This window comes from Amycolatopsis halotolerans (assembly GCF_042647905.1).
Lineage (GTDB): Bacteria > Actinomycetota > Actinomycetes > Mycobacteriales > Pseudonocardiaceae > Amycolatopsis > Amycolatopsis halotolerans.
On record NZ_JBHRWI010000020.1, the window covers coordinates 339066 to 451840 of the forward strand.

Here is a 112775-nt window from a genome sequence, read left to right on the forward strand (position 1 = left end):
TGCGAAGAAGGCTCCGGCCAAGCGGAGCAGTACGGCGACGAAGTCGAAGTAACGAGGATCTGAAGGGCCACCTGGAAAACTCCGGGTGGCCCTTTCTCGTGTCAGGGGGACGGATGGGGGAGACACAGCGCGCTCGCGCCGCGGTTTCGGTGGTTTTCGCGGTGTGCGGTGCGGCGTTCGCTTCGTGGGCGGCTCGAGTGCCTGCGGTGCAAGCGAAACTCGGCCTGAGCGCCGGAGAACTCGGGATCGGGCTGTTCGGACTCGCCGCGGGTTCGGTCGTCGCGTTGCTGGCCGCGGGACCGTTGATCACGAAGATCGGCAGCCGACGCGGGGTTCTGTTCGGGGCCGCTGTGTTGTGCGGAGGACTCCCGCTCGTCGCCTTCGCTCCGGACCTGCCGTTGTTCGTCGCGGCGCTCGTGGTGCTCGGGGTGGGCAACAGCCTGCTGGATGTCTCGATGAACGCGCACGCCGCACGCGTCGAAGAGGCTTACGGACGACCGATTTTCGCCGGATTCCACGCTTTCTGGAACATCGGCGGGCTGGCTGGCTCGGGCGTCGCGGCGCTGATGGAGATGTGGCGAGTGCCGATCGAAGCGCACTTCACCGCTGCTGGCGCGGTGCTGCTGGTGCTCGCGATTTTCGCTGCTTCGCAGTTCTTGCCGGGGGCTGATCGAGGACAGGGCGAGGCGGCGTTTGCCTTGCCCAGCAAGGCATTGATCCCGTTGGGCGTGATCGCGTTCTGCGGTTTCGTCGCGGAAGGCACGGTGAACGACTGGAGCGCGGTCTACCTCCGGGAGGTCACCACGGCGAGCGCGGCCGTCGCGTCGCTGGGCTACTTCGCGTTCTCGATCACGATGATCGCGGTGCGCGCGGTGGCCGACCGGGTCGTCGAGCGCGTCGGCGCGGTGCTGTTCATGCGAGTCGCGACGGCCGTGACGGTCGCCGGCTTCGTGCTGGTGGTCGCGGTTCCGGTGCCAGTGGTCGCCGTGATCGGATTCGCCGTGGTCGGACTAGGGGTGTCGGGGATCGTGCCGCTCGCGTGGAGCGCGGCCGGACGCAAGCAGCCGGAGGCGCCGGGCCGGGCGATCGCGGCTGTCGCCGCGTGCGGCTACCTCGGATTCCTGGCCGGTCCGGTGCTGGTCAGCGGCCTGAGCGGCGGGATCGGCCTGCACTGGGCGCTCGCCGCGGTCGGCGCTCTCGTGGTGACGGTCGGCTTCCTCGCCCCGACGATGCGGGTCGGCGACCCGGTTTCGCGACGCTGACCGACCGCTCGGCGCACGGATGGGTTGACTCGAACAAAAGTTCGAGAAATTGTCGGTACCAGGGTGTTCAATGACGGGGTGAGCAGTTCAGCACCCGTCGTCTTCGACGTCATCGACGAGGTCATCGGGCCGCTGCGGGCCGAGATGCCGCAGCGGCCTTCGGTGATGGAGTTCTACGACCCGCATTTCGAGGTGCCGCCCGTGCTGGCCGAGGAGGAGCCCGCCGGAGCGGCTTCGGGACTGAGCCTCGCCGAGGAGGTCCGGCAGTCGTTCGGGCCGATGCTCGGCGCCGGGCTGGCCGAGGAGGTGGAGCAGTACACGCGGTTCGTCGCGGGGATGGCCGCACTCGGACTCGCCACCGACGGCGAGGTGACCGCCGAGGCGGTCGAGCTGTACCGAGTGCTGCGCGGAGGGTTCATCCGGGGAGTGGTCACCGGGGTGTTCCCGGCGAGCGAGGAGCCGTGGGAGGTGCGGTTCTTCGGAGACGAGGACTTCACCACGGTGATGAGCAAACTGGGCCGCCGGGCGCGGCTGCGGTCCGGAATGCTCAGCGCACTGCCCGGCTGGGTGTTCGACGGCCTGCCGGACCGGCCGCCTGGTCCGGGCCCTGCGGTGCGTATTGAGACGGATGACAGCGGCTTGATCCCGCGGGCGGCTTGGGGGGATCTGGATGTGATCCGGGCGGCGGTGGCTCGGCCTCGGCAGGGGACGGTGCTGGTGGATTTGGCTGTGCGGGACGCGGTGTTGGCGGAGTACCCGCACGGGGCGTTCGGGTTGGTGGACAACGATCAGGGGAGGTATCAGTTCCGCGCCGCTCCGAAGGGGGGTGGTGGGTGGGTGGTGACGTGGTCTCCGGCTACGAGGGGGACTGCGGAGGCTTGGATTGTGGAGGCGGTGCGGAGTTGTATTTGACGGGGTTGGGTTAGCTGGGGCTGGGGTTGGTGGGGCTGGGTTGGCCGGGGTTGGGTTAGCCGGGGTTGAGTTAGCCGGGGCTCGGTTAGCGGGGTTGGGTTTGGCGTGGCCGGGTTGGCCGTGGCTGGGTTTGGCGTGGCTGGGTTAGCCGGAGCCGGGTTAGCCGGGGCTGGGTTTGCGGGTCTGCGCGGCAAACTGTGTTTTATGGCGTCGGCTTCGCCGCCGCGGCGGGATCGCCTTTAAGTCGGCGTGTGGAGGGGCAGTGCGCACGGCCTGGGGGCCGTGCGCACTGCCCCTCCACACGCCGACGCGATCCCGCGGTTGGGTCGCCGAAGGGGTGGCTGGTTGGAAGAGGTGTGGCGTCGGCTGGGCTAGGTGCGGCGTTGGCCAGGGTTGGCGTGGGTGAGCGGGTCTGGTTGTGCCGGGTGAGGGCGGCTGAGTCGAGTTGGATCAGGCGACTCCAGTTCCTTGCCGCCCGGTCTCTCGCTGCCCGGGCCCGGGCAGCGAGAGACCGGGCAACCCGTCCCCTGGCCGATCCCAGCGCTGTCTGGCCTGGCAGCCTTGAACTTGACCTGGTTCCTCTCCGCTGAAACCCGCTACGCCGCCGTCTATCAGCGGTCACTGGCCCGGGTGGACGGCTCTCCTTGCGGGCGCGGGCAGTAGTGGTTCTGCGGCCATTGGGTGGATGCGGGGACCGGTACTCTCGCCGACACTGGACGCGGCGGACATTCCGTAGTGAGGTGGTCACCATGAGCACGAGCGACGGGACTCCGTTTTTTCCCGCCTCCGGGCCCGACCGGGACGGGACATTGGCCGGTGACTCCGGGGGCGAGCGGTTCTCCGATCCGTTGTCCGGGTTCGAGATGGCGTCCGGCCGCGCGCCCCGGCCGTTGCCGACCGCCAAGCCGGTCGAGCACGACCCGGAGGCGGTCAAGCGGATGGTCGAGGCCGCGCTGAAAGAGGAAGCCAAGAAAAAGGAAGTCGTCAAGACGCCGAATCCGATTCCGCCGTCCGATCGGCCGGATCTGGTTCCGCTCGGGCTGTTGCCGCGGCAGCGGACGTGGCCGACCAAGGCTCCTCAGCTGCTGAAGAAGGTGCCCCGGCCGCGGCCGAAGCGGGTCACCGAGATCGCCGACGACGACATCGAGGAGGAGCTCGCCGAGCGGCAGAGCCGACGCGGGATGCCCTCGATCAGCATGCCCAGCTTCGGCCGTCCCTCCAGCAGCACAGCGGGCGTCGTGCTCGCCGTGGTGTTGCTCATCGTGTTCGGAATTGTCGCGATCGAGCTCATCGCTAGCCTGGTGAGCAGTGTGAAGGGGCTGTTTGGCTGACCCCCTCCGACCACCCATATCACGGGGCGTGCCCTACCCGCGTCCGCGGCGGGACTACCCTGGCCACCACACGGTCGGGGGATCCGCAGGGGTCGCCTGACGCCGCCGTGACAAGTGGGGTGGGCGTATCAGCGAGGGCGTACGGTCGGTGCCCGGCACCGGCCCGGGCGGATCGGGCGGGACGTCCACGATCCACCGGGCCCGCCGAGTGCTGGCGATCAAGCCATTCCGTCGGCTGTGGGGCGTCACGTATCTGTGCAGTGTCGCCGACTGGCTGAACCTGCTGAACCTGACCAGCCTGAGCACCAAGCTCCTCGACAACTACTCCGCGCAGAACTACGCGTTCGTCGGCGTCATCGTCACCGCGCTGCTGCCGGGCCTGCTCTTCGCCCCGCTCGGCGGCCTGCTCGCGGACCGGTTCGACCGGCGCAAGATCATGGTCGTCTGCGACCTGCTGCGCTGCGGGTTCCTGCTCTCGATCGCCGTGGTCGGCGCGCCGTGGTGGCTGTTCGTCGCGAACTTCCTGGTCGGCAGCTGCTCGATCATGTGGATCCCGTCGAAGGACGCGGCGGTGCCGAACCTGCTGCGCCGCCCCGAGCAGGTCGAGACCGCCAACCAGCTCGGCATGGTGATGACCTACGGCCTCGCCGTCATCACCGCCGCCGGCGCCAACGCGCTGATCCTCGGCGCGAACTCCACGTTCCACCTGTTCCAGGGCCCCGGTGTCGACCTGTACATCGCCAAGGTCGTCGTCGTCATCACCGGCCTGCTGTACCTGACCAGCGGCATCATCGTCGCCACCCGCATCCCCGAACTGTCCCTGCGCGACGTCCACTCGACGCCGCAGCAGAAGGTCAAGCGGGCCGACGAGGAGAAGTTCGGCTTCGGCGCGATGATGCGCGACGGGCTGAAGTTCGTCCGCAGCACGCCGATCGTCCGCGGTCTGCTGATCGGTGCCTTCGGCGCCTTCGCCGCAGGTGGCGCGGTCATCGGCGCGGCCAAGCCGTACTCGTCCTCGCTGCTCGGTGGCGACGCGGCATTCAACCTGCTCATGCTGGCAGTCTTCATCGGCCTGGCCACCGGTATGGCGCTGGCCCCGAAGCTCGCGCACCGGCTCCCGCACGACCGGCTGTTCGGCATCTCGATCGTCCTCGCCGGGCTCGCGCTCGGCGTCGTCGCGTTGTCGCCGCACCTGTCGATCTCGGTGGCGGCGGTCGCCTTCGTCGGCGTCTGCGCCGGCACCGCGTTCCTCACCGGCGTCACGATCATCGGCTCCCGCGTCGAGGACGCGATCCGCGGCCGGATCAACGCGATCTACCAGGCGATGCTCAAGATCGTGCTGTTCGGCGCGACGGTGGTCACGCCGGTGCTGATCGGCCTGGTCCGGCAGCGCCAGGTCGACCTGTTCGGCACCCCGATCATCGTCGACGGCACCCGTCCGGTCATCCTCGGCGGCGGGCTGCTCGCCGTGCTGCTGGGGATCATCGCCTACCGGCAGATGGACGAGCGCCGCACCGAGAAGATCTTCAGCGACCTGCGCAACGCGCTGCGCCGCAACCCGCGCCGCGTCAACGGCTTCCTGATCGCGATCGAGGGCACCACCGCCGTCAACACCGCCGAGCAGGCCGCCCGCCTCGCGCGCTGGCTCGGCACCGGCACCCGGCCGGTCGTCCTCACCGCCGACCCGGCGCTCGGCGAGCAGCGCTTCCGCACGCTCGTTTCCGACGCCGCCCTCACCGGCGTGCGGGCGCAGGCGCTCGTCGCCGCGGCCGTGCGTGCCGAGCTGGTGGAACGCCAGATCCAACCCGCGCTCGACGCCGGGTCCGTGGTCGTCATGGAGCGTTTTGTCGACTCCCCGCTCGCGTCGCTGTCCGCGGCGGGCGAGCTGGACCGCGGCGAGCTGGAAGGGCTGGTCGACTGGGCCACCGGACGGCTCCGCCCGGATCTCACCGTTCTTCTCGACTCCGAACACGCGGAGGATCCGCAGCCGTCGTTGAAGGACGACCAGCTGTGGGTGCAGAAGCTGCTCGGCGAGATGGCCGCGGCTGACCCGGACCGGTACGTGGTGGTCGACGCCGAGGGCTCCGACAGCGACGTCGCGGGCCGGGTCCGCAACGCCGTCCAGCCGGTCTTCGTCGGCTCGCTCGCCGGGCTCGCCCCCACGGAACCGGCGGAGGAGGAACCCGAGCCGCCGGAAGACGCTGCCGCGGCGGACGTCGTCGAGGCGGCCGAAGCGGAAGCGGCGCAGAACGGCGCGGACGCGCTGCCCGTAGTGTCCAAAGTGGAGGATCGGTGACGACTCCGATCGGCGTCTGGACGGAACTCGTCGGCCAGGAACCCGCCATGGAAACGCTGTCTTCAGCGGCGTCGGCGGCGGCCAAAATCGTTGCGGGAGAAGCAGTCGCGCCAGCGGCGATGACGCACGCCTGGCTCCTCACCGGACCGCCGGGCTCCGGCCGCTCAGTCGCCGCGCGCACGTTCGCCGCAGCCCTCCAGTGCAGCACCGGAACCGGTTGCGGCGCCTGCCCCGGCTGCCGCACGACTATGGCCGGAACCCACGCCGACGTGCGCTTGGTCGTCCCGGAAGGACTGTCCATTTCGGTCGCCGAGATGCGCGCGCTCGTGCAAGCGGCGGCGCGCCGGCCGACGACCGGCGAATGGCAGGTCGTGATCATCGAGGACGCCGACCGGCTCACCGAAGGCGCGTCGAACGCGCTGCTCAAGGCGGTGGAAGAGCCCCCGGCACGCACGGTGTTCCTGCTCTGCGCACCGTCGGACCACCCGGAGGACGTCTCGGTCACCATCCGCTCGCGGTGCCGGCTGGTTCCGCTGCGCACCCCGCCCGCGGAGGCGATCGCGCAGGTGCTGATCTCCCGGGACGGCGTCGATCCCGAGCGCGCCAACTGGGCCGCGGCAGTGTGCAACGGCCACGTCGGCCGCGCGCGCCGGCTCGCTACCGACGAAGCTGCCCGGCAGCGGCGCGCCACCGTGCTGCGGATCCCGCTCGGGCTGCGCCGTCCGGACGACGTTTTCACCAGCGCTGACCAGTTGATCAGCGCGGCGGAGGCGGACGCGGGCGAGGAGAGCAAGGGCCGCGACGAGCAGGAACGCTCCGAACTGCGCACTGCGATGGGCGGCGACGGCACCGGCAAGGGCGTCGCCGGCGCGAAACGTGCCGCCGAGGCCGCCGTGAAGCAGCTGGAGAAGCGCCAGAAGTCCCGCGCGACGCGAACCCAGCGCGACACGCTCGACATTGCGTTGGTGGATCTGGCCGGGTTCTACCGCGACGTGCTCGTGACGACTTCGCGCTCTGGCGCGACGCTGACGCATCCCGACCACGCCGAGCAGATCAATTCGGCCGCGGCGGCTTGGACGCCGGAATCGACGATGCGCCGCCTGGAAGCGGTACTGGAGTGCCGCGAGGCGATCGGGCTGAACGTGAAGCCGCGGATCGCGGTGGAGGCCATGGTCACCACGCTTCGCCAAGGCTGACCCAGCGGAGATCGCACTGGAGGCGCTCGTCAGGCGAGGTCGGGCTCGGGAGGCGAGGCTGGGTCTTCCCTTGGCCGCGACAGATACAGGGCGGTGTGATACCAGCCCTCGGTCTCTTTCCCGGCGGGGTCGGCCCCGGTCGCCGTGACGGCGGCGACGGCATAGCGCTGCTCGTCCGGATCGGTGAACCGCCGTTGCACAAAGGTGCGCTCGAGGTCGACGGTGGTGGACAGTCCATGTTCGGCCAGCGCGGTGGCGATGGGCTGGTAGGAGCCGGTGCGCAGGACGAACGCGGCGACCCACGGCGGCGTGCTGGCCGCCCGCAACAGCTGGTCGAAGGTGCGGGCGCTGAGGAAGCTCACGCCTCCGGTCACGGTGATCAGACTGGCCGCGCTGGCTGCCCGCAGCAGGGCGGCGGACGCGGGTCCGGTCTCGAGGTTCTCGGCGAACCCTGCGTCGAGCAGGCCGACTGCCAGCGCGTAGTCGATCGCGGGCGCGGCGATGTCCACGCCGATCGCGGGCACGGCGTCGGCGCGGCGATGGGCGGCGTAGAAGTCCTTGTCGTACTCGATGAGTTCGGAGGTCTTCAGTTTGGCGACCTTAGGCGCGGTGTAGTGCGCATGGAGGTCATCGAAGGTCAGCCGATGGTTGAGCAGCGCGGCATTGACGCCATATGAGCAGCACAGGTCCAGGACCGTCACTGGTGCCGGCCGCGCCGCTGCCAGCCGGCGGAAGACGGACTGGGCGTGGTGCGGGGTTTGATAGCCGAACCGGCCGAGACTGCTGAAAAACGCGCGGGGATCGGGGCGGTCGTAGATCTCGTCGAACAGAGTCCTGCCCGCCGGGTTCCGCGTCATTCCTCGATCGTGGTGCCGTCGGCAGCACGGCGGCAACCGCGCACCAGGTGAAGGTTGCCTGCCGAGATTGGGCCGATCTGCGTCGCGGCATTCGGGTTCCTCTTGCCACGCTACGAAAACGGCCCCCTCGCCAGCAGCGAGGGGGCCGTTTACGTGACTGGCCAGAGTCAGTCGCGCGGATGCGGCGACGGCTTGAACGGTGCGTCAGGACCGCCGGACGGCCGCTTCAGTGCCAGCGCGGGACGCCGCCGGTTCGGGAACGCCGCGACCATGACGACGCCCATCAGCAGCATCGCCGTGCCTGCCCAGAACAGCGGCACCGTGTCGTACGCGCCGTTCGTGTAGGCCAGGTGCTTCACCGGACCCGCCGGTGCGGCACCGCCCTGCGGCGGGGCGGGCGGAGTCGTCGTCGAACCGCACACGACGCCGCCGGTCGGGGCGTACGAGCGGGCGATCTGCTCGCCCAGCGACAGCTGCGCCAGCGACGACGGCAGGTTGTCGCCCGCCTGCTTCGGCAGCAGTTCCTTCAGCTTCTGCGTGGGCAGCACCTGAAGGTCGAGCAGCCGCGCCGCCGCGCCCACCTGGTAGCCCTTGAACGGCGTGGTCGCCTCGGACTGCTTCTGGTCGAGGTTCGCGATGCTCAGCCGCAGCACGCCGAGGTCGAGCACCTTCCCGGTGGTGTCGCCGAGCTGCTGCAGGCCCTTCTGCGCGGTGGCGACGAGGCCGCCGACCACCGGCACGTTGTCCAGCGCGCCGAACTGCTGGCTCAGCGGCGCGAGCGGCAGGCCGATCGGGATGTCCTTGGTCGGGTGCGCCGCGTCGAGCGTGTACAGCGTCTTGCCGCCGGCCGCGATGGTGATCACCGGAGCCTGGTAGTCCACTGTGGACGTCTTCGCGTCGCCGGTGGAGGTGACGGTGAGCGTCGGCTGGCTGGCCACCTTGAGGTTCAGCTCGAGCGGCGTGCCCTTGAGGATGTTGATGTCCGCCGCCTGCAGCGTGGACCTCGACTGCACGGCCTTGTTCTTCGAACCGGGGATGTCGACGAGCTTCACCTGCGACCGCGACGACAGCGTGTTCGGCAGGCTCAGCAGCGAACCGGTGCCCGCGGCGGGCGTCTGTCCGCTGCCGGGCAGCAGGCCGCCGAGGCTCTGCAGCCCGCTCTTCGGGTCGAAACCCTGCGCGAGCTGAGTGCCCTGCGGCAGGTTCAGCCCGCCGCCGCCGATCAGCGGGACCTGCGGCAGCGTCGGGAGGCCGTTGAGCAGCGACAGGCTCGCGACGGACGTGCTGGCGTCGGCGATCGTGTCCACGCACGGGCCGAGCGATTCGCTCCAGCGGGCGTGCGCGGTGCCGTTGAGCAGCCCGACGTTCAGCAGCGGGTTCGACGGCGCGTTCAGGCCCCCGCTGATCTCCTTCGGGTTGTCCGGCAGCGAGGTCTGCACGAGGCTGCCCGGCGTCTGCGGAGCCTGGCCCCCGACGGCCAGCCCGAACGGCGACGACTGCGCGATCGACTTCTCGTAGGCCAGGTAGGCCTCCGAGTTCGCCGACGCGCTGGACAGGCCCATGCCCGCCTCGAGCGCGGACTGCTTCGGCAGCGTCTGGCCGAAGCCAGGAAGGATCGTGCTCGTGGTGACCGAGTTCGGCAGCAGCCGCAGGACGCCGAGCGCCGTCCCCGCGTCGCCGACCGCGTGCCCGAGCGGCTGCGGCCCGATGGGCGCGGACGCGGGCGGCTGCGAGGGGTTGTTCGGCTGCGGGATCGGCGTCGTCGGAATCTCCTGCGCACCAGCCGGCGCGGCCAAGAGCAGCAGCAACGCGGCAGTGGCGGGCAGCGCCAGCGCACGGGGCAGTCTTCGCTGCATGTGCCGGGTCCTCCAGATGATCGCCGGGTCGGGGAGTGAGACCGAAGTCATAGGAGCCTAACGACGCGGCCCCCGCAAGGTGACGCACCACGGCTCCGCTACACTGATGACCGTCGCGCAGCGGCATGCCGCCTTAGCTCAGTCGGCCAGAGCGATTCACTCGTAATGAATAGGTCGGGGGTTCGATTCCCCCAGGCGGCTCCACCACCTGACCAGGGACTTTCCGGAATCCGGAGGGTCCCTGGTTGCTTTCTGTGTAGCCATCCGTGTAGCCGACCCGGGTTTACGCTGGCTACATGACCAGCGCAAACGGCCCCCGGAAGCGCACTCGCGGCGAGATCGTCAAGCTCCCGAGTGGGTCACTCAGAGTGAAGGTCTACGCGGGCATCGACCCGGTGACCAAGAAGCGGTACTACCTGGACGAGGTTGTTTCCGCTGGTCCACGTGCGGCGGCCGAAGCGGAAAAGCTCCGGACGAAGTTTCTCAACCAGGTCGACGAAAAGCGCAGCTCGCGGACTCGGGCGACGGTGAGCCAGTTGCTAGACCGGTACTTCGAGCTGGTCAAGATCGAAGAAACCACCCGAACGGGGTACGAGTCTTTGGTCCGAATCCACATCCGCCCGTTGCTGGGAGAGTCCGCGTTGGGGCATCTCGACGGTGAAATCCTCGACTCGTTCTACAAGCAGCTAAGGACATGCCGCGTTCACTGCCGGGGACGCGGCTTTGTCGAGCACCGCACCGAACGGCCGCATCAGTGTGATGGTCGGTGCGGGCCGCACAAGTGCAAGCCGTTGGCCGACAGTTCGATCCGCAAGATTCAGGCGATTCTGTCCGGCGCTGGTAAGCGCGCGGTTCGCTGGGGATGGATCGGCGTGAACCCGTTCGATCTCGCCGAACCGCTTCCGGTGCCGCGGCCGGACCCGAAGCCCCCGACAGTCGAGCAGGCCGCTCGTATCGCCACGGAGGCGTGGCGAGATCTCGACTGGGGAATGCTCGTGTGGCTCGCGTTCATCACGGGCGCACGCCGAGGCGAGTTGTGTGCTCTCGCGTGGGATCGGCTGAACTTCTCGACTCGGGTCTTGACCATTCGGAGCAGCATCGCCCAGTCGGGCCGAAAAACGTGGGAGAAGCCCACGAAGACGCACCAGCAGCGCCGAATCACTCTCGATGAGCGCACGGTGGCGCTGCTGCGGTCGTACCGCGAGCATTGCGCGGAGCGTGCCGGGCTGAGGACGTTGAAGGCGGACGCCCGGATCTTCTCGCTGATGCCGGATGGCAGTACATGGCTCAAGCCCGACTCGGTGAGTCAGCGGTACGCGCGCATGTGTGCTCGTCTCGGCTGGGACATGAACATTCACCAGCTCAGGCACTACTCGGCAACGGAGTTGATCGCGGCAGGCACGGACGTTCGGACAGTCGCCGGACGCCTAGGCCATGGCGGTGGCGGTTCGACCACCTTGAAGGTCTACAGCGCATGGGTTGCAGAGTCCGATGAACGCGCGTCCGGAACCCTTGCCGGGCGACTGCCGGACCTGCCCGTTGCGCTCATCGCGGAAGGCAAGCTCGCTCCTGTCGCGCCGGTTGCGGCACCTGAGGACGAGAGTCCGTACAAGCGCATCGCGAAGGATCTTCAGGGAGCGATCGTGTCCGGCGTGCTCACGCCCGGTCAGCAGCTTCCTACGGTCGCCGATCTGGCGAAGCGGTACAAGGTGTCATTCGGGACGGCTCAGCGCGCCATAGCGCAACTCAGGACCGCTGGGTTGGTGAGCGTGAGCCGAGGCAAGCGCGCGGTCGTCGTCGATCCAGCCGCCATCGCCGACGCTGAGCCTGCAAAGGTCCTCGGTCTCCGTCGGACTCGCATCAAGTAGTGCGCCCCCCTCGCCCGTACGCGAGGGGGGCAGTAAACCGACTAGCGATGTCCGCCCGTAAACAGAATCGCGGGTCAAGACCCCCGAGGTGTGGCCCTGGGGGACGTGACAAGACCGTAGTAGAAAGCTTGTCCGAAGGCCAGAACACACCCCAGGGCGTGTTGATCCCCGCTCAAGCCTCAGATCTAGGGCAGCATCTTCTTTCGCCGGGCCGTACCCCGGCTGAAATGTCCGTCCGTAAACAAATCTGGAGTTGATCAGCTTGACGATCTGTAGTGGCGTTCTCGCGCGCCCGAATTCTTGGCAACGGCCGGTGATCTTCGTCGTTGTCATCATCCTGGCGGGACTGTTGACCTGGCTGGGGATGCCAGTTGCTGGGGTCGTAGCCGTCATCGGGGCAGCGTCGATGGCGGCTCAGCGTGTCACAGCTGGCTCAGTTCAGCGCCCGTCGTTCCGTTAGCAGGGGCTGGCTGGTCTGTGGCTCCAGAGTTGTCACCTGCCACAGGCCAGCCGCCGACTCGGCGGAGACCGAAGAACTGAGTTAGGACGACGCAGGCGCTTGCAGGTCTAGAGCCTGCAGCACCGGGCCGTAGATCCGCTCGACCGGTACGAACCGGGTCAGGTCTGCTGCGCGGACCCAGGTCACGTCGGAGTTTTCTGCGACGTCGGCGTTACGTGCTTCCCCGGTCACATAGTCGCAAAGCACGTACTCGCACAAGACTCCTGTTACGGGGTGCGGCCGGGTGCCGAGCATGCGGACAAAGACGCAGCGTACTTCCGTTTCGGCGAGGGTTTCCCGGACTGCCGCGACCGCTGGATCAGTGCCCGGCTTGACGATCCCGGCTGGGAACTGCCACGTGTTCGCGTCGTCTCGGCGACAGACCAGCAAGACGTCCATGCCGCGCATCACCACCGCAATGGCAACGCGAAGCGGTTGCAGCGCGCTGCTTGGCCTCTCCGGAGGTGTCAACAGATCGTCGATACTCGCACTGAAGATGCGTTCGAGCAGCCTCGCAGTGGCAGGGCGAACCTGGCCGAGAGGCTTGCCGTCCGGCCGTACGCCAGCAATCAGGCGTTGCAAATGCCGCACGCTCAACGTGCCTGACTCATTGTGCTTGCGCGCGAAGTCTTCCGCGAAAGCCGCGAACTCTTCGAGGGTTTGGCGTTGCTCGCGTATGCGCGCTTCGAGGACCGTGCGCGGCGGCGGGCTACCGTCCCAATCTGCGGATCGCAATGCTTCCTCCTGCCCCGCTGGCCTGGGTCACCCCTAGGTCGCGCGCGAGTCGCCTTCCGGTCGTGGTCCTGACTCCTGTTGCCACGTGAGACTCATTTCATTCTGTCACAAGGCTTGATTTAGCTCCTTGGGCTAGTCGGGGGAGGTGGCAGACCGGGATGTGATCGACCTGGGCAGGAGCAGTGTCGCGATGACTGAACAACACCTAACGGTGGTGACCTCCGCTGAGGAACCGGTGGACCACTTGGTGTCTGACGCCGAAATGACACACGGGCTGTCGTCGACAGGCTGGTTCACCGGTCTATGTGGAGACAGCTTCCCCGCGGCGGCCATGTGTTCGGAGCCGGGTCTGGCTTGCTCGCGCTGCGCGCGCATCCTGGCCGCGGCCCGACTGCCATTGACCGACGCCCGGCACGCCCGCTCAAAGACGCAGCGCCTTCATGACGACGAGGCCAGGAGTCTTCGCCGAATCTTGCGGGCCGTGTGTCGCAGCAGCGCGCGACGATTCCGCCGGAAGTGACCTCATGCGAGGTACGGACATGTTGACGCCGCGTGCACGCACTCTAGGAGCCGCCTTGCGAGACGCTCGGCTCGCGGCCCGCTTCGGAGTGCGGGAACTGGCACGGCGCATCGGCGTCAATCCGGCACTGCTGTCGAGCTGGGAACTGGGATACCGAGTGCCCGGTCCTGAAGAGGTTGCCGGGATGCTTGGCGCGCTGGGAGTGACGGGTGAGGAGAAGGAATGGATCGCCCGCCTTGCGCGTGGCATTGCCGGTCCGGGCTGGTTCACTCCAGGTTCGCAGGCAAGCCCGACGCATTTCGCGGCGTTGAAGGCTCACGAACGTGCAGCGCTTTCTCTGAGCGTGTGGGCACCCATAGTGTTCCCGGATTTGTTGCAAACTCCCGGCTACGCCCGCTTCGCGCGCGGTACTGAATCGCAAGACGTTACGGCGTTGGAAGCGCTGATGCGGCGAAGGGATGTGCTCTTCGGTGCCCAGGCTGTCTCGGCGGACTTCTTCATCGGAGAGGACGCGGTGTACAACCACTTCGGCGATGACGTGATGGCGCAGCAACTGCGGTTCATCGTGGACTTGGCGGTCAGGGCTCGAACGATCACAGTTCGTCTCCTGCCACGCCTGCCGAGGCGCAGCGTCGTGCTCCCCTGGGCCTTCACCACGTACCGGATGGAGGACTCACCGCCGGTCGTCTACTGCCCGCACCACTGCATGGGCGTCTTCCTCGTCGGTGAGCATGCGACACCGTACGAAGCGATCACAGCCAAACTGGCGGATCAGGCCATGCCGCCCAGCGAAACGGTCGGCTGGCTCTCTGCTGAGGCCGATCGGCTTGCGCGGTCAAGTGGGAGCCAATCCCTGCCGACGACTTGAAGAGTGACGAACCTGCCGGATGACCAGTCAGCATCAGTGCCGGACCGGCTCATCCGGACTGGCGCGCTGCTGACCGAAATTGGTATGTGGATGCGCGACGGCGAAGTGCCGACGCTTGAAGTTCGTGAGTGCGCCCGGCAACTCGTCGCGCTCGCGAACCTGCTCCTGCTCGTGGCCGACGACGCCGACACAACGTCAGAAGCTAAACAGGACGACACGGAGGCAGCGGTCTGAGCGGGATCTGGTGACGGGTGAGACGGTTGCCGCCGGACCCGTCTCACCCGTCACAGCCTGTCTATTGCCTCGTCAAAGGGCGTGTGTGCCTGTCACGCTTGCTGAGACGGCGTGACAGGCACGCGTGACGAGTGCTACGGGTCGTCGGCATTCTGCCCGCCGCTCGTTATCGCGTCCGCGGCTGCTCGGATGTCCGCCGTGAGGTAGCCGCGAACCTGTCGTGTCTTACCGTCCGCGCCCGGCACACGAACCCGCTCCGGACGGCACCCAAGCTCGCCCATTTGCCGACCGAACGCAGTGGGCTCAACTCCCAGCGCTTCGACAAGCTCGGCCGTGGGGACGAACGCGCGGTCTCCGTTGGCCAAGTCGTCGCTGAGGTAGTCCACCACGGACGCGAGCGGCTCGGGCAGTTCGACCGACGCGACCGGGTTCGCCGCCGCAGTGTCGCCGCCAGCGCCGATGGCACGAGCGACTGATGCGTGATCAAGCAGCGGCATGTTGTCCTCTCCGGCCGCGTGCCCAGTCAGGGTGCCGGTAGCTTCGCGGAGTGTGCGGCCTTGCCCGCAGATGGCCTGCCAGTCCTCGTTAGGCATGTAGTAGGTGCGCACGGTCACCGCAAGAACGTCGGCCCCTGCTTGGGTTTCGCCGTCCGGGCGCAGGATGCCCACGCCCTTGTGCGAAGGCAGCAGACGACTGGAGTCGTAGCCTCGGGTGTTCATCTGTTCGCCCAACACGATGTTGCTGTCTCTCCAGTCCATAACCCGCAATGCGAACCGGGATCCGAGGACCGCCCGTAGCCCGGACGGGATCGTTTTCGAGTCGGGCCGTTGGGTCGCCAGTACGAGCACGATCCCGGCGGCTGGCCCCTTCTTTGCCAACCAAGTCAGCAGTTCGCCGATGTACTCGCCCGCGGTGAGCTTCTTTCCTTGCACCACAACGGGTGTGCGGTCCTCCAACGGAACTTGGACTTCATCGACGAAGATCGCCGTAATCGGCATGTCCAACGTGGGGTCGCGGGACATCTCCGGCGTGATCTTCGACTCGGGGCAGGTCAGGTCATCGAGATCACGCATTCGCCGGTAGCGCCCTTGAACCTCGGCGACCAGCTCGGCCAGCCAGTCCACCAGGGTCAGGACGTGTTCGGGTTCGTCGCCGGACATGAACCGGTGCGCGACCTGGCTGGCGGCGTCCCAGTCCTTACCTGCCTTGAAGTCCGCGACGTATAGCCGGACCCACGCATCCAAGATGAGTCCGGCGGCGGCGAGCCGCGCGGCGAACGTCTTGCCTTGTCGGGGGATCGCCCCGACGAGCAGTGACGTCCACACCAACGGCAGGTCGATCCGGCGGTCCCGAGCATCCCGGCCGAACGGCACTGGTCGCCACGCATTCCACTGGGATACTCCGAGCAGCGGCGTCCGAAGGGAAGGCGAGCTGTACGGGTCCTCGTCGGCGACCCACATGGACACTCGCCCGGCGTGACCTCCGTTGCCGCGCACGCGCTCGACGATGAGTTGCACCTCATCCACGGCGAGCGCGGACGCGAGAGCTTCCCGGTTCTTCACGACGTCGGCAGCCTTGCGGGTCGCAGGCAGATCGACGGTGATGGCCCAGCCGTCCCCGACCCGCGTGGCCCGTTCGACCAGGCGCAAGGACTCGTCCTTGCCAATGAGCTTGGCGTCCCGGAACGCATCGACCAGGACTTGCGGGTCCATCGTCCACGTCAGGGTCCGAGGTCCGGCCAGTGCGGGTTTCCGGCCCGGACTGCCATCCTTCCGGCGTCCGAGGATCGCTAGCGCGACTGCCGCGCCGGCACCCGCGATCCACAACGGATCGGACCCGTACACCAGCTCGACGACCGTGCCGGCGAATGCAAGGGCCGCGGCGAGCGCGCCGGTCACCTTCCATCGGAACAAGGTCAGTTCACGGATCTCAACGAACTTGTCGGCGAGCTTCTCCGACTCTTCGGCCGCCGTGCGGTAGTCGCGAACCGTGACCCACTCTCGCCACCAGCGGACGCCGAGGACAAGCCCGCGGATGACTGCGCTCACGCACCGCGATGGTGATTTCAGGACAGCCACGGCCGTGTCCTTCGCAGCCTGAACAGCTTGTGGCTTGCTCTTGAGCCACTGCGGTACTCGCGGCGAGTGCTGCCACCACCGCGCGAACCTGCGCCGGATCGTCCGGCGACGAGGCTGGGGCAACGTGTCGTCAATCAGTTCGCCATCCAGTACCGGCCCGATGTGCTCCATGCCTCGTGAACCCATTCGGGCAGGCGAAGCGTCGGCGGGGGTCCGGCGCTGGCAGGACCATTCGGACGTGGTCGCCGAGTCGGCAGTGCCTCGCGCGAGCCGTTCAGCCCGGGACGGCGGTGCATGTCGTGCGTCCCGTGGGGTGGCGGGTGGCCGCCCAACGGCGGCCACCCCTTGCACTCCGTTTTGATCAATCGGCACGTTCATCGCCGACCACCGCCCCGGCGGCTGGTCGTATCTAGCGACGTGACCGTCAGCGCTCGCGTCAGTACGTGCGCTGCGATCAGGTCCGGCACTGCGAGCACGACGGCCAGCAATTTCGGATTGCCGGGGTGCGTGATCACCAGCCACTGAATGCCGACGAACGCCGCACCCATCAGCAGAACGCGTGCGACGAGCGAGACCACACGGGCCGAAGCGCGGGCCGCGTCGGCGGCGCGGCGTGCCTTACGCGCACCGAGTCGCCATACCACGGACCAGACGATTAGGGCGCCAATTCCCGCGAGGATCTGTGTTGATGTCAGGTTGAGCGTCATCGCTGCTCACCGCCGTCAGCCTCGCTGCGATGGGCGAGCCATGCCCGGTGCACTTCGCGTCGGTCGGCGTCGGCGAGTGCGCCCCACACCCCAACCGTGTCGGCACCCGCCGCCCGCAGTTCGAGCTCAAGGCACTCGTCGATCACTGGGCATCCGGCGCACATCCGGGCTGCCAATTCCCTGTCCGGCGTGTCCTCGCCGGACAGTTCCGGAATCTCGGACCGGTCGAACGCCCAGAAGCACAGCCCGTCTCGGGTGACGACCTCGGCCAGCGCGTCGTCCGGCACATCGGCGTACCGGTCTAGTTGTGCGGCAATCTCCTCATAATCATCTCGGTTCACCACGACGCACCCCCGCTCAACCGCGCGGCCTCCTGCGCCTTACGGCGTTTGGCAATCAGGTCGGCGATGTCGACGCAGCCCCCGGACGCGGTTACCTCAGCGACCAGTTCGGCGAGGGCAGCAGCGGGAACGACATAGCGAGTGCGGATGCGTACAGCCGGGAAGGCGTCGTCTCGGATGGCGCGATACAGCGTCACCGGATTGACCCGGAGAACGCGTGCTGCTTCCCCGACGGTATAGAACGTCGGAACGGCGTTCTGGTTGGTATCCATCGGTAGATCCTTTGAATCGAAGTCTTATTTAAATCCTCAATTAGGGATAATTTCATCCCAACAAGGCAAGAAGGTGCCTTAACGCGCCCAAGTGGGCGCGGAGTGTCAGCCGCGGAATCGTCCTCCGCGCTACTCTCGCCTTTGAGGCGGAGCGCGGAGGAATACGTGTCGGAAGACTGGGCGGCAGTCGCGAGAGCTATCAATCAGCGCATGGCTGACCTTGGCCTCAGCCAGCGCGAACTCATCGCGAGATCGCAGGTGTCCAAAGCGACGGTCCGGGAAATCCAGCACAACCGCGCGCAGCGACGCCGCAGTGAACGCACGCTTGAAGCGCTGTCGCTTGCTCTTGAGCTGCACGCGGGTCATCTGGCTGCGGTGCTGGCAGGGCGCCGTCCGCCGGAGCCGGGCGAGCCGGCGCCGCGAGGGGACGACGATATCCCGGGCCGACTTGCTGTCATTGAGCACCAGTTGCGGGAGATAACCGACCGGCTTCGCGAAATGAACGGCGTGACCGAGCGGCTGGACGAAATTCAGAAGAGTGTCTCGACTGTGGTCGATCACGTTTCGGTGGTTCGCGAGCAGCGTCGTCGTTAGGGGGTTCGGGTGGCTTTCGTTCATGCCTCACAGTCAACGCCGAATTCTTTGCCCAAACGATGCATGACTAGTGCAGGTTCGATGCAACGCCAGTGCATCGGCAGTGCACTTATTGCATTTGAAGGGTTTCGGCCGTGGAATTCGTGAGCGCTTGGACGGGGCGAACGGCCTGCTCGCTGCAAGCGGCCCTGCGCATGAGCAACGAAGCGTTTGCGAGGCATCTGGGCGTCGCGGTCAGGACTGTTGCCTCCTGGCATGCGAAGCCAGACGTCAAGCCGCGGCAGGAGATGCAAGATCTTCTGGACACGGCGTTTGACCGCGCGTCCAGTTCGGCAAAAGCTCGCTTTAAGCGCCTCATCGAGCCTGAAACCGATGAGGCTGCTCGGTCGGACGCGAGCGGTGAGCAGGCGCAGGCGCTTCGCGTTGCGATAGCCGTTGTCGTGGACGGTTCTCAGGTGCTCATGGTCTGTCGGCGTGGCGAGGACGGCGGCGGCATCTCGTGGCAGTTTCCAGCAGGCATGGTCAAGCCTGGTGTTGCACCCGAGGCGGTCGCGATCAGGGAAACCTTGGCCGAAACCGGCGTCCACTGTGCGATCGTGTGCAAGCTGGGCAGCCGCCTGCATCCGATCACGCACGTTCAGGCGGAGTACCTGCTCTGCGAGTACCTGACCGGCGAGGCACGGAACATGGATGTTCTGGAGAATGTTAACGTGGCTTGGGTAGAGAAAGCCGAACTGACGCGTTTTATCCCAGCGGATAGAATTTTTCCGCCGATTTTGGAAGCCTTGGAGGTATCGGAATGACCGAGGACTCGGCCGCAGTTGAGAAGAAGTCAATCTCCGCGGCCATCATTGTCCGCGATGGCCGTGTGCTTCTCGTTCGGCGACGCGTCAAGGAAGGCAGCTTGTCGTGGCAGTTCCCCGCTGGCGAGGTCGAAGAGGGCGAGAGCGCCAGCGACGCGGCGGTGCGAGAGACGCGCGAGGAGACCGGTCTGGAGGTCACTGCGTCTTCCGTTCTCGGCGAGCGGGTTCACCCGAACACTGGCCGGACGATGATCTACGTCGCGTGCGAGTCCGGCGGTGGCGAGGCCAGCGTGGTCGATGACGAGGAACTTGACGAGGTCGCGTGGTCGAGCCGCGCGGAGTTGACTGACTATGTCCCGTACCCGTTCTACGGTCCGGTTCAGGACCACCTGGACAAGACGTTGTCCGACTAGGGCGTTGCACAGAGCGGCCCGCCCTGCCAGGACCAGCCCGGTTGGCGGGCCGCTTGCCGCGCTGACTAGTACAGGACGTCGCCGAGGCGGTCACGAACTACGTCGGAGTGCAGCAGCCCCGGAATCGGGATGCCGCCAATGCTCTCGCGTGTGCTCGCAACGTCTGAGGGAGAGCCCGACGGCAGGCTGTCCAGCAAATCGATGGCCCGCCGTGCCCACTCGCCAGCGGTATCGAAGTGGCGAGTCCCGTTGACGTCCTCGTTCCGGTATCGAAACGCGAGTGCGTAAGCAGTCTCGGCGGCTGCGCGTTTGTTCGTGGCGCGCTCTGCCTCGAACTCTGCCTCCAGCTCTGCCAGCGTGGCCTGGCTCTCTACTTCGCGCGCCATCGGTGCGCCCCGTCCGTCAGTAGGCGAGCTTTTCGGCCAGCGTCTCGTAGTTGAACTGTTCGGACGCGTCGAACCAAAGCTCGACCTCGTACTTGGCCTCTTCCGAGTTGCCGGACGCATGCACCAGGTTCATCACGGCCTTGCCGCTGACTTCGGACGATGCTTTGGTCTGGTGCGCGTAGTCGCCGCGCACTGTGCCTGGCGCGGCGTCGCTCGGGAACGTGCCACCGATGATTTTCCGGACCTTCGCGACCGCATCGACGCCTTCGAGCGCGAGCGCGATGACCGGGCCGGACTGCATGAACTCAGCCGTGGTGTTGTAAACCGCCGAACCGGCGCGCTCTTCGAGGTCGAAGTAGTGCTTCCGCGTGAACTCGGCGTCCATGTGCTTCATCTTGACGCCGACGACCTTGAGCGCGGCGTCCTCGAAGCGCGCGAGGATGCGGCCCGCTAGTCCGCGGACAAGGGCGTCGGGCTTGAGCAGGACAAGGGACCGCTCAACGCCGAGGTCCGACGAGTCAGCCATGGGTCGCTCCTTCCGTCGTGGTCGTGCGCGGATCGTACCGATCCGCATGCTCGCCGTCACCGGCACGAACGCTTCTTTGCGGTTCAGCTTGCCTCGGGCACGATGGGTCGGTGACGACCTTGACCGACACCAGTGCGCAGACGGGTACTGAGTTGCTTTACCTGTCCGTGGACCTTGGCAATCGTCCGAGCCTTGAGGCTTTCAACAGCAACCTGAGTGCATTGTTGACACTTGGCCGATTCGCCGTTCAGATGGAGCCTTCGTACCCGGAGCGGGAGCGCCTGACGGCGACCAGGGCGGATCGCCTTACTGTGGTGCGGACGTCACTGGCAAGTCCCTGGGTTACGGTGCTGTCGGAGCTGGCGCGAAATTCAGGTCCGCTTGCTTACGGAACAGCAACTCTTATCGCATTGCATCGTCTGCTGAATCTAGTGATGCGGTGGCAGAAACATCGTCAGGATGTCGCTGAGCGGGAAGTGCATATAGAACAGTTGCGGTTGCTTCTGGATGAGGAGCGTCGGCGTTTTCGTTATGTTTCTCCTGAGGCGAGGAAGTCGAGGGAAAACCCGCGACCGGCGCACCGTGCCGACGAGCGGCCAACCCCGGCAGACGAATCTTCGCCGGACGTCAACGCTGCGACGTTGGCTGCTGTAGCAGCGCGCAGACTGGGGGAAATCCAGGCTGCGGAGTTGATCCGGCCGGATGACCCGCGCGCTATGCAGTGAGGGACGCGCATCTCATCCTATAGCTAATGCCTACCGCTCAGAACTGATTACGTTGGGTGATGGCCTTCGCGTGTAAGCGATGCGTTGACGTCGGAGAAACGAGGGTCCTGATGTGTAGCTATCCGTGTTGCGAACTGGGGTTAACTGCGGTGTCTCTGGCACGTGTGGCTACGGTGCCGGAACCTGAGATGCCTGGTAGAAGTCATAGTGATGAAGGTCACAGACACTCGTAATGAATAGATCGGGGGTTCGATTCCCCCAGGCGGCTCCGCAGGTCAGGCCCCATCCGAAGCAGTTCGGATGGGGCCTGACTCGTGTGTTGGGTGACTAAGCGCGTGGCTACAGTGGTTGGCCGAAGAAGAAATTTCCGTAGGTTCACCCATCTAGGGGAAAGACTCGTCCGCAAAGGCTCGCATCGAACTCGACCGCTTCGGGGCCTGGCTGCCCTGGAACACTCGTCAAACGTCGCTTCGGAGGCGTGAGTCAAAGAGGCCAACTGGACAGGCCAAAGTAAATGCATGTGCAATTACCTCTGTAGGCGCGGTTGCTGGTCGCTGCTTCGTTAAGTCAACTCCTGGACCGGCCACCCCGGGGCTCCAATCGCGGTCGGCTTGTCTGCTGTCACGGTTCGTAATCCCTGAGGCGTGAGGCGGGCGCTTACGTGCCTGTCAGGACGCAAGGAGATGACCGGTGGACATGTTCGGGACATCACGTCGAGCGTGCTGTTCAGAGCTTGTGGAGCTCGCCCTGGTGCGGTGGGGTGCCTGCGATGGCGGTCCTCGCGCTCGTCGGCGTCTTCATGTTCCGCGTGCTCGCGCTCGAACTGAAGGCTCCGGAGATGGTCCAGGCGGCATCCGGGTTCGTGAAGTCGCTCCTCGGAGAGGGGGCCGCACGCGTGAGGGCTTGAAGTAATAGAAGGCTCCGCCTTATCGCTCGAAGACGCGCCTTCTGGCGATCGGGGACGGTGACGGCTCGGGCGAGTTGAGGCGGTCCGGCTAGGCCGAGCTAGCTTCAGTCGCAGTGGGCTGTAGGGGCGTGGTGGTAATCAAGGGGGAGCGGAGTGAGTAGCAGTGAGATCGTGTTGGACGGTCTTAGGATTTGGAATCAGGCGAAATCGACGGCTCGGGAGAAATTTTCGAATGTTTCCGTTATGGCGTCCAATGAGTCCATCCTTTTTCTATCTGTACTAAATGCATGATTCTGTATCGCCTTAGGGTGTGACGGTGCGACTCCGTGTAGCTCAGAAGCGAGAGGGTTAACGCAAAAATTGCGTATCCGAGCGCTATATACTTTACAATGGGCATTACGCTAATTGCGGGAATTAGTGTAATGCTGATGGCGAAAATACCTGCAAAGAGAAACTGAAAGGACTGTATTAGTCGCCTGTTCGCGTACGCGGTCGTCTCGATCATGTATGCTTGTAGCTCCTTTGTGTCGCCGGAGATTCGTGATGCGAAAGCTCTTTCGATCTCATCCTTCCCGGTTCTTCGTTGTCGGTATTTCAAGCTCACTCGGGAAAGAATGTTTTGAAATTGAGGTGTCAGGAGATTTACTGCAAGCGCGATTGGTATCGATAAACCCAAGCCTAGCCAGAAAGACAGGGTGCCATCCAAATGTTCCTCCAGGTAGTGTGAGCGGTGTTGCTTAAGACTAGTCGGCCCGTCGGGTTCGGCTGCTTAGCGACACGGCGTGTCCTCTAGCCAGGACAAGGAATCGCACGCTTGTTCTGCGGTGCAGGCATCCGGAGTCGAGAAGCCAGCCGTGGAGGCTTGCGGGCCGCCTCGCGTCGCTGGCTATTGCGGCCGATCATGCCGCGCGCAGAGGGCAGCGTCATCTAGGAGCGAGGCGAGACGTCTGAGATGTCAACGCCGTCACCCTGTCTAGCATGAACCGCGGGTTTCGATGTGACAGCTGAGTGGCACCGTTGGCGGAGTATATTCCACTGCTACTGTTTCTCTCCGGTCTCTGAGCGGCGAAAAGAGGAATGGCCGTGATCCCCACTCCTCAGTGTTCCAGCCTTTTGGTCTGAGGGCAGGTTCAAGGACTGCAGAGGCGCATGTCACGGCCCTACAGTCAAGGCCAACAAGTAATGAATTCCACCCGTAATGAATAGGTCGGGGGTTCGATTCCCCCAGGCGGCTCCGCAGGTCAGGCCCCATCCGAAGCAGTTCGGATGGGGCCTGACTCGTCTTTGGACGGGGATCCTGGCTTTCGCCGAATTCACCCGTTAGGGGAGCCGCTCCGTTCGGCGAGCAGTTCCAGCCCGCCAGAGCTGAGCCGCAGGACTGACGGGACCAGTTCCGTGGTCTCGTAGCGCGAAGCGAGCACCTGCTCCCGGATGATTTCCGCCGGGCGGGAACCCTCCCTGGCGACATGCAGCTCGTCCGGGCAGGGCAGGCCGACGATCAGGTCTCCTGTCCCGAGGTGCGGCGACAACCGCGCGTGCAGATCGGGCAGTGCGAGCGCGGACGCCGCCAGCTTGTTCTCCCTGGCGAGCGAGACCAGTACCTCCTCGCCGGAACTGCGGACCTCGAACTTCAGCCCGCGGGCGAGGCAGCCGAACCCGACGTCGAACAGTTTCTCGAGCGGCGCGCCCATCTGCTCCTGCTCGTGCCGGGTGATGTGCTGCATCCCGATCTTGCCCTCGGGAGTCCGCGACACCACCGCGAGCGCGACCGACAACTTGCCGGGCACGAGCGGTTGGTACGGCAGCGCTTCGAGCAGCCCGGCGCGCGGTGAGGACGCGCTCCAGAGGATCGGCAGTATCTCCTCGGTGCTCTCCTCTTTTTGCGCCATCACTGTGCGGGCGTCGGCGAACGCGCGCTCCCACTCACCGGGAGCGGGCCGGGCGAAGCTGTAGGTGCACTCGGCCTTCCGGAAATTCTTGGCCATGAATTTCTGGTCGGCCGCCGACGGCTGCCATTCGCTGTACACGGCCAAAACCGCGGACCCGCGCACCTTGTGCTGCTGGCGGACGATTGCCCACGCCTGCTCGACAGCGTCCTCGGCCTGGGTGGGGCCGCTGGCCAGCATCGGTTCGGGCAAGCCTTTGATTCGGAAGACGACGAGGTTCTGGGAAACGTCATCGTTCATCGGATTCCCCTGGGGGAAAAGGATCTTCGCATGCTTCTTAGCTACCACAACCGGCGCGCAGTCCGGCGAGGCTGAAGGAGAGCGTGCGCCGCCACGCGTCCGGTTTGGACTCGACCGTCTCGCGCACGATCAGCGCGTTCGTGAAGATCAGCAGCAGCAGATCCTCGGACGTGACATCGGCCCGCAGCGTCCCCGCCCGCTGTGCGCGTTCGAGCAACTGGACCGACTTCGCGAGTTCGGCCGTGCATCGCGCGGTCAGTTCGGGCGCGTCCTGGAGCTGACGGCTGATCGCGTCCCGGAACGCGGGGTCGTCGGCTTGCTGCTCGCACAGCACGGTCACGTAGGTGACGAACGATTCCCACGGGTCGTCGATCGCCTCCGCCCGGCGCATCGCCTCGTTCATGCGTTCGGCGACCAGCTCGGGCATCACCGCGTCGATTAGCGCTTCCCGTCCGCCGAAGCGGTTGTAGAGAGTTCCGGCGCTGACGCCCGCCCGCTGTGCGATCTCCTCCAGCGGCACCGCCAAACCCTTCTCCCGGAAGGCTTCCGCCGCCGCGGCGAGAAGCCGTTCCTGGTTGCGGCGGGCGTCTCGGCGCAGCGTGGGCTTCCCCTCCGTTTTCACCAGGTCATCGTAGGTCCGGGCGAGAAAGTTGACAACGGTCTCAAATTGGCACCAAAGTTGAGACCGTCATCAACTTATGGAGGTTCCGTGTCGAAAACCCTGGTCCTGCTTGGTGCGGGCACCGGTCTTGGTCCCGCGATCGCCCGGCGCTTCGGCCGCGAGGGATTCCGGGTCGCGCTCGTCGCGCGCAATCGCGAACGCCTCGCCGCCTTGGCTGATCAACTCGGCGCGGAGGGCATCGAAGCCGCGGCGTTTCCCGCGGATCTGGCGCGTCCGGTGGAGATTCCGGCGCTGATCGACGCGATTCGGCACCGCTTCGCGCGGATTGACGTGGTGTTGTACGCGCCGTTGGATCTGAATGGATTCACGCCCGCTGCCGACTTGACCACCGCGACCGCGCAGCAGCTCCTCGACCTGTATTTCCTCACCCCGATCGCCTTGGTCCAGGCCGTGCTGGGGGAACTGCGCGACCGCGGGGAGGGCAGCGTTTTGATCAGCCAGAGCGTCTCGGCCACCCAGCCCGCTCCCGTTCTCAGCGGCATCGGCCCGGCGATGGCCGCGACCCGCAACTACCTCCAGAGCCTGGCGGCGGAAATCGCGCCCGACGGTGTGCACGCGGCAACGCTTCAGATCGGAGCGATGATCCGCGGGAGTGCCGTCCACGCCGCGTTGCTGTCCGGTGCTCTCGAACCCAATACGGAGTTCCCGGAGATCGACCCGGCCGACATCGCCGAGACGCTGTGGGAGTTGCACGCTAAGCGCGACACTTCCGACCTTCAGCTTCCCTGAGGCTTCACTTGGCGGGGGCGGCCGATTCCGGGATCGGCTCGCCGACGCCGGTGGTCAGCAACGCGTGCAGGCTCGTGTTGACGCAGCTCGTCCAGCCTCGCGAGCATTCGGTGTAGCAAGCCTGGTCCGGAGTGAGGCCGTGATGCGTGAAGCGCACTGTCGTCCCGCCCGGGCCCGGCGTGATGTCGAAGCTCATCCGGGTGTCGGTCCACTCGTCGGGCTGGTCGGTGAAGGCGACGTACGCGTCCTCGACGTGCCAGGCGACCCGGCGGCCGGGAACGAGTTCGGTGACGCGGATCCGGGTCGACGGGATTCCCTTGTCCACAAAGGAAAACGCGTCGCCGACCGCGGTCGCGGTGCCGGTGATCGTCTTGCTGAACCAGCCGCGGACGTCGGTGACCGCGGCGAAGACCTCCTCGGGAGTGCGGTCGACGGTCAGTTCCGTGGTGAAGGAGTTCATCGCGCGTCCTTTCGAGGGGATAATGCAACTGAATGGTTGCGACATTATGGCAACCGTCCGATTGCGTCAATGGGGTGTGGTTGCCTAGGCTCGGCCCGGAAGGAGCACGGCATGGGGTTTCCCGACCGCATCGAGCGGACGGTCGAGCTGGCGCAGCCGCCTGCGACGGTCTGGACGGCGTTGACCACGGCCGACGGCCTGCGCGCCTGGTTCGGCGACGAGGCCGAGATCGACCTGCGCCCAGGCGGACTTGGGCGGGTGGCGTGGATCGGCGACCGCAGTGCCGAGATCCGGGTCGAGCGCGTCGAGGAGGCCTCCGTGTTCGGCTTCACCTGGCAGGTCGACGGGATGCCGGAGGACGACCCGCGGCGCACGTACGTCGAGTTCACCCTGCGGGCGCGCGACGGCGGGACCCAGCTCACGGTGGTCGAATCCGGGTTCGCGCAGCTGCCGGACAGCCAGTACCCGGCCACCTATCGCTCGCACGTCGAAGGCTGGGCACGCGAACTCGACGAGCTGGCGGCCAGTCTCGATGCCGGCTGAGTCCGAAGCGGTCGCCGAGCAGGTTTTCGCCGCGCTCGCCGATCCGACCCGGCGTGCGATCCTCGCCGAGCTGGCCGCGCGCGGGCCGGCGACGGCGACGGATCTCGCGGCCCGGCTGCCGATCACGCGGCAGGCGATCGCCAAGCATCTCGGCCTGCTGTCCGACGCCGGGCTGGTCGCCGCAGAACCCGGTGAGCGCCGCCGGGTACGGTACCGGCTCGATTCCGCGCCGATGCGGGTCGCGCAGCAGTTCCTCGCCGCGCTCGCGCGGGACTGGGACGGTCCGCTCGCCGCGTTGCGGGCTCATCTCGACCGCGAAGAATGACCCGCGATTTCACTCATCTGAGGGACGGAGTCGGCCGACTGGCTGGCAGCAAGGGCCGGAAGAACGAGGGCAGGGCGGGCCGGTCTCGGTTGACTGGAAGCCATGAACAGCGTGCGGAACAAGGCGGTACTGGCCGCGACCGGAATCGCGGCGCTGGCCACGGTCGCGTCGTGCGGCCTCGGCTCCTCGATCGAGGAGAAGTCGAACGGCCACGTGAAGGCGGTTTCCTACGACACCGGAAAACAGGGCAAGGCCAACCCGGACGCCCGGCTTCCGTCGTGGGTGCCCGACGACGCGAAGTCGGTCACCGAGCTGATCCGCACCACCGGTTCGGAGCGGATCCTGCGCTACCAACCAGGTCCTTCCGGCCTTCCGTCCCTGTGCAAGCCAGGAAAGGCCGAGGCGAAATCCCCGACGCTCACCGCGGATTGGTGGCCCGCGGGCGAGCACAAGCGGACGGACAAGGACTGCGGCGGCTGGCACGTCGCGGTCGAGAACGACGGCGTGTACGGGTATCAGGCTGAAACGGTGGCCAACGCGGACAAATAACAGTGGCCGCCCCGGAAAACCGGGGCGGCCACTGTCTGTCCTCTGTGGTCAGTTGGCGGGCGGGGTCAGCTTCAGCACCGTCGCGGTGGCTTGCCCGCGCGGGGTGCGGTAGCTGATTTCCTCGCCTGCCTTGGCCTTCGACAGCGCGATGCCGAGCGGGCTGTCCGAGGTGATCGCGTCCGCGTCCTCGCCGGGAAGGGTCACCACGGTGAACTCTTCCTCGTCACCGTCGGAAAAACGCAGCGAAACGCGCGTGCCGTCCGGAAGCAGCGAGCTGTCGTACGCGCCGTGCTCCAGCTTCGCGGTGACGTCGGCGATCTGCCGGTCCAGTCGCGCCGCTGCCTCGGCGCGGTCGATCACGTCCGCCTGGTCGGCGGCGTCCCCCGTGCGTTCCTGCTCGCCCGGCTGCGGCGACAGCGCCTCCCGTTGCGCACGCAGGTCCGCGATTTCCTTTTCCAGCTGACGGCGCGCCGCCTCGCTGAGCCCCTTGTCCCCTGAGATCACCATGCCGGGCATTGTCCGCTGCGCGGACCGGGGTGGCCAATCCGGTTTTTCACCCGCCGGAAGACGTTGGGACGACTGGCCTAGGATTCAGGGCTGCCGTCCTGACAAACGTAACGAGGATCACCGTGAGCGCCGTGCCTGGCCGCAGCACCCAGCTGTCGCCCAACCAATTGCAGAAGCAGGAACAGATCGTCGAAGCGGCTCGCAAGGTCCTCGCCCGCGAAGGACTCGGCGGCTGCACGGTACGCGCGATCGCGGAGGCCGGACCGCTCACCAAGAGCGCGATCCACTACTACTTCGCCGACATCGACGTGCTCATCGACCGGGCGATGGCCGCGCACATCAACACTTTCGCGGCGGATCTGCGCAAGGTCGCGGACAAGCACGCCGACCCGCGCAAACGGCTTTTCGCGGTGACCGAGGCCTACCTCGCCGAGTTCGCCGACCATCCGCGCGGCGCGTTCCTCTGGTTCGAGTACTGGATCGCCGCCGGCCGGGCGCAGCATCCGCAGGCGATCGACGCCATGCTCACCTCGATCACCGAACTGCTCGTCGAACTCCTCGTTCCGCTCGACGTCGACGACCCGCGCGCCCGTGCCCGTTCGCTGCTGAGCTACCTGCTCGGCGCGGTGGTGCAGCAGCGGGTCCGGCCGAGGTCGTCCGCGAGCCTCCGCGGCGACATCGAGGCGCTCTGCTTCGCCGGGTACCGCTGACGCCGCTTAGGCTCCCGGCATGCCTTTGTTCTCCTTGGACGGCGTCAGCCCGCAGGTCCACCCGGACGCCTGGATCGCCCCCACCGCCACCCTGATCGGCAACGTGACCGTCGAGAAGGACGCTTCGGTCTGGTACGGCGCGGTGATCCGCGCGGACTTCGGCCCGATCGTCATCCGCGAGGGCGCGAACATCCAGGACAACTCGGTGATCCACTCCGGACCCGAGACGACCGAGGTCGGCCGCAACGTCACCGTCGGGCACCAGTGCCTCGTGCACGACTGCACGGTCGGCGAACAGGCGTTGATCGGCAACGGTTCCACGGTCCTCGACCGCGCGGTGATCGGACCGCGCGCGTTCGTCGCCGCGGGGTCGACGGTCACGCCGGGCACCGAGGTCCCGGCGGAGACGATCGCGATGGGCAGCCCGGCGAAGAAGTTCGTGGAACTCACCGATTCCGCGCGGGTGTGGGTCGACCACAACGCGGCGGTCTACCAAGAACTCGCGCGGCGGCATCGCGGCGGCCTCGAGCAGGTCTGAGCGCTTTCCCGAGGACCGGACGCGGGCTGGTGCGGTGCACTAAACTTCGTCCCGCAGCAGCGACTGGCGCCATTCAAGAGGTGGAGCACCACCGGGGAGCGACGACGAGGCCGGCACCGCGCGCCTGGGTGAGGGCCACTGCAGAGCCGGAGTACGCCATGACACACCAGCCCGCCTTGTCCGCACTGTCCTCGGCGGATCCGCGGATCGCCGGTCTCGTCGAGGACGAGGCCAAACGCCAGCACGACAAGATCCGCCTGATCGCGTCCGAGAACTACGTTTCGCAGGCGGTGCTCGAGGCCACCGGCAGCGTGCTCACCAACAAGTACTCCGAGGGCTATGCCGGCAAGCGCTACTACGAGGGCCAGCAGTTCATCGACCAGGTCGAGCAGGTGGCGATCGAGCGCGCGAAGGCGGTTTTCGGCGCGGACCACGCGAACGTCCAGCCGTACTCCGGCTCCCCGGCCAACCTCGCGGTGTACCTGGCGTTCGCCAAGCCGGACGACACCGTGCTCGGCATGGCGCTGCCCGACGGCGGCCACCTCACGCACGGCTGGAGCGTGTCCGCCACCGGCAAGTGGTTCACGCCGGTCCGCTACGGCGTCCGCAAGGAAACCGGCCGCGTCGACCTCGACCAGGTCCGCGACCTCGCCCGCCAGCACCGGCCGAAGCTGATCTTCGCGGGCGGCACGGCCATTCCGCGCACCATCGACTTCCCGGCGTTCGCCGAGATCGCCCGCGAGGTCGACGCCGTGCTGGTCGCCGACATCGCGCACATCGCCGGCCTGATCGCGGGCGGCGCGCACCCGTCGCCGGTCGGCCACGCGCAGGTCATCACCACGACCACGCACAAGACGCTGCGCGGCCCGCGCGGCGCGATGATCCTTTCCGACGCCGACCACGCCAAGGCTGTCGACAAGGCGGTGTTCCCCGGCCTGCAGGGCGGCCCGCACAACCACACGACGGCCGCCATCGCCGTCGCGCTGGGGGAGGCGCAGCAGCCGTCGTTCTCCGACTACGCGCACACGATCGTGGCGAACGCCAAGGCGCTGGCCGAAGCGCTGGTCGAGCGCGGCTACGACCTGGTGTCCGGCGGCACGGACAACCACCTGCTCTTGATCGACCTGACGAACAAGGCGGTGCCCGGCAAGCCCGCCGCGCAGGCGCTGGACCGGGCGGGCATCGAGCTGAACTACAACACCGTGCCGTTCGACCCGCGCAAGCCGTTCGACCCGTCCGGCATCCGGCTGGGCACGTCGGCGATCACCACGCGCGGGCTCAAGCCCGAGCACCAGGTGCAGGTCGCGGACTGGATCGACCGGACCGTGACCGCCGCGGCGGCGCAGCAGGACGGTGCGCTCGACGCGATCGCGGCGGAGATTCGCGAGTTCCTGCAGCCGTTCCCGATTCCGGGCTACGCCGAGTGAGGTCGTGAGTGGCGATCGCGGTTCTCACCGTGATCGCCACTCACGAGTTGTTGAGCCGAGCCGCTTGCCTGATCAAGTGCTCGCGCTCGGCTAGGTTCGGTGCCTTCTCCGCCGCCTCCCTGTACAGCCGCGCGGCCGTGGCCAGGTCTCCGTCGCGTTCGTGCAGGTACGCCGCTACCGCGTGATGCCGCGGCAGCTTGTCGTCCAATTCGGCGAGAGCTTTCAGCCCAGCGCGAGGTCCGTCCGCCTCGCCGACCGCGACCGCCCGGTTCAGCCGGACGATCGGACTGTCGGTCAGGGCGAGAAGCTCGTCGTACCACTCGACGATCTGCACCCAGTCGGTTTCCTCCGCCGCGAGAGCGTCGGCGTGCAGCGCGGCGATGGCGGCTTGGGCCTGGTACTCGCCGAGCTGGTCGCGGGCCAGCGCCGCCTGCAGGATGTCGACGCCCTCGGCGATCAGCCGGGTGTCCCAAGCGCCGCGATCCTGTTCGGCAAGCGGCACGAGGCTGCCGTCCGGCGTCGTCCGCGCGGCCCGGCGCGCGTGGTGCAGCAGCATCAACGCGAGCAGCCCGGCCACTTCCGGATGGTCGAATCCCGCCGCGAGCTGCCGGGTGAGCCGGATGGCTTCGGCGGCGACGTCGAGTTCGCCGGAGTAGCCCTCGTTGAACACCAGATACAGCACGCGCAGCACGGTCGCGACATCGCCGGGCGCGTCGAACCGCACGCCGGACACCGTCTTCTTGGCCCGGCTGATCCGTTGCGCCATTGTCGCTTCCGGCACCAGGTACGCCTGCGCGATCTGCTTCGTGGTCAACCCGCCGACCGCGCGCAAGGTGAGCGCGACGGCCGACGACGGCGTCAAAGACGGGTGTGCGCACAGGAAATACAGCTGGAGCGAATCGTCCACTGCGGACGCCGGGCCGGGCCGCGGCTCGGCGTCGATCGCCACTTCCCGGCCCCGGCGCGAGGATTCCGACCGCGTGGCGTCGAGGAACCGCCGCCACGCGGCCGCGATGAGCCACGCCTTCGGGTCGCGCGGCGGATCTTCCCGCCACGCGTCCAGTGCGCGGATCAACGCTTCCTGCACGGCATCCTCGGCCGACGCGAAATCCGCTCCGCGCCGGACGAGGATGCCGATCACCGCGGGCACGAGTTCCCGCAGCAGTTCGTCGTTCACTCGGTCACCGAGGGCGTCACGCCGTAGAACGGGCGCAGTTCGAGCCACTCGTGGATCGGCTTGCTGTCCGCGCCGGGCGCCGCGGACAGCTCGCCGGCCAGTTCGACCGCGCGCTCGTAGCTGTCGACGTCGATGATCATCCAGCCCGCGATGACGTCCTTGGTCTCGGCGAACGGACCGTCGGTGACCGGCGGGCGGCCCTCGCCGTCGTAGCGGACCCACGCCCCTTCCGGCGACAGCGCCTGCTCGCTGACGAACTCGCCGGTCTCCACGAGCCGGTCCGCGAAGTCGCGCATGTACTGGATGTGGGCGGTGACCTCCTCGGGCGTCCACTGGTCCATGGGGACGTTGTTCACCGAGGCCGGCGCGCCGCGGTAGTGCTTGAGCAGCAGGTACTTGGCCATTGTGGTTCTCCTCCGTGCTGGTGACGGCTCGCTGCCGTCACGTTCGCGCCAGGGACGGAGCCGGTCGTCCGTTCTCGACATCGCCGGGCAAGAGATTAGCGTCACACGATATTTGGTTGATGAATGCAAGCTTTTCGGGAACAGTTGTGGCGAGCAAGTAGTTGAGGGATACAAGCAAGTACCCCGGCACTGAGGGAGACCACCATGAGCGACACCGCCACTGCGGAAGGGGGCGCCACCACGAACGGACGGCTTTCACACCGGCAGATCCTCACGGTTCTGTCCGGACTGATGCTCGGCATGTTCCTGGCGGCCCTCGACCAGACCATCGTGTCCTCGGCGATGAAGACCATCGCCGACGAACTGCACGGACAGAGCCTGCAGGCCTGGGCCACCACCGCCTACCTGATCACCGCGACGCTTTCCACGCCGCTGTACGGCAAGCTGTCCGACCTCTTCGGCCGCAAGCCGATGTACCTGACCGCGATCTCGCTGTTCCTCGCCGGTTCGCTGGCGAGCGCGATGGCCGGATCGATGTACGAACTGGCCGCGTTCCGCGCGTTCCAGGGCCTCGGCGCGGGCGGTCTGATGTCGCTCGCGCTGGCGATCATCACCGACATCACCTCGCCGCGGGAACGCAGCCGCTACCAGGGCTACTTCATGGCCGTCTTCGGCGTTTCGAGCGTCGCGGGCCCGGTCGTCGGCGGGTTCTTCGCCGGACTCGACTCGTTCGCCGGCCTCACCGGCTGGCGCTGGGTGTTCATGGTGAACGTCCCGATCGCGCTCGCCGCGCTGGTCGTCGTGAGCAAGGTGCTGAACCTCCCGCACACCCGCGTCGACCAGAAGGTCGACTTCCTCGGAGCCGGCGCGCTGACGCTGGGCCTCGTGCCGCTGCTGCTCGTCGCCGAGCAGGGCCGCGAATGGGGATGGGGTTCGCCCGCGTCGCTGGCGATGTACCTGGTCGGCGCGCTCGGCGTGGTGCTGTTCATCCTGCAGGAACGCCGGATGGGCGACGCCGCCCTGCTGCCGCTGCGGCTGTTCGGAAACGGGGTGTTCCGGGTGTCGACGCTGGTCACCGTGATCCAGGGCATCGGGATGTTCGGCGCGATGATGTCGCTGCCGCTGTACCTGCAGATCGTGAAGGGCGCGACGCCGACCCAGGCCGGGCTGCAGATGCTGCCGCTCACCCTCGGGATCATGGTCGCGAGCCTCGGCAGCGGACGGATCATCGCCCGCACCGGCCGGTACAAGGGCTTCGCGGTCGCCGGACTCGGCCTGATGGCTGCGGCGGTGTTCTCGTTCTCGATGATCGGCGTGGACACCGCGCTCGGCGTGGTCATGGCCATCGCGTTCGTGCTCGGACTGGGCCTCGGCTCGACCATGCAGACGCTGACCCTGGCCGCCACGAACGACGTCTCGCCCCGCGACATCGGCGTCGCGACCTCGTCGGTCACCTTCTTCCGGCAGATCGGCGGCACGGCGGGCACCGCGGTGTTCCTGTCGATCCTGTTCAGCACGGTCGGCGACCGGATCGCGGCGGCAGTGCGCTCGGCGATGGCCTCCCCGGCCTACACCGCGGCGCTGGCGCAGCACCCGGAGTTCGCGCGGCAGCTGGCGGGCGGCGGCCTCGACGTGAACGACACATCGTTCCTGTCGACGCTCGACCCGGTGCTCGCCCGGCCGATCCTGGAAGGGTTCTCCAGCTCGATGAGCACGGTGTTCCTGATCGGCGGCGCGGTGCTGACCGTCGGGTTCGCGCTGGTCTGGCTGCTGCGGGAGAAGCCGCTCTCGGACAAGTCGGCGATGGAGCAGCGCGCCGAGCAGGAAGCGGGCGAACTGGCCCTCGCGGGCTGATCGGGAAGTAAAAAAGGGCCGTCCACCAGGCAGGTGGACGGCCCTTTTTCGGGTGGCTCAGTGGTGCGCTTCGCCGTTGATCTCTTCCTTGGCGAGGCGGTCCGTCTCCCGCTCGTAGGAGCGGGCGATCTCGGCCTCGGCCTCGGCGCGGCTCACCCAGGACGAGCCCTCGACGCTCTTGCCCGGCTCGAGGTCCTTGTAGACCTCGAAGAAGTGCTGGATCTCGAGCTTGTGGAACTCGTTCAGGTGGTGGATGTCGCGCAGGTGCTCGAGGCGCGGGTCGTTCGTCGGGACGGCGAGGACCTTGTCGTCCGGGCCCTTCTCGTCGGTCATCCGGAACATGCCGATCGCGCGGCAGCGGATCAGGCAGCCGGGGAAGGTCGGCTCCTGGACCAGCACGAGCACGTCGAGCGGGTCGCCGTCCTGGCCGAGCGTGTCGTCGATGAAGCCGTAGTCGGCCGGGTACTGGGTCGCGGTGAACAGGGTCCGGTCGAGCTTGATCCGACCGGTCTTGTGATCGACCTCGTACTTGTTGCGCTCCCCCTTGGGGATTTCGATCGTGACGTCGAATTCCACGGCCGTCCTCGCTGCTTCTTGACTCTCGGTGTCCCACGCGCTCGTGGGCGGCAACCTAATGACCTCGTTGACGTCACTAGTGTGGACTACGCCCCGTCGGCGGGTCGCGCCGATGTCGGCCAGACGGCATGTGACCTTGGCCCCTCCGGGGGCGGGTGAGAAGGAGTGGTGGGTGCCGGAAAACGACCAGCCGAGGTGGCCCACGGGCGACGAGGACACCTCGTCCCAGGCGGACCGGGCGACCTCCCGCCTTCCCCTGCCCAAGCGCGACGCGGGAGCCACCGCGCAGCTTTCCGTGCCGAACGTCACACCGGGCGACGGGCCGGGATCGTGGTTCCGGCCGAACGTCCCGCCCGAGGAGGTCCCCGGCCTCAACGCGCCCTCGGACGCTCCCGCCGCGCCGCCGGAACCGCCCCGGTCGAACCTCGCGGACCGGATGAGCGGCACCTCGGTGCCCGCGTCGTCCGGTCGCGCTGAGGAGCCGAAACCGCAGGCGCCGTGGGTGCCGGTGGAGGGGCCGACCCGGTTCGTGGCCGGGGTGCCGCGACCTGGGGACAACGCCGGTCGTCCGGATGCCGAGGCGACCGTTCAGTCGTCGACGGTCGGTTCCGCCGAGGGGGCGGCGGAGAAGACTTTCCAGGTTTCGCAGCAGCAGCGGAGGCCCTCGGCGGAGGGGGTCGCGGAGCGGACGGTCCGCGCGCAGCCGAACGTTTCGCCTGGTCAGCAGCAGGATTCCGCGCCCGCGTGGCAGGCCGCGCGGAAACCGGGGAACTCGCTGTTCGAGCCCGCTGGAGCTGGCTCTGGTTCTGGGGCTTCCGGCGACGGGCAGGGGTGGAATCCGTTCCAGTCCAGTCAGCCTGGTCAATCCAGTCAGTCGGGTCAGTCCAGTCAGTCGGGTCAGCCCGCTGGGACGGGCGAGCCCGCCGGGAAGCCGGGGCAGTTCGCCGCGTTCCGGGACGAAACGCCGGGAACTGGCGACAACAGCCAGGGCTGGGCGGCGTTCCGCCCGATCGTCGCGCGGGACGAACAGGGGGAGGAACCGCCCAAGGAGGGCTGGGGCGCGTTCCGCAGCGACTCCGGCTCCGGCGAATCCGGTGCCGCCGGCCAGTCCGGTCAGGCGCAGTCCGGTCGGGGTGACGCTGGTGCTCAGCCGGGTCGTGGCGGGGACGACCGGACTGGTTTCCGGAGCGAATCCGGTGGCTCAGGCCAGGCGCAGTCCGGCCGAACCGGCGAGGAGTCGCAGGAGAACTGGACCGGCTTCCGAGGCGAATCCGGCCCGGTCCCAGGGTCCGCCGCCGCGCGGCTCAACCCTGGCCAGTCTGGTCGTGCCGAGTCCCAGGAAAACTGGGCGGCCAACCAGGGTCAGTCCGGCCGAGCCGGGAACGAGTCCCGGGAGAACTGGGCCGCCAGCTCCAACCAGGGGCCGTCCAGCCGTGCCGGAGACGAGTCGCAGGCGAGCCGGAACGAGTCCGGATCCGAACCGTGGTCGCAGCAGATCGAAATCCCGGTCCGCCCCGGGCTGCCCGAACCGCAGCCCGGCACCGTCCCGCCCGCGGGCGCTGGGCACGTGCGGCCGATGCGGATCGATCCGGCCGGTGGTCAGTTCCCGGCGGAGGCGACCGTCGGGATTCCGCGTCCGCCCGAGGGCTTCCTGAACCAGGGGCCGTCCGAGGCGACCGTCGGCATTCCCGCGCAGGCCGAAGGCTTCGCGGAACGCCCAGGTCCGGAGCAGATTCAGCCGCGCAATGCCGCGGAGCAGTACCCGCCGGAGCCGCCTGCTGGCGCCGGACCGGTCCCGCCCGCGGACGACGCGCCTCGGCCTGAGGGGAAGAAGCCGCGCCGGAAGGCGCTGATCCTGGCGCTCGTCGTGCTGCTCCTGCTGGCCGCCGCGGGTGGCGCGTCGGCCGTGCCCGCCGTGTCGAACCGGCTCGGGTTGCCGTGGGCGCCGAACGCGCCGAAGGGCAGCGAACCCGACCCCTCCGACGCCAGCCTCGCGCTGCACGGCCCGGACACCTCCGCACAGGGACCGTCCGCGAACGGGGTCGGCTCGAAGTTGTCCGGTCCCGCCGGTGCGGCAGCGCTTTCCCAGCTCAGCGGCAGTGTGATCGACCCGGCCAGCGGCACCGTGCTGTGGGACCACGCGTCGAACACCCCGCTGACCCCGGCGTCGACCACGAAGATCCTCACCGTCTCCGCGGCGCTGCTCGCGATGGAGCCGACGAAGCGGATCTCCACCAAGATCGTCCAGGGCGCGCAGCCGGGCACGGTCGTCATCGTCGGCGGCGGCGACCCGTCGCTCACCGCGCTGCCGGTCGGCACCGATTCGCCGCTCTACCCGGGCGCGGCGCACGTCGACGACCTCGTCAACCAGGTCAAGAAGGCAGGCGGCAACGTCACGAAGGTCCAGCTCGACGCGAGCGCCTTCAGCGGTCCGAACACCGCGCCGGGCTGGGAACCGGGCGACGCGCCGTCGCTGTACGGCGCTCCGATCGTCCCGGCCATGACCGACGGCGGACGCGGCAACCCGAAGGTCGACGAGACCATGCGTTCGGGCAACCCGGGTACCGCGCTCACGCAGCTCGTCGCGGACAAGCTCGGCGCGAGCCCGGCCGGTGCCGCCAAGGCTCCGGACGGCGCGAAGGTGCTCGGCGAAGTCCAGTCGGCTCCGCTGCCGGATCTCGCGTACGCGCTGCTGCAGATCTCCGACAACGTGCTCGCAGACTCGCTCGGCCGCCAGGTCGCGATGGCCACCGGCGGGGAAGCGTCGTTCGCCGGTGCCTCCGCGGCGGTGAAGAAGGTGTTGGCGGACCACGGTTTCGACGTCAACGGCCTTCAGCTGTTCGACACGAGTGGACTGTCCAATCAGAACAAGGTGCCCGCCAGGCTGCTGGCGCAGGTGCTCGCCGCGGCGGCCGGTCCGGACGGCAAGGACCCGAACACGCCGAAGCTGCGTCCGCTGCTGGCTGGCCTGCCGGTCGCGGGCAGCCCGGAAGGCACGCTGCACGGCCGGTACCACTCGGGTGAGACCCAGGGCGGCAAGGGCTGGGTGCGGGCCAAGACCGGCACGCTCACCGGCGTCAACACCCTCGCGGGGTATGTGCTCGACAGCGACAACCGCGTGCTCGCCTTCGCGTTCATGTCCAACGGCTCGGAGAAGAATTCGGGACAGGCGGCGCTCGATGTGCTGGCGACGGCCTTGCGGGGCTGCGGCTGCAAGTAGCCCGCACTGAGCCGACTCGCTGAACCCGCTCGGCTGAGCTGCCCACAATTCCGGACCGGAAGGTAGCGTCGGAGGGGTGAGCCAGGAAACCGAGACCCGACGGCGGCCCATGGTCGACTGGGACCGGGCAGCCGCCACCGGCGCGCTGCTGGTGCGCGGCGGCCCGCAGGTCGCCCGCGGCGAGGCCGACCGCGCGGTGGTCGACCTGCGGGAGCTGACCGCCGAGGCGGAGGGGCACGTCCGCGAGCTGACCGGCCTCGGCCTCGACCTGCCGCTGCTGCCCGGCACCGTGGTGGACCGGCCCGGCTGGGTCCGGTCCGCGGCGTCCGGCCTCGGTGAGCTCACCGGCCGCGCCCTGCCCGCGGCGCAAGGCGGTCCGCTCGGCCCGATCCTGGCGTCCGGCACCGGTGTGCAGACCGGGCTGCTGCTCGCGTTCCTGGCTTCCCGCGTGCTCGGCCAGTACGACCCGTTCGGCGGCGAGGAGAACAAGGGCGAGCTGCTGCTCGTCGCGCCGAACGTGGTGGCCGCCGAGCGCGCGCTGAAGGTCCCCGCGCGCGATTTCCGGCTGTGGGTCTGCCTGCACGAATGCACGCACCGGCTGCAGTTCACCGCGGTGCCGTGGCTGCGCGACTACTTCGCCGACGAGGTCGAACGGCTCGTGTCCGGGCTGGCGGAGAGCTCCACCGACGGCCTGGCCGAACTGGTCGGCAGGCTGCCTGACGCGCTGCGCAATCGCGGCAAGGGCGGCGGCATCGCGGAGTTGCTGCAGTCGCCGAAGGAGCGTTCGGTTTTCGACCGGCTGCTGGCGTTGTCCACGCTGTTGGAAGGCCACGCGGACTACGTGATGGACGCGGTCGGTCCGCAGGTCGTGCCCAGTGTCGAACAGATCCGGGCTCGGTTCACCGCGCGTCGCCAGGGCGGCGGGCTTTTCGACCGGCTGCTGCGCGCGGTGCTCGGTCTCGACGCGAAGATCCGCCAGTACGAGGAAGGCGCGAAGTTCACGCGGCACGTGGTGGACGCGGTCGGGATGGACGGGTTCAACAAGGTTTGGCGCTCGCCGAACACGTTGCCGACTCGCGCCGAGATCGCCGACCCCGCGGCCTGGGTGCGGCGACTGCACGGGTGAGTGCGCTCGCCGCGGTCCGGACAGCGGTTCGCGATTTCCTCGCGACGGTCGCTGTCCCCGGCGAAGTGTGCGTCGCGGTGTCGGGCGGCGCGGACTCCCTAGCGCTCGCTGAAGCGACGGCGTACGTGCTTCGGCACCGAGACGTCCGTACACGGGCGCTCGTCGTCGACCATGGTCTTCAGGCCGATTCAGCCGTCGTAGCCGCCGAAGCAGCGACAGTGGTGAAGGGCGTCGGCATCGACGTCGTCGAGGTGCACGCTGTGCACGTCGTAGGCAAAGGCGGTCCCGAAGCAGCCGCGCGCGCCGCGAGGTACCACGCGCTGCGCGAAGCGTTGCCAAACGGCGAAGGGCTCGTGCTGCTCGGCCACACTCAAGACGACCAAGCCGAGACAGTGCTGCTCGGTCTAGGCCGAGGTTCCGGACCACGGTCGCTCGCCGGAATGCGTCCGCACGATCCGCCGTGGGGCCGTCCGCTGCTCGGCATCACTCGCGCGCAAACCGTTGCGGCGTGCGCAGAACTCGGCCTGGAGCCGTGGCAAGACCCGCACAACGCCGATTCCCGCTTCACCCGGGTACGGCTGCGTACGGAAGCACTGCCGCTCCTGGAGGACGTGCTGTCGGGTGGAGTCGCTCCAGCTTTAGCCCGTACGGCCGCACAGCTGCGCGAAGACACCGAGGCGTTGGACACACTCGCTGCGCGCGTGCACGAGCGCGCGGCCCGCGAAGACGACCTCGACGTAGCCGTGCTCGCAGCCGAGCCCGCTGCGCTGCGCAGACGGGTTCTCCGCAGGTGGCTGCTGGACTCCGGGGTCCGCGAGCTCACCGACGCGCACCTGCGTTCGGTCGACGCGCTCGTGGCCCGCTGGCGGGGGCAGGGCGGGGTCTGGCTGCCAGGCAACTTGGAGGCTCGACGGCGGCGTGGCAGGCTTTCGCTTGCCGGACCCGAACCCACCACCCGAGGGGAATGACCCGTGTACGAGGGCGAGATCGCCTCCGTGCTCATCACCGAGCAGCAGATCAAAGACAAGATCGCGGAGCTGGCGGCGAAGATCGCCGCGGACCACCCGGAAAACGGCCAGGGCGACCTCCTCCTGGTCGGCGTCCTCAAGGGCGCCGTCATGTTCATGACCGACTTCGCGCGGGCGCTTCCGGTGCCGACGCAGCTGGAGTTCATGGCCGTGTCGTCCTACGGGTCGTCGACCTCGTCGTCGGGGGTGGTGCGGATCTTGAAGGACCTCGACCGCGACATCGCCGGCCGCGACGTCCTGATCGTCGAGGACATCGTCGACTCCGGGCTCACCCTGTCCTGGCTGCTGAAGAACCTGGCGAGCCGGAACCCGGCCTCGCTCGAGGTCGTCTCGCTGCTGCGCAAGCCGGAAGCCGTGAAGGTCGAGGTGCCGGTCAAATACATCGGCTTCGACATCCCCAACGAGTTCGTCGTCGGCTACGGCCTCGACTACGCCGAGCGCTACCGCGACCTGCCCTACATCGGCACGCTCGATCCGCACGTCTACACGTCCGGATAGTCCGGTTCAGCACGGTTCACGGTAATACTTTCGGGTGCGGAACCCAGAAGCCCGAAATCGCGTCATAGGGCTCGACCAGGTGCGTTAACCTATGCGAAGACCTATTGCCATGCGGACGAGTGACACCAGCCGACGGGCTGGTCCTCGCGCGGGGGAACGGAGAGAGGGCAGATGGGCAACAACAGCTCGGCGGATGCCGCGGCGTTCAAGAACGCCGCTGTCAACGGCCAGGTCGGCATCGACCCGGATGCCGCGCAGACCGTGCTGAAGAAGATCCGGACCGGTCGGGACGCGGTCGAAGCTCTCCTGAACAGCGCGGGCACGCTCGCGCAGCCGCCGAAGCTCGGCGCGAACCCGGTCGGCAAGGCGATGGCGACCAAGTTCGTGCAGCGCGCCGACGGCGGCGGCGACTCCTACTCGTCCGCGCTGCAGAACCTGCTCGGCCAGTACCAGGCGGCGGAGGAAGGCATCGTCGCGGCGATGGCCCGCTACCACGAGATCGACCAGTCCGCCGGCGACCCGTTCCGCAACAAGGCCTGACGTCCTAGGGGGATCACGCAGTCATGGCACCGAACACCAACACCTCGGCCCCGGGCGGCACCGCCTCGGACGGATCGGGCTACAACACCTCCGGCTACGGCACGTCGTCCTCGGCCCCCGCGCCCGGCTCCGCCGTCGCGATGGGCTCGAACTCGGCGGCCAACGACATCGTCGCGTCCGCGCGCAGCGGCTCCGGCGGCTTCGAGATCGGCGGCGACCGCGCCATCGGCAACCCGCCGAACTGGCAGTCGCAGGAAAGCCAGCAGCTCTACATCGGCGCGACCACGGACAACGACCCGGGCACCGCCGAGTCCACCGGGCAGCACTGGACCAAGCACGGCACCGAGCTGAAGCAGGCGTCCGACGACCTGTACACCGCGATCGGCGAACTGGGCAACGTCTGGGTCGGCCACGGTGCGGCGGGTGCGCAGGGCGCGCTCGTGGCGATCGCCAACTCGGGCACGCAGGCCTCCGACGCCGCGCACACGATGGCCGACAAGCTCGCCCGGCAGGCCGCCGCGGCCGCCGAGGTCAAGAAGATGCCGGCCCCGAGCGACTACGACCCGAAGCAGGCCATGACGGCCGCGCTCGCGGGCGGCCCGGCCGCGATGGCCGCGGACCAGAAGGCGCAGGCGGACGCCGCGAACGACGTCAAGGCGCAGCAGGTCGCGTTCTTCAACGCCTACACCCAGGCGATGAGCGAGGTCGACGGCTCGACCCCGAGCTTCGGCCCGGATTCGCTCGGCATGAAGCCGACCGCGAACCACTTCAACGGCAACTCGTTCACCAACGTCAACGACATCGGCCACACCGACGGCCCGGGCGCGCTCGGCTCCCCGGGCAGCTTCGGCACGGTCGGAGCGCACGGCGCGGTCGGCGGCGCGGGTGTCGCCGGGCACGGCGCTCCGGCGCACGTCTCGGCCGACTCGGGCAAGTACGGCACCTCCGGTCTCGAGGGCGGCGCGCTCGCCGGCGGCCCCGGCGCGGGTACGGGCGTTGGCGCCGGTTCCGGCGTCGGCGCGGCCCCGGCCGCTCCGGCCCCCGCGAGCACGGGCGGCAGCGGCCTCGGTTCCGCGCTCGGCCTCGGCGCCATCGGCGCGGGCGCCGGTCTCGCCGGCGGCAAGCTCGGCGAGGGCAACCGCAGCGGTTCGCGCAAGGAGGAGGAAGGCAAGACCTCCGCCGCGTCCGAGCACCAGAACGGGCAGAGCGCGGCGTCGGCGGCTCCGCAGCAGCAGGGCGTGGTCCCGGCGGGCGGCACCATCGGCCAGTCCCAGGGCGGCATGAGCCCGATGGGCGGCATGGGCGGCGGTGCGGGCGCGCACGGCGCTGGCCAGGAGGACGAGGAGCACACGCACGCCTCGTTCCTCATCGAGCCGGACCCGGACGACGCGTTCGGGGCCAACGAGGCCACCCCGCCGCCGGTCATCGGCGCGTGGTCGGACGACGACAACTGACGCAGTGCTCGCGGGCGCGTGACCGGAAGCGGTCACGCGCCCGCGAGCGTTCGCAAACACTCGGGGTAGGGGGTTGGTCGATGCCGAACGCGGAGCTGCTCGCGCCGATCGAGGTGGACTTCCTGTGGGAGTCGGCCGGTTTGGGCGAGCTGCCGTATCCGCTGCGGATCCGTTCGCACGGCGCGACGATGGACGAGCGCTCGGCGCTGCGCACGCGCACGCTCGGCGCGCTCGCCGACCGGGGGCTCGCCGACGACCGCGGCAGGCCCGCTCCGCACGTCGAGGACTACTTCGGCATCCTCGCCTCGCCGGACGTCAGCCTCGACACCGTCCAGCTGCTCGACCCGAACGGCGAACCGCTGCTCGCGGTCGCGGGCAGCGCCAACGGCGACGGCCTGTTCGCCGTGCAGGACCAGCGCGGGCTGCACCTGCACCCGTGCGCGCCGGACGGCCTGGCCACGGCGATCATTTCGCTCCTGCCGGGCGCTCCGCGCGGAACCGAAAAGTCGATCACCGTGCCGCTGGAGCAGCTGGTCGGCGCGTCCGGGGTGGACTTCATGCAGCGGCGCGGCAACCAGGTCGACGCCTCCGGCCGCGCGAGCGTCGACGAGGACCGCAAGGCCCTCGCCCGGCTGCACGCCCAGCAGCGGCTGCGCGGCGGCCAGATCGGCGCGAACGCCCGCAACCGGCTCGGCGGGCGCAGCCGGTCAACGGTGCTGAGCTGGTTCGACACCGAAACCGGCCGGTACTTCACGCAAGCAAGCCAGGGCCACGACGGACGCGACTGGATCACCATCGCCCCCGCCGACCCGGCGACGCTGCGGCACCGGCTCGGCGAAATGCTCGCCGGGGTGGCCGACCAGGCCAGCGCGGGCGCGTTCTGACCCCAGCCGGAACCGCCCCAATGCGATTTCTCCGCAAAGGTCCGTGAGGGGAACCCTGAGGGAATCAGAGTCCCTCAGGGTTCCCCTCACGGACTTCGGCATCGCGGGCATCGCGCCGGGCCAGCCGACCGGGGCCGGGAACGCCCGCGGGCAACTGGCTGAAACCGCCCCAATGCCACTTTGGGTGCGCGGGATGCACCGAACGCCACTTTGGGTGCGCGGGATGCACCGAACGCCACTTTGGGTGCGCGGGATGCACCGAACGCCACTTTGGGTGCGCGGGATGCACCCAATGTGGCGTCGGGGCGCTTGAAGACTGCCGATCCGGCGCTACGCTGGGCCGGAGATCGTTGACCGGAGGGTGAGCAGCACCGGATGCACCAAGAGTTCTTCTCGCCGCTGGCATTCGACTTCCTGTGGGAGTCGGCCGAGCTGGGCGAGCTGCCCTACCCGCTGCGCGTGCGCTCGCACGGCGCGACCGAGAACGAGCGCGTGTCGCTGCGGCACCGGGTCGACACCGAGCTGAAAGCCCGCGGCGTCCGCGATTCCCGCGGCCGGATCGAGCCGGACGTCGAGGACTGGCTGACGTTGCTCGCTCGTGCCCCGCACTCCATCGACGCGCTGCACATCCCGCAGTTCGAGGCGCATCCGGTCGCGCTGCTCGCCGCGGGCGACGAGCGCACCGGCGTGGTCGCGATCCAGGACGCGGACGGCATCTGGCTGCGCGAGACCCAGCCGGACGCGCTGGTGTCCACGATCGTCGAACTGCTGCCGGGCGGCCCGCGCGGCAGTGAGGCGTCGGTCACGCTTCCGCTGGACGAGGCGCTGCACACCCAGCCGATTCGGGTTCCGGTCGCGGCGGGCGGCGGCCAGCCCGAGGAAAAGGGCGGCCGGCGGGCGAAACGCCAGTCGCTCAGCGAGCGCGCCACTGTCGACCCGCGCGAGACCTACGGGCTCATCGCCGGTCAGCCGCGGCTGCGCGGCGGTCAGCTCGCAGCGAACAGCCGATCCCAGCTGGGACACCGGCAGCGGTCCCGGGTTCTCGGCTGGTTCGACACCGCCACCGGACGGTATTTGAGCTTGTCGAGGGCGGGTTCGGACGGCCGCGAATGGGTCACCGTCGCTCCGGCGGACCCGGCGACACTGCGGAGCAGGCTGGGTGAAATGGTGGCTTCAGTGGCGGTCGACACCCGATAACCGGGTGACGTGTCGTCCCGGAACGGGAACCCTCGCGCGGGATTGGCCGTTGACCTGCGAGAGGCTCGCCAGGCTTCCCCGCCCGCCCGGACGGTACCCTGGTGGGACGGGTGCCCTGCGGCGCCCACGGGTTGTCAAGATCGCGATGGCGGGTATCACAAGAGCCGCCCAACCAGGGAGGGTCGAGGCCGCAAGGGCCGAGTCGTATGAACCGGAAGAGCGTGCTCAGGAACCCACTGCTGTGGATCGTCGCGGGGTTGCTGGCGTTGTTCGCCTACAACACGATCTTCGACAGCGATCGTGGCTACACCCAGGCTCCTATCTCCACGGCGATGCAGCAGGTCAAGGCCGGCCACGTCAAGGAAGCGAGCCTCGAGGACAAGGAGCAGCAGCTCAAACTGCTGCTCACGCAGAAGATCGACATCGAGGGGCAGCAGACCGACCAGGTCGTCGCGCAGTTCCCCGGCGGTGCGACCGACGACATCTACAAAGAGCTCCTCGGCGCGAACGTCGACAACCAGGCGAACCATCCGATCAAGTTCACCACCAAGGTCACCCAGCAGAGCCTGCTGACCCAGATCCTGGTCTTCGCGATCCCGCTGGCGCTGGTGCTCGGCCTGCTGATGTGGATGATGAACAACGCCCAGGGCGGCGGGAACCGCGTCCTGAACTTCGGCAAGTCGAAGGCGAAGCAGCTCAACAAGGACATGCCGAAGACGACCTTCGGCGACGTCGCGGGCGCTGACGAAGCGGTCGAAGAGCTGTACGAGATCAAGGATTTCCTGCAGAACCCGGCGCGTTACCAGGCGCTCGGCGCGAAGATCCCGAAGGGCGTGCTGCTCTACGGGCCGCCCGGCACCGGCAAGACGCTGCTCGCGCGTGCTGTCGCCGGCGAGGCGGGCGTGCCGTTCTACACGATCTCCGGTTCGGACTTCGTCGAGATGTTCGTCGGTGTCGGCGCGTCGCGGGTCCGCGACCTGTTCGAGCAGGCGAAGCAGAACGCGCCGTGCATCATCTTCGTGGACGAGATCGACGCGGTCGGCCGCCAGCGCGGCGCCGGCCTCGGCGGCGGCCACGACGAGCGCGAGCAGACGCTGAACCAGCTGCTGGTCGAGATGGACGGCTTCGACGCCCGCGGCGGCATCATCCTGATCGCGGCCACCAACCGCCCGGACATCCTGGACCCGGCGCTGCTGCGCCCTGGCCGGTTCGACCGGCAGATCCCGGTGTCCGCGCCGGACCTGCTCGGCCGCAAGGCGATCCTCGAGGTGCACGCCAAGGGCAAGCCGATCGCGCAGGGCACCGACCTGACCGGGCTGGCCAAGCGCACCGTCGGCATGTCCGGTGCGGACCTGGCCAACGTGCTGAACGAGGCCGCGCTGCTCACCGCCCGCGAGAACGGGCACGTGATCACCGACGTCGCGCTCGAGGAATCGGTCGACCGGGTGGTCGGCGGTCCCGCGCGCAAGAGCCGGATCATCTCCGAGAAGGAGAAGAAGATCACGGCCTACCACGAGGGCGGGCACGCGCTCGCCGCGTGGGCGATGCCGGACATCGAACCGGTGTACAAGCTGACGATCCTGCCTCGCGGCCGTACCGGCGGGCACGCTCTGCTGGTGCCCGAGGACGACAAGCAGCTGATGACCCGGTCGGAGATGATCGGCCGGCTGGTGTTCGCGATGGGCGGCCGCACGGCCGAGGAGCTCGTCTTCCACGAGCCCACCACCGGTGCGTCCTCGGACATCGAGCAGGCGACGAAGATCGCTCGCGCGATGGTCACCGAGTACGGCATGAGCGCTCGGCTGGGCGCGGTGAAGTACGGCCAGGAGCAGGGCGACCCGTTCCTCGGCCGGTCCGCCGGACGGCAGGCCGACTACTCGCTCGAGGTGGCGCACGAGATCGACGAGGAGGTGCGCAAGCTCATCGAGACCGCGCACACCGAGGCGTGGCACGTGCTGAACACCTACCGCGACGTGCTCGACAACCTGGTCATGGAGCTGCTGGAGAAGGAAACGCTGCAGCGCAAGGACCTCGAGCGGATCTTCGCGACCGTCGAGAAGCGCCCGCACATCACCGTCTTCAACGAGTTCGGCGAGCGCACGCCGTCGGACAAGCCGCCGATCAAGACCCCGGGCGAGCTGGCGATGGAGCGCGGCGAGCCGTGGCCGCCGCCTGCTCCGGAGAAGGAAAAGCCCGCTCTGCAGCCCGCTCCGACCCCGGTCGGCACGGCCCCGGGCGCGGGCGAGCTTCCCGGCGGCCCGCCGTATCAGGCTCCGGACCCGAACGCGAACCCGTACGCCCCGCCCGCCAACGGCGGACGTCCGGCCGGCGGGCCGAACGGCACCGGCCGCTGGGGCCAGCCGTATGGTGGTCAGCAGCAGCCGGGCGGTCCGGCAGGCGGCGGCTACCAGCCCGGTGGCCATGGCGGTGCGCAGAGCGGACCGCCGAACTACGGGGCGCCTCCGGGCTGGACCCCGGCGACGTCCCCGGGCGGCCAGCAGCCGTGGCGCCCCGCCGAAGACCGTCCGCGTGAGCAGGGCTGGTTCGCCGACGGCGCGAACGGCCAGCAGCCGGACGAGGGGCAGCATCGGCGTGACGTCGACGGAACAGACAAGCAGTAAAGACGGCATCCGCCCGGTCTTCGATCAGGACCGGGCGGAGCGCGCCGTTCGCGAGCTGCTGCTCGCCTGCGGCGAAGACCCGGATCGGGACGGTCTCCAGGACACCCCGGCCCGGGTCGCTCGCGCTTACCAGGAGATGTTCGCCGGCCTCTACACCGATCCGGACGAGGTGCTGGCGAAGACGTTCGACGAATCGCACGAGGAGCTCGTGCTCGTCACGGACATCCCGATGTATTCCAACTGTGAACACCACCTCCTCCCGTTCCACGGGGTAGCCCACATCGGCTACATCCCGAACGGCGAGGGCAAGGTCACCGGGCTGTCGAAGCTCGCCCGGCTGGTCGATCTCTACGCCCGCCGCCCGCAGGTGCAGGAGCGGCTCACCTCGCAGATCGCCGACGCACTCGTGCGGAGGCTGGAGCCGCGCGGCGTGATCGTGGTCGTCGAGGCGGAGCATCTGTGCATGTCGGTGCGCGGGATCCGCAAGCCCGGTTCGCGCACCACCACGTCGGCGGTGCGCGGGATGCTGCGGTCGTCCGCGACGTCGCGCGCCGAGGCGATCGAGCTGATCCGGGGGCGCCGGTGATCCCCCGGCCGGGGCGGTGCGCCGTGATGGGCGTGCTGAACGTGACGCCGGATTCGTTCTCCGACGGCGGCCGGTACCTCGACGTCGACCAAGCGCTGGAGCACGCGCGCGAGATGTGGGCGCGCGGCGCGGACCTGATCGACGTCGGCGGCGAGTCGACGCGGCCGGGCGCCTCGCGGGTCGACGCGGAGACCGAGGCCGCGCGCATCCTGCCGGTGATCCGGCAGCTGGCTTCCGAAGGCGTCGTGCTGTCGGTCGACACCACGCGGGCCGCGGTCGCCGAAGCCGCGGTGGCGGCCGGCGCGAAGGTGATCAACGACGTGTCCGGCGGGCTCGCCGATCCGGCGATGGGGCGGGTCGCGGCGGAAACCAAGGTGCCGTGGGTGTTGATGCACTGGCGCGGGCACAGCAAGGACATGAACGCGTTGGCCACGTACGCCGACGTCGTCGCCGAAGTGCGCGGCGAGCTGCTGGAGCGGGTCGACGAGGCGATCGCGGCCGGGGTTGCCGAAAGTGAGATCGTGCTCGACCCCGGCCTCGGGTTCGCGAAGCACGCCGAGCACGACTGGGCGTTGCTGCACGGGCTGAATTCGTTGCTGGACTTGGGTTTCCCGGTCTTGGTGGGTGCTTCGCGCAAACGCTTCCTCGGCCGGCTGCTGTCCGGAAAGGACGGAGTGCCGAGGCCGCCGGACGGCCGCGAAGTCGCCACCGCGTCGATCTCGGCGCTGGCCGCCGCGGCCGGCGCTTGGGGGGTGCGGGTGCACGAGGTGGGGGCTTCACTGGACGCTGTGGCGGTGGCCGCGGCCTGGCAACAAGGACGGGCCGATGGCTGACCGCATCACGCTCACGGGGTTGCGCGTGTTCGGCCGACATGGCGTCTTCGAGCACGAGAAGCGCGACGGGCAGGAATTCGGCATCGACATCGTCGCGTGGCTCGACCTCGGGCCCGCCGCGGCGTCGGACGACCTGACCAAGACGCTGCACTACGGCGAATTGGCCGAGCTGGCGGCGGGGATCGTCGCCGGGGAGCCGTACGACCTGATCGAAAGCGTCGCCGGGAAGATCGCCGACGAGGTCATGCGCGACGACCGGCTGACCGCCGTCGAGGTCACCGTGCACAAGCCGGCCGCGCCGATTCCGCTGACCTTCGACGACGTCGCGGTCACCGTCCGGCGGGAGCGGTGAGCCGCGCGGTCCTGTCGCTGGGCTCCAACCTCGGCGACCGGCTCGGCTATCTGCGGAGCGCGGTCGACGCGGTGCGCCCGGCGCTCGTCGCGGTGTCCGGGGTGTACGAGACGAAGGCCTGGGGCGTCGAGGACCAGCCCGATTTCCTGAACGCGCTGTGCATCGTCGACGACCCGGCGCGCGACCACTGGGAGTGGCTGCGCGCCGGGCAGGCTGCCGAACAAGCGGCGGGCCGGGTGCGCGACCTGCGTTGGGGCCCGCGCACGCTCGATGTCGACATAGTGACAGTGCAGGGCGTGCTCTCCGACGATCCGGAGCTGCTCCTGCCGCACCCCGGGACCCCGGACCGGGCGAGCGTGCTGATCCCGTGGCTCGAGATCGACCCGGACGCCGAGGTCCCCGGGCACGGCCGGGCCGCCGACCTGCTCGCCCGGCTGCCGGAAGCCGACCGGGCGGGCGTCGTCCTGCGACCCGACCTCACCTTGTCGTGAGCGGCTGCGCCGGTTCTAACCGGCTCCGCCACTCACGACGATCGGGAACCCGCTGGTAGGAAGCTGCGCCCGGTCGGCGGGTCCAGCCTCGGCTTGTCGTGAGCGGCTGCGCCGGTTCTAACCGGCGCAGACACTCACGAGGCCCGTAGCGCCGCCAGCAGGAACTGCACCTCGTCCTGCTTGCTGGGGATGGCGGGCCAGCCGTTGATCGTCGCGAGCAACTGCCAGTACCGCTCGGCGCGCGGATCCGCCCCCACGGCGATTCCGTCGGCCATCTTGTAACGGACCGCCGGGTCGGCCGGGTCCTGGTCCGGGCGGGCCGAGGCGGTCGCGATCGCGTCCGCCAGCGCCTGTCCGGCCGGGGAGTCCGGCGCGTGGCCCGCGTCGAGCGCGGACCGGGCGTCGGTCATCCAAGCCGCCCAGTTTTCCTGCTGGGCCTTTGTCGGCTGCTCGTACTCGCCCGCTTCCCGCGCGGTCGAATGCCGTTCGCTCATCGTGCGGATGGACTGCCGGAACCCGGGGTCCCGCACGAGTTCGGCGAACTCGATCCAGGCCTCCAGCTGTTCCGGAGCCGGATCATCCGGAAGATCCGGTTTCGCCGACTGCATTCGCGCGTAGAACTCGGGATCGACATCGAGCCCCTCCATCATTTCGGACCAGAACTCGTCCACCAAACGGCGGCGTTCCTCGTCCGGCATTTGGGCGATGCGATTCATCAGTTTCACTTCCTCCAGCTCGGAATCCCGTTTCAGCACCGCGCGCAATACCGCGCGGCGCAGCCGCAACCGCCGGATCTGCTCGTCCAGAGCGTCGACGTGGCTCGTCGCCAGGTCGCGCACCGTCGTCTCGCGCGCCAGTGCGCGGGACACCTCGGGCAGGCCGATGCCCAGCTCGCGCAGCGTCCGCACCAGCTCCAGCCGGGCGAGCGCGTGCGCGTCGTACAGCCGGTAGCCGGCACCGGTCCGCTGCGTGGGCGGGAGCAGGCCCTCGTCGGAGTAGAACCGGATGGTCTTCACCGGCAGCCCGGTGCGCCGGGACAGTTCGCCGATCGTGAAGACCGTGGTGGCAGGCATGTCAGGCATCGTGGAGTCTCCAGTCGCTGGAGAGTCAAGCCTGCCAGAACGGGCTCGGTACGGTGGAGTCATGCACTTCACGCGGTCCCGGGACCTGGTCGTGGCCGCGGTCCTCGGCCTCGCCGTGGTCTACGTGCTGTTCCAGGCCGCTTACGGCGATCTGCCGCAGCTGCCCTTGCTCGCCGGGGTGACCTTCGCGGTGCTCGCGATCGCCGAGGCCGGTTTGGCCCTGTCGATCCGGTCGCGGATCAAGTCGGGCCGGGTCCACGGCGACGCGGTCGGAATCGCGCGGGCGGTCGCGCTGGCGAAGGCGTCTTCGCTGGCCGGGGCGTTTCTGGGCGGCGGCTGGATCGCCGCGTTCGGCTATGTTTTCCCGCGACGTGACGAACTCGTCGCCGCGGTCTCCGACAGCAAGTCGGCGGTCGTCGGGGCGGTGTCGTCGGCGCTGCTCGTAGCTGCCGGTTTGTGGCTCGAGCACTGCTGCCGGACGCCGCCGGAGGACCGTCGGTCCCCGACCGGTTAACGCCTCGATGGCACCGCTCGAAGTACCGACTAGGTCTCATTCGGATCACCGGAAGGTACGGTGTCAGGCATGACTGGCGTGGGTGACGACTCGCATGGCCGCCGCGCTGGCGGGCCGTGGCTTGTCGCCGGATTGCTCCTCGCCGTCGGCGCCACCGTGGTTTTGGTGCTGAGCGACGACCTCCGGTACCTCCGGCTCGGGATCGTCGCGGCGCTCTGGGCTGCCCTGATCGGCGCCTTCCTCGCTGTTCGCGCCCGCAAGAACGCGGCGCACAGCGAGGACGCGGTCGCCGAGGCGCAGGCGGTGTACGAACTGGAGCTGGAACGCGAAATCGCGGCCCGGCGGGAGTACGAGCTCGAACTCGAGACGGAAACGCGCGAGGCCGCGCAGGCACAGTCACGAGAAGAATTGGATGCGCTGCGTGCCGAAGTGGCTGCGCTGCGCGAAAGTCTGCATTCGCTGTTCGGCGGAGAGGTGCTGCTGGAACGCGTCGCGCTCACCGCGCAGGCGACTCGGATGCGCTCGTTGAACGACGAGCAGCGCCTCGTTTCCGCTGGTTCTGAGACCAAGAACGGCAATGGCAAGAAACCGGCTCAGCTGCTCGCTCCGAAAAAGCAGGTGGTCGATGTTCCGGAGCGGCCGACCGAATTCATGGACCGGGTGCTCGACGCGACGCCCGCGGAGCGTCGCCGTCCGCCGGTGAACGGCGGCGCCAATGGGGCCGCGAAGACCAATGGCGCCAATGGGACTTCCGGCGCGAACGGCTCGATCAGCGCTGGATTGAACGGTTCCGGTCCGAATGGCGACCGGTCGACCCAGCTGCGTACCCAGCAGATGCCGCGGTTGAAGCCGAAGCGTCCGGAACCGCCCGCCGAGCCGGAGCCGTTCGAGGACGACGTCGAATCGGAGAGCCCGGCTCCGCGCGGTGGTCGCGATTCTCGGGCCAGCCTGGCGGAGGCGTTCGTGCCTCGTGGCGGCCGTGGCGACGCGGGGCCGCATGAGGGGCGGGCGAGTGTGGCGGACGCGTTCGCCGCGCGTGAGCCGCGAAATGGTGCGCCGGAAGCGCATGCTGAGCGGCCGCCCGCTCGCGGTGGTGCGCCGGAGGCTGGCCCTCGTGGGGGTGCGCCGAAGCCGCGTGCGGATCGTGCGCCGGAGCCGTACGAGGCTGAGCGTCGTTCGGCTGGCGAGTCTGGTTCGCATGTGCTTCCGGAAGCGTTTGAGCAGGACGTTCCTGAGCGTGGGCAGCGGAATGTGACTGAGCCGTTGCCGCGGGAGGCTGAGCGGGCCCGTGGTTCGTTCGGACAGGGGCCGCGGGCTGCCCGGCCGCAGAATGATGCGCCGGAGCCTGCTCGTCGGCCGGTCGCCGAGGCGCAGCCGACTCGGACTGTCGCGCCGGTGAGCAAGCCGGAACCGCCGGTCAAGGAGGAGCGGCCGGTGCCTCGGCTGGCGGCTCGGCCTGCTCCGCAGCGGCCGGAGGAGCGGCCGGAACCTGCTGAGCGGACTGCGATTTCCCGGCCTGCTGAGCCGGTCGCGCACCGGCGTGCTGAGGCTGCCCCGAAGAAGGTGGAGAAACCGGTGGTGGAGAAGGAGACCGCGGCTGAGCCGCAGACTCGTGCTCCGTCTCGGCTGGAGCAGTTCTCCCGGTCGGATTTGTCGCCGTTGGCTGAGGACACGCCTACTGGGCGGCATGGGGCTCCGGGGGCGGATGCGGTTAACCCGACTTTGCCGGAGTCGGTTCGGAGTTCGGTCGGCAGCGGGTCTGGAGGGCGGCGGCGTCGGCCGGAGGCTGAGGCTGCTCCAGTGGCTTCTGGGGGGCGTCGGCGGCGGCCGGAGGGCGAGCCTCCTGCTTGGGAGGCTTCTGCTGCTGAGGAGAGCGAAGAGGCTGCGCATGGGCGGCGGGCCGCGGACACTGGGCACCACGCGTCTGGGCGGTCTGTGACGGAATTGCTTGCGGCTAATGGGAAGACTGAGGGGAGTCCTCGGCGGCGGCGTCGGGCTGAGGATTGATTCTTCTTTTGGCTCGTCGCCTGGGGGCGACATTGCCGCGGTGGTTGCGTGGGGCACCCCGAAGCTGATTGTGACGACGGCGCGGGGGTGCTTGTCAAGGCGGGAAAGATGCCTTGACAAGCACCCCCGCGCCGCGTTTTTGGCTTCGTATCGGGGTGCGGGGGTGGTGTGGGTGCCTCGCTGGTTGGGTGTACCGGCTGCGGTTGGGCGGTGGGTGAGCGCGGCTTGGGTGGTTGGTTGCGTGGGGTTTGCGGCGGGGTTAGCGCCCCAATGTGGCGTTGGGTGCATGTGACGCACCGAATGCCGCATTGGGTGCGTGGGATGCACCGAATGCCACATTGGGGCGCATCGCGGCGGCGGCGAGCGAAGCGGGTGGGCTGTGAAGGGCTCCTTGAGGGAATCTGAGGCTGTGAAGGGGTCCCTCACGGGCTGCGGCGGGTCGTGAGGGGAACCCTGAGGGACTCTGAGTCCGTGAGGGTTCCCCTCACGGACGAGACTGGTGTGTCAGGGATGTGTGTCACAGCGGCGTCGCGCATAGGGCTGAACCCGGTACGTCCAACCAGCGTCCCCGGTACCTCCTGCGTATGGTGACCGCTCGTGAACGGCACTCTCCCTGCCACGTCGCCGGGCTCTGCGCCTGCGGCATCTCGTTCGCGGCATGTCACCGTGCTCCTTCCGGTGCTCGGGCTGATCGTCGTGGCGTTGTGCGGGCTTTTTCTTTTCGGGCTCGCCACTGCGCGCGTGGGGTGGCTGGCGGTCGCGATTGGCGTTGTCGCCGCGTTGCTCCCGGTGGGGGTGGTGGTCGCCGGGTTGCTTTGGGTTGATCGGTGGGAGCCTGAGCCGGCGAAGTTGCTTCTGATCGCTTTCGCTTGGGGCGCTTGCATTGCCACGGTTACCGCGCTGCTGATCAATACCGGGGCCGAGGCGTTCGGTGATCTGCTTCTTGGCGGCGGTAACGGCAGCAAGGTCAGTGCGCTCGTCTCCGCGCCGCTGGTCGAGGAGGCCGCGAAGGGCGTCTTCGTCCTGTTGATCTTCTGGCGGCGCAACGAGGAATTCGACGGGATCGTCGACGGCGTCGTCTACGCGGGGTTCGCGGCTGCTGGGTTTGCCTTCACCGAGAACATCTATTACTTCGGCCGTGCCTTCGCTGACTACGGCTTCGGCAACGGCACCAGCTCGGGTGTGCTCGCCGCTTTCCTCGTGCGGGGCGTGCTTTCGCCGTTCACGCATCCGTTGTTCACCGCTATGACCGGCATCGGGTTCGGCATCGCCGCGCGGTATGCGCAGCGGTGGGTTCGGATTCTTGCGCCGCTGGCCGGGTACCTCGCTGGCGTCTTCCTGCACGCGCTGTGGAACGCCGCTGCCACGCTCAACGGCGGGAAGTCGTTCCTCACGCTGTATTTCCTGGTGATTTTGCCGCTGCTGATCGCCGCGATCTACGTGATCGTGTTGCAGCGGCGGAGAGAACAGCGGATCGTCGCCGCCGCGTTGCCGAAGATGGCGGCTGCACGGTGGATCGCCCCGTCGGAGATCGACCTGCTTGCCAGTCTCCCTGGGCGGCGCGAATGGCGTAAGCAGGCGCGCAAGCAGTCCGGTCGGGCGGCGGCGCGGGCTGTGGGGCGGTATCAGGCGAGCGTGACGGAGCTCGCATTCCTTCGGCGTACTCGGTTGCGCACTGAGCAGGACCGGCAGCGGCAGGAAGAGTTGTTGCAGGCACTGCGGGACGCCCGCGCGGATGCGGTGCGATTGGCGAACAATCGCGACAGTCGGTGAACATTCCCCGTTCGGGGTAGCTCTACCGTGCCAAAAATGGCGTTCCACCGGGGGATTCGGGCACCTGGCGACCGTCAGAAGCCGACTGCCAATAAGGTACGGGCGCGATTGGCCGCCCCGGGTGAAGCTGGTCACCCGGGCACCTTGATCCGGCCGGGGCGGGGCTACTCTCGCGCCGTCGTCTGGTACCCGCGACGAAAGAGCGGGACTGGAACGAACATGAGGAGTTTCGAGCCATGAGCGTCCACAGGCGCACGCCATGAACCGACCGGCCCGCCTTGCCGTGGGCGTCGTTTCCGCCGGCCGCGTGGGCAGTGTCCTCGGTGCGGCATTGGCCAGGGCTGGCCACACCGTCGTCGCCGCGTCGGGGCTGTCCGCCGCTTCGCTGAACCGCGCGGAGCGGCTGCTGCCCGATGTCCCGTTGCTGCCGCCCGACGAGGTCGTGCGGAGAGCCGATCTCGTCCTGCTCGCGTTGCCGGACGACGCGCTCGCGGGCACCGTCCGTGGTCTGGTCGCTACGAATTCCGTTCGCGCGGGCCAGATCGTGGTGCACACCTCGGGCGCGCACGGCATCGACGTGCTGGCCCCGGTCGCGGAAGCCGGTGCGCTGCCGCTCGCGCTGCATCCGGTGCTCACCTTCACCGGCCGCGAGGAAGACCTCGAACGCCTTGTCGCGGCGAGCATCGGCGTCACTGCGGCGCCGGACGATGACGCGGCGTGGAATGTCGGCGAGGCGCTCGCGGTCGAGATGGGTGCCGAGCCGGTGCGGGTCCCCGAATCCGCGCGGGCGCTGTATCACGCGGCGCTGGCGCACGGCGCGAATCACCTGATGACACTGGTCGCCGACTGCACCGAAACCCTGCGCGACGCCGGAATCGGGCATCCGGAACGACTCGTCGCACCGCTGCTTTCGGCGGCATTGGACAATGTTCTCCGCCACGGGGACCGCGCCCTCACCGGACCGGTTCCGCGTGGTGATCTCGGCACCGTCCGCAAGCACCTCGACGTGCTCACGGACCGGGCGCCGCAGATCGCCCCGGCCTACCGGGCGCTGGCCCGGCGCACCGCCGAACGGTCCCGCGCAGCGGGCCTGCTCGACCCCGCGGCCGCGGGCGAACTGACCGATCTTCTCGCCGACCCCGCTGAAGGACAGACCCCGTGACGACACCGAAATTCCAGCGCGGAACGCTCAACACGTTCCAGCCGCCGGAGCACATCAGCAAGGTGAGCCAGGCGCTGCGCAGCGTCGGCCGGAAGGTCGCGCTCGTGCCCACCATGGGCGCGCTGCACGACGGGCACCGCGAACTGCTGCGCCGTGCGAAGCGGCTGCCGAACACTGTCGTCGCCGCGTCGATCTTCGTGAACCCGTTGCAGTTCGGCGAGGGCGAGGACTTCGAGGCGTACCCGCGGCAGCTTGAAGCCGACCTGGCGACGCTGTCCGAAGCGGGGGTCGAGCTGGCCTTCACGCCGAAGGCCTCGGACATGTTCGACGAAAACGCGGCGGTCACGCTGCATCCTGGACCGCTCGGCGACGAACTCGAGGGCGCGGTCCGGCCAGGGCATTTCTCCGGGATGCTCACGATCGTCGCGAAGCTGCTCAACGTGGTCCGCCCGGACTACGCGTTCTTCGGGGAGAAGGACTACCAGCAGCTGGTGCTGATCAAGCGGATGGTGGCGGACCTGAACATCGGCACCCGGATCATCGGGGTGCCGACGGTCCGGGAGCGGGACGGCCTCGCGCTGTCCTCGCGCAACGTCTACCTGACGCCGGAACAACGGGAAGACGCCGTGGTGCTGTCGGCCGCTTTGTCGGCCGGGGCGCACGTCGGGCGGGACGGGGCGGAGGCCGTGCTGGACATGGCGCGGAAGACGCTCGCGGCCCGTCCCCAGGTGGAAGTGGATTACCTGGAATTGAGGGGAACCGATCTGGGGCCGGCGCCCGTCGACGGAGAGGCGCGGTTGCTGGTCGCGGCCCGGGTGGGGAGTACCCGGCTGATCGACAACGCGGGAGTGCTGCTCGGAACAGCCGTGGAACATCCGAGCGGGGATCCGGACGCAGGGGAATAGGGAGAGTCCACGATGTATCGCACGATGCTGAAATCGAAGATCCACCGGGCCACGGTGACCCAGGCCGACCTGCACTACGTGGGTTCGGTGACGGTCGACGAGGACCTCATGGAGGCCGCCGATCTGCTCGAGGGCGAGCAGGTGTCCATTGTGGACGTCACGAACGGCGCGCGGCTGGAGACCTACGTCATCACCGGCGAGCGCGGCAGCGGCGTGCTCGGCATCAACGGAGCCGCCGCGCATCTGGTGCACCCGGGCGACCTGGTGATCCTGATCGCCTACGGGCAGATGGACGACGCCGAGGCGCGTGCGTACCGGCCGCGAGTGATCTTTGTGGACGATTACAACCGGATCGTCGAGCGCGGGGACGACCCGGCGCACGCGCCGGACGGATCGGGTCTGCTGAGCGGCACGGTCACGCTGCCCGAAGAGGACACGATGACCTTCCCGGTGGCCGAAACCGCGGACGCGCGCCGGCTCGACGCGTTGCTGCACGCCGAAAACTGACCTGTACCGGCGGTCGCGAGCCGCAGTAAGGAAGACCTCGTTGCTGCTCACTGTCGACGTCGGCAACACCAACATCGTGCTCGGCCTCTACGAGGGCGCCGAGCTGGTCGGTGACTGGCGGATGCGCACCGACGCGCGGATGACCGCGGACGAACTCGCGCTCACCGTGCGCGGCCTGCTCGGCCCGCACGCCGACGCGGTCACCGGAATCAGCGCACTGTCCACAGTGCCCGCGGTGCTGCGCGAATTGCGGGTGATGCTCGGCCGCTATTACGCGCGGGTGCCGAAGGTCGTGGTCGAGCCCGGCGTGCGCACCGGGGTCGCGCTGCTGGTGGACAATCCGAAGGAAGTCGGCGCGGACCGGCTCGTGAACACCCTTGCCGCGCACCATTTGCACGCCACCGCGTGCGTGGTGGTCGATTTCGGAACGTCTACGAATGTCGACGCGATCTCGGCCCGGGGCGAATTCCTCGGCGGGGCGTTCGCCCCGGGCATCGAGATCTCGGTGGACGCGCTCGCCGCCCGCGCGGCCGCGCTGCGGAAGGTGGAACTCGTCCCGCCGCGTTCGGTGATCGGGAAGAACACCGTGGAATGCCTGCAGTCCGGCATTCTGTACGGCTTCGCGGGCCAGGTCGACGGGCTCGTGCGGCGGATCGTGCGGGAACTGCAAGCCGACAGCTCGGATCCGGTCACGGTGATCGCCACCGGCGGGCTCGCCCCGTTGGTGCTGGGCGAATCCGAGACGATCAAGGAGCACGTGCCGGACCTGACGCTGCTCGGCCTGCGGCTGGTGTACGAACGGAATGTGCGTTAGCCGAACTGCTCGGCGAGGTAATCCTCGAAAGTGCGGGTGCCGGTGTCCGCGTCGAGGTTGAGATTGCCGTTCGCGCGATAGACCTTTCCGGCGGCACCGGGAATCCGCATCGGCATTTTCGCCCGGCGCCGTCCGCGAGCCCGCACATACTTGTCGACCAGCTCGCCCATGCCGTACACCTTGGGGCCAGCCAGATCCCGTACCCGCCCGGCCGGTTCGCCGAGCGCCAGCCGCGCGATCCGCTCGGCCACTTCCCGGACGTCGACCGGCTGGAAATTGACCCCGGGCACCGGCACGATCGGCAGTTTCGCCACTGCCTGCACGGCATTGAGGCAGAAGCCGTGGAACTGGGCCGCGCGCAGGATGGTCGAGGGCACTTCCGACGCGGCGACGAGTTTTTCGGCTTCGTGCTTGCGGCGGAAATAGCCGAGCGGCACCGCGTCCGCGGCGATCACCGAAATGAAGACCAGGTGGCCGACTCCGGCGCGTTCGGCAGCCCGGACGAGATTCGCCGTCGCCACGTCGTCGCCCTTCGGGCCGCCTGCCAGGTGCACGACCACGTCGGTGCCGTCGACCGCGGGGGCAAGGCCCTCGCCGGTCATCAGGTCGCAGGCGAACCGGTCGGGGCCGTTCGCGTTCCGGCTGAGGACGCGCACCTTCGCGTCGCCGAGCGCGGGAACGACCAGCTTGCCGAGGGTTCCGGTGCCGCCGGTGACCAAGATCGTCGTCATGACAATTCCTTCCGGGTAAAGTGCCGCTGGTCGGGCACTGGGGGTGTCCTACTGGGATGAACCCGCCCGTGACAGGAATGTGACAGCGCGGCCTCCGGCCGCTCCGTTGAGGGCGGCGGTGGGGCGGGGAGGGGTGACAGGTGGACGTTCGAGACCTGCTCGCGGCCCAATTCGAGGAGCAGCGGCCGCGGCTGCGCGGGGTCGCTTACCGCATGCTCGGCTCGCTGGCCGAGGCCGACGACGCGGTGCAGGAAGCTTGGCTGCGCGCGGACGGCGCGGACATTTCCGAAGTGCGGAATCTGCCCGCCTGGCTCACGACTGTGGTGGCGCGGGTGTGCCTGAACCTGTTGCGCACGCGCGAACACCGCCGTGAGGACTCGCTGGACGCGTTCCCGCTCGACCGCGGCGACGACGGCGCGGACCTCGCCGAAGAAGCCCAGCTGGCCGACTCCGTCGGGCTGGCGATGCTGGTGGTGCTCGACGTTCTCGGCCCGGCCGAGCGGATCGCCTTCGTGCTGCACGACCTGTTCGCCGTGCCCTTCGAGGACATCGCGCAGATCCTGGACCGCAGTCCGGCGGCGGTCCGGCAGTTGGCCAGCCGGGCCCGTCGCCGGGTTCGCGGCGGAGAAGCCGGGCCAGCCGATGCGAGCAAGCGACGCGGGGCTGTCGAGGCTTATTTGGCCGCTGCTCGTGAGGGAGACTTTGCAGGACTGTTGAAAGTGCTCGATCCAGACGTCGTGCTGCACTCGGACACCGGCGCGGCACCAGTGGTGCTGCGCGGTGTCCGAGCGGTCAGCAAGGGCGCGCTGCTTGCTTCGGAAGTCGCGCGCAGTACGCAGGTCGCGTTGGTCGACGGCGGTCCCGGCCTGGTGCTCGCCCCGCGCGGCCGGCTGGCCGTCGTCCTCAAGTTCGTTTTCGACGGCGACCTGATTACCGGGATCGACGTGATTTCCGCGCCGGAGCGGCTGCGCGGGCTGGAGATCGCGCTCGGATGAAGATCAGTGGAACAGTTTCAGCCCGACGACCCCGGCGACAATCAGCACGAGGCAGGTGATCCGGCCGACGGTGAGCGGATCGTTCATCGCGACGATCCCGTACACCGCGGTCCCCACCGCGCCGATGCCGACCCACACCGCATAGCCGGTGCCGAGCGGAATTTCGCGCAAGGAATACGCGAGACCGGACATGCTGAGCAGCAGCGCGCCGCCGAACAGCACGCTCGGCCAGAGCTTGCTGAAGCCTTTCGAGGCGCCGAGCGCCGCGGCCCACACGGTTTCGAGAAATCCGGAAACGACAAGAACGAGCCAGGCCATGATCAAGAACCTTTCGCAGTGACGGATGCGTGCACTGCGCCGTCTTGTCGTCACCGGGTACGACGCGCTCGTCCGGGGCGGAACACCGCCACCTCCGAAATTAGCACCGGACGGACCCGCCGAGGTGGTGATTTCGGTCGCCGCTTCAGCGCCGGCGAGCCCGCAGAACCGTGGTGACCAGCGGGTAATCGAATTCGCCCGTTCCGGCCTCCGGAACAGTTTCCAGGTACGCCCTTGCTTCCGCGAGCAGTCGGTCGCGCTCGTCGGCGGACGCGATCAGCAGATGCGAATGCGTGCCCACGGTCGCCAGCAGCGAGTCGATCGAGCGCCGGTGCGTGTGGGCGAACCGGTCCTGTTCAAACGGGCCGAAGCCGTCCGCGCGCAGCGTTTGCCCGGAGTCGGCGAACCCCCGGTTGATGTCGGTCCGGATCAGCCGGGCGAATTCGCGCACCCACGGCACGGATTCGTCTTCGTGATTCCACAGCGCCACCATGGCCCCGCCAGGCCGCAAGACCCGGCGGATCTGCGCGAACGCCGCCGCCAAATCGAACCAGTGCATGGCCTGGCCGACGAACACCGCGTCGGCCGATTCGTCCGGCAGCGGGATGTCCTCGGCCTTGCCGAGCAGCGCCGGAACGTCGGGCAGCCGCCAGGACAGTTCGGCGAGCATGCCCGGATCGGGTTCCACCGCGGTCACCGCGCGGCCGAGATCGACGAGTCCCTCGGTGAGTTTTCCGGTGCCCGCCGCGAGGTCCAGCACGTCGCGGACCGGCCGGTTCGCTCCGGACATACCCCATTCGAGTGCCGCTCGAGGATAGTCCGGCCGGTGCCGGGCATAGGCGCTCGCCTGGTCCCCGAACGAAGAAGCCCGCCGGGCGTGCAGTTCCGCATCAGTGCCGGGATCGCTCACGAGTAACCACCCTAATACCGTGAGTGCCCCGGAAGGGGAATCCGGTTGACGCGGTTCACCAGCGTGTTCGTACGCTATGGCCATGACCGAATTCCCCGCGTCCGACGCACTGCCCGATGACGACCTGCCCGAACAGATGCGGGTGCGCCGGGACAAGCGCGACCGGATAATCGCGGAGGGCGCCGATCCTTACCCGGTAGAGGTTCCGCGTACGCACACTCTCGCGCAGATCCGTGCCGAACATTCCGGTCTCGAAGCCGACACCAGCACCGGTCAGTCGGTCGGCGTCACCGGTCGCGTCATGTTTCTCCGCAATACGGGCAAACTGTGTTTCGCCACTCTTCGTGAGGGCGACGGCACAGAACTGCAGGCGATGCTGAGCCTCGCGCAGGTCGGGCCCGAGTCTCTCGCTTCGTGGAAGTCCGATGTCGATCTCGGCGACCACGTATTCGTGCACGGCGAGGTGATCACCTCGAAGCGCGGCGAGCTTTCCGTACTGGCCGAGCACTGGCAGATCGCGGCGAAGTCGCTGCGCCCGCTGCCGGTGGCGTTCAAGGAGCTGGCCGAGGAAACGCGAATCCGCCAGCGTTATGTCGATCTGATTATGCGGCCGAAGGCGCGCGACGTGGTGCGCACGCGTGCCGGCGTGATGCGTTCGCTGCGGGAGTCGTTCCACGGCCGGGGATTCACCGAGGTCGAGACGCCGATGCTGCAGACGCTGCACGGCGGTGCCGCGGCCCGGCCGTTCGTCACGCATTCCAACGCCTTCGACCTCGAGCTGTTCCTGCGCATCGCGCCGGAGCTGTACCTCAAGCGCTGCGTGGTCGGCGGGATCGAGAAGGTTTTCGAGATCAACCGGAACTTCCGTAACGAGGGCAGCGACTCCTCGCACTCGCCGGAGTTCGCGATGCTCGAGTACTACGAGGCGTACGCCACTTACGACACGAATGCCGTGATGACCCGCGAACTCATCCAGGAGGCCGCGGAGAACGTGCTCGGCACCCAGGTCGTCACTCTCGCCGACGGAACCGAGTACGACCTTTCCGGCGAATGGACGACACTCGGCATGTACGAGTCGCTCTCGGAAGCACTCGGCGAGGAAGTGACGCCGGATACTCCCGCCGAAGCACTGCACAAGATCGCCGCCGCGCGCGAGATCGAGGTGGATCCCAAGCTAGCGCACGGCAAACTTGTCGAAGAACTGTGGGAACATCTCGTCGGCGACGGACTGCACGCGCCCACATTTGTCCGGGATTTCCCGCTCGAGACCTCGCCGCTCACCCGGCAGCACCGCAGCCGCGAGGGGGTGGCCGAGAAGTGGGACCTGTACGTGCGCGGTTTCGAACTCGCGACCGGATACTCCGAGCTGGTGGATCCGGTGGTGGAACGGCAGCGGCTCACCGAACAGGCGCGGCTCGGGGCCGCCGGGGATAGCGAGGCGATGCGTCTCGACGAGGATTTCCTCCGCGCGCTCGAGTACGGAATGCCGCCGAGCGGCGGGGTCGGAATGGGGATCGACCGGCTGCTCATGGCTCTGACCGGGCTCGGTATCCGGGAGACGATCCTCTTCCCGCTCGTGCGACCTGAATAGGACACCGTTCGCCGCACCGGTCGAGATTTCCTCAATGCGGATTTGCCTACGGCCGGACAAGCGGGTATTAATATGGGTGTCAAAGACTTCTGTAGCTCGGGGCTTGCCCCGAAACCAGATCATGTAGCCAGATCATTCGGGTAAGCCCCGCAGGAGGAATCAGATGGCACAGAAGGTGCTTGTCTCTCTGGTCGACGACCTCGACGGCAGTGAGGCGGAAGAGACCGTTGAGTTCGGTTTGGACGGTGTGAGCTACCAGATCGACCTGTCGGGCGAAAACGCCGAGGAGTTGCGGGACGCGCTGGCGCAGTATGTCGAGCACGCCCGCCGTGCCGGCGGCCGCAAGCGCGCGCCGCTGCGTCCGGTCGCGGGCGGCAAGTCCCCGGCCCGCCCGGCCGCGGTCGACCGCGAGCAGAACCAGGCGATTCGCGCGTGGGCCCGCAAGAACGGTTTCCAGGTTTCCGACCGCGGGCGCATCCCGTCGGAGGTCGTCGAGGCTTACCACAAGAAGAACTGACCGGGCATTTCCGGAACTCGCGGATGCGGTCCTCCGGTTAGCGAACCGGGAGAACGCACCGCGGCGGAGACGGGGGTCTTCGCACTCTGCACGCCAAACGGCCGTCGGGAACATTCCCGGCGGCCGTTTGGCGTTCGGTATTAGTTTCCCGGCTTTGCGCCGTCCGGCGTGCACGAGATCAGCCGGCGGGCGGAACGGGCGTACTCCGCGGGAGGGGCTCCGGTCACCGCGCGGAAATCGCGGATGAAGTGAGGTTGGTCGCTATAGCCCAGCCGAGTCGCCAGATCCGCGTAATCCGGAGCGGCCGGTGCGGCCAGTAACCGGGCGGCTTCGTTCAGGCGATAAATCCGGATCGCCCACTTCGGCGTTGTTCCGACGTGCTCGGCGAACAACCGCTGCACTGCCCGGACCGACAGCCCGAGTGCCGCCGCCAGTTCCGCGACCCTGGTGATCTCGGGATCCGCGGCGATTGTTTCCACCGCCTCGGCGGCGACCCGGGCGCCCGGGAGAATGGGGCGAGGGCGTGCGATCAGCAAGTTGTCGATTGCAGTGATCATTTCCGCGTCCGTTTCCGCATTCCGGACGGCTTTTTCAGCGACCGCGGCGGCGCGCCCGAAGATCGCGGCCACGTCCTCCGCGCGATCGGCGAGGGTGCGCACCGGGGCGTCGAGGAACGGGCGGAAACAGCCGGGCCGGATCCTGGCCCCGATCCCGTGCACGCGTCCGCTGAGCCGATGCGTGAAAAGCCGGTGCGCCGGACCGTAAACGCCGCACGCGCCGGGGAAGAACGTCACGTGTACCGACAGATTCGGAAGCACGTGCTGTTCATGGGGTTCGGTCAGGTCCCAGCGCAGTATCCAGTGGTGTTCCACGAAATCGCGCAGTTCCGGGGCGGGCGGATGCCGGGTGATGGTGAACTTGGTGCGAGCCGTCCGCTCGTTCAGGATGCCGCTCGGGATCCGCCGCATGGCTGAAACGCTAGTGCGTCGCGTAATTTCAAGACGGCCGCCGCACCAGCGTGGTTGGCTCGGGCGCATGTCGAATCACTCCGGACTGCTCGCCCCGTCCGCCGCCGAACTGCGGCGCGTCGCGGCTGCCGCCCCTTCGCTGACCGCGCCCACCGCATGCGCGGACTACGACGTTCGCGGCCTTCTCAACCACCTTTTCTACTGGGGCCCGTGGCTCGCCGCCGCTATCCGGCACGAGCCTTACGAACCGCCCGCGCCGAGCGAAGCCGAAGCCTCGCTCGTCGGCGACGATTGGCCGAAGGCGCTCGAAGCGTTGACCGACCACGTTGTCGCCGCGCTCACTCCGCCGGAGGCGTGGACCGGCACCATCACCTTCGGCGGATCCGAACTGCCCGCCGCGGTCGTCGGAGACATGGTGCTCGGCGAATTCGTCGTGCACGCCTGGGATCTCACGCGGGCGAGCGGCACCGAGCTGAACTGTTCGGACGAAGCGGCTGAAGTGGTTCTCGCGTTCGCAGCCGGAATGGGCGAGGAGGCTCGCAAGGGCGGCGTTTTCGGACCCGAAGTCGCGGTGCCGGAAACCGCGCCGGTGCTGCACCGGGCGCTCGGCGCGACGGGCCGGGACCCGTACGCCTGATATTTCACTCGATGGAGATCAACGAGGGCAGGTTCGCGGACAGCTTTCGCACTCCGCTTCCCCGGGCAGGAGATAGGAGAAGCAGCAGCTCTCCCGACGGCGCTCCCAAGCCCGGCGTCCGTCCTCGTTGATCCCCATGCGCAAGGTGGACGCCGAGGTCAGCGGGCTGTACTGCGCGTCGAGCACCAGTGCGGCGTCCGCGACGCCAGCGCCTTCGGCCTCGGCTGTCCCGCCTTGTTTGCCCACCCGCCACAGCGCGCCGTCCAGCGCGTCTGTGGCGGCCGCCCAGAGCATGCGGCGGCCGAGCCGGGTGCCAGGGGCGTAGGCGCGGACGAAGCGGGCAGCGTGGCCGACGAACTGCGCGCGCAGCACCGCGGCCAGCGCGCGTTCATCGCGCACGACGGTGGCCTCTGGGCGGACGCTGCCCGGGTCTGTCGGCAGACAGTAGAAAGCGTCGCTGAGGACGGCCATGCCCTCAGGATGCGGCCGGTCGGGGCCGAGGCCGAACGCGAGCTGCTCCGGCTTCAGCGACGGCACGCGACGCTCGTGGTGCAGCAGCAACGCGCCCACGTACGCGGGGACGTACAGGTACCAAGACATCACGTAGCTGGCTGCGGTCCGCGCCGGTGCGATGCCGTGCCGGTCGAGGAGCCAGTCGCTCAGCCGGGAGCGCCACGCGACGAACAGCGCGGGCTGTTCCAGGAGGTCAGCGCAGCGAAACCAGTCCTCGGGGACATCGCGGCGCAGGTCGTGCCGGGCGCTGGCGCGCAGCAGGGAGGACGCGAGCCCGTCGCCGATCTCGCGGGCGTCGTCGCGCGAGCGCTGCGGGTTCACCCGGCTCACCCCCGTCCTGATCTTGATTAGGCGTGCCTAACCTTACATACGAGAGAGGATTGCGCCAATCGGGTGGCCACGGACTGAGACCACCCGGACGCGCGGGGGTGTTCGCGCTGAGCGGACAGGGGTGCCCGGGCGGAATCCTGATCCGGTCCCGTACGTTCGAGAGGGAGTAAAGGTGCAGCGCAACCGGATGAGCAGCGGTGACCGACCGGGTCGCCGTCCGGGTGCGAACGGGCCGCCGGAAGCCGTAGTGGTACGCAAGCGCGACCGCTTGGCTACTAGAGTGGTCTCACGGTGCTGTCCGCCGTGGACGCGATCCACGGAGGTTACGGGCCGCCGACGCAGCAGTCGAGGGAGTGCGCATGTTTGAGAGGTTCACCGACCGCGCGAGGCGGGTGGTCGTCCTGGCCCAAGAAGAGGCCCGGATGCTCAACCACAACTACATCGGCACCGAGCACATCCTCCTGGGTCTGATCCACGAGGGTGAGGGTGTCGCCGCCAAGGCGCTGGAGTCGCTGGGCATCGCCCTCGAGGGCGTGCGCCAGCAGGTCGAGGAGATCATCGGCCAGGGCCAGCAGGCGCCGAGCGGGCACATCCCGTTCACGCCGCGGGCGAAGAAGGTGCTTGAGCTGTCGCTGCGCGAGGCGCTGCAGCTCGGCCACAACTACATCGGCACGGAGCACATCCTGCTCGGCCTGATCCGCGAGGGCGAGGGCGTCGCCGCCCAGGTGCTCGTGAAGCTGGGCGCGGACCTCAACCGGGTCCGCCAGCAGGTGCTGCAGCTCCTGTCGGGCTACCAGACCGGCGAGAAGTCCACCGAGAGCGGCTCCGGCCGCGGCGAGGGCACGCCGTCCTCCTCGCTGGTGCTCGACCAGTTCGGCCGCAACATGACCGTGCTCGCCCGCGAGGGCAAGCTCGACCCGGTCATCGGGCGCGGCAAGGAGATCGAGCGGGTCATGCAGGTGCTGTCGCGGCGCACCAAGAACAACCCGGTGCTCATCGGCGAGCCGGGCGTCGGCAAGACCGCCGTCGTCGAGGGGCTGGCGCAGAGCATCGTCAAGGGCGAGGTGCCCGAGACGCTCAAGGACAAGCAGCTCTACACCCTCGACCTCGGCTCGCTGGTCGCGGGCTCGCGGTACCGCGGTGACTTCGAAGAGCGCCTGAAGAAGGTGCTCAAGGAGATCAAGACCCGCGGCGACATCATCCTGTTCATCGACGAGCTGCACACGCTCGTCGGCGCGGGCGCGGCCGAGGGCGCGATCGACGCGGCGTCGATCCTGAAGCCGATGCTGGCCCGCGGCGAACTGCAGACGATCGGCGCGACCACGCTCGAGGAGTACCGCAAGTACATCGAGAAGGACGCCGCGCTGGAGCGCCGCTTCCAGCCGATCCAGGTGGGCGAGCCGTCGCTCGAGCACACGATCGAGATCCTGAAGGGCCTGCGCGACCGGTACGAGGCGCACCACCGCGTCTCGATCACCGACTCGGCGCTGGTCGCGGCCGCCACGCTGGCCGACCGCTACATCAACGACCGGTTCCTGCCGGACAAGGCGATCGACCTGATCGACGAGGCCGGCGCCCGGATGCGCATCCGCCGGATGACCGCGCCGCCGGACCTGCGCGAGTTCGACGAGAAGATCGCCGACGTCCGCCGGGACAAGGAGTCCGCGATCGACGCGCAGGACTTCGAGCGGGCCGCGCGCCTTCGCGACGAGGAGAAGCAGCTCCTCGGCCAGAAGGGCGAGCGCGAGAAGCAGTGGAAGGACGGCGACCTCGACGTCGTCGCCGAGGTGGACGACGAGCAGATCGCGGAGGTGCTGGCCAACTGGACCGGCATCCCGGTGTTCAAGCTCACCGAGGAGGAGACCACCCGGCTGCTGCGCATGGAGGACGAGCTCCACAAGCGCATCATCGGCCAGGAGGACGCGGTCAAGGCCGTCTCCCAGGCGATCCGCCGTACGCGTGCGGGTCTGAAGGACCCGAAGCGCCCGTCCGGTTCGTTCATCTTCGCCGGCCCGTCCGGTGTCGGTAAGACGGAGCTGTCGAAGGCGCTGGCGGCGTTCCTGTTCGGCGAGGACGACGCGCTCATCCAGATCGACATGGGCGAGTTCCACGACCGCTACACCGCTTCGCGGCTGTTCGGCGCCCCTCCGGGCTACGTCGGTTACGAAGAGGGCGGGCAGCTGACCGAGAAGGTGCGGCGCAAGCCGTTCTCGGTGGTGCTTTTCGACGAGATCGAAAAGGCGCACCAGGAGATCTACAACACCCTCCTGCAGGTGCTCGAAGACGGCCGCCTCACCGACGGCCAGGGCCGTACGGTCGACTTCAAGAACACCGTGCTGATCTTCACCTCGAACCTGGGCACCTCGGACATCTCGAAGTCCGTGAGCCTCGGCTTCTCCTCCGGAGCGGATACGGCGAACCGCTACGAGAAGATGAAGCAGAAGGTCAACGAGGAAATGAAGAAGCATTTCCGCCCGGAGTTCCTGAACCGGATCGACGACATCATCGTCTTCCACCAGCTCAACCAGGAACAGATCATCCAGATGGTGGACCTGATGATCGGCCGGGTCGAGACGCAGCTCAAGGCCAAGGACATGGAGATCGAGCTCACCGAAAAGGCGAAGGCGCTGCTGGCCAAGCGCGGCTTCGACCCGGTGCTCGGCGCCCGGCCGCTGCGCCGCACGATCCAGCGCGAGATCGAGGACCAGCTGTCGGAGAAGATCCTCTTCGGCGAGGTCGAAGCGGGTCAGATCATCGTGGTCGACGTCGAGGGCTGGAGCGGCAACCCGGAGGACCGCGACGACGAGGCGCACTTCACCTTCCGCGGTGAGAAGCGTCCGTCCTCGGTCCCCGACGCCCCGCCGGTGAGCATCGGCGCCGCGGAAAACGGCGAGTCCGAGAACGAGTGAATTAGCTAGCGAAAAAGGGCGGCTCCCAGCTTTGGGGGCCGCCCTTTTTCTCTATTGTCTTGTGTTATGGGGTCTTCTTCTTCGAGAATCTCGCAGCACGCCGCGGCGAGCACCGCGCTTTCGCTGCTGAGCGACCGCCAGCTCACCGAGCGGCTGGAGGCAGCTGAAGTCGTGTCTGAGGGAATCGGCGGCACCGGTGCCCGGCTGGACGTCGACGGGGTACCGGTGTTCGCGAAGCGGGTGCCGCTTACCGCGCTGGAACGGCAGCATCCGCATTCCACGGCCAATCTGTATGGCCTGCCTGCCTTTTGCCATTACGGCCTCGGTTCGCCGGAGGGCTCGGCTTGGCGGGAGCTGGCGCTGCATGCGATGGCCAACGGCTGGGTCCTGAGCGGTCAGTGCGAGAATTTCCCGTTGCTGCACCATTGGCGAGTACTGCCGGTTCTCTCGGGCCGGGTGCCGGATCGTCCGTTGGAAGAGGACGTCGAGTACTGGGGCGGTTCTTCCGCGGTCCGCCGGAGGCTCACGGAGCTGCGGGACGCTTCGTCGAGCGTTGTGCTGTTCTGCGAGTATTTCCCGACTAACTTGCACCGTTGGCTGCCAGGTCATTTGGATCAGGCTGAACGTGTTGCGGCACAGGTCGGCGAGACGCTCTCGTTCCTTCGTGCGCAGGGGGTCCTGCACTTCGACAACCACTTCGAGAATTTCCTGACCGATGGCGATCGGTTTGCGCTGACTGATTTTGGCCTGGCATTCGCGCGCCGGTTCGATTTGACCGAGGAGGAGCTGGCGTTCGCCGAGCTGAATGCGGAGCATGACCGGGCTTATGGGTCGATGTATGTGGTGAACTGGCTGGTGACCGAGGTGTGCGGGACCTGGGACCGAGCCAGCCGCCTGGCCGCGGTGCGCCGTGCGGCTGCTGGGGAGCTTGCGTTGCCTTCGCCGATCGCTGAGGTGGTCGCGAGTCATGCGGCGGTGGCGGTGGCGATGAACGACTTTTATACGCGGCTTCAGGAGGACCGGGAGACGCGTTTTCCGGCGGAGCTCTTCGCGGGGTAGCTCGCGGTTACTGAGACCGGAAGCAGCCGGCGGATGCTGTTTGCGTCTCCCAGGCATGTTGGTCGACGGCACGGTCTCTCCGCTTCTGTCATCCCTGCCCATGAGACGATGCCGTGGGGTTTTGGGGAGGGGAACTGCGTGGACGTCCTGTCGATCGACTTCGGTACTTCCAGCACGGTTGGCGTCTTGGCTGCCTTCGGACGCGGCCCGCGGGCCATTGAGGTCGACGGGTCGGTCACCATGTCTTCCGCGGTTTACGCGGAGGAGGACGGGCGGCTCGTCGTCGGGCAGGACGCGGAGCGGCGGGCTCGGCTGGATCCCAGCCGGTTCGAGCCGAATCCCAAGCGGCGCATTGACGACGGCGAGTTGCTGCTCGGGGATCGGCCGGTGCCGGTGGTCGACGCCTTTGCCGCGGTATTGCGGCGGATGGGCGAGGAGGCCGAGCGGCAGCTTTCCGGGGTGCCGGACGAAGTGAGGGTGTCGCATCCGGCTGGGTGGGGCGCGCAGCGGCAGCAGACTCTTCGGGCGGCGGCGGGGAAAGCCGGGTTCGGGCAGGTGCGGCTGGTGCCGGAGCCGGTCGCGGCGGCGGCGCATTACGCGACCTTGCGCGAGCAGGGGGCGCCTAGCGGGCCGATCGCGGTGTACGACCTTGGTGCGGGCACCTTTGATTGCGCGGTCGTCGGCGCGGGTACCGCGGTGTTGGCGGAGGACGGGTTGCCGGATCTCGGCAGCCTGGACATCGACCAAGCCCTGCTGGTCCATATCGGACGGTCGGTGTCGCACGCGGATCCGGCGCAGTGGCAGCGGCTTCTCCGGCCGCAGACGACCAGCGATCGACGGTTGCGGCGGGTGTTGCTCCAGGACGTCCGCGACGCCAAGGAAAGCCTTTCCCGGCACGCGCACACCGAGGTGCCGATGCCGGATCCGTTCGGCGACGTTCTCGTCACCCGTGCCGAACTGGAAGCGTTGGTGCGGCCGAATCTGTTGCGCAGCGCCGAGATGCTCGCGGCGACGATCGCGCGGGCCGGGCTCACTCCGGATCGGCTCGGTGGCGTCTATCTGGTCGGCGGGCCCAGCCGGATGCCGTTGCTGGCCTCGTTGGTCGGGTCGACGCTCGGGGTGGTGCCTACTACTGAGGACCAGCCGGAGACGGCGGTCGCGTTCGGGTTGCATCACGTGCCGGTGGACGAGCGTCCGGCGGCACCAGCACCACTGCCAACCCCGGCACCGGCATCCTGGCCGCCCGTCCAGCAGCAGCCCGGTCCAGTCCGGCAAGTCGGCCCCATGCGGCCCGGCTTGCCCCAACGGCCACCCATGCCGCCGCCCGGATGGCAGCAACCGCAAAAGAAGTCCCGCAAACCCCTCGTGATCGGTGCGATCGCCCTGACCGTGCTCGTCGTCGCGGGAATCGTGACCGCCGTCCTCGCCACCAACCGCGACGACACACCTGCCGCGAATCAACCGGCCAGCGCGTCCAACACGGCCACCTGCGCCGGTTCACAACCAGCGCTCCCCGGCGAAAACGGCCTCACCAAGTGCATGCGCCGCCTGTCCGGTCCGACCATCCAAACCCGCGCCACCTGCTCAGACGACCCGGAACTGGCGAAGGCCCTCGGCGCACTGCGTACCGCGCTGTGCCGCTTCCCGGACAAGACGACGGTCGCGTTCCACGAAGGACTCACCCTCGCCCAGGTCGAGCCGGGAGCGCGCAAGGACATGACCGGTCGCGTCGAGACCGACACCTGGCGCACCCGCACGGGACTGAGCGGCCGTTACGTCGCGGGTGTCGGACCGAAGCTGGGCCTGCTGATCTATCAGGCCGACGGCATCCCCGTGGTCGGCACGGTGATGGACACCAGCCCGTCGCACACGAGCCGCAGGCCGCAGGATCTGGTGCAGTACTTCCAACAGACCGTGCAGCCCGGCGAGTAAAGCTCAGTGCAGCGTGCCCGCTGAGGTCGTGACGTCCTCGTCCACGGTCAGCGCGGTGTCCACCACGATCTCGAGCGCACGCGCGATCGAGCCCAGCGGCATCCGGGACTCCTCCGGCACGTGCACGAAACCGCCGCGCAGCGCGGGAAACTCCGTCGCGATCAGGTGCATCAGGCCGTAGAAGACTTGATTGCACACATAGGTCCCGGCGGTGTACGACACGGCGGCGGGCAGTCCCGCCGACTCGATCGCCGCGACCGTCGCTTTCACCGGCAGCGTGGTGAAGTACGCGGAGGGCCCGTCCGGAACCACCGGCACGTCGACCGGTTGCGCACCGGCGTTGTCCGGGATCCGGGCGTCGATCAGGTTGATCGCCACTCGTTCCGGCGTGACGCCCTCGCGTCCGCCGGCGAGCCCGGCGCACACGACCAGTTCCGGCCGGTGCGCCAGGATCGCGGCGCGCAGCGCCGGCAGCGACGCGTCGAACTCGCACGGCAGCTCTGCCGCCACCGTGTCCGTCCGCCGCGCCGCTGCCAGCGAAGCCGCCTGCCAAGAAGGATTCGACGCCGCTCCGTCAAAGGGCGCGAACCCGGTCAGCAGAACCGTCACTTCGCGGCCGGTTTGAGGTCGCCCGGGTAAAGGAACTCGTCGGACGGCTTGCCGTTGCCGTAGATCCACGCGTCGAAGAAGCCCTGAAGGTCCATGCCGGACACCTTCTCACAGTACTTCTGGAACTCCTGCATGCTCGCGTTCCCGTTGTGGTGCACGGTGTTCCAGGTCTTGAGCACCTGATCGAACGCGTCCTGTCCCAGGTACTTGCTGAGCGCGTGCAGCATGACCGGGCCCTTGGAGTACACGTAGGTGAACTCGTGGCCGGGCCCCATGTCGTACAGCTTGCCCGCCCAGAACGAATCGCCTGCCGACGCGACCGCGTCGAGGTACCGGGCATCGAGGTCCTGGCCGTTCTTCTGCGCCCACAGCCAGGTCGCGTAGGACGCGAAGCATTCGTTGAGGCAGACGTCCTTCCAGTGGTCCACGGCGACGGTGTCGCCCCACCACTGGTGCGCGTTCTCGTGCACGATCGTGCCGATGTTGCCCGCGCGGCCGGAGTAGATCGGGCGGCTCATCGTCTCGAGCGAGAACCCGATCGGCTCAGTCAGGTAGATGCCGCCAGCGGCGTCCACCGGGTACTTGCCGAACTTCGATTCGAGGAAGTCGATGACCTCCGGAAGCTGGGCGTCGGCCTGCTTGGTGGCGTCCGAGGTGCCCGGCGCGTACGCGCTGACGATCGGGGTGCCGTCCTCGCGCTTGCGCTTGTTGAAGGTCCACTTGTCGATCGCGACCGTGGTCATGTACGACGCGGTCGGGGTGTCCTCCGCCCAGACGTGCGTGGTGCCCGCGCGCGTCCGGTACGAGCCGACCTCGCGGCCGTTGGAGATCACGCCCCATTCGCTCGGGACGGTGATCGACAGCCGGAACCGGGCCTTGTTGCGCGGGGTGTCGTTGACCGGGTACCAGGTGGTGGCCGACCTCGGCTCGCCCGCCGCGAACGCGCCGCCGGACTTGGTGAACTGCCAGCCGTTCTTGCCGAGGTTCGGGTCTTCGATCGCCACCGGAACGCCGTGATAGGCGACCTCGGTGGTGAACGGCAGGCCTTTCCACAGCGGCGTCTTCGGCGTGATCACGAGTTCGTGGTCGCCGGTGCGGGTGAACTTCGCGGGCGCGCCGTTGACGCGGACCGAGTCGACGGTGAGGCCGCGCAGGTCGAGGTCGAACGAGCTGAGCGACTGGGTCGCCCGCGCGTGGACCGTCTGGAGACCGGCGAGCTGATGGGTGTCCGGGGCGTAGTTGACCTTGAGGTCGTAGTCGGAGACCTCGTACCCGCCGTTGCCGTCCTGGGGGTAGTAGCTGTCCCCGGCGCCGTCCGAACCGGGGGTCGGCCGGTCCCAGCCGTTCTGTCCGGCCGACGCGATTCCAGTGCCGAGCGTCAATGCGGTGAGGGTGGCTGCGACGGTCACTGCCGGGCGACGCCAGCGGTGCAGTGCTCTCATGGGCGCTCCTGTGTCTGCGTGTGAATCCTCCGCAACGTAGCGCCGGGAAGGCATGGAGTAACCGCAAGGTGGGCAGATTGTCTCGAAAGTCCACACTTCCGTCGGGCCCCGGCACGGTGTGGCCGTCGTCTGGAAAGCTGGACCTCATGCGCGTCGCGCTGCTGGGCCCGCTGCGAGCGGAGGGGGAGGACGGCACGCCGATCGACATCGGCGGAGCCCGCCTTCGCATGCTCCTTTCGCGGCTCGCGCTCGACGCCGGTCGCGCGGTGCCCGCCGAGGCTTTGATCGACGGTCTGTGGGGCGCGGAACCCCCGGCTGACGCGGCTAACGCGCTCCAGTCGCTCGTCTCGCGGCTGCGTCGCGCGCTGCGGCCGGCGGAGGTCGAATTGGAGTCCGTCAACGGCGGTTACCGGCTCGCGGTGCCGCCGGAAGCGGTGGATCTCCACCGGTTCGAGCAGTTGTCCGCCGAAGGGCGCCGGGAACTTGCCGCTGGCCGGGACGGTACCGCAGCCGAATCGCTCGCCGCCGCGCTCGCGTTGTGGCGCGGGGCGGCGCTAGCGGACGTGCTGGACGCGCCGTTTGCCGCCGCGCCCGCGACTCTGCTGGAGGAGCGGCGCACGGAGACCAGCGAGGACTGGTTCGAAGCCGAGCTGCGGCTGGGACGGCACGCGGACGTGCTCGCGGAGCTCACCGCGGCCGCGCAGGCGCATCCGTTGCGGGAACGGTTGGCTGGCTTGCGAATCCGTGCGCTTTCCGCCGCCGGACGACAGGCTGACGCGCTCGCCGCGTACTCCGCGATCCGCACGACGCTGGCCGACGAACTGGGTGTCGACCCGTCCGCGGAACTTCAGGAAGTGCACCTGCGTGCGCTGCGCGGCGAGTACACGCCAGTCGCCACGGTGGCGGACCGGTTGCCGCAGCGGCTCACCAGCTTCATCGGCCGCACCGACGAGCTGAAACTGCTGGCCGAACTGCTCGAAGGATCCCGGCTGGTCACGCTCGTCGGCCCGGGCGGTGCCGGCAAGACGCGGCTCGCGACGGAAGCGGCTTCGCGGCACCCGGCGCACTCGCGCGGCCTGGTGTGGTTCGTGCCGCTGGCCGGCGTGCGGGATGCCGAGGACGTGTTGGCCGCGCTGCTCAACGCGCTGGAGGTCCGCGATCTCCGGACGACGGAGACCGACGCGCGCCGTCGGCAGGTCGAGCCGTTCGAGCACGCGGTCGAAGCGCTCAGCGGCGCGGAAGTGTTGCTGGTGCTGGACAACTGCGAACACGTCATCGACACCGCCGCGGAGCTGGCCGAGAACCTGCTGCGGCGGCTGCCGTCGTTGCGCGTGCTCGCGACGAGCCGTGAACCGCTGGCGATCACCGGGGAAGCGTTGTGCCCGCTCGGTCCGCTGCCGGTGCCGGACGAGGCCGCGCCGCCCGCGGACGTCGGCACGCTCGATTCCGTCCGGCTGTTCCTCGACCGCGCGATGGCGGTGCGGCCCGGTTTCCGGCTCGACGAGTCCACAGTGGACGCGGTGCGGCAGATCTGCCGCAGGCTCGACGGAATGCCGCTGGCGCTCGAACTGGCCGCCGCGCGGTTGCGGTCGATGACCGCCGAGCAGATCGCCGAACGCCTCGACGACCGGTTCCGGCTGCTCACCTCCGGCAGCCGGACGGCGTTGCCGCGCCAGCGCACCCTGCGCGCCGTGGTGGAGTGGAGCTGGGACCTGCTGAGCGACGCGGAGGTCCGGCTCGCCCGCAGGCTCGCGGTGTTCGCGGCGAGTTTTTCCGAGGAGGCAGTGGAAAACGTCTGCGCCGACGACGAACTGCCCGCCGGCGACATCGTGTACGTGCTGGGTTCGCTGGTGGAGAAGTCCATTGTGGACGTAGTGGGCCTGCGGTACCGCCTGCTGGAAACCTTGCGCGCCTACGCGACCGAGCGGCTCGCCGAATCCGGCGAGCAGGAGCAGGTGCGGACGGCGATGGTCGCGTACTACGCGGAGCTGGCCCACCGCAACGAACCGTTGCTGCGCGGACGGGACCAGTTGCGGGCGATCGACGTCTACGAGCACGACAGCGACAACTTCACCTCCGCGCTGCGGGCGGCGATCGAATCGGGTGCGGCGGAATCGGCGGCCCAGCTGTTGTTCGGGTTGTTCTGGTATCTCAACATCGTCGGCCTGAACGAGCGGGCCGCGCTGTTCGTCAACGAGGTGCTCGAACTGGGCGACAAGCTGCCGCCGGACGTGGCGGCGAGCCTGCGGTTGAGCCAGGTGCTGATGCTGGCCATGTCCGGTCCGCACGAGAAGGTGAACGTCCCCGAACTGGTCGAGGAATGCGTGCGGACCGGTGCGGCGGAGCGGAATCCGTGGCTGTGGGTCGGGTTGCCGATAGTGGCTTACCTCAACGGCGAACGGGACCTGGCCAGGCGCGAGATTCGCCGGGCTGTCGAGCGGGACGACGTCTGGAGCCGCGCCGCCGGGTACTGGGCGGAGAGCTTCGTCCTCGGCGACACCGGCGATCTCGCGAGCGCGGACCGGGCGCGAGAGCTTGCCCACCAAGGCTTCGCCGAGGTCGGCGACCGCTGGGGCCTCGGCATGACGCACGGTTTCCGGGCCGCGGCGCAATCGCAGTCCGGCGACCACGAAGGGGCGATCGCCGGGTACACCGAGGGCCTGCGGCTGGTGATGGAGCTGCGGTCCAGGGACGACATCGTGCAGCAGTGGTGGCGGCTGGCGATCGAACGTTCGCGCGCCGGCGACCAAGAAGGCGCGTGGCGGGACATGGAAGCCGCCGAACGCTACGCGGCTTCCGGCGGGAACAACGGATTGCGCCTGATCGTGCTGCTCGGCCGTGCTGAGCTGCTGATCCGCGAGAACAACGTGGCCGAGGCGCGCGCGGTCTTCCGGGAAATGAAGTCGGCGCGTGCGACTTGGCCGACGCCGGAGGGTTTCGAGGCGGAATGGCTCGGCACCATCGAGGCCGGTTTGCTGCTCGCCGAAGACCGCCCGGACGAGGCGGAGCCAGCGGTGTTCGAGGTGATCGAGCAGACGGCCAGGCGCTTCGACATGCCGGACCTGGCCGCCATGGTCGAACTGCTGGCGCGGATCCGGTACCGGCAGGGCCGGCTGGAGTCGTCCGCTCGGACGCTGGCGCTGAGCGCGGTGGTGCGCGGACGGTTCGACCTGGGGAGCCCGGAGGTCCGCGAGCTGATCGCCAGCCTGACCCGGGAGCTGGGCGCGGAACGGTACGAGGCGATCGTGGCCGAGACCTCGCGGATGGAACGGGCCGAGGCGATCGAAGAGGTCCGAACGGAGCGCGCACGCGAGTAGGTCGCTATCGGTGATAACCGATCCTTGCTTCCACTGATGTTTCCAGTGATACCATGCATTGGGTATCACTGGAAACATCGAGGAGCTGTCATGCGCATCGTCGCCCTGGAAGAACACGTGGTCCTGCCCGTCCTGCGCGACGCGTGGGCGAAGGCGGGGGTCCAGCCGCACGGCTATCCCGAGGACCACCCGGTCACCAGACGCTTGTGCGACGTCGGCGACGGACGTCTCGCCGACATGGACGAGCAGGGCATCGACGTAGCGGTGTTGTCCCTGTCCACCCCCGGTGTGCAGAACCTTCCGGCCGCCGATGCCGTGCCCGTCGCGCGGGAGGCGAACGATGCCCTCGCTGGAATCGTCGCTGCGAACCCCACGCGATTCCAGGCCTTCGCCGCCCTCCCGACTTCCTCGCCCGAAGCCGCAGCCGGGGAGCTGGAACGCGCGGTCGCCCTGGGCTTCCGCGGCGCGATGCTGTACGGCCGCACCGGCGACAAACTGGCCGACGCACCGGAATTCGACGATCTCTACGCGACTGCCGAACGGCTCCGCGTCCCGCTGCACTTCCATCCCCAAGCTCCCGTGCGAGCGGTTCAGGAGGCGTATTACTCGGGGCTGCCCAACGGCGTCGGGCCAGCGTTGGCGACCGCCGGGCTCGGCTGGTACTACGACCTCGGTGTGCAATACCTGCGGATGATTTTCTCCGGAGTTTTCGACCGGCACCCGGATCTGCAGGTGATCGCCGGGCACTGGGGCGAGGTGGTGCTGTTCTACCTCGACCACGTCGGCTTCCTTCAGGAAATGGCCGGGCTGCGGCAGCCGCTGGCCGACTACTTCCGCCGGAACTTCTGGATCGCGGGCAGCGGTACGGTCAGCGAACGCTACCTGCGCTGGACGGCGGAAGCAGTCGGGACGGAGCGGATGCTCTATTCGACCGACTATCCCTACACCTTCGGCACCCGGCCCGGCGGTTTTCCTTACCTGGACACGAGTGGCGGGGTCGCACGGTCGTTTTTGGAGAAGGCGCCGTTCAGCGAGGACGAGAAAGCGGCCATCGGTTCCGGGAACTGGGAGCGGCTGACCGGCCATCTCGCGGGAGCCTCACTCGGGTGAGCCTAGGTGATCGAGGGTCCGCTTGATCACCTCCAGCCCGGCCGACATCGCTTTGGTCATCGGCGCGGCCAGTTCGTCGGGCAGCACGTCGCGGGTCCACACCAGCCGGCACCGCTGTTCGCCGTCGGCGAGGACCTGCATCGAGGCGTTGTCGTGTTCGGGCTGGACGTCGCCGCCGACGACCGAGTAGACGATCCGGCGTGCGCCATGGTCGACGCCGACCCGCCGTTCCCGGACGACCGTGCCGTCGGCGAAGGTGACGACGCGGCAATCCTCCTCGGGCACGCTGTCCAGTACGAACCCCGGTGCCATCCGCCGAGGACCCGCGGCGAAGTCGCTGATCACCTCCCACACGTCGTCGGCACTGGACTCGAGCACTGCTTCTTCGCGGATGGTCGCCATGTCTCCTGCTTCGTTTTTCGGGCTGTGACAACGGATCCTGCCCGGTCCTGCCCCGTGAGTCTTGAAGATCCTTGCGGAATTGTCAGACCCCCGCCGTAACCTCCGGACGTGCTCTCCTTCGCCGATCTCGCCACTCGCCCGGAGTTCGCCGTCGGGTCGGTGGACTGCCGAGACGATCATCGCGGCTGGTCGGCCGAGCGGCCGCGCGAGGACGTGCGGCTCGTGCTCGTGCGGCGCGGCGGGTTCCGTCGCCGTGTCCGCGGGGTCTGCACGGACCTCGACCGCACCGTCGGTTACCTCGGGATGCCCGGCGAGGAGGAACACTTCGCCCATCCCGTCGGCGGTGACCAGTGCACCTCGATCGCCCTGACGCCCGCGTTCTGGCGCACCCTGGCGGGCGACGCACCGCTGCTGGAGCGCTCAACGCTGTACGTGGACGGCTCACTCGACCTCGCTCATCGTCGGCTCCTCGCCGCCACCCGCGCCGCCGATGCCGACTACGCGGCGACCGAGGGGCTGATCGGCCTGGTAGCCGCGGTGGTTCGGCAGGTCGTGGCCACGGCCGTTCCGGACAGCGACCAGACAGGCGATCGGGCGCTGGCAGCCCAAGCCCGTGCCGCGATCGGCGCCGATCATCCCGCAGCAGCTGGCCTGATTCCGCTGGCAGCCTTGTTGGGCGTCTCGCCCTACCGGCTCAGCCGGGCCTTCACCCGCGAACTGGGAGTGTCGCTGACCCGGTACCGCAACCGCGTGCGCGTAGCCCGTGCGCTGGACCGGCTGGAGGCAGGCGAACCCAGCTTGGCCGCCCTCGCCGCAGACCTCGGGTTCGCCGATCAGGCCCACCTGTGCCGAACCGTGCGGGAACACCTCGGACACCCCCCGACCGCAGTGCGCAGGCTGCTCGCGACAAAAAAGTGAGTGCCTGTGCCCGGCTGTGGAACCCGGACACAGACACTCACTCACAGCGTCCACACCCCCGTGCAGGACGCCCTCAGACCCGCTTGCGGTAAGCCCACGTCGCGAGCGGGAAGAACACCACGACCGCGCCGGCCATCCAGGCCAGCGAGCCGAGCAGGGAACCGCCGTACGCGCCGCCGTTGAGCAGGCCGCGCATCACGTCGGACATCAGGCTCACCGGGCTGATGTCCGCCCAGGCCTTCAGCCAGCCCGGCATCGTGGCCGTCGAGACGAACACGTTGCTGCCGAACGTCAGCGGCATGATGAAGACGAACATCAGGCCCTGCGCCGCGCCGGGGGACTTCATCAGCATCCCGACGAACACCGAACCCCAGCAGAAGCACAGGCCGAACGCGATCGCCAGCAGGATCGCGAGGACGAACTCCCCGGGACCGGTCTGCACGCGGAAGCCCATCACGGTCGCCACGACCAGCAGGACCGCCAGGCACACCACGTACCGCACGAGGTCCGCCAGCACCGCGCCCACCAAGGGCGCCGAGCGCGCGATCGGCATGGCGCGGAAGCGGTCGAAGACGCCCTTCGTGATGTCAGTGTTGAGCTGCGTGCCGACCGTCAGCGAGGCCTGCAGGATGTTCATCACGATCAGGCCCGGTACGAGCGACTGCAGGTAGTTCTCGATCGAACCGCCCAGTGCGTTGCCGAACAGGTAGGTGAACATCAGCAGGAAGATGATCGGCATCAGCGTGACGTCGGCCAGCTGTTCCGGATTCTTGCGGATCTTCAGGATTCCCCGCCAGGCAAGGGAAAACGCGTGTTTCGTGCCTTGGGCGGGTCTGATGTGCCGGGGCGGGGCCACGGCGGTCGCGGTGGTCATGACCGGCTCCCTTCGAGCTCGCGGTCCAGCTTCGGCTCCTCGGCCGCGTGCCCGGTCAGCGCGAGGAACACCTCGTCGAGGCTGGGCAGCCGCAGCGCCAGTTCGTCGGAGGTGATGCCCGCCGAGTCGAGGCGGCGCACCAGAGTGGACAGCAGCACCGGGTCGGACACCGGCGCGGTCAGCAGCCCGGTCGCGTTGTCGCGGATCGGCCGGACGCCGGTGAGCTCGGCCAGGATGCGGTCGACCTCGTCGAGATCGCTCAGCGACGTCGGCCGCACCTGCAGCGTCTGCCCGCCGACGCGTCGCTTCAGCTCGTCGGCGCGGCCGTCGGCGACCACGTGGCCGTGGTCGAACACGGTGATGCGGTCGGCCAGTTGGTCGGCCTCCTCCAGGTACTGCGTGGTGAGCAGCACCGTCGCGCCGTCGGCGACGAGGCTGCGGACCACCGCCCACACCTCGTTGCGGGCGTGCGGGTCGAGTCCGGTGGTCGGCTCGTCCAGGTACAGCACGGCCGGACGGCCGACGAGGCTCGCTGCCAGGTCGAGCCTGCGCCGCATGCCGCCGGAATACGTCCGGATCGGCCGCTTGGCCGCGTCGGTCAGCTCGAACCGCTCCAGCAGTTCGGCCGCCCGCGCCCGCGCGTCGCCCCGGGACAGGTTCAGCAGCTTCCCGATCAGCACCAGGTTCTCGGTGCCGCTCAGGTCCTCGTCCACCGACGCGTACTGCCCGGTGAGCCCGATCAGCCCGCGCACCCGGACCGGGTCGCGGACCACGTCGTAGCCCCCGACCGTGGCGCGCCCCGCGTCCGGTCTCAGCAGGGTGGCCAGGATGCGGACCGCGGTCGTCTTGCCCGCGCCGTTCGGCCCGAGCACCCCGACCACCTTCCCGAACGGGACCTCGAGGTCCACCCCGTCCAGCGCCTTCGTCTCCCCGAAATGCTTGACCAGGCCCTCGGCCTGGATCGCATGCGACATGATGCCTCCTCCTGTGTCGCTCCAGCACACAGTGGACGGAGGCGCTGGCAAGCCGCGCACACGGCGCTGACACGGACCTGTCAGCGGGGCCCCGGCATACTCGGGATCATGGTGATGGAGGCGCGGAAGCGAACCCGGCTGGTCACGGGCCTGCTCGTGCTGGTCGGACTGCCGTTGCTGGCGGTCGCCGTGCTGCGCACGATCGGCTGGGACGGCAGCGGCTGGTACCTGACCGCGCTGCTGGCGCTGACCCCGTACTTCGTCGTCTACGGCGTCCTGCTCGCCGCGCTCGCGCTGATGCTGCGGCGGTGGTGGATCGGCTGCGTCGTGCTGGCGTTGTCCGTGCTGCTGGCGGTGTACGTCGCGCCGCGGGTGATCCCCGACGCCCAGCCCGCGGCGAACGGGAAGACGGTGCGCGTCCTGGCGGCCAATCTCTACCTGGGCCAGGCCGATCCGGCGGCGCTCGTGCGGCTGGTCCGGGAGCATCGGATCGACGTGCTGAACCTGGTCGAGATGACGCCCGCCGCGATGTCCGGGCTGGAGAAGGCCGGGTTGTTCCAGACGCTGCCTTACCGGGTCATGCATCCGGCGTCCGGTGTGGACGGTTCCGGCATCGTGTCGCGGTATCCGCTGACCGAAGAGGACTTCACCGGCGATTCCGTCCAGAAACAGCCTGGTGCGGAGGCGGATCTCGGCGGCGGGACGACCTTGGAGATGGTGGCCGCGCATCCGCGTTCGCCGGACTCCGGGTATTACCAGTGGGAACAGGAGATGCGGGACCTGTCGCGCGCGATCGGCGAGCACGGCCTGCGCGTGGTGGCTGGCGACTTCAACGCGACTCTCGACCACGCCGCGCTGCGGACGGTGCTGTCCCGCGGCTATGTCGACGCGGCGGAGGCACGCGGCGACGGCATGGTCCCGACCTGGTCGACTGCGACGGTCCCGCTCGTGCCGCTGGATCACGTGCTGGTGGACCGCCGGGTGGCGATCCGGGATTACCAAGTTTTCGAGGTGCCCGGGAGCGATCACCGGGCGGTTTACGCGGAGGTGCAGCTGCCATGACAACCTTGCGGCCGAGCGACGGGGAATACCCGCGTCTGCTGGAGATCTGGCGCAGCGCCGTCGAGGCGACGCATGACTTTCTGACACCGGCGGACGTCGAGTACTACGCCACGCGCGTCCCGCTCTACTTCCCGGAAGTGGACCTGACCGTGGCGGAGGTCGACGGAATCGCCGCGGGTTTCTCGGGAATCGCCGAGGGAAAGCTGGAAATGCTGTTCGTGCACGACGATTTCCGCGGTCGCGGCGTGGGAACGGCTTTGTTGCGCGCGGCGCTGGACCGTTTCCCGGACCTCACCCTGGACGTGAACGAGCAGAACCCGCGGGCAGTCGGTTTCTATCTGCACCACGGGTTCGAGGTCGTCGGCAGGCAGGAGACCGATTCGGACGGCCGCCCGTTCCCTCTGCTGGAGCTCAAACGAGCTTGACCAACGTCTCCAGCGCGCCCGCGGCGATCGAAACCCCGCGCCCGTGCCGGATCCGCGGTTCGCGCGGATTGATCCGGATCAGCGCACCCGTCGCTGCGCTGGCGAGTTCGGAATACCGCCGGACCGTCGGAACCGCTTGTCCGGCACCGATTTCGACCACCACGATGTCGCGATGCGCACGACGCCAAGCGCTCAGTTCGTCCAGTTGTTCCTGACTCCGATCGGGAACCCAGTCGAAATCCCCGAACATCAGGATATTCGGCCGCGCCAAACTGCCGCACCGCGGACAGGACGGCAACGGCGGCCGGGCACGCATCGTCGCCTCGTCGATTTCGACCGTGATTTCTGCGGCCGACCAGATCTCCCGCGAACACCCGGCGAGACACTGCAGATGATGGATCGACCCGTGCGCCTCGGCGACGTGCGGAAATCCCGCCGCCTGAAACTGTCCGTCCACATTGGACGTAAAAACCCGAACGCCGCCCGGTTTCGCCAGGCCCCATTCGAGCAGCAGCCCGAACCCGCGATGCGGCACCGTTTCCCGGTACAGCTCGAGCCGATGCCCGTAAAAACCCCAGGCCAGCTCCGGATCCGAGGCGAAATGCCGCGGATCGGCCAGCTCCTCGAACCGCAGCCCGAGCCCGGCGTACGGCGGATACGCCCGCCAAAACCCTTCCCCGCCACGGAAATCGGGCAGATCGGAGTCGACGCCCATCCCGGCGCCGGCGCACACGAGCAGCGCGCCGGCGCCACGGATCAGCTCGGCGGCACGGGCGAGTTCGTCACTCACCCGGCTTCGATGCCTGCACGACCTCGAACTCCAGCAAATTCGCGCCGGTCGACACCGGGTTCTTGCGCTCGCCAGCGTGCGCCTCACGCGCCGGACCGCCAGCCCAGGCCTGGTAGTGCTCCTCGGTTTCCCACTTCGTGTACACGAAGTAGCGCTTCTCGCCCGCGACCGGGCGGAGCAGCTCGAAGCCGAGGAACCCCTCCTGGTTGTCGACCGAGTGCAGCCGCGCGGCGAACCGCTTCTCCAGCTCGGGGCCGGCGCCTTCGGGGACCTCGATTGCGTTGATCTTGACCACTGTCATGGCCCTAGCGTACTTACTGTGTTTGATTGCACCGACTCCGTCGGTGCGGCGGGATCGCCTTTAAGTCGGCGTCTGACGGAGCTGCGTACTCAATGCCAGGGGCTTAAGGGTCGCTGCGGGTGCAATTTGCCCAGGTCGAAGGACCTGTGCGGGGCTAAGGTCCGTGAGGGGAACCCTGAGGGAATCAGAGTCCCTCAGGGTTCCCCTCACGGAGTTCAGCAGGCCGTCACATGGCCACAAATCGGGCTTTTCGACACTATTGCCGTCCTTTGTGGACGGTCGGCGAGTCGAGGTCACGCGGCTTATTAATAAGTCCCTGACGGAGCTGCGTACCTGGCCCGGGGGGGGCGTGCACGCAGCTCCGTCAGACACCGACGCGATCCCGCGTTGTGGCTGGGGTGGAGGGAACGGCTGGCCCGGTTTCGTGGTTCGTGCCACTCTGCTCGTATGGGGGACGACGGAGTCTTTGGCACCGAATTGGCCCGCGACCTGCAGCGGCTCGTGAAAGCCGCGGCGGAGTCGGTCGGTTCGGGCAATGGGAATGAGCTGATCGGCCGCGTCACTGGGCACCTTGGCGTGCCGCTCGCGCAGGCGCTGGTGGTCACGCGCAATTTCGAGGACTGGGAACACGCGACCATCCAGGCCGGTGTCGACGCCTACCTCGCGGAGCACGGGATCGGCACCGACTGGTTCGGCATCGTCGGCGGACTGCGCGGCCACGAAGACCTGGTCGGCATGCTGTTCACGGCCAAGCAGCACGGCCACTACGAGCTGGGCGCGGTGGACTACGCGACGGTCGCGGTCGGCCCGGACGAGGCGGCGGATGTCGTCCAGCTCGGGCTGGTCGGCACGACCGCGCCGGACGGCTCGCCGGTGCTGGTCGGCGTGCGCGGCGCCGCCCCGCAGTACGGGCAGGCGAACTGTCGGCTTGAGGTGATCGCCGAAGACCGGCGGGCAGCGACCGAGACCCGCGACCGCATCGAAACGTTGATGACCGAACACGACGTGCTGCGCGGCCAGGTGATCGCCTTCGGCCTGAGCGAGCACCGCAACAACGAGCTGATCACTTTCCTGCCGTGTTTGATTGCACCGACTCCGTCGGTGCGGCGGGATCGCCTTGAGGTCGGCGTCTGACGGAGCTGCGTACCCGGCCTGGGGGCCGTGCACGCAGCTCCGTCAGACGCCGACGCGATCCCGCGTTTGGGTTACGTCGGTTAGGCACGGGGCTGGACCCGCTAACGACCCTTCCTCCTCACCGCCAACCGGGCGAGCAGCCTGGAAAAAGCGCTGGCAGACTGTCTTGGCCGAGCCGACCTGATCGCCGAGGATCGCAACCTCGTGCACGGCCCGACACCGCTGCTGTTCAGCCTGCTCGACGCGATGGACGGCGTCGGCGGCGACGCGGACGTCACCTTTCTGCTCACCACCAATCGGGCGAGCAGCCTGGAGAAAGCGCTGGCGGACCGTCCGGGCCGAGTCGACCTGGCGGTGGAGGTGCCGCTGCCGGACGCGGCTGGCCGGGAAGCGTTGTTGCGCCTGTACTCCCGCGGTCTGGAGCTGACGGCTGATCTGGCACCGGTGGTCGAGGCGACAGACGGCGTCACGGCCTCATTCATGAAGGAACTGCTTCGCCGGGCGTCCCTGCACGCGCTAGCACTTCGGCCGGACGACGAAGTGCGGGTCGGCGACTCCGAACTTGGCGAGGCCCTGGCCGAGATGAACGACGCGCGCAGCAGCCTGACCAGGTCGTTGCTCGGCAGTCACGGCAATACGTCGGGACAAGACCGGCCAGCGGCTCCCCGCTCCAGCACGAGTACGTGAGGGGAACCCTGAGGGACTCTGATTCCCTCAGGGTTCTCCTCACGTACCATCGCGACTCGCCCCGGTAGCGGGTTCGCCGGGTCAGGGCCGCAACCCGCCCGGATAAAGATCGGCATCCGACGGCACCTTCGTCCCGTGGAACCAGTCGTTGAGAAACCCGCTCAAATCGCGTCCAGCGACCTTCGACACGAGCTTCTCGAAGTCCGCCCACGTCGCGTTCCCGTTGCGATGCTGCCCCACCCATTCGTGCAGCACCTTCTCGAATCCTGGCTCTCCCAGCTCCCGGCGCAGTGCGTGCACCGCGAGGATGCCCTTGTCGTACGCGCCCTCGAACAGGTGCTCCGGCCCCATGTCGACGAGCTTCTGGCCCCAGAAATCCGTGCTGCCCTTGGTGATTTCGACGGCCGCGCGGTAGCGGTCGTCCAGGTTCTGGCCCTCGCGCTCACCCCACATCCACTGCGCGTACGACGCGAAGCATTCGTTCAGGCAGATGTCCGCCCACGAGTTGAGCGACACCGAATCGCCGAACCACTGGTGTGCGTTCTCGTGCACCATGGTCAGGATTTCCGCCCATTTCGCATAAGTGGGACGGGTTTGCGTCTCCAGGGAGAAGTGGATGTCCTCGTCGAGGTAGATCCCGCCGGCCGCGCTCTGCGGGTATTTGCCGAACTTGCTCTCCAGGAACGAGAGCACCTCCGGCAGTCGGTCGCCGGTGGCCTCGCGGGGTTCGGCACCGGGCGCGTAGCCGGAAACGACCGGCGTGCCGTCTGGGAGCGTGGAGCGCTGCACGGTGAATTTGTCGATCGCGATCGTGGTCAGGTAGCTGGCCACCGGGTTCGGATCGGCCCACGTCGTGGTGGTCTTGCCGTCCTTGGCGCTGGTGCCCTGCTCGCGGCCGTTGGACAGCACCGTCCAGCCGGTGGGCACGTGCGCGGTCAGCGTGAAGGTCGCCTTGTCGCGCGGGGTTTCGTTGACCGGGTACCAGAACGACGCGGAATGCGGCTCGCCGACCAGGTACGCGCCGCCGTCCTCGGAGCGGGCCCAGCCGTTCTCCGACCCGCCGTCGTGCGGGGTTTTCGCCGGAACGCCCGAATAGTGCACGCGCGTCCGGAACGTCGAACCCGATCGCAGCGGTTCGGCCGGAGTCACGATCAGCTTGTTCTTCTCCCGGCTGTACTTCGCCGGTTTTCCGTCGATCTCCACCGCGGCGACGTCCAGCCCGCGCAGGTCGAGGTCGAAGCGGCTGAGGTCTTGGGTGGCTTTCGCGGAGACCGTGGTGTCGCCGTCGAGACGGCCGCTCGGCGGGTCGTAGCTGACGTCGACGTGGTAGTCGAGTGCGTCGTATCCGCCGTTGCCGTCGTCGGGGAAGTACGGGTCGCCCGCGCTGTTCGCGCCCGGTGCCGGATGCATCGGCGGCGGCGGCGGAACAGCGGGCTCGGCGGGGCTGCACGCGGACAGCGCGAGCACGCCGATGAGGGCGAGGACGGCGGTCTGTCGGCAGCGCATTCCTTCACCCTAAGCGCAGGTTTGTGATGAAGTGGCGGTGAAAACCCGGGAGGACTAATGCGACCAGGCCTGATCGACTTCGGCGGCGACGAACGCCCCGGCGTGTCGATCCTGCTGCTGCACGGGCTGATGGGCCGCGCCCGCACCTGGTGGCCGGTCGCGCGATGGCTCAAGCGGTACGGCCGCGTGCACGCCCTCGACGCCCGCGGGCACGGCCGCGCGCCGCACACCGGGCCGTGGACCACCGAGCGGTTCGCCGAGGACGTCGCGGAGGTGCTGGCCGACCTCGGTCCGTCCGTGCTGATCGGGCATTCGATGGGCGGGCTCCACGCGTGGGCCACCGCGGCGAAATACCCGGAGTTGGTGCGCGCGGTGGTCAGCGAGGATTTCGCCCCGGACCAGCGCGGACGCACCGTCGAAACCTGGCGCGGCTACTTCGAGAGCTGGCCGGTGCCGTTCGAATCGCTGGCCCACGTGCGCGAGTTCTTCGGCACCGCGGGCGACTACTTCACCGAATGCGTCGAGGAACGCGAAGACGGCTATCACCTGATCGCCGACCTGGAGAACCTGTACGAGATCGCCGCCGAATGGGGCCGCCGGGACTACTGGTCCATTGTGGACGGTATCCGCTGTCCGCTGCTGCTGGTCGAGGGCGAGCACACCGCGATGCCCGCGGGTCAGCAAGCCGAGGTCGCGGCGCGGGTGCCCGGCGCGAAGCACCTGATCGTGTCTGGTTCGGCGCATCTGCCGCACGCCGAGGCTCCCGAGACGTATCGCGGCGCGGTGGAAGCGTTCCTGTCCGGCCTGTGACGCCCCACGTGTGCCGCCCTCGCTGACACACGTGAGGCGTCCCCGGTCAGCGGGCCAGCTCGGTGCGCCACGCGGCGGTCGAGCGGTCCGCCGGCACGATCAACGGCCAGACGTCCGAGCCGAGGTACGCGGATTCGTCGCTGGCCCGGGCCGCGGTGCAGCTGTCGCGGGAAAGCCCGTGCTCAGCCGCCAAGGAGGACACCGCATCGGCGGTCGCCTTGCCGAACACGCCGTCGGTGGGCACGCCGAACCCGGCCGCGCGGAGGAAGCCTTGCGCGGTCCGCACCCGCGGCCCGGTGTCACCCGGCTTGAGCAGCGGCCATTCCGGAGCGTCGAGCCGAGCGACGGACAGGCCGAGCTGCTGGCCGACCGCCTTGCGCAGTTCCGGGAGCCGGTTGTAGAGCACCTGGCCGCAGCACTCGGTCGAGTTGAAATCGCGGTGGCCCTTGATGAACTCGGGGGTGATGCCGTATTGGTGCGCGATGTAGGCGATCAGCTGCACGAGCGAATCCCACAGCGCGACCGGCACGTCGACCGTGCTGTAGAGGCCCTCGTTCTCGATGCCGAGGCATTCGCTGTTGTGGTCGGCGACGTTCGCGCCCTGCACGTGCTGCGTCCCGCCGCGCAGGATTTCGAGGCTGCGGTGCCGCCCCTCGGTGACGAAGCCGCCGCGGCTGTTCGTGAACTGCTGGCCGGTGTCGATCCAGCCGCGGGTGTCCATGTGGAAGTTCTGGATGTCCCGCGAGATCTGCAGGGCGTGCGCCAGCGAGTAGTCGGTGTTGTTGCCGGGATCGACGGTGTGGTGCACCACGATGTACGTCGGCTTGTGGTTCTCCACCACGATCGCGCCCGACGGCGGCCGGGCGTTCCACTCGGCCGTCGAATGGATCGTCGGCGTGGTGCTGGCGGCCGCGGATCTCGCCGTGGCGAACCCCAAAGCGCTCACGGCGGTGACGGTGAGGCCGCCCTTCAAGACGGCACGACGCGTTGCTTCCCCCATGCGGAACTCCTCAGCCCGGAAGTGCGACGGGAGGAAAGCTAACCCGGCGCCCCGGAGGGGACAACTTTTTGCCGACTTTCGTCGTAGTGCGTCAGTGTTCCCCGGGAAGCGCGAAGAGCCCGTCGGGCGTTTGCTCCAGCAGACCGTCCACGAGCAGCGAATCCAGGCACCGGTCGCGCTGGCCGGATTCGTGCCACACGAGGTCCAGCCGCGCCTTCTCGACCGGCCCCTCGCTGCCGCGCAGGACGTCCAGCAGCAGCCCGCGCACCTGCCGGTCGGTGCCGGCGAACTTCTGCACCGGCTTGGCCGGGCCGGCGTATTCGGGACGGCCGTTGTGCTGCCACGCGCATTCGGCATAAATCGGGCATTCCGCGCACTTCGGCGACCGGGCGGTGCAGATCAGCGCGCCCAGTTCCATCAATGCCGCGGACAGCTTCGCCGCGGGCGCGTCTTCGGCGGGCAGCAACGCCTCGACATCCGCCATGTCGCGGGTGTTCGACGCCGGGCCGGCGTCACCCGCGCCATGAACGGCACGCGCGACCACCCGCCGGACGTTCGTGTCCACCACTGGCGCGCGCTTGCCGTACGCGAACGCCGCCACCGCGCGCGCCGTGTACGCGCCGATGCCGGGCAAGGCGAGCAGAGTGTCCACATCGGACGGTACGACGTCGCCGTGCTCCTGAGCGATGACGGTGGCGGCGGCGTGCAGCCGAAGCGCGCGACGCGGGTAGCCGAGCTTGCCCCACGCGCGCACGACCTCGCCGGTGGTCTCGGCGGCCAGCGCTGAGGGCACCGGCCAGCGGGCCATCCACTCCAGCCAGATCGGCTGGACGCGCGAGACCGGCGTCTGCTGCAGCATGATTTCGCTGACCAGCACACCCCACGCGGAGCAGTCCGGTTCCCGCCACGGCAGGTCCCGGCCAACGTCGGCGAACCAGTCGATCAGTACCTCGGTGTCAACTGCCACCCCGCCATTGAATACGACGGCGCTTACTTGACCTCGGTCAGGCTCCCGGCCTTCACGTCGTAGACGAATCCGCGCACGTTGTCGTTGTGCAGGAGGAAGTCGCTGCGCCGGGCGCGCTCCACCGAGGTGCGCACGCTGTCCTCGACCTTGCGGAACGCCTCGACCGCCCAGGTCGGCCGCAGCCCGGTGGCAGTCTCCAGTTCGTCCTTGAACTCGTCCTCGGTGACCGTGGAGAGGCCGCAGTCGGTGTGCTGGACGATCAGCACCTCGCGGGTGCCGAGCTTGCGCTGGCTGAGCGCGAGCGAGCGGATCATGTCGTCGGTGACCACGCCGCCCGCGTTGCGCAGCACGTGGGCCTCGCCCTGGAGCAGGCCGAAGATCTCGAACACCCGGATCCGCGCGTCCATGCAGGTCAGGATCGACACCTGCAGCGACGGCTTGGGGGAGGACCGGTCGCCGGGGACGATGTCCCCGATTTCCTGATTACGCTTGAGCAGCACGTCGATGGAGGTCATGGGGCACCTTTCGGCCTGCGCTTCCCCGCGGGACGCGGGCGGTTCCCGTCCATGGAACCGGCCCGCAGGCGCGCACACAATGCGGTGGGCCCGAAATCACGGCAAAGGCTGGGGTGACTTGTGCGTGTTCATGCCGGTTCTCACCGGCGCAGACACTCACGAGCCCTCAGCCCTCAGCCCTCAGCGCTCTGCGGGTTCGGGTGGTGCGCGGTCTTACGCGCCCCAATGCCACATTGGGTGCGCTCAACGCACCGAACGCCACATTGGGTGCGTCAGATGCACCCAATGCCACATTGGGGCGCTCGCCACCGTAGGCAGCCAGCACGTGCCGGTTCTCACCGGCATCGCCACCCACGGCTCAGCCGCCGAACCAAGGCTCCTCGACCGTCCGCGGCGGCGCCGACGTGCGTCCCACCCGCAGCTCAGTCGGCAGCGTGATGACCTTGGGCCCGACCCGCTCGGCCGAGCTGAGCAGCAGCCGTCCGGCCACCTTGCCCTTCTCCAGCACCGGCTGATGCACCGTCGTGAGCCCGGAGCGCTCCGCCTCGGCGATGCCGTCGAAACCGGTCACCGTGAGGTCGAGGGGCACCCTCAGCCCGCGGCGCGCGGCCTCGGCCAGCGCACCGAGCGCGAGAATGTCCGAGGTGCAGACCAGCGCGGTGACCTGCGGATACGCGTCCAGCAGCTGGCGCGCGGCAGAAGCACCGTCGTCCACCGTGTGGTCGAAGCGCTCGACCACGGGCACGGTCGCCCAGTCGACGCCAGCCGAGGAAAACGCCGTCGCCAGCGCCTCCAGCCGGGTGCGCTGCACGTGGAAATGCGCGCCGCTCTGGCGTTCGGAGGTCACGAAGTCGTCGTTGCGCTCGCGGCCGAGCCGCATGCAGAGGACGCCGATCTGCCGGTGGCCGAGCGCGACCAGATGGTCGGCGAGCTGTGTGACGGCGGCCGCGTCGTCCGGGCCGACGCGGTCGACGCCCTCGATGCGGGGCTGGTCGATGATCACCGTCGGCACGGGCCGTTCCAGGACGGCCGCGAGATGCGGGTCGTCGTCCGGCACGGAGTACACGACGAACCCGTCCACGCCCGCGCGGTGCACCGCGGCGAGGTCTTCGCGACCGGGGCTGGCGGGCACGAGATGCAGGCCGACACCCGCGTCCTCGCAGGCCAGCGCGAGCCCTTCGAGCACGCCGACGGCGGCCGGGTCGCGGAAAGCGTAGGAAAGGTTCTCGGTCAGCAACAATCCGACCGCGCCCGCCTTGCGGGTGCGCAGCGAACGCGCGACCGGGTCCGGGCCGGGGTAGCCGAGCCGGCGCGCGGTCTCGAGCACCCTGCGGCGCAGTTCCGGGGAGAGCTGATCCGGGCGGTTGTAGGCGTTGGACACGGTGGTCCTGGACACCCCGAGTTCCGCCGCGAGCGACGCCAATGTCGCCTGCCTCCGGGTGCGAATAGGACGGCCCATCCGCAAACCGTAACGGTTCAGATCGTTTTCCAGAAGCGACACCCCTGTGGTGAGCGTCTCGATCCTCTCGGTGATCAAGAGCGGGTACGGCCACCCGGTGGAGTGAGGCTCGCCGTTCGGATGGGGTAAAGTGAATCTGACAACGGTTTCCATTAGCAGTTCGACCCAGGAGTGCCCGATGACTTCCCGCCGCACCACGAGCGTTCTCGCCGCCGCGTCGGCTTTGGCTGTGTTCGCGCTCGGCGCGTGCTCCAGCACGTCCTCGACCGGTTCCGGGGCGGGAGGGGGAACGGGCGACCAGGTGAAGGTCGTCGCCTCCACCGATGTCTGGGGCAGCGTCGCGTCCGCCATCGGCGGCGACAAAGTGCAGGTCACGTCGATCATTCACGACCCGTCGGCCGACCCGCACTCCTACGAATCCACCGCCGACGACGCGCTCGCCGCCAAGAAGGCGCAGCTGACGCTGGCCAACGGCGGCGGCTACGACGAGTTCTTCACCAAGCTGTCCGGCGAGGCGGCTTCGGCGAAGAAACTGGTCGCCTACGACATCGCCAAGCCGGGCGAGGAGAACGAGCACGTCTGGTACGACCTGCCGGGCGTCGAGAAGGTCGCCGACCAGGTCGCGGCCGCGCTCGGCGAGATCCAGCCCGCGTCGAAGCAGAAGTTCGACGACAACGCCAAGACCTTCAAGGGCCAGCTCGACGGCCTGATCAAGAAGGCGGGCGCGCTCGGCACCGCGCACCCGAACACGAAGGTCGTCGTCACCGAACCGGTCGCGCACTACCTGCTGAAGACCGCGAACATCGCAGACGCCACCCCGAAGGCCTTCTCCGACGCGATCGAGAACGAGACCGACGTGCCCGCCGCAGCGGTCTCCGACTTCACCAAGCTGATCAAGGAAAAGCAGGTGAAGGCGCTGGTCAACAACGTGCAGACGGTCACCCCGCTGACCAAGCAGGCCGTCGCCGACGCGAAGGCGTCCGGGGTCGCGGTGGTCGACGTATCCGAGACGCTCCCGGCGAACGTCACGGGCTACATTGACTGGATGACCAAGGATGTGGACGCGCTGTCGGGGGCTCTGAACAGCTGATGTCCGTCCAGCTTCCGGAAGCCGGCCCCGCGGTCCGCGTGCGCGGGGCCGGGCTCGCCTTCGGCGACCGCACCCTCTGGTCCGGTTTGGACCTGGACGTCGAGCCGGGCGAATTCCTGGCCGTCCTCGGCCCGAACGGTTCCGGCAAAAGCAGCTTCCTCAAGGCGTTGCTGGGAATGCAGTCGCTGTCGGCGGGCACGGTGGAAATCGCCGGCGGCCGTCCGGGCGGCGCGAACCGCAAGGTCGGCTACATCCCGCAGCAGCGAGCGATCGACGATTCGCTCACGCTGCGCGGCGTCGACCTCGTCGGCCTGGGCCTGGACGGCCACCGCTGGGGCCCCGGCCTGGCCGGAATGCGCGCACGGAAACGCCGCGTCGCGTCGGTGATCGAATCGGTCGGCGGCACGCGCTACGCGAAACATCCGGTCGGCCGCCTGTCCGGCGGTGAGCAGCAACGGCTCAGGGTGGCGCAAGCACTGGTCGGCGACCCGACGGTGCTGCTGTGCGACGAACCGCTGCTGTCGCTGGACCTGGCGCACCAGCGCGCCGTCAGCGAATTGATCGACGCGCGACGGCGGGAAGCCGGGTCCGCGGTGCTGTTCGTGACACACGAGATCAACCCGGTCCTGCAGTTCGTCGACCGCGTGCTGTACCTGGTGAACGGCCAGTTCCGGATCGGCAAGCCGGACGAGGTGATGACCTCGGAGACGCTGTCGGACCTGTACGGGACGAAGATCGAGGTGCTGCGCGTCGGCGGGCAGATTCACATCGCGGGTGCGCAAAGCGCGCTGTGCGAGGACGAACCGCATCACCACGAGCAGGAAGCAGTGGGCTGAGCCTTGGACGGCATGTTCGACTTCGCCAAGACGTGGGAGCTGATCGCGGAACTGGACAGCGTCCGGATCGCGCTGATCGCCGCCGCGGTGCTGGGCCTGCTGGCCGGGGTGCTCGGCCCGCTGATCGTGATGCGCCGCATGTCCTTCGCGGTGCACGGCACGTCCGAACTGGCCTTCACCGGTGCCGCTGGCGCACTGCTGCTGGGCGTCGGCGTGGAATACGGCGCACTCGCCGGTGCGGTGGCTGCCGCGCTGCTGCTGGGAATCCTGGGAATCCGCGACTCCGACCGCGATTCGGTCATCGGCGTGATCCTGTCTTTCGGGCTGGGCATGGGCGTCCTGCTGCTGTCGTTCTACAAAGGACGGTCAGCGAACAAATTCGGGATCCTGACCGGCCAGATCATCACCGTGGACAGCACGAACCTGACCGCCTTGGTGATCGCCGCCGCCGCGGTCCTGGCGGTGCTGGCGCTGATCTACCGCCCGCTGCTGTTCGCCAGCGTCGACCGCGCGGTAGCCGAGGCACGCGGGGTCCCGGTCAAGACTTTGACGGTGCTGTTTTCCCTGCTGGTCGGTGTCGCGACGGCGCTGAGCGTGCAGGTGGTCGGGTCGCTTCTGGTGGTCGCGCTGATGGTGACCCCTGCCGCGGCTGCTGCCCGGGTGACGGCGAGCCCGCTGCGCGCGACGGTGTTGTCCGTGGTGTTCGCGGAGATTTCCGCCCTGGGCGGGATCGTGCTGTCGCTCGCGCCGGGGCTGCCGGTGAGCGCGTTCGTGACTTCGATTTCGTTCTTGATTTATCTGGTGTGCCGGGTGCTCGCGTGGGTCCGCGACCGTCGGCGCGGGGTGCGGACCAGCCCGGTGGAAGCGGCCCCGGTTCCGGTCGGTTAGCCGTAGCCGTACCCGGCCTGATGTCCGTGAGGGGAACCCTGAGGGAATCTGATTCCCTCAGGGTTCCCCTCACGGACTTGAAGAAGCGGCTACCGGATCGGATGCTGTGCCAACGCCGTCTTCACCGCCGAAATAAACCCCTCGTCAGTAAACGGCACCAACCCGCCCGCGACATTTCGCTCCACCGCCTGCAACACCACCACGTGCGAGTTCACGAACTGGTCCACCGCCTGCGACTGCGGCGTCTTGTCCGTCGAATACGCCAGATACGTGAGATTCGTGAACGCTGCCTCCAGGTACCGCGACGACGCGAGGCTGAACGAGTCGCCGTAGACGAGGGTCGGCTGGTCGATCGTGCCGACGATCGGCGGGGCCGAGCGGTGCACCGGCTGGTCGATGCTGCCGACGAATTCTCCCGCGCGGTCGGTGACGCCGTCCGGGCGCAGGTTGTACCGGGTGTTCGTCTTGACGCCGGTCTGGCCGAGCAGCAGCGGCAGGTCCGCGACCGCGTCGTACTGGCCGTCCGGGGCGCTCAGCCAGCTGTTCGTGGAGCCCGGCTTGAGCGTCTCGGCGAGCGCGCGGGTCAGGACGAGGCCGCCTTCGTCGCGCCAGTGCGTGTCGTTCGGGGCGTAGATCGGGTGCCCGACCCTGGCCGCTTCGGCGGCGAGTTGCGGGCGCAGGTCGAGCGAGTGGCCTTCGGTGGTGATCTTGTACCAGTCGTTCGGCGAGGCGGCCTGCGAACATTCCTTGCCCGGGTAGCTGGCGGGCAGGAACTGCGGCACCATCGTCGTCTTGTCCGGCGTCACCACGAACACGAACTTCCGGCCCGACGCCTCGACAGCCGCGCGGAGTTCGTCGATCCGCTTCATCGTGGTGTCGATGTCCTGGGTCGGCGTGCATTTCGCCTCGGAGTCGTAGCCGTAGTACAGCCAGCCGTCCGCGCCCTGAACCACCTTGCGGTATCCAGCCTGGCTGGAACCCGGTCCGCTCGGCACCGTCGGACCTGTGTTCGGCGCGCCCGGCTGCTGCAGCGGCGGTGCCGGGATCGGGCCGTTGTTCGACGCCGAACCCTGGTCGAGCGGCGCGGCCTCGCCGAAGACGCCCTCGCTGATCCCGTTCGCCGCGTTGATCGCGCCCGCGCGGAACGACAGCTGGTCCGTCGCCCATTTGGGGAGGTTGGTGAAGAACGTGAACCCCTCGCCGAGGCTGGGGAATCCGGCGAGCTTGTGGTTCTCGATCTCGCTCGGCCGGACCCCGACGACCCACAGCATGGTGGGTGTCACGAAGAACAACAGGGCGCTGACCAGCGCGGTCAGCTGCCGCTTGCCGTGCCGCGGGCGATGCAGCGCGTGCTCGCGGGGCAGGTAGGCCTCGTGGACTGCGGGCAGCTGCGGTGGCTCGGACACGTCACTGAGGTTAGTCAGTTCGAGTGAGCCCGGCGCGAACAACCGCCGAAAAGTCAGCCGAGCATGAGGAGGACTTGCAGCTCGCCGACGAGGAACCCGATCACGCCGCCGACCGCTATCAGCTTCCACTCGTCCTGCCGGAACGCCGGCCGCAGCAGGCCCTCGAACTCCAGCGGCGTCAGCGCGAGCATCCGCTGCTCGACCATCTTCGCCACGTCCATCGCCTCGGTCAGGTACCCCTCGGCGTACCGCGCGGTCAGCGGCATCTCAGCCAGCGCCCGCTGCGCCGCGGCGTGCTTCATCTCCTGCAGCCGCTGCGCCCCGACAGCGAGCGCGACCACCGGTTTCGCGGCGCTGACCTGCGCGTCCACCGCGTGCCCGACGGCGCGTTCGACCATCGCCACGAGCCGGTCCGACTTCGGGCCGCGCAGCAGGGCGTCGAGCAAGTTCGGGACGGTCAGCACCTCGTTGGCAACCAGTTCGCCGTATTGGCGGGCCACTTCGGCCCGCCGCCGCTGGAACTTGCCCTGCAGGATGACCCGGCCCAGCCGCACTGGCTCGCGCGGCAGGAAGATCATCTTGATCGCCAGCCAGTCGGTGAACAGCCCGATCGCGCCGCCGAAGATCGGCAGCACCAGCGGCTGCCGGGTCAGCGCCCACACCAGGGCCTGAACGAGACCGAGCACGAAGCCGAAGACGATCCCGGCGCGCGCGATGAACGTCATCTCCGGCCGGGACGTTTCGCGGATCAGCCGGACCAGCAGCGCGCGGTCGCGGGTGAGCCGTTCGACCGTCATGTGCCGGACGTCGAGGACCTCGTCGAGGTTGTCGCGGACCTCGTCCAGGAACTCCCGCACCAGCTGCGGCGTGCTGGCCTGCACCTGTTTGATCAGCAGTTCCTGCGCGATCGTGGGCATGACCTCCCACAGCCGCGGATGATGCTGTTCGAGCACGTCGCGGGCGATCCCGTCGACCGCGCGCAGCAGCGGCTGTTCGAGTTCGCGGGTGATGATCACCGGGTCGACGCGGGCGAAGACCTCTTCGATGTCGAGCAGGTTCGCGGTGAGCAGGTCGGTCGCGATCGCGGCCATCCGCCCGCCGTGCTTCGGCACCACGCCCTGCCAGCCGAAGACCGGCCGGATACCGATGAATTCGAGCGGGCGGAACATCATCTCGATCGCGACGCGCTTGGTGACGTAGCCGATCAGCGCGGCGACGAACGGCATCGAGACGTACACCGGCCAGTGCCGCGCGAAGTCGTCCAGCACTGCGTCCACCGGGTCTCCCTCCCCGCTCCGGAAGGAAACCGTATCGCGTGCGCCGCTACCCGAGGAGAAGCAACGCCTGCAGTTCGCCGACCAGCCCGCCGATCACCGCGCCGACCGCGATCAGCTTCCATTCGTCCTGCCGGAACGCCGGTCGCAGCAGCTGCTCGAACTCGAGCGGGCTGAGCCGGCGCATCCGGTCCACGATCGTGTTGCGGACGTCGAGCGCGTTGATCGCGTACGTCTCCGCGTGCCGGATGGTGTCCGGCACCCGCTCGGCGGCCTTCGCGGCGGCGACCTGCTTCATTTCCTGGAACCGTTTCGTGCCCACCGCGATCGCGACGAACGGCTTCACGACGCTCGCCTGCGCGTCGATCGTCTTCTGCACCTCACGGCTGATCAGCGAGAACAACCGGTCCGCTTTCGGCCCGCGCAGCACGGCTTCCAGCAGATTCGGCACGGTGATGATCTCGCGCGCGATCATGTCGCCGTAGTCGGCGGCCACCTCGTCGCGGCGCTTCTGGAACACGCCCTGCCAGTTGTAAAAGCCGAAGAACCGTTTCGGCTCGCGCGGCAGGAAGATCATTTTGAGCGCGAGCCAGTCGGTCAGCCAGCCGATCGCGAGACCGAACAACGGCAGCACGATCGGCGAGCGCGTCAGCGTCCACACGAGCAGCTGCACGCAGCCGAGAGCGAACCCGAACCAGATCCCCGACCGCGCGATGAACCGCATTTCCGGCCGCGAGATGTCGCGGATGAGCCGGTTCAGCAAAGCCTTGTCGCGCACCAGGTTCGTGACGACCATGTGCTTGAGGTCGAGCACGTCCTCGATGTTCTGGGAAATCTCGCGCATGATCTTCGTGATCGCCCGAGGCGCCTCCGCCTGCACGCGTTTCAGCAACAGCTGCTGCGCGCCGGACGGCAGCATTTCCCACAGTCGCGGCTGGTAGGTCTCCATCACCTCGCGGGTGACGTCCTCGACCACGCGCAGCAGCGGCTGTTCGATCTCCTTCGCGACCTGCGCCGGGTCGAGCCGGGCGAAGATCTCCTGCGGGTCGACGAGATTGGTGGTGAGCATTTCGGTCGCGGTCGTCGCCATCCGCTCGGCGTTCGCGGGCAGCACGCCCTGCCAGCCGAGAAAGGGCCGCAGGCCGACGAATTCGAGCGGCTGGAACATCATCTCGATGGCGACGCGCTTGGTGACATAGCCGATGAGTGCCGCGATGAACGGCATGGAGACGTACACCGGCCAGTGCTCGGCGAAAGTGTGCACGCGCGTCCCCTCCGTGTTGCCTACGGAACGGTAACCCGCGCGTTCAGTGGAGCAGGAGCAGGACCTGCAGTTCGCCGACGAGACCGCCGATCACCGCGCCGACCGCGATCAGCTTCCATTCGTCCTGTTTGAACGCCGGCCGGAGAATGCCCTCGAACTCCAGCGGAGTCAGCTGCTGCATCTTCTCGACGATGGTGTTGCGGACGTCGAGTGCGTCGGTCGCATAACTCTCGACATGCTTCACGGTCTCCGGCAGATACGCGATGGCCTTCTCCGCGGCGGCCTGCTTCATCTGCTGGTACTCGCGCCCGCCGACAGCCAGCGCGACCAGCGGTTTCGCCAGCCCAGCCTGCGCGTCGACGGTTCGCTGGACTTCCCGCGTGACGAGCGCGAACAACTTGTCCGCCCGCGGCCCGGTCAGCACGGCCTCCAGCACATTGCCCGCGGTGAGGACTTCCTCCGCGATCAACGCACCGTAATCCGCGGCGACCTGAGCGCGGCGTTTTTGGAACATTCCCTGCCAGGTGAAGAACAAGAACCGGCGCGGCTGACGCGGGTAGAAGATCATTTTGAGCGCGAGCCAGTCCGTGACGAAGCCCGTGACGAAACCGAAAATCGGCATGATCACCGGTTGTTTCGTGAGCGCCCACGCGATGAGCTGGACGAGCCCGATGACGAATCCGAACCCGATCCCGCTGCGCGCGATGAACCGGAACTCGGGCGCGGCGACCTCGCGGATCAACCGGCAGGTGAGCGATTTGTCCCGGACCATGGCGTTGATCAGCATGTCGTTGACGTCGAGAACTTCGTCCACATTGGCCGACACTTCCCGCATCAGCCGCTTCACGACCTCGGGTGCCTGCGCGCGGACGCGGTCCACCAGCACCTGCTGCGCGCGAGCGGGCAGCATTTCCCACAGCCGCGGCTGATAGGTCTCGAAGACCTCGCGGGTGACCTCGTCGACCGCCTTCAGCAGCGGTTCTTCCAGCTGCGCGACCATTTCCTCGGGATCGAGCCGAGCGAAGACCTCACGCGGGTCGAGAAGATTCTTGGTCAGGAGGTCGACCGCCGTGGTCGCCATTCGCCGAGAGTTGGCCGGGATGACGCCCTGCCAGCCGAGGAAGGGCCGGATGCCGCGGAACTCGAGCGGCCGGAACATCATCTCGATCGCGACGCGTTTGGTCAGGTAGCCGATGAGTGCCGCGATGAACGGCATGGTCGCGTACACGTGCCAGTGCGCGGCCAGGTCCGCGGCGATGGCTGAAAGGTCCATGCGTCTGCCCCGTTCGCCCGCGCGGTAGGTCGAGGGGACAGGATGCCATGCGTGACGTCGGGTTTCGCGCTTCGTAATACAGCCGTTTGGCGGTACGTGCCTCGGGTGCCCCGATCACTAAGGTAGCCCGATGGTCGCGCCCGAAAAGCCGCAGCACCCCGCCTTTGCTGTTACCCGCAAGGGTTACGACCCCCACCAGGTCGACGCCCGCATCGCCCAGCTGACCAGCGAGCTGAACACGACCTCCCACGGCCGCGACGAGGCGGTGGCGACCGCGGGCGAGCTCACGAAGGCGCTGACGACAGCCCAGTCGGAGCTGTCCGAGGCGAAGGCCGCGCTAGTCCGGGTCACCTCGAGCCCGGCCGGTGCGGGCGCGATCTCCGAGCGCGTGCGGATGATGGTGCAGTTGGCCGAGGAGGAGATCGCCGACCTCCGCCGCTCAGCGGAAGCAGACGCGACCTCAACGCGCGGCGAAGCGGACCGCTATGCGCACGAAACCCAACGGGCAACGGACAAAGCGGCTAAGGAAGCGGAAGCGGAACGCCAGCAATTGCTGACGGAGACCCACGCCGACCTGGCCGCGCGCTCGGAGGCTCTGGACGCCCGGGTCGCCGCCGCGGAGAAGGACTTGGCCGCGCGGCAGGCGGACCTTGAGTCGCGGATTGCTGCTGCGGAAGCGGATATCGCCACTCGCACCGTCGCCGCGGATGAGGAGATCGCGGCTCGCCTGGCGGATCTGGAAGCGCGGCTCAAGGCGGGCAACGAAGATATCGCGACGCGCCTGGCAGCGGCCGACGAGGACATCACCACCCGTACGGCTGCGGCCGATTCGGACATTGCCACTCGCACGGCTGCGGCTGATTCGGATATCACCACCCGTACTGCTGCGGCTGATTCGGATATTGCCTCCCGGACCGCGGCAGCTAATGAGGACATCGCCACCCGGACCGCCGCGGCCGATGCGGAGATCGCGTCCCGCACCGAGGCCGCCGACCGCGCTCGCGCCGAAGCCGACGAACTCTCCGCAACCGCCCGAGCCGAGGCAGACCAGTCCTCCGCAGCGGCCCGCGCCGAAGCAGACCAAGCGGCGTTGGCAGCCCGCACTCAGACCGACGAAGCCGCAGCCGAAGCCCGAGCCAAGGCCGACGCCGAATCCCAGCACGCCCGCCTGGCCGCGGACGCCGAAGCCCGCCGAATCCGCGACGAGAAGGATGCGGAAGCCCTCCGCGTCCGCACCGAAGCCGACGAAGCAGCCGCCCAAGCCCGCGCCGAGGCCGATGCCGCCGCCGAAGCCGCTCGCGTTGCCGCCGACGAAGAATCGGCTCGAGTCCGCGCCGAAACCGACGCCGCCGCCGAAGCCGAAGCCGTCAAAGTCCGAGCCGAAGCCGACCGTCGGGCGTCGGAAGAGATCGCAGTCAAGAAGACACAGGCCGAGACCGCGCTCGCCGACGCCTTCCAGAAGCAGACCGAAGCCACCGAGTCGCGCACCCTTGCCCTGGACCTGCGGACAAAGGTCGCCGACCGGATCGCTGCCACTAACGAGGCCGTCCAGGAGGCATTGCGCTTTCTCGGTACGCAGGAAGAGGAAGCGGCGCCTGCGGAGCCTCCGCAGGCTTCATCCGACGCGCCTTCGCCGAGTGACTCACCCGCCCTGCCCCAGCCGACCCCGCGCCCAGCCGCATCCGCCACTCCGGACGCCCCGGCGGCCGCGGACTCGCAGCAAGCCGCCAAACCCGCAGACCCGCCCGCCCCTCGGACCGGCAACGGCAATGGCCGTCGCCCCGGCCGCCCTCGCGCGGGCCGTTCCTGACTTACCCAGCCGACCCCGGACGCACCGGCGGCCGTTGGCCCGCAGCAACTGCCAAACTTGCTGAACCGCTGGCCTCTTGCAGCGGCAATGGCCGTGGCCCGGGTTGCCGTCCCGCAGGCTGTTCCTGACCTATCTCCAGTTGACTCCGCGCCCCGTCGTATCCGCCAGCCTCTCGCACCGCACTGTCAACCGGCCGCTCGCGCGCGGGCCGTTCCTGACCCGCCCTGCTGCCCTGATTCCTGCGACACTCCGACCACCAGCGCTGCTTGGCCTGCGACGGTGCCAGGGTTGAGGGCGTAATCGGTCGAATCGACGTCGGCGGCGGACACCGGGCCGGTAATTCCCGCGCGCACGAACTCCTCTGGCGGTTCTGATCATGCTGGTGCCCGCGAAAGTGCGGGCCTCGCAGTGAATTCCATGGTCGGGCGGGACAGCCGGATAGATCGCGTCGAGGGAGATGAGAGGCCAGCACCACCAGGCAAACTGCGGCCGGTTCGGTCGCGGCGGCCCTCGCGGCGAATCTCATGGCCGGAACCGGACAGCACGGTGGATCGAGCCACGGGGAATGAGAGGCTCGCAGCTACCCGAGATCGTCAGGAGTTCCGGATGTCCGTTCCCCCGGGTTTCCCCGCGCCGACTCCCGCGTCGGTCCAACGCCGGGCGAACTTTCCGGCCGGGGCGGTCGCGGCTGCCCTCGCTGGTTGCACGGCGATCGCGCTGGTGTGGTTCGTCTTCGCGAACGTGCTGATCGGCGGCCCGGTTGGCGAGTGGTCGGGCATGGTGTGGGTGAACGTCGTGTGCGGTCTGATCTCTGCGTTCGCCGTGGTCGTGCCAGCCGGCTTCCTGCTCGCGCGGCACGTCTGGGCGGCTTGGACCCTGTTCGGGCTGTGCCTGCTGTACGTGGTGGTGGTTGTGGCCGTGCCGATGCCGGCGGGCACGAGTTTCGGCGCGCACCTCGACTTCGTGCTCGGCTTCCACAAGAACAATGGGGTAGCGATCGGTCTGGCCACGATCTTCGCGTTCCTTACCGCGATCGCCGCGCTCGTCTCCGCGACGGTGCGGCCGCCGCGCCGCTGACCCGGTAGTGGAAAGCCAACCCCGGCGCACACCTTTTCTCGGTCGCTGCCCATCTCGCAAAGGCTGACTAGGTACCGGGCTTTGCCTCGCAACTACCCCAGTCGCATCACCCCGCCGCCACGGTGAACAGTTCCTCGTCAATCCAGCCGCGGTCCCGCAGCTCTCGGCAAAACCGTTGGTACGAAGCCAACATCGCCGCTTTCTCACGCGGATCCGGCTCGACGAGTGACCCCACCGGCATCCCCTCGCACACCGCGCTCAGCCCGCCCGGCGTGCACCCTGCCGCCGCAAGGAGTGCCGCGCCGTAGCCCGTTTCTGCCTGCGGTGCCACTTGCAGTCCAAGCCCGCTCACGGTGGCCCGGATCTGAGTCCACAAAGGACTCTTGCTGCCGCCGCCCGCAGCGAGGAGCGGTTCGCGGACCGGGACACCCAGTCGTCGCAGGTGATCCAGTGCTAGTCGTTCCAGGAAGGCGACTCCTTCCAGCCGAGCCCGGTGCAGTTCGGCCTCGTCGGTCGGAGTGCCTAGGACGAAGCCTTCCGCATCGCCGCGCGCGAAGGGGAAACGTTCTCCCTTGCGTCGCAATGGGAACGCCACCACCTCGGCTGGTCCGCGAGCCGCAGCGGCCGTATCCAGCTCGGCCAAGCGTGGACTGTCCGAAACGGACTCGCCGCCGGTGTTCGACGCGCCGCCTGGCAACCACCAGCCGTCTGGATGCCGATGGCTGTACATGACGCCGGTGGGGTCCGGCATCAATGATTCTGTGACGCCTTTCAGGACATAAGTGGTCCCAAGAATCCCTACGAACCGTCCCGGTTCGACCGCGCCTGCGGCCAGCTGTCCCGCGCATCCGTCCGTCATGCCTGCCACCACGAGGCATCCGGCGGGCAACCCGGCTGTCGGCAACGAAATCTCGCCGAGCACGGTTGTCGGTGCGACCACCGGTGGCAGCATTCCGTCTGGCACGCCCAATCCGGCGAACACCTCGGACGGCCATTCCTCAGCCAGCGGATCGTAGCCGCTTTTGAGCGCGTGCGACCAATCCGCCGCGACCGGATGTCCGGTCAGTTTTTCCGCGATCATTTCCGGCGTGTGCCGGACGGCCGCCGCCTCGGTGTGCTCGGCCAGCCACGCGATCCGGCCGAGGGCCGCGGTCGGCGAGACTCCTGAACCCAGTGCCCGCCACCGGTTGGCGCCTAGTTCTACGGCTTTCGCGTTGTAGTCCGCGCCGCGCCGGTCGTCGTACATCAACGCGGGCGTAACCGGTTCGCCCGCGGCATCGACGCCGACGATCGTTCCGGACGTCGCCGCGATCGCCACCGCCGAGACTTCCGCGCCGCGCTCGGGCAGCGCGGCAGTGACCTCGTTCAGCACCGAACAGACCGCGGGCCACCACGCCGCCGGATCCTGTTCGCTGCGGCCGCCGCCCGCGCGCACCGGTGCCGGCAGCGACGCCGATGCGGTGGCGAGGACCGAGCCGCCGCGCACCGCGAAGGCACGAACCCCCGCGGTGGCGACGTCGATGCCGACCGAGACCTGCTCGTTCACGCCGTGCTGACCCTTTCTTCGACATCCTGCAGGCTGCCGTCGCTAGCGAGCGCTTTCTCGGTTTCCTCAGGCAGTTTCAGGAATCGCACCAGCACCGCGGCTACCAGGTACAGCGCGGCGAAGATGATGACCACCCCAGCGGCACCGGCCGGTCCGAGGAACAGCGACACGATCGCCGGACCAACGAACGCTGCCGCACCCGCGCCGAGGTTCAACAGCGCCATCGCGCCGCCCTTGTGTTCCGGGGCCAGCGAAGGCAGCAGTGCGGAGATCGGCACGAACCCGGCGAGCGTCGCGCCGTAGAGGGCGCCGACGATCAGCGCGAGCCAGTAGTACTGCGCGCCCATCGCGACCGGCACGAAGTACAGCAGCAGGATCGAGATCGCGCAGCCGATCGCGCCGAACCAGAAAATCGTGGTGCGCCAGCCGATCCGGTCGCTCAGCACGCCGAAGATCAGGTTGAAGAAGATGTTCGTCCCGTAGATCACCGACACCAGCAGCAGCCAGCGGCTCTCCCCGAACCCGATCTGGGAGATGAAGATCGTCGGGAAGAACACCAGCATGCCGAATTCGGGCGCGGTGTTGATGACCCGCACGATCATGCCGACGCCGACCCGCGGTTTCTTCCACGCGATCGAGACACTGGAAACCAGGCTCTGCACCGGTTTCACGTCAGGCGGCGCGAGCCTGCGGTATCCCGTGCGCTGCCGGACGCCGAGCACCGCTACGAGTCCGCCGATGCCGAGCAGCACGACCGCTACCCACAGCGTGCCGTAGTGGCCGAACAGCGGGTTGGTGAAGCTCGCGACGAGCGCGCCGAGCGTGGGGAGGCCGCCGGTGAAGGCGAAGTAGAACCAGCCGACTGCCGCGCCGAGCCGCGCGACCGGAGCCACCGCGGTGATCCACACCAGGAAGCCGAACGCGAACATCGGATAGCCGAATCCGCGGATGCCGTAGCAGATCAGCATGGCCGCGTAGTTTCCGCTGGCGAGGCCGAGCGTCAGGAACAGCGCGTCGAACACCAGCCAGATGACCAGGCCGATGATCATCACCCGCCGCGGCCCCCACAGTTCGGACAGCGCGCCCGAAAGCCACGACGCCAGCATCACGGCGATGCCGTACACGGTGATCACATACGACGCTTTGATTTCCGTGCCCGCGCCGTTGTCCGCCATGTACGGCGCGATGAAGCCGGACTCCACTCCGTCGCCGATCATGAACAGGAGCAGACCGACATACCCGAGGAACAGGGGCGCGGGCAGCCCCCATTTCGTGAGCAAGCGCCCGAAGCCCGACTTGGGCAACTCCGCTGTTGCCGACTCGTTCATACACGCCTCCATGACGTCGAGATCAAACGTATCATGGACTGTGTGAACTTAGCACGCAAGAGTGTTATGAAGTCGATCAGTTGTCGGGATGTTCGGCGACCTGCACCTCGACCCGGCTGCGCAGCTCGTCGACGTAGTGCGGATCGGCCTCCTCGTCCACGATCAGCAGGTCGTAGTCGTCCAGCGGGGCGAGCCGGTGCAGTGCCGTGCGCTTCATCTTGCTGTGGTCCATCAGCAGCACCTTGTGCCGCGCGGCGGCCAGCATGGCCCGCTTGATCATCACGATCTCGGGCTCCTGGTGGAAGCTCATCGACGTGCTCATCGCCGAGGTCGACACGAACGCGATGTCCACCGAGAGCCGCTCGATCGACTCGATGCTCTGCATGCCGAGGAACGAGTCGTGGGTGGGCGAGTAGTCGCCGCCGATGCAGATCAGCCGCAGCTCGTGGACGTTCTTGAGGACGTCGATCGCGGCGAGGTAGTTCGTGGCCACGGTCAGCGGGGTCACGTCGACCAGCAGCCGGGCCAGCGCGAGCGCGCTCGTGGAATCGTCGAGCAGCACCGACATGCCGGGCTCGACCTGCTCCACCGCGTGCATCGCGATCAGCCGTTTGGCGTCGACGTGCGCGTTCATCCGGTATTCGGCGTTGCTCTCGAACACTGTCGACGGCATCGCCGAGACCCCGCCGCGGTACTTGCGGACCAGGCCGCGCCTGGACAGCTCGTCGATGTCCCGGTGCACCGTCATCATGCTGACGCCCAGCAGGTCGACGAGCTCGCCGATGGTCGCCGAACCCCGCTGGAACACGTGCTCGGTCAGCCGCTGCTGGCGGTTCTCGCGGGGGTGTCCGGCAGGCTTTTCGCTCGACATGCCGTGATTATCGCGGTTCCACTGGGAGGTTGAAGCGCACCAGGGCAGTTCGGTCACCGCTCACCTCCAGTTCGGTGACGGCCGCGTTGTCCAGCCGGGGAAACACGCCGCGGTAGCGGGACAGCGGGATGCCGAGCAGCTGGCAAAGCGTGAGCCGCAGCAGCGTGTTGTGGGCGACGACCAGTGCAGTTCCGCTGGTCGCGGCGGCAATCGCCCGGATCGCGCGCGCCCCGCGCTCGGCCGCTTCGGCCGGATCGTCGGCGCCGGGGAACGCGCCGGCGATCGGGTCGGCGAGGAAGTGTTCGACCGCCTCGGGGTCGGTCCGGCGCACCTCGTCGCGGGTGTGGCCCTCGGCGATCCCGAAATAGGTTTCCCGCAGGTCGGGGACGATTTCCGGGACCAGTCCAAGCGCCTCGGCCGCCGGTTCGATCGTGCGCCGGGCACGTCGTTGCGGCGAGCAGAACAGCCCGTCCGGTTTCACCCGGCGGGCGTACGCGGCCAGCGCGCCGGCCTGGCGGATCCCCTCCTCGGTCAGCGCTACCTCGCTGGTGCCCGCGTAGCGGTTCTCCGCGTGCCATTCGGTCTGCCCGTGCCTGGCCAGCAGCAGCCGTGCGCCCACTCGTGCCCTCCTTGTGTGTGAACACCCTTGCGAACTTCTCATCTCCGCTGTTAACTTAACATTGCTCGTGTGAAACGGGCTCGCTCTCTGAAGGGATCTGGTGGATGACGCTCGACGCGGTGGTGTTCGACCTCGACGGTGTCCTGGTGGAAAGTGAACACCTCTGGGAGGAGAACTGGGTCGCTTTCGCCGCTCGCCACCAGGTCGAGTGGACGGCGGAGGACACGGCCTCGGTACAAGGCATGAGCGCGCCCGAATGGGCCGGCTATCTCGCCCGCCGGTGCGGGGTGCCGGACCAGGCGGACGAGGTGGAACGCGCGGTGGTCGACGGCATGATCGCCTCGATCGACGCGGGAGAAGCGCCGCTGCTGCCCGGCGCGGGTGCGATGGTGCGCGAGGTCAGCGAGCGGGTCCCGGTCGCGCTCGCGTCGTCAGCCGCCCGCCGGGTGATCGACGCGGTGCTGGAGAAACACCAGCTCACCGGCGAGTTCACCGCGACGGTGTCCAGCGCCGAGGTCGCGCGGGGCAAGCCGAACCCGGACGTGTACCTGGAGGCGGCGGCCCGGCTCGGCAAAGCGGGCAGCGAGTGCCTCGGGGTCGAGGACTCCAGCAACGGCATCCGGGCGGCGGCCGCGGCCGGGCTCACCGTGATCGCGCTGCCCAACCCGACGTACCCGCCGAAGCCGGACGCGCTGGAGCTGGCCAGCGCGGTGGCGGCGAGCAATGACGACGTCCGACTGAAGCTCCTGGCTTATCTGGCCGGCGAGCCGGTGGCTGCGAAGGACTGAACCATGACCACCTTGGGTTCCCCGGACACGTTCAAGCGGCAGTGGCTGGACGGGTTCGTCACCGCGTACGGCCGCACGGTACAGAAGGTGCCGGATGCCTACGGCGTCGTTCGCCGCGAGGCTCCGACGAGCCCGAAGGTCGCGGTTGTGATCGGCGGCGGTTGCGGGCACTACCCCGCGTTCGCCGGTCTCGTCGGTCCTGGCCTGGCGGACGGCGCGGTGGTCGGAGACGTGTTCACGAGCCCGAGCGCCGAGCAGGTCTACCGCACGGCGCGGGCGGCGGACAACGGCGCCGGCGTCCTCTTCGGTTTCGGCAATTACCAAGGCGACGTGCTCCACTTCGGACTCGCCGCCCGCAGGCTGGCGGCGGAAGGCATTCCGAGCCGCACCATCCTGGTCACCGACGACATCGCGAGCGGCCCGGCGACCGAACCGGAGCGTCGGCGCGGCGTGGCGGGCGACTTCCTGGTCTTCAAGATCGCGGGCGCGGCGGCCGAGCGCGGTTACAGCCTTGAGGCAGTGCACGAGGTCGCGGCGAAAGCGAACGCTCGCACGCGGACGTTCGGCGTCGCGTTCGGCGGCTGCACGCTGCCCGGTGCGGACGCGCCTCTGTTCACCGTCGCGGACCGGGAAATGGAGCTGGGTCTCGGCATTCACGGTGAACCAGGCGTGCGCACGGTGGGCCGGTTGTCCGCGGCGGAGCTGGCGGACGAGCTGGTCGACGGCCTCCTGCCGGAGCTGCCCGAGGGTGACGGCCGGGTGGTCGTGCTGGTGAACGGGCTCGGCCGCACCAAATACGAGGAAATGTTCGTCACCTACACCCGCGTGCACGAACGGCTCGCCCAAGCCGGGATCAGCCCCGTGCACTCCGAGGTCGGGGAGTTCGTCACGTCGCTCGACATGGCCGGGGTTTCGCTGTCGATCCTGGTGCTGGACGACGAATTGGCCGAGTTGTACGCCGCGCCGTGCGACACCCCGGGCTATCGCACCAGCGGTGCCGAGCTGACCACGGTCGAGCTTGAGTCCACAGTGGACGAATTGCTGACCGAGGAGGCTCCGGGGACCAGCGTTGTCGACCGGGTCCTCACCGCGGCTTTGCGCAGCATCGAGGAGAACGAAGCCGAGCTGGGCAGGCTCGACGCGGTGGCCGCGGACGGAGACCACGGGCTCGGCATGACTCGCGGAATGCGCGCCGCCGTCGCCGCCGCTCGGCGCGAGCCGGACACGGTTTCCGGTGCGTTGCTGGCCGCCGGCACCGCGTTCGCCGATGCGGCTGGCGGTGCCTCGGGCGCGTTGTACGGCGTGCTGCTGGCGGAAACCGGAGCCGGTCTGAGCGGCGTGGCCGCCGCGGACATCACCACGGTGATGCTCGCTGACGCGGTCGACGGTGCGGTTCGGGCGTTCTGCGAGCTGGGCAAGGCCGAACCGGGCGACAAGACGATGCTCGACGCGATCGAGCCGTTCCGGGCCACGCTGCGAGAGCAGGCGGGCTCGGAAGCAGTGCAGGCATGGCGGAAGGCCGCTGGAGCCGCGGTTGTGGCCGCGCAGGAGACCGCGCACTTGCGTCCGGCGAAGGGACGCGCTGCGCGGCTCGCGCAACGGAGCGAGGGTCATTCGGACCCGGGTGCGGTGTCGTTCTCGCTGCTGGTCACGGCTGTCGGCGAGGAGCTGGAAAGGAGCGCTGACTGATGCGCATCGTGGTGGCGGCGGACAACGCCGGGGTCGAACTGAAGAATCAGCTGCGCGACCTGCTGCGGGCCGACGAACGGGTCGCCGAGGTGACCGACCTCGGCGTGCCGGACGCGGCGGACGACCGGGCGTACCCGTTGCTGGGGCTGGCCGCGGCGGAAGCGATCGCCCGCGGCGAGGCAGACCGCGGCGTCCTCGTCTGCGGCACCGGCATCGGCATGGCGATTTCGGCGAACAAGGTTCCCGGCGTGCGGGCGACGGTCGCGCACGATTCGTACTCCGCCGAGCGGTCGATCAAATCGAACGACTGCCAGGTGATCACCTTCGGAGCCCGCGCGATCGGTCCTGAGGTGGCGAAGAAGATCGTGGCCGAATGGGTCGGATACCGCTTCGATCCGGCGTCGGCCAGCGCGACCAAGGTCGCGCACATCACCGAGTACGAGAACGCCCACTGACCAAGGCGTCCGCCGTGGCGCACAATCGGCACAGAGCGAGTGAGGGAGCAGAGTTGCACATTCTCGCTGCGGGAGACCACTTCGTCAGCCCCGGCCTGCTGGCCGGAGCCGTCCGCGCGGAACTCGGCGGCGACCACGAGGTCGCCGAGCTGACGCTGCCGTGGCCGGTCGAGCCGTTCGGGCCGGTCGGCAACGTGCTGGAGGCCAGCGGTACCGAAGACCAGGTGATCGAGGCACTCGCCGGTGCCGAGGCCGTCGTCACGCAGATGGCTCCGTTCACCAAGAAGGTCTTCGCCGCCGCGCCGGCGCTCAAGCTCGTGTCGGTGTGCCGGGGAGGGCCGGTGAACGTCGACCTCGCTGCCGCCGCTGAGGCGGGTGTCGCCGTCACCTACGCGCCGGGACGCAACGCGGGTGCGGCGGCCGAGTTCGCCGTCGGCATGATCCTCGCCGCGATGCGGCGGATCTCGACGTCCTCGGCCGAACTGCTCGCCGGCACCTGGCGCGGCGACTACTACGCCTACGACCAGGCCGGGCTCGAGCTGGGCGGCACCACCGTCGGCCTCGTCGGGTACGGCGCGATCGGGTCCCGGGTCACCAAGGTGCTCGTCGCGTTCGGGGCGAACGTCCTGGTGGCTGACCCCTACGCCGGCCGCGCCGCGGTCGAGGCCGATGGCGCACAGCTTGTCGAGCTGGACGAGTTGCTCCGGCAGAGCCGCGTCGTGAGCCTGCACGCACGGCTCACCGAGGAAACCCGGCACCTCATCAACGCGAGCAAACTCGACCTGCTGCCGGAGGGCGCGGTCCTCGTGAACACCGCCCGCGGCGGCCTGCTCGACTACGCGCCGCTGCCCGAGGCTCTGCGTTCCGGTCGGCTCGGCGCGCTCGCGCTGGACGTCTACGACGTCGAGCCGCCGCCTGCGGACTGGGCGCTGCGCGACGCGCCCAACGTGATCGCGACCCCGCACCTCGCCGGCGCGAGCAGGCAGACCGCAGAGCGGGCGGCCGCGATCGTCGCCGCGGAGGTCGGCCGGTACGCGCGCGGCGAGCAGCTCGCCAACCTCGCGAATCCCGAGGTGCTGGAGCGACGGCCGTGATTGTCGGGGTCGACATCGGGACGTCGCTCACCAAGGCCGTGGTGTTCGACGAGGACGGCAGCTCCATCGCGAGCGCGTGCACGCCGTCCGAGGTGCGCCACCTTCCGGGCGGCCGGGTCGAGCAGGACCTCGACCAGGTCGTCGGCACGGTCGCGACGGTGGTGCGCGAGGTCGCGGCCGCGCTGCCCGAGCCAGTGTCCGCGTTGGCGTTGACCGGACAGGGCGACGGCCTGTGGCTCCGCGACGAGACGGGTGCCGCGGTGCACCCGGCCATCTCGTGGCTCGACGGCCGGGCGAACACAGTGCTCGCGAAATGGCAGGCCGACGGCGTGACCGCGGAAGTCTTCCGCCGCACCGGTTCCGGCATGTTCCCCGGCTGCACCGCGGCCATCATGTCCTATTTGGACACTCATGAGCCCGAGGTGCTCGACCGTGCCGCCGTGGCCGGATACTGCGTGGACGCGGTGCTGCAGCGGCTCACCGGAGAGATCACGGTCGACGTTTCGGATGCGTCGCTGCCGTTCTTGAACCCGGCCACCCGCAGCTACGACGACGGGGCGATCGAGGCCTGCGGTCTGGGACATCGTCGTTCGTTGTTCGCGAAACCCGCCCCGGCGAAGTCGGTGTTCCGGCTCGACCGGCGCGGTGCCGAATTGCTCGGGCTGCCAGTAGGACTGCCAGTCACCGCAGGACCTTTCGACCTCCCAGCCAGCGCAATCGGCGCTGGCGTACGGAAACCGGGCGACGGCATTCTCACCGCCGGGACCACGCTCGCTTGCCAGGTGCTCACCGCAGATCCCGCTTTCGACCCTGAAGCGGAACCGGCGGGCATGTTCCTGTGCACGCCCGACGAGCACGAGTACCTGCACGCGATGCCAGCGATGGTCGGTACGGCAGGCATCGATTGGGCCTGCGAGCTGCTGGGCATCAGCGTCGAGGAAATCGACCCGCTGCTGGCGAGCAGCAGTCCCGGCGCTCGCGGGGTGCGCGCCCTGCCGTTCCTCTCGGTATCCGGCGAACGCGCGCCATTCGTCGACGCCGGAGCTCGCGCGCAATTCTCTGGGCTGAGCCTGGAAACCGGCCGGGCCGACCTGGTGCGGGCGCTCTGCGAGTCGATCGCTTACGCCGCACGGCATTGCTTTGAAGCCGCCGGCCTGTCGGGACAGCTCTACGCCTGCGGCGGAGGAGTCCGCTCGCCCGAATGGCTGCGGATTTTCGCCGATGTGCTCGGCCGTCCGGTCGTGATCCCGAGCGATCCCGGCGTCGGCGCCCGCGGTGCCGTGCTCACCGCCGCGGACGCGCTGGGAA

At 68.5% G+C, this 112775-nt stretch carries 109 protein-coding genes, 1 tRNA gene, 1 pseudogene and 1 riboswitch (2 of these 112 cut by a window edge); of the genes and pseudogenes, 68 read left to right on the top strand and 43 right to left on the bottom strand.

What is annotated here, in order from left to right:
* The 6 genes from topA to ACFORO_RS16650 form a co-directional block, all read left to right on the top strand.
* Positions 1 to 52, top strand: partial view of a type I DNA topoisomerase gene (topA, locus tag ACFORO_RS16625; RefSeq protein WP_377867881.1) — the end only. The gene continues 2828 nt to the left of window position 1, outside the view; the window shows 52 of its 2880 coding nt (coding positions 2829-2880); the start codon falls outside the window, past its left edge; it ends in the stop codon at positions 50 to 52.
* A 61-nt stretch (positions 53 to 113) separates the two neighbouring features.
* Complete coding sequence (locus ACFORO_RS16630; protein WP_377867880.1) at positions 114 to 1262, top strand: MFS transporter; 1149 nt, start codon at positions 114 to 116, stop codon at positions 1260 to 1262.
* A 63-nt stretch (positions 1263 to 1325) separates the two neighbouring features.
* The gene (locus ACFORO_RS16635; protein WP_354748312.1) at positions 1326 to 2174 is read left to right on the top strand and encodes an ESX secretion-associated protein EspG; all 849 of its coding nucleotides are present in this window, start codon (positions 1326 to 1328) and stop codon (positions 2172 to 2174) included.
* A 749-nt stretch (positions 2175 to 2923) separates the two neighbouring features.
* Positions 2924 to 3505 (top strand): hypothetical protein, encoded by a 582-nt coding sequence (locus tag ACFORO_RS16640; RefSeq protein ID WP_354749715.1) that lies wholly within the window; start codon positions 2924 to 2926, stop codon positions 3503 to 3505.
* Between the two features lie 148 nt (positions 3506 to 3653).
* The gene (locus ACFORO_RS16645; RefSeq protein WP_354749713.1) at positions 3654 to 5801 is read left to right on the top strand and encodes a bifunctional MFS transporter/dTMP kinase; all 2148 of its coding nucleotides are present in this window, start codon (positions 3654 to 3656) and stop codon (positions 5799 to 5801) included.
* A complete protein-coding gene (locus ACFORO_RS16650; protein WP_354749711.1) occupies positions 5798 to 6997 on the top strand; it encodes a DNA polymerase III subunit delta' in 1200 nt (399 codons plus the stop codon). The genes ACFORO_RS16645 and ACFORO_RS16650 overlap by 4 nt, the downstream gene beginning before the upstream one ends.
* A gap of 29 nt (positions 6998 to 7026) precedes the next feature.
* Here the strand turns inward: ACFORO_RS16650 and ACFORO_RS16655 are convergent, their stop codons facing one another.
* The gene (locus ACFORO_RS16655; RefSeq protein WP_377873623.1) at positions 7027 to 7854 is read right to left on the bottom strand and encodes a class I SAM-dependent methyltransferase; all 828 of its coding nucleotides are present in this window, start codon (positions 7852 to 7854) and stop codon (positions 7027 to 7029) included.
* Between the two features lie 167 nt (positions 7855 to 8021).
* Entirely contained in the window at positions 8022 to 9710 is a 1689-nt protein-coding gene (locus tag ACFORO_RS16660; protein WP_377873622.1) for a hypothetical protein, read from the bottom strand.
* Positions 9711 to 9837: 127 nt separating this feature from the next.
* Here ACFORO_RS16660 and ACFORO_RS16665 point away from each other — a divergent pair.
* Positions 9838 to 9914, top strand: a tRNA-Thr gene (locus ACFORO_RS16665).
* Between the two features lie 92 nt (positions 9915 to 10006).
* Positions 10007 to 11578 (top strand): tyrosine-type recombinase/integrase, encoded by a 1572-nt coding sequence (locus ACFORO_RS16670; protein ID WP_377873621.1) that lies wholly within the window; start codon positions 10007 to 10009, stop codon positions 11576 to 11578.
* A 541-nt stretch (positions 11579 to 12119) separates the two neighbouring features.
* Here ACFORO_RS16670 and ACFORO_RS16675 read toward each other — a convergent pair.
* Complete coding sequence (locus ACFORO_RS16675) at positions 12120 to 12812, bottom strand: NUDIX domain-containing protein (RefSeq protein WP_377873620.1); 693 nt, start codon at positions 12810 to 12812, stop codon at positions 12120 to 12122.
* Positions 12813 to 13387: 575 nt separating this feature from the next.
* Between ACFORO_RS16675 and ACFORO_RS16680 the strand changes: the two genes are divergently transcribed.
* Both ACFORO_RS16680 and ACFORO_RS16685 read left to right on the top strand, forming a co-directional pair.
* The gene (locus ACFORO_RS16680; protein ID WP_377873619.1) at positions 13388 to 14200 is read left to right on the top strand and encodes a helix-turn-helix domain-containing protein; all 813 of its coding nucleotides are present in this window, start codon (positions 13388 to 13390) and stop codon (positions 14198 to 14200) included.
* Between the two features lie 3 nt (positions 14201 to 14203).
* Positions 14204 to 14434, top strand: a complete 231-nt coding sequence (locus ACFORO_RS16685) for a hypothetical protein (protein ID WP_377873618.1) — start codon at positions 14204 to 14206, stop codon at positions 14432 to 14434.
* A gap of 134 nt (positions 14435 to 14568) precedes the next feature.
* Here the strand turns inward: ACFORO_RS16685 and ACFORO_RS16690 are convergent, their stop codons facing one another.
* The 4 genes from ACFORO_RS16690 to ACFORO_RS16705 all read right to left on the bottom strand — a co-directional run bounded on the left by ACFORO_RS16690 (position 14569) and on the right by ACFORO_RS16705 (position 17832).
* Positions 14569 to 16698 (bottom strand): cell division protein FtsK, encoded by a 2130-nt coding sequence (locus ACFORO_RS16690; protein ID WP_377873617.1) that lies wholly within the window; start codon positions 16696 to 16698, stop codon positions 14569 to 14571.
* A gap of 188 nt (positions 16699 to 16886) precedes the next feature.
* Positions 16887 to 17219: a hypothetical protein gene (locus tag ACFORO_RS16695; RefSeq protein ID WP_377873616.1), complete on the bottom strand. Its 333-nt coding sequence runs from the start codon at positions 17217 to 17219 to the stop codon at positions 16887 to 16889.
* Positions 17216 to 17560 carry a WhiB family transcriptional regulator gene (locus tag ACFORO_RS16700; RefSeq protein WP_377873615.1) on the bottom strand — a complete coding sequence of 115 codons (345 nt, stop codon included), beginning with the start codon at positions 17558 to 17560 and terminating at the stop codon, positions 17216 to 17218. The genes ACFORO_RS16695 and ACFORO_RS16700 overlap by 4 nt, the downstream gene beginning before the upstream one ends.
* On the bottom strand, positions 17557 to 17832 hold the full coding sequence (locus ACFORO_RS16705; protein WP_377873614.1) for a helix-turn-helix domain-containing protein: 276 nt from the start codon (positions 17830 to 17832) through the stop codon (positions 17557 to 17559). The genes ACFORO_RS16700 and ACFORO_RS16705 overlap by 4 nt, the downstream gene beginning before the upstream one ends.
* A 165-nt stretch (positions 17833 to 17997) precedes the next feature.
* Here ACFORO_RS16705 and ACFORO_RS16710 point away from each other — a divergent pair, with 165 nt between their 5' ends.
* The 3 genes from ACFORO_RS16710 to ACFORO_RS16720 all read left to right on the top strand — a co-directional run bounded on the left by ACFORO_RS16710 (position 17998) and on the right by ACFORO_RS16720 (position 19642).
* Complete coding sequence (locus ACFORO_RS16710; protein WP_167756343.1) at positions 17998 to 18426, top strand: transcriptional regulator; 429 nt, start codon at positions 17998 to 18000, stop codon at positions 18424 to 18426.
* A gap of 194 nt (positions 18427 to 18620) precedes the next feature.
* Entirely contained in the window at positions 18621 to 19229 is a 609-nt protein-coding gene (locus tag ACFORO_RS16715) for an NUDIX hydrolase (protein WP_377873613.1), read from the top strand.
* Positions 19226 to 19642, top strand: coding sequence for an NUDIX hydrolase (locus tag ACFORO_RS16720; RefSeq protein WP_377873612.1), 417 nt, complete (start codon positions 19226 to 19228; stop codon positions 19640 to 19642). Before ACFORO_RS16715 ends, ACFORO_RS16720 begins: the two co-directional genes overlap by 4 nt.
* Before the next feature lie 65 nt (positions 19643 to 19707).
* Here ACFORO_RS16720 and ACFORO_RS16725 read toward each other — a convergent pair whose 3' ends face one another.
* Both ACFORO_RS16725 and ACFORO_RS16730 read right to left on the bottom strand, forming a co-directional pair.
* A complete protein-coding gene (locus ACFORO_RS16725; protein WP_377873611.1) occupies positions 19708 to 20028 on the bottom strand; it encodes a hypothetical protein in 321 nt (106 codons plus the stop codon).
* A 16-nt stretch (positions 20029 to 20044) separates the two neighbouring features.
* Positions 20045 to 20554, bottom strand: coding sequence for a nucleoside-diphosphate kinase (locus ACFORO_RS16730; RefSeq protein WP_377873610.1), 510 nt, complete (start codon positions 20552 to 20554; stop codon positions 20045 to 20047).
* A gap of 110 nt (positions 20555 to 20664) precedes the next feature.
* On the opposite strand from ACFORO_RS16730, the gene ACFORO_RS16735 reads away from it, so the two are divergent.
* Both ACFORO_RS16735 and ACFORO_RS16740 read left to right on the top strand, forming a co-directional pair.
* Positions 20665 to 21279, top strand: coding sequence for a hypothetical protein (locus ACFORO_RS16735; protein WP_377873609.1), 615 nt, complete (start codon positions 20665 to 20667; stop codon positions 21277 to 21279).
* Positions 21280 to 22048: 769 nt separating this feature from the next.
* On the top strand, positions 22049 to 22186 hold the full coding sequence (locus ACFORO_RS16740) for a hypothetical protein (RefSeq protein ID WP_377873608.1): 138 nt from the start codon (positions 22049 to 22051) through the stop codon (positions 22184 to 22186).
* Between the two features lie 1313 nt (positions 22187 to 23499).
* Here the strand turns inward: ACFORO_RS16740 and ACFORO_RS16745 are convergent.
* Together ACFORO_RS16745 and ACFORO_RS16750 are read right to left on the bottom strand one after the other, a co-directional pair.
* Positions 23500 to 24372: a hypothetical protein gene (locus ACFORO_RS16745; protein ID WP_377873607.1), complete on the bottom strand. Its 873-nt coding sequence runs from the start codon at positions 24370 to 24372 to the stop codon at positions 23500 to 23502.
* 37 nt (positions 24373 to 24409) lie between these two features.
* Complete coding sequence (locus ACFORO_RS16750) at positions 24410 to 24994, bottom strand: TetR/AcrR family transcriptional regulator (protein WP_377873606.1); 585 nt, start codon at positions 24992 to 24994, stop codon at positions 24410 to 24412.
* An 87-nt stretch (positions 24995 to 25081) separates the two neighbouring features.
* Here ACFORO_RS16750 and ACFORO_RS16755 point away from each other — a divergent pair, with 87 nt between their 5' ends.
* On the top strand, positions 25082 to 25783 hold the full coding sequence (locus tag ACFORO_RS16755) for an SDR family NAD(P)-dependent oxidoreductase (RefSeq protein WP_377873605.1): 702 nt from the start codon (positions 25082 to 25084) through the stop codon (positions 25781 to 25783).
* 4 nt (positions 25784 to 25787) lie between these two features.
* Here ACFORO_RS16755 and ACFORO_RS16760 read toward each other — a convergent pair whose 3' ends face one another.
* A complete protein-coding gene (locus ACFORO_RS16760; protein WP_377873604.1) occupies positions 25788 to 26243 on the bottom strand; it encodes an SRPBCC family protein in 456 nt (151 codons plus the stop codon).
* Positions 26244 to 26354: 111 nt separating this feature from the next.
* Between ACFORO_RS16760 and ACFORO_RS16765 the strand changes: the two genes are divergently transcribed.
* From ACFORO_RS16765 to ACFORO_RS16775, 3 genes are all read left to right on the top strand, one after another.
* Positions 26355 to 26786, top strand: coding sequence for an SRPBCC domain-containing protein (locus tag ACFORO_RS16765; protein WP_354749697.1), 432 nt, complete (start codon positions 26355 to 26357; stop codon positions 26784 to 26786).
* Positions 26776 to 27111, top strand: coding sequence for an ArsR/SmtB family transcription factor (locus tag ACFORO_RS16770; protein ID WP_354749695.1), 336 nt, complete (start codon positions 26776 to 26778; stop codon positions 27109 to 27111). The genes ACFORO_RS16765 and ACFORO_RS16770 overlap by 11 nt, the downstream gene beginning before the upstream one ends.
* A gap of 102 nt (positions 27112 to 27213) precedes the next feature.
* Positions 27214 to 27660, top strand: coding sequence for a hypothetical protein (locus ACFORO_RS16775; RefSeq protein WP_354749693.1), 447 nt, complete (start codon positions 27214 to 27216; stop codon positions 27658 to 27660).
* Between the two features lie 48 nt (positions 27661 to 27708).
* Here the strand turns inward: ACFORO_RS16775 and ACFORO_RS16780 are convergent, their stop codons facing one another.
* On the bottom strand, positions 27709 to 28167 hold the full coding sequence (locus ACFORO_RS16780) for a GreA/GreB family elongation factor (RefSeq protein ID WP_344265572.1): 459 nt from the start codon (positions 28165 to 28167) through the stop codon (positions 27709 to 27711).
* Between the two features lie 122 nt (positions 28168 to 28289).
* On the opposite strand from ACFORO_RS16780, the gene ACFORO_RS16785 reads away from it, so the two are divergent.
* The 3 genes from ACFORO_RS16785 (at position 28290) to ACFORO_RS16795 (ending at position 30842) form a co-directional block, all read left to right on the top strand.
* The gene (locus ACFORO_RS16785; RefSeq protein ID WP_354749690.1) at positions 28290 to 28877 is read left to right on the top strand and encodes a TetR/AcrR family transcriptional regulator; all 588 of its coding nucleotides are present in this window, start codon (positions 28290 to 28292) and stop codon (positions 28875 to 28877) included.
* Between the two features lie 19 nt (positions 28878 to 28896).
* Positions 28897 to 29415 (top strand): gamma carbonic anhydrase family protein, encoded by a 519-nt coding sequence (locus ACFORO_RS16790; RefSeq protein WP_377873603.1) that lies wholly within the window; start codon positions 28897 to 28899, stop codon positions 29413 to 29415.
* A 158-nt stretch (positions 29416 to 29573) separates the two neighbouring features.
* Positions 29574 to 30842, top strand: a complete 1269-nt coding sequence (locus ACFORO_RS16795; protein ID WP_377873602.1) for a serine hydroxymethyltransferase — start codon at positions 29574 to 29576, stop codon at positions 30840 to 30842.
* Between the two features lie 40 nt (positions 30843 to 30882).
* Here ACFORO_RS16795 and ACFORO_RS16800 read toward each other — a convergent pair whose 3' ends face one another.
* Together ACFORO_RS16800 and ACFORO_RS16805 are read right to left on the bottom strand one after the other, a co-directional pair.
* On the bottom strand, positions 30883 to 32019 hold the full coding sequence (locus ACFORO_RS16800; RefSeq protein WP_377873601.1) for an RNA polymerase sigma factor: 1137 nt from the start codon (positions 32017 to 32019) through the stop codon (positions 30883 to 30885).
* Positions 32016 to 32423, bottom strand: a complete 408-nt coding sequence (locus ACFORO_RS16805) for a YciI family protein (RefSeq protein ID WP_354749683.1) — start codon at positions 32421 to 32423, stop codon at positions 32016 to 32018. Before ACFORO_RS16805 ends, ACFORO_RS16800 begins: the two co-directional genes overlap by 4 nt.
* Before the next feature lie 204 nt (positions 32424 to 32627).
* Between ACFORO_RS16805 and ACFORO_RS16810 the strand changes: the two genes are divergently transcribed.
* Positions 32628 to 34277, top strand: coding sequence for an MDR family MFS transporter (locus tag ACFORO_RS16810; protein ID WP_354749681.1), 1650 nt, complete (start codon positions 32628 to 32630; stop codon positions 34275 to 34277).
* A 57-nt stretch (positions 34278 to 34334) separates the two neighbouring features.
* Here ACFORO_RS16810 and ACFORO_RS16815 read toward each other — a convergent pair whose 3' ends face one another.
* Positions 34335 to 34853: an inorganic diphosphatase gene (locus ACFORO_RS16815; RefSeq protein WP_020664239.1), complete on the bottom strand. Its 519-nt coding sequence runs from the start codon at positions 34851 to 34853 to the stop codon at positions 34335 to 34337.
* 172 nt (positions 34854 to 35025) lie between these two features.
* Between ACFORO_RS16815 and dacB the strand changes: the two genes are divergently transcribed.
* From dacB to folK, 13 genes are all read left to right on the top strand, one after another.
* A complete protein-coding gene (dacB, locus tag ACFORO_RS16820; protein WP_377873600.1) occupies positions 35026 to 38073 on the top strand; it encodes a D-alanyl-D-alanine carboxypeptidase/D-alanyl-D-alanine endopeptidase in 3048 nt (1015 codons plus the stop codon).
* A 109-nt stretch (positions 38074 to 38182) separates the two neighbouring features.
* Positions 38183 to 39199: a zinc-dependent metalloprotease gene (locus ACFORO_RS16825; protein ID WP_377873625.1), complete on the top strand. Its 1017-nt coding sequence runs from the start codon at positions 38183 to 38185 to the stop codon at positions 39197 to 39199.
* Complete coding sequence (tilS, locus tag ACFORO_RS16830; RefSeq protein ID WP_377873599.1) at positions 39196 to 40167, top strand: tRNA lysidine(34) synthetase TilS; 972 nt, start codon at positions 39196 to 39198, stop codon at positions 40165 to 40167. Before ACFORO_RS16825 ends, tilS begins: the two co-directional genes overlap by 4 nt.
* A gap of 3 nt (positions 40168 to 40170) precedes the next feature.
* Positions 40171 to 40725 (top strand): hypoxanthine phosphoribosyltransferase, encoded by a 555-nt coding sequence (gene hpt / locus ACFORO_RS16835; RefSeq protein ID WP_037369179.1) that lies wholly within the window; start codon positions 40171 to 40173, stop codon positions 40723 to 40725.
* Positions 40726 to 40896: 171 nt separating this feature from the next.
* Entirely contained in the window at positions 40897 to 41265 is a 369-nt protein-coding gene (locus tag ACFORO_RS16840; RefSeq protein WP_067576922.1) for a hypothetical protein, read from the top strand.
* 140 nt (positions 41266 to 41405) lie between these two features.
* Positions 41406 to 42719: a hypothetical protein gene (locus ACFORO_RS16845; protein ID WP_377873624.1), complete on the top strand. Its 1314-nt coding sequence runs from the start codon at positions 41406 to 41408 to the stop codon at positions 42717 to 42719.
* Between the two features lie 80 nt (positions 42720 to 42799).
* Positions 42800 to 43603 carry an ESX secretion-associated protein EspG gene (locus ACFORO_RS16850; protein ID WP_182895799.1) on the top strand — a complete coding sequence of 268 codons (804 nt, stop codon included), beginning with the start codon at positions 42800 to 42802 and terminating at the stop codon, positions 43601 to 43603.
* A gap of 375 nt (positions 43604 to 43978) precedes the next feature.
* The gene (locus ACFORO_RS16855) at positions 43979 to 44800 is read left to right on the top strand and encodes an ESX secretion-associated protein EspG (protein ID WP_354749673.1); all 822 of its coding nucleotides are present in this window, start codon (positions 43979 to 43981) and stop codon (positions 44798 to 44800) included.
* Positions 44801 to 45006: 206 nt separating this feature from the next.
* Positions 45007 to 47421, top strand: coding sequence for an ATP-dependent zinc metalloprotease FtsH (gene ftsH, locus ACFORO_RS16860; RefSeq protein WP_377871182.1), 2415 nt, complete (start codon positions 45007 to 45009; stop codon positions 47419 to 47421).
* Positions 47393 to 48007, top strand: a complete 615-nt coding sequence (folE, locus tag ACFORO_RS16865) for a GTP cyclohydrolase I FolE (RefSeq protein ID WP_377871180.1) — start codon at positions 47393 to 47395, stop codon at positions 48005 to 48007. Before ftsH ends, folE begins: the two co-directional genes overlap by 29 nt.
* 26 nt (positions 48008 to 48033) lie before the next feature.
* Positions 48034 to 48840, top strand: a complete 807-nt coding sequence (gene folP, locus ACFORO_RS16870) for a dihydropteroate synthase (protein ID WP_377871179.1) — start codon at positions 48034 to 48036, stop codon at positions 48838 to 48840.
* Entirely contained in the window at positions 48833 to 49192 is a 360-nt protein-coding gene (gene folB, locus ACFORO_RS16875; RefSeq protein WP_377871178.1) for a dihydroneopterin aldolase, read from the top strand. The genes folP and folB overlap by 8 nt, the downstream gene beginning before the upstream one ends.
* Positions 49189 to 49683 carry a 2-amino-4-hydroxy-6-hydroxymethyldihydropteridine diphosphokinase gene (folK, locus tag ACFORO_RS16880; RefSeq protein ID WP_377871177.1) on the top strand — a complete coding sequence of 165 codons (495 nt, stop codon included), beginning with the start codon at positions 49189 to 49191 and terminating at the stop codon, positions 49681 to 49683. The genes folB and folK overlap by 4 nt, the downstream gene beginning before the upstream one ends.
* A 134-nt stretch (positions 49684 to 49817) precedes the next feature.
* Here the strand turns inward: folK and ACFORO_RS16885 are convergent, their stop codons facing one another.
* The gene (locus ACFORO_RS16885) at positions 49818 to 50756 is read right to left on the bottom strand and encodes a helix-turn-helix domain-containing protein (protein WP_377871176.1); all 939 of its coding nucleotides are present in this window, start codon (positions 50754 to 50756) and stop codon (positions 49818 to 49820) included.
* A gap of 70 nt (positions 50757 to 50826) precedes the next feature.
* Between ACFORO_RS16885 and ACFORO_RS16890 the strand changes: the two genes are divergently transcribed.
* From ACFORO_RS16890 to ACFORO_RS16920, 7 genes and pseudogenes are all read left to right on the top strand, one after another.
* Positions 50827 to 51279, top strand: a complete 453-nt coding sequence (locus tag ACFORO_RS16890) for a DUF3180 domain-containing protein (protein ID WP_377871175.1) — start codon at positions 50827 to 50829, stop codon at positions 51277 to 51279.
* 69 nt (positions 51280 to 51348) lie between these two features.
* Positions 51349 to 53286 (top strand): DUF6779 domain-containing protein, encoded by a 1938-nt coding sequence (locus tag ACFORO_RS16895; RefSeq protein WP_377871174.1) that lies wholly within the window; start codon positions 51349 to 51351, stop codon positions 53284 to 53286.
* Between the two features lie 666 nt (positions 53287 to 53952).
* Positions 53953 to 55059, top strand: coding sequence for a PrsW family intramembrane metalloprotease (locus tag ACFORO_RS16900; protein ID WP_377871173.1), 1107 nt, complete (start codon positions 53953 to 53955; stop codon positions 55057 to 55059).
* 247 nt (positions 55060 to 55306) lie between these two features.
* Positions 55307 to 56221, top strand: a pseudogene (locus ACFORO_RS16905) (Rossmann-like and DUF2520 domain-containing protein); the annotation flags it as partial.
* Positions 56218 to 57126: a pantoate--beta-alanine ligase gene (panC, locus tag ACFORO_RS16910; protein WP_377871172.1), complete on the top strand. Its 909-nt coding sequence runs from the start codon at positions 56218 to 56220 to the stop codon at positions 57124 to 57126. The pseudogene ACFORO_RS16905 and the gene panC, both read left to right, overlap by 4 nt.
* A gap of 12 nt (positions 57127 to 57138) precedes the next feature.
* Complete coding sequence (panD, locus tag ACFORO_RS16915; protein ID WP_043827144.1) at positions 57139 to 57633, top strand: aspartate 1-decarboxylase; 495 nt, start codon at positions 57139 to 57141, stop codon at positions 57631 to 57633.
* A gap of 40 nt (positions 57634 to 57673) precedes the next feature.
* Positions 57674 to 58447 carry a type III pantothenate kinase gene (locus ACFORO_RS16920; RefSeq protein ID WP_344265498.1) on the top strand — a complete coding sequence of 258 codons (774 nt, stop codon included), beginning with the start codon at positions 57674 to 57676 and terminating at the stop codon, positions 58445 to 58447.
* Here ACFORO_RS16920 and ACFORO_RS16925 read toward each other — a convergent pair.
* Positions 58444 to 59178, bottom strand: a complete 735-nt coding sequence (locus ACFORO_RS16925; RefSeq protein WP_377871171.1) for an SDR family oxidoreductase — start codon at positions 59176 to 59178, stop codon at positions 58444 to 58446. The two genes, ACFORO_RS16920 and ACFORO_RS16925, sit on opposite strands and share 4 nt — an antisense overlap.
* A 140-nt stretch (positions 59179 to 59318) precedes the next feature.
* Here ACFORO_RS16925 and ACFORO_RS16930 point away from each other — a divergent pair, with 140 nt between their 5' ends.
* Positions 59319 to 60173 carry a sigma-70 family RNA polymerase sigma factor gene (locus ACFORO_RS16930; protein WP_377871169.1) on the top strand — a complete coding sequence of 285 codons (855 nt, stop codon included), beginning with the start codon at positions 59319 to 59321 and terminating at the stop codon, positions 60171 to 60173.
* Between the two features lie 3 nt (positions 60174 to 60176).
* On the opposite strand, the gene ACFORO_RS16935 is transcribed toward ACFORO_RS16930, so the two are convergent.
* On the bottom strand, positions 60177 to 60491 hold the full coding sequence (locus ACFORO_RS16935) for a DMT family transporter (RefSeq protein WP_067576886.1): 315 nt from the start codon (positions 60489 to 60491) through the stop codon (positions 60177 to 60179).
* Between the two features lie 33 nt (positions 60492 to 60524).
* A riboswitch (guanidine-III (ykkC-III) riboswitch) is annotated at positions 60525 to 60586 on the bottom strand.
* A gap of 50 nt (positions 60587 to 60636) precedes the next feature.
* Positions 60637 to 61401, bottom strand: a complete 765-nt coding sequence (locus tag ACFORO_RS16940) for a class I SAM-dependent methyltransferase (protein WP_377871168.1) — start codon at positions 61399 to 61401, stop codon at positions 60637 to 60639.
* A gap of 82 nt (positions 61402 to 61483) precedes the next feature.
* Between ACFORO_RS16940 and lysS the strand changes: the two genes are divergently transcribed.
* The gene (gene lysS / locus ACFORO_RS16945) at positions 61484 to 62992 is read left to right on the top strand and encodes a lysine--tRNA ligase (protein WP_377871167.1); all 1509 of its coding nucleotides are present in this window, start codon (positions 61484 to 61486) and stop codon (positions 62990 to 62992) included.
* Between the two features lie 163 nt (positions 62993 to 63155).
* On the top strand, positions 63156 to 63509 hold the full coding sequence (locus tag ACFORO_RS16950; RefSeq protein WP_009084272.1) for a histone-like nucleoid-structuring protein Lsr2: 354 nt from the start codon (positions 63156 to 63158) through the stop codon (positions 63507 to 63509).
* A 140-nt stretch (positions 63510 to 63649) separates the two neighbouring features.
* Here ACFORO_RS16950 and ACFORO_RS16955 read toward each other — a convergent pair whose 3' ends face one another.
* Positions 63650 to 64477 carry a DUF6597 domain-containing transcriptional factor gene (locus ACFORO_RS16955; protein ID WP_377871166.1) on the bottom strand — a complete coding sequence of 276 codons (828 nt, stop codon included), beginning with the start codon at positions 64475 to 64477 and terminating at the stop codon, positions 63650 to 63652.
* A 67-nt stretch (positions 64478 to 64544) separates the two neighbouring features.
* Between ACFORO_RS16955 and ACFORO_RS16960 the strand changes: the two genes are divergently transcribed.
* Entirely contained in the window at positions 64545 to 65114 is a 570-nt protein-coding gene (locus ACFORO_RS16960; protein ID WP_377871165.1) for a TIGR03086 family metal-binding protein, read from the top strand.
* 18 nt (positions 65115 to 65132) lie between these two features.
* On the opposite strand, the gene ACFORO_RS16965 is transcribed toward ACFORO_RS16960, so the two are convergent.
* Positions 65133 to 65948 carry a (2Fe-2S)-binding protein gene (locus ACFORO_RS16965; RefSeq protein ID WP_377896581.1) on the bottom strand — a complete coding sequence of 272 codons (816 nt, stop codon included), beginning with the start codon at positions 65946 to 65948 and terminating at the stop codon, positions 65133 to 65135.
* Between the two features lie 368 nt (positions 65949 to 66316).
* Between ACFORO_RS16965 and ACFORO_RS16970 the strand changes: the two genes are divergently transcribed.
* The 3 genes from ACFORO_RS16970 to ACFORO_RS16980 all read left to right on the top strand — a co-directional run bounded on the left by ACFORO_RS16970 (position 66317) and on the right by ACFORO_RS16980 (position 71857).
* On the top strand, positions 66317 to 68866 hold the full coding sequence (locus ACFORO_RS16970; protein ID WP_354736155.1) for an ATP-dependent Clp protease ATP-binding subunit: 2550 nt from the start codon (positions 66317 to 66319) through the stop codon (positions 68864 to 68866).
* A 171-nt stretch (positions 68867 to 69037) separates the two neighbouring features.
* Entirely contained in the window at positions 69038 to 69925 is an 888-nt protein-coding gene (locus ACFORO_RS16975) for a hypothetical protein (protein WP_377871163.1), read from the top strand.
* 138 nt (positions 69926 to 70063) lie between these two features.
* Positions 70064 to 71857 (top strand): Hsp70 family protein, encoded by a 1794-nt coding sequence (locus ACFORO_RS16980; RefSeq protein WP_377871162.1) that lies wholly within the window; start codon positions 70064 to 70066, stop codon positions 71855 to 71857.
* Between the two features lie 3 nt (positions 71858 to 71860).
* On the opposite strand, the gene pcp is transcribed toward ACFORO_RS16980, so the two are convergent.
* Positions 71861 to 72466 (bottom strand): pyroglutamyl-peptidase I, encoded by a 606-nt coding sequence (pcp, locus tag ACFORO_RS16985; protein ID WP_377871161.1) that lies wholly within the window; start codon positions 72464 to 72466, stop codon positions 71861 to 71863.
* Positions 72463 to 73908, bottom strand: coding sequence for a M1 family metallopeptidase (locus ACFORO_RS16990; RefSeq protein WP_377871159.1), 1446 nt, complete (start codon positions 73906 to 73908; stop codon positions 72463 to 72465). Before ACFORO_RS16990 ends, pcp begins: the two co-directional genes overlap by 4 nt.
* Before the next feature lie 146 nt (positions 73909 to 74054).
* Here ACFORO_RS16990 and ACFORO_RS16995 point away from each other — a divergent pair, with 146 nt between their 5' ends.
* Both ACFORO_RS16995 and ACFORO_RS17000 read left to right on the top strand, forming a co-directional pair.
* Positions 74055 to 77225, top strand: a complete 3171-nt coding sequence (locus ACFORO_RS16995) for a BTAD domain-containing putative transcriptional regulator (RefSeq protein ID WP_377871158.1) — start codon at positions 74055 to 74057, stop codon at positions 77223 to 77225.
* 90 nt (positions 77226 to 77315) lie between these two features.
* Positions 77316 to 78335 carry an amidohydrolase family protein gene (locus ACFORO_RS17000; RefSeq protein WP_377871157.1) on the top strand — a complete coding sequence of 340 codons (1020 nt, stop codon included), beginning with the start codon at positions 77316 to 77318 and terminating at the stop codon, positions 78333 to 78335.
* On the opposite strand, the gene ACFORO_RS17005 is transcribed toward ACFORO_RS17000, so the two are convergent.
* A complete protein-coding gene (locus ACFORO_RS17005; protein WP_377871155.1) occupies positions 78324 to 78737 on the bottom strand; it encodes an SRPBCC family protein in 414 nt (137 codons plus the stop codon). The two genes, ACFORO_RS17000 and ACFORO_RS17005, sit on opposite strands and share 12 nt — an antisense overlap.
* 108 nt (positions 78738 to 78845) lie before the next feature.
* Between ACFORO_RS17005 and ACFORO_RS17010 the strand changes: the two genes are divergently transcribed.
* Positions 78846 to 79655: a helix-turn-helix domain-containing protein gene (locus ACFORO_RS17010; RefSeq protein ID WP_377871154.1), complete on the top strand. Its 810-nt coding sequence runs from the start codon at positions 78846 to 78848 to the stop codon at positions 79653 to 79655.
* Between the two features lie 73 nt (positions 79656 to 79728).
* Here the strand turns inward: ACFORO_RS17010 and ACFORO_RS17015 are convergent, their stop codons facing one another.
* A complete protein-coding gene (locus ACFORO_RS17015) occupies positions 79729 to 80529 on the bottom strand; it encodes an ABC transporter permease (RefSeq protein ID WP_377871153.1) in 801 nt (266 codons plus the stop codon).
* On the bottom strand, positions 80526 to 81503 hold the full coding sequence (locus ACFORO_RS17020) for an ATP-binding cassette domain-containing protein (protein ID WP_377871152.1): 978 nt from the start codon (positions 81501 to 81503) through the stop codon (positions 80526 to 80528). The genes ACFORO_RS17015 and ACFORO_RS17020 overlap by 4 nt, the downstream gene beginning before the upstream one ends.
* Before the next feature lie 108 nt (positions 81504 to 81611).
* On the opposite strand from ACFORO_RS17020, the gene ACFORO_RS17025 reads away from it, so the two are divergent.
* The gene (locus tag ACFORO_RS17025) at positions 81612 to 82565 is read left to right on the top strand and encodes an endonuclease/exonuclease/phosphatase family protein (protein ID WP_377871151.1); all 954 of its coding nucleotides are present in this window, start codon (positions 81612 to 81614) and stop codon (positions 82563 to 82565) included.
* The gene (locus ACFORO_RS17030; RefSeq protein ID WP_377871150.1) at positions 82562 to 82990 is read left to right on the top strand and encodes an acetyltransferase; all 429 of its coding nucleotides are present in this window, start codon (positions 82562 to 82564) and stop codon (positions 82988 to 82990) included. Before ACFORO_RS17025 ends, ACFORO_RS17030 begins: the two co-directional genes overlap by 4 nt.
* On the opposite strand, the gene ACFORO_RS17035 is transcribed toward ACFORO_RS17030, so the two are convergent.
* Together ACFORO_RS17035 and ACFORO_RS17040 are read right to left on the bottom strand one after the other, a co-directional pair.
* On the bottom strand, positions 82977 to 83780 hold the full coding sequence (locus ACFORO_RS17035) for an SIR2 family NAD-dependent protein deacylase (protein ID WP_377871148.1): 804 nt from the start codon (positions 83778 to 83780) through the stop codon (positions 82977 to 82979). The two genes, ACFORO_RS17030 and ACFORO_RS17035, sit on opposite strands and share 14 nt — an antisense overlap.
* A complete protein-coding gene (locus ACFORO_RS17040) occupies positions 83773 to 84081 on the bottom strand; it encodes an antibiotic biosynthesis monooxygenase family protein (RefSeq protein ID WP_354736187.1) in 309 nt (102 codons plus the stop codon). The genes ACFORO_RS17035 and ACFORO_RS17040 overlap by 8 nt, the downstream gene beginning before the upstream one ends.
* A 447-nt stretch (positions 84082 to 84528) precedes the next feature.
* On the opposite strand from ACFORO_RS17040, the gene ACFORO_RS17045 reads away from it, so the two are divergent.
* Together ACFORO_RS17045 and ACFORO_RS17050 are read left to right on the top strand one after the other, a co-directional pair.
* Positions 84529 to 85215 (top strand): hypothetical protein, encoded by a 687-nt coding sequence (locus ACFORO_RS17045; protein WP_377871146.1) that lies wholly within the window; start codon positions 84529 to 84531, stop codon positions 85213 to 85215.
* Between the two features lie 204 nt (positions 85216 to 85419).
* Complete coding sequence (locus ACFORO_RS17050) at positions 85420 to 85902, top strand: hypothetical protein (RefSeq protein WP_377871145.1); 483 nt, start codon at positions 85420 to 85422, stop codon at positions 85900 to 85902.
* Positions 85903 to 85983: 81 nt separating this feature from the next.
* Here ACFORO_RS17050 and ACFORO_RS17055 read toward each other — a convergent pair whose 3' ends face one another.
* The gene (locus ACFORO_RS17055) at positions 85984 to 87408 is read right to left on the bottom strand and encodes a M1 family metallopeptidase (protein ID WP_377871144.1); all 1425 of its coding nucleotides are present in this window, start codon (positions 87406 to 87408) and stop codon (positions 85984 to 85986) included.
* A 57-nt stretch (positions 87409 to 87465) separates the two neighbouring features.
* Here ACFORO_RS17055 and ACFORO_RS17060 point away from each other — a divergent pair, with 57 nt between their 5' ends.
* Entirely contained in the window at positions 87466 to 88218 is a 753-nt protein-coding gene (locus tag ACFORO_RS17060; RefSeq protein WP_377871143.1) for an alpha/beta fold hydrolase, read from the top strand.
* Between the two features lie 46 nt (positions 88219 to 88264).
* Here the strand turns inward: ACFORO_RS17060 and ACFORO_RS17065 are convergent, their stop codons facing one another.
* The 4 genes from ACFORO_RS17065 to ACFORO_RS17080 all read right to left on the bottom strand — a co-directional run bounded on the left by ACFORO_RS17065 (position 88265) and on the right by ACFORO_RS17080 (position 92159).
* A complete protein-coding gene (locus ACFORO_RS17065; RefSeq protein ID WP_377871142.1) occupies positions 88265 to 89218 on the bottom strand; it encodes a peptidoglycan recognition protein family protein in 954 nt (317 codons plus the stop codon).
* Positions 89219 to 89309: 91 nt separating this feature from the next.
* Complete coding sequence (locus ACFORO_RS17070) at positions 89310 to 90185, bottom strand: A/G-specific adenine glycosylase (RefSeq protein WP_377871141.1); 876 nt, start codon at positions 90183 to 90185, stop codon at positions 89310 to 89312.
* A gap of 23 nt (positions 90186 to 90208) precedes the next feature.
* Positions 90209 to 90700, bottom strand: coding sequence for a beta-class carbonic anhydrase (locus ACFORO_RS17075; protein WP_377871140.1), 492 nt, complete (start codon positions 90698 to 90700; stop codon positions 90209 to 90211).
* A 358-nt stretch (positions 90701 to 91058) separates the two neighbouring features.
* Positions 91059 to 92159: a LacI family DNA-binding transcriptional regulator gene (locus tag ACFORO_RS17080; RefSeq protein WP_037809317.1), complete on the bottom strand. Its 1101-nt coding sequence runs from the start codon at positions 92157 to 92159 to the stop codon at positions 91059 to 91061.
* Between the two features lie 178 nt (positions 92160 to 92337).
* On the opposite strand from ACFORO_RS17080, the gene ACFORO_RS17085 reads away from it, so the two are divergent.
* Genes ACFORO_RS17085 through ACFORO_RS17095 form a run of 3 tightly spaced genes read left to right on the top strand, consistent with a single transcriptional unit; the run spans position 92338 to position 94973 of the window.
* Complete coding sequence (locus ACFORO_RS17085) at positions 92338 to 93249, top strand: metal ABC transporter solute-binding protein, Zn/Mn family (RefSeq protein ID WP_377871138.1); 912 nt, start codon at positions 92338 to 92340, stop codon at positions 93247 to 93249.
* Entirely contained in the window at positions 93249 to 94085 is an 837-nt protein-coding gene (locus ACFORO_RS17090) for a metal ABC transporter ATP-binding protein (protein WP_377871137.1), read from the top strand. The genes ACFORO_RS17085 and ACFORO_RS17090 overlap by 1 nt, the downstream gene beginning before the upstream one ends.
* 3 nt (positions 94086 to 94088) lie before the next feature.
* Positions 94089 to 94973, top strand: a complete 885-nt coding sequence (locus ACFORO_RS17095) for a metal ABC transporter permease (protein WP_377871136.1) — start codon at positions 94089 to 94091, stop codon at positions 94971 to 94973.
* 89 nt (positions 94974 to 95062) lie between these two features.
* Here ACFORO_RS17095 and ACFORO_RS17100 read toward each other — a convergent pair whose 3' ends face one another.
* The 4 genes from ACFORO_RS17100 to ACFORO_RS17115 form a co-directional block, all read right to left on the bottom strand.
* Positions 95063 to 96379 (bottom strand): alginate O-acetyltransferase AlgX-related protein, encoded by a 1317-nt coding sequence (locus ACFORO_RS17100; RefSeq protein WP_354739772.1) that lies wholly within the window; start codon positions 96377 to 96379, stop codon positions 95063 to 95065.
* Between the two features lie 53 nt (positions 96380 to 96432).
* Positions 96433 to 97656, bottom strand: coding sequence for a DUF445 domain-containing protein (locus ACFORO_RS17105; RefSeq protein ID WP_377871135.1), 1224 nt, complete (start codon positions 97654 to 97656; stop codon positions 96433 to 96435).
* Between the two features lie 46 nt (positions 97657 to 97702).
* The gene (locus ACFORO_RS17110; protein WP_377871186.1) at positions 97703 to 98878 is read right to left on the bottom strand and encodes a DUF445 family protein; all 1176 of its coding nucleotides are present in this window, start codon (positions 98876 to 98878) and stop codon (positions 97703 to 97705) included.
* Between the two features lie 82 nt (positions 98879 to 98960).
* A complete protein-coding gene (locus ACFORO_RS17115; RefSeq protein ID WP_377871134.1) occupies positions 98961 to 100190 on the bottom strand; it encodes a DUF445 domain-containing protein in 1230 nt (409 codons plus the stop codon).
* Positions 100191 to 100320: 130 nt separating this feature from the next.
* On the opposite strand from ACFORO_RS17115, the gene ACFORO_RS17120 reads away from it, so the two are divergent.
* Entirely contained in the window at positions 100321 to 102000 is a 1680-nt protein-coding gene (locus tag ACFORO_RS17120; RefSeq protein WP_377871133.1) for a hypothetical protein, read from the top strand.
* Between the two features lie 185 nt (positions 102001 to 102185).
* Here the strand turns inward: ACFORO_RS17120 and ACFORO_RS17125 are convergent, their stop codons facing one another.
* Positions 102186 to 102353, bottom strand: a complete 168-nt coding sequence (locus ACFORO_RS17125) for a hypothetical protein (RefSeq protein WP_377896582.1) — start codon at positions 102351 to 102353, stop codon at positions 102186 to 102188.
* A 253-nt stretch (positions 102354 to 102606) separates the two neighbouring features.
* On the opposite strand from ACFORO_RS17125, the gene ACFORO_RS17130 reads away from it, so the two are divergent.
* On the top strand, positions 102607 to 103077 hold the full coding sequence (locus tag ACFORO_RS17130; protein WP_377871132.1) for a hypothetical protein: 471 nt from the start codon (positions 102607 to 102609) through the stop codon (positions 103075 to 103077).
* 106 nt (positions 103078 to 103183) lie between these two features.
* Here the strand turns inward: ACFORO_RS17130 and ACFORO_RS17135 are convergent, their stop codons facing one another.
* The 4 genes from ACFORO_RS17135 to ACFORO_RS17150 form a co-directional block, all read right to left on the bottom strand.
* Positions 103184 to 104623, bottom strand: coding sequence for an FGGY-family carbohydrate kinase (locus ACFORO_RS17135; RefSeq protein WP_377871131.1), 1440 nt, complete (start codon positions 104621 to 104623; stop codon positions 103184 to 103186).
* Positions 104620 to 105951, bottom strand: a complete 1332-nt coding sequence (locus tag ACFORO_RS17140; protein WP_377871129.1) for an MFS transporter — start codon at positions 105949 to 105951, stop codon at positions 104620 to 104622. The genes ACFORO_RS17135 and ACFORO_RS17140 overlap by 4 nt, the downstream gene beginning before the upstream one ends.
* Before the next feature lie 76 nt (positions 105952 to 106027).
* A complete protein-coding gene (locus ACFORO_RS17145; RefSeq protein ID WP_354739785.1) occupies positions 106028 to 106822 on the bottom strand; it encodes a DeoR/GlpR family DNA-binding transcription regulator in 795 nt (264 codons plus the stop codon).
* A 7-nt stretch (positions 106823 to 106829) separates the two neighbouring features.
* Entirely contained in the window at positions 106830 to 107441 is a 612-nt protein-coding gene (locus ACFORO_RS17150) for a histidine phosphatase family protein (protein WP_377871128.1), read from the bottom strand.
* A gap of 104 nt (positions 107442 to 107545) precedes the next feature.
* On the opposite strand from ACFORO_RS17150, the gene ACFORO_RS17155 reads away from it, so the two are divergent.
* The 5 genes in view from ACFORO_RS17155 to ACFORO_RS17175 are tightly spaced (at most 53 nt apart) and all read left to right on the top strand, a layout consistent with a single transcriptional unit that may run on beyond the window.
* Entirely contained in the window at positions 107546 to 108229 is a 684-nt protein-coding gene (locus ACFORO_RS17155; RefSeq protein ID WP_354739789.1) for an HAD family hydrolase, read from the top strand.
* Between the two features lie 3 nt (positions 108230 to 108232).
* A complete protein-coding gene (locus ACFORO_RS17160) occupies positions 108233 to 109918 on the top strand; it encodes a dihydroxyacetone kinase family protein (protein WP_377871127.1) in 1686 nt (561 codons plus the stop codon).
* A complete protein-coding gene (locus ACFORO_RS17165) occupies positions 109918 to 110373 on the top strand; it encodes a ribose-5-phosphate isomerase (protein ID WP_377871126.1) in 456 nt (151 codons plus the stop codon). The genes ACFORO_RS17160 and ACFORO_RS17165 overlap by 1 nt, the downstream gene beginning before the upstream one ends.
* A 53-nt stretch (positions 110374 to 110426) precedes the next feature.
* Positions 110427 to 111467, top strand: a complete 1041-nt coding sequence (locus ACFORO_RS17170; protein ID WP_377871125.1) for a 2-hydroxyacid dehydrogenase — start codon at positions 110427 to 110429, stop codon at positions 111465 to 111467.
* Positions 111464 to 112775 carry the 5' portion of an FGGY family carbohydrate kinase gene (locus ACFORO_RS17175; RefSeq protein ID WP_377871124.1) on the top strand. 137 nt of this gene lie beyond the right edge of the window, so the window shows 1312 of its 1449 coding nt (coding positions 1-1312); the start codon lies at positions 111464 to 111466; the stop codon falls past the right edge of the window. The genes ACFORO_RS17170 and ACFORO_RS17175 overlap by 4 nt, the downstream gene beginning before the upstream one ends.

Bases quoted from the DNA above. Each gene is read 5' to 3' on its own strand.
- ACFORO_RS16790 (WP_377873603.1), top strand. From the start codon at position 28,897: ATGCCTTTGTTCTCCTTGGACGGCGTCAGCCCGCAGGTCCACCCGGAC.
- ACFORO_RS16655 (WP_377873623.1), bottom strand. From the start codon at position 7,854: ATGACGCGGAACCCGGCGGGCAGGACTCTGTTCGACGAGATCTACGAC.
- ftsH (WP_377871182.1), top strand. From the start codon at position 45,007: ATGAACCGGAAGAGCGTGCTCAGGAACCCACTGCTGTGGATCGTCGCG.
- ACFORO_RS16720 (WP_377873612.1), top strand. From the start codon at position 19,226: ATGACCGAGGACTCGGCCGCAGTTGAGAAGAAGTCAATCTCCGCGGCC.
- ACFORO_RS17005 (WP_377871155.1), bottom strand. From the start codon at position 78,737: ATGGCGACCATCCGCGAAGAAGCAGTGCTCGAGTCCAGTGCCGACGAC.
- ACFORO_RS16775 (WP_354749693.1), top strand. From the start codon at position 27,214: ATGAACAGCGTGCGGAACAAGGCGGTACTGGCCGCGACCGGAATCGCG.
- ACFORO_RS16770 (WP_354749695.1), top strand. From the start codon at position 26,776: ATGCCGGCTGAGTCCGAAGCGGTCGCCGAGCAGGTTTTCGCCGCGCTC.
- folP (WP_377871179.1), top strand. From the start codon at position 48,034: ATGGGCGTGCTGAACGTGACGCCGGATTCGTTCTCCGACGGCGGCCGG.
- ACFORO_RS17075 (WP_377871140.1), bottom strand. From the start codon at position 90,700: ATGACCTCCATCGACGTGCTGCTCAAGCGTAATCAGGAAATCGGGGAC.
- ACFORO_RS17115 (WP_377871134.1), bottom strand. From the start codon at position 100,190: ATGGACCTTTCAGCCATCGCCGCGGACCTGGCCGCGCACTGGCACGTG.
- ACFORO_RS17090 (WP_377871137.1), top strand. From the start codon at position 93,249: ATGTCCGTCCAGCTTCCGGAAGCCGGCCCCGCGGTCCGCGTGCGCGGG.
- ACFORO_RS16745 (WP_377873607.1), bottom strand. From the start codon at position 24,372: ATGAACGATGACGTTTCCCAGAACCTCGTCGTCTTCCGAATCAAAGGC.
- ACFORO_RS16840 (WP_067576922.1), top strand. From the start codon at position 40,897: ATGGGCAACAACAGCTCGGCGGATGCCGCGGCGTTCAAGAACGCCGCT.
- ACFORO_RS17015 (WP_377871153.1), bottom strand. From the start codon at position 80,529: ATGACCACCGCGACCGCCGTGGCCCCGCCCCGGCACATCAGACCCGCC.
- ACFORO_RS16690 (WP_377873617.1), bottom strand. From the start codon at position 16,698: ATGGGTTCACGAGGCATGGAGCACATCGGGCCGGTACTGGATGGCGAA.
- ACFORO_RS17040 (WP_354736187.1), bottom strand. From the start codon at position 84,081: ATGACAGTGGTCAAGATCAACGCAATCGAGGTCCCCGAAGGCGCCGGC.
- ACFORO_RS17160 (WP_377871127.1), top strand. From the start codon at position 108,233: ATGACCACCTTGGGTTCCCCGGACACGTTCAAGCGGCAGTGGCTGGAC.
- ACFORO_RS16895 (WP_377871174.1), top strand. From the start codon at position 51,349: ATGACTGGCGTGGGTGACGACTCGCATGGCCGCCGCGCTGGCGGGCCG.
- ACFORO_RS16760 (WP_377873604.1), bottom strand. From the start codon at position 26,243: ATGAACTCCTTCACCACGGAACTGACCGTCGACCGCACTCCCGAGGAG.
- ACFORO_RS16955 (WP_377871166.1), bottom strand. From the start codon at position 64,477: ATGCGGCGGATCCCGAGCGGCATCCTGAACGAGCGGACGGCTCGCACC.
- ACFORO_RS17025 (WP_377871151.1), top strand. From the start codon at position 81,612: ATGGTGATGGAGGCGCGGAAGCGAACCCGGCTGGTCACGGGCCTGCTC.
- lysS (WP_377871167.1), top strand. From the start codon at position 61,484: ATGACCGAATTCCCCGCGTCCGACGCACTGCCCGATGACGACCTGCCC.
- ACFORO_RS16885 (WP_377871176.1), bottom strand. From the start codon at position 50,756: ATGCCTGCCACCACGGTCTTCACGATCGGCGAACTGTCCCGGCGCACC.
- ACFORO_RS16795 (WP_377873602.1), top strand. From the start codon at position 29,574: ATGACACACCAGCCCGCCTTGTCCGCACTGTCCTCGGCGGATCCGCGG.
- ACFORO_RS17120 (WP_377871133.1), top strand. From the start codon at position 100,321: ATGGTCGCGCCCGAAAAGCCGCAGCACCCCGCCTTTGCTGTTACCCGC.
- ACFORO_RS17000 (WP_377871157.1), top strand. From the start codon at position 77,316: ATGCGCATCGTCGCCCTGGAAGAACACGTGGTCCTGCCCGTCCTGCGC.
- ACFORO_RS16925 (WP_377871171.1), bottom strand. From the start codon at position 59,178: ATGACGACGATCTTGGTCACCGGCGGCACCGGAACCCTCGGCAAGCTG.
- ACFORO_RS16890 (WP_377871175.1), top strand. From the start codon at position 50,827: ATGCACTTCACGCGGTCCCGGGACCTGGTCGTGGCCGCGGTCCTCGGC.
- ACFORO_RS16845 (WP_377873624.1), top strand. From the start codon at position 41,406: ATGGGCTCGAACTCGGCGGCCAACGACATCGTCGCGTCCGCGCGCAGC.
- ACFORO_RS17030 (WP_377871150.1), top strand. From the start codon at position 82,562: ATGACAACCTTGCGGCCGAGCGACGGGGAATACCCGCGTCTGCTGGAG.
- ACFORO_RS16805 (WP_354749683.1), bottom strand. From the start codon at position 32,423: ATGGCCAAGTACCTGCTGCTCAAGCACTACCGCGGCGCGCCGGCCTCG.
- ACFORO_RS17085 (WP_377871138.1), top strand. From the start codon at position 92,338: ATGACTTCCCGCCGCACCACGAGCGTTCTCGCCGCCGCGTCGGCTTTG.
- ACFORO_RS17080 (WP_037809317.1), bottom strand. From the start codon at position 92,159: ATGGGCCGTCCTATTCGCACCCGGAGGCAGGCGACATTGGCGTCGCTC.
- ACFORO_RS17110 (WP_377871186.1), bottom strand. From the start codon at position 98,878: ATGCCGTTCATCGCGGCACTCATCGGCTATGTCACCAAGCGCGTCGCC.
- ACFORO_RS16950 (WP_009084272.1), top strand. From the start codon at position 63,156: ATGGCACAGAAGGTGCTTGTCTCTCTGGTCGACGACCTCGACGGCAGT.
- ACFORO_RS17060 (WP_377871143.1), top strand. From the start codon at position 87,466: ATGCGACCAGGCCTGATCGACTTCGGCGGCGACGAACGCCCCGGCGTG.
- ACFORO_RS16825 (WP_377873625.1), top strand. From the start codon at position 38,183: ATGGTCGACTGGGACCGGGCAGCCGCCACCGGCGCGCTGCTGGTGCGC.
- ACFORO_RS17065 (WP_377871142.1), bottom strand. From the start codon at position 89,218: ATGGGGGAAGCAACGCGTCGTGCCGTCTTGAAGGGCGGCCTCACCGTC.
- ACFORO_RS16850 (WP_182895799.1), top strand. From the start codon at position 42,800: ATGCCGAACGCGGAGCTGCTCGCGCCGATCGAGGTGGACTTCCTGTGG.
- ACFORO_RS17020 (WP_377871152.1), bottom strand. From the start codon at position 81,503: ATGTCGCATGCGATCCAGGCCGAGGGCCTGGTCAAGCATTTCGGGGAG.
- ACFORO_RS16730 (WP_377873610.1), bottom strand. From the start codon at position 20,554: ATGGCTGACTCGTCGGACCTCGGCGTTGAGCGGTCCCTTGTCCTGCTC.
- ACFORO_RS16630 (WP_377867880.1), top strand. From the start codon at position 114: ATGGGGGAGACACAGCGCGCTCGCGCCGCGGTTTCGGTGGTTTTCGCG.
- panD (WP_043827144.1), top strand. From the start codon at position 57,139: ATGTATCGCACGATGCTGAAATCGAAGATCCACCGGGCCACGGTGACC.
- ACFORO_RS17165 (WP_377871126.1), top strand. From the start codon at position 109,918: ATGCGCATCGTGGTGGCGGCGGACAACGCCGGGGTCGAACTGAAGAAT.
- ACFORO_RS16740 (WP_377873608.1), top strand. From the start codon at position 22,049: ATGGCGGTCCTCGCGCTCGTCGGCGTCTTCATGTTCCGCGTGCTCGCG.
- ACFORO_RS16695 (WP_377873616.1), bottom strand. From the start codon at position 17,219: ATGACGCTCAACCTGACATCAACACAGATCCTCGCGGGAATTGGCGCC.
- ACFORO_RS17055 (WP_377871144.1), bottom strand. From the start codon at position 87,408: ATGCGCTGCCGACAGACCGCCGTCCTCGCCCTCATCGGCGTGCTCGCG.
- ACFORO_RS16990 (WP_377871159.1), bottom strand. From the start codon at position 73,908: ATGAGAGCACTGCACCGCTGGCGTCGCCCGGCAGTGACCGTCGCAGCC.
- ACFORO_RS16995 (WP_377871158.1), top strand. From the start codon at position 74,055: ATGCGCGTCGCGCTGCTGGGCCCGCTGCGAGCGGAGGGGGAGGACGGC.
- ACFORO_RS17155 (WP_354739789.1), top strand. From the start codon at position 107,546: ATGACGCTCGACGCGGTGGTGTTCGACCTCGACGGTGTCCTGGTGGAA.
- ACFORO_RS17045 (WP_377871146.1), top strand. From the start codon at position 84,529: ATGGGGGACGACGGAGTCTTTGGCACCGAATTGGCCCGCGACCTGCAG.
- ACFORO_RS17140 (WP_377871129.1), bottom strand. From the start codon at position 105,951: ATGAACGAGTCGGCAACAGCGGAGTTGCCCAAGTCGGGCTTCGGGCGC.
- ACFORO_RS16960 (WP_377871165.1), top strand. From the start codon at position 64,545: ATGTCGAATCACTCCGGACTGCTCGCCCCGTCCGCCGCCGAACTGCGG.
- ACFORO_RS16810 (WP_354749681.1), top strand. From the start codon at position 32,628: ATGAGCGACACCGCCACTGCGGAAGGGGGCGCCACCACGAACGGACGG.
- ACFORO_RS16715 (WP_377873613.1), top strand. From the start codon at position 18,621: ATGAGCAACGAAGCGTTTGCGAGGCATCTGGGCGTCGCGGTCAGGACT.
- ACFORO_RS16660 (WP_377873622.1), bottom strand. From the start codon at position 9,710: ATGCAGCGAAGACTGCCCCGTGCGCTGGCGCTGCCCGCCACTGCCGCG.
- ACFORO_RS16725 (WP_377873611.1), bottom strand. From the start codon at position 20,028: ATGGCGCGCGAAGTAGAGAGCCAGGCCACGCTGGCAGAGCTGGAGGCA.
- ACFORO_RS16640 (WP_354749715.1), top strand. From the start codon at position 2,924: ATGAGCACGAGCGACGGGACTCCGTTTTTTCCCGCCTCCGGGCCCGAC.
- ACFORO_RS16765 (WP_354749697.1), top strand. From the start codon at position 26,355: ATGGGGTTTCCCGACCGCATCGAGCGGACGGTCGAGCTGGCGCAGCCG.
- folB (WP_377871178.1), top strand. From the start codon at position 48,833: ATGGCTGACCGCATCACGCTCACGGGGTTGCGCGTGTTCGGCCGACAT.
- ACFORO_RS16935 (WP_067576886.1), bottom strand. From the start codon at position 60,491: ATGGCCTGGCTCGTTCTTGTCGTTTCCGGATTTCTCGAAACCGTGTGG.
- ACFORO_RS17130 (WP_377871132.1), top strand. From the start codon at position 102,607: ATGTCCGTTCCCCCGGGTTTCCCCGCGCCGACTCCCGCGTCGGTCCAA.
- ACFORO_RS16780 (WP_344265572.1), bottom strand. From the start codon at position 28,167: ATGGTGATCTCAGGGGACAAGGGGCTCAGCGAGGCGGCGCGCCGTCAG.
- ACFORO_RS16670 (WP_377873621.1), top strand. From the start codon at position 10,007: ATGACCAGCGCAAACGGCCCCCGGAAGCGCACTCGCGGCGAGATCGTC.
- ACFORO_RS16705 (WP_377873614.1), bottom strand. From the start codon at position 17,832: ATGGATACCAACCAGAACGCCGTTCCGACGTTCTATACCGTCGGGGAA.
- ACFORO_RS17145 (WP_354739785.1), bottom strand. From the start codon at position 106,822: ATGTCGAGCGAAAAGCCTGCCGGACACCCCCGCGAGAACCGCCAGCAG.
- ACFORO_RS16855 (WP_354749673.1), top strand. From the start codon at position 43,979: ATGCACCAAGAGTTCTTCTCGCCGCTGGCATTCGACTTCCTGTGGGAG.
- ACFORO_RS16970 (WP_354736155.1), top strand. From the start codon at position 66,317: ATGTTTGAGAGGTTCACCGACCGCGCGAGGCGGGTGGTCGTCCTGGCC.